We start from the raw sequence: 115,343 nt of genomic DNA on the forward strand, positions 1-115,343 counted from the left end.
TTCTCTGGACTTTACAAATAGAGTGGACATTCTATAAAGAGAATAGTCATTCTAAACATATCAGCGATTGAATATTTATTAATAATAACAACTTAATAATAATTTTAGAAAGAAAGGTGATGGAGATGGAACAAAAAGTATTATCGATGTCCCAACAACTGTTGATAGGGGAAGCGCTTAAATATGCTGCACATAATGTTCCTGAAAGGGATGCGTTTATTTATGGAGATCGTCGTATAACCTATCGGGAACTTTTGACGCGTTCGATTCATTTAGCGGGATGGCTTCAAGCGCAAGGGATTGGTGTAAATGATAAAGTTGGATGTTTGCTGAAAAATGGACTGCCCTTTGTCGAGCTATATTTTGGTGTCTCTTTATGTGGTGGCGTTTTTGTCCCGATCAATTTCCGTTTAGTTTCTAAGGAGATTGAATATATCGTTAACCAATCCGATGTAACTATCTTATTTATTGAAGAAGAATTTATCGAAAGCATTCGCTCGATTAACTTGCCTCAAGTTAAACTCATTGTCCCAATTAAATGCGGGGATTCCGAACTTCAAACAAATATGATTTCATGTGAGGCAATATATAGTACACCTGCTGACTACGAGGAAGTAAAATTCACTGACGAACATGCACATGCAATTATTTATACATCAGGAACAACAGGTAAACCAAAGGGCGCAGTGTTAACCCATAAAAATTATTATATGAATGCGATGAATAAACTCTATCATTCTCCACCTAGAAAGGGAGCAAAGCAACTGATTATTCCTCCTCTTTTCCATGTTGCAGCTCTATCCTCTCTTCTGCAAAATTGTCTAATAGAAGGCACAATTATTTTGCATCGTGAGTTCCAGCCGGATATTGTTCTAAAAACGATTCAGGATGAAAAAATTGAAACAATGTTTATGGTTCCTGCGATGTGGAATTTTCTGTTTCAAGTGCCAAACTTATTAGAATATGATTTAAGTTCGATGACAAACTGCGCTTTAGGAGGAGCAATCTGTCCAATTGAAATAAAGAAGAAGATTTTGCAAGTATTTAAAAATGCAAGTATTTTAGAAGCATTTGGGCAGACAGAAATGAGTCCCTCCACAACATATTTAGCGGGTGAAGATGCACTAAGGAAGACTGAATCAGTTGGAAAACCTTCTATAAATGTAAGAGTAAGAATCGTGGATGAAGAAATGAATGATGTGCCTATTGGAGAAGTGGGAGAAATTGTGTACCAGGGACCCACTACAATGAAGGAATATTATAAAAATAAGGAGGCCACAAAAGAAGCATTTAAAGGGGGATGGTTTCATAGCGGCGATTTAGTTCGAATGGATGAAGAAGGATTCATTTATGTAGTAGACCGGAAAAAGGATATGATTATTAGTGGTGGTGAAAACATTTATCCGAAAGAATTGGAAGATGTTTTATATGCTCATCCGGATATTTTGGAAGCTGCCGTAGTGGGTATTCCCGATCCTCAATGGGGTGAGGCTGTCAAAGCATTTATTGTCTTAAAGCCTGGTAAACAGATGACTGAGGAACAGGTAATTCAATATTGTCAAAATAGCATTGCCTCGTATAAAAAACCCCGGGCAATTGAATTTATGGAATCTTTGCCTAGAAATGCAACAGGAAAGGTACTTAAAACGGTTTTACGTAAGGGAGCGTACCAATTATAACTACAAGAATGTACAGAATCCAGGTTTTAATTTTCGGAATAGTCATAATTTTCCGGGAAATAATGAAGGAGGCAGAAGCGGCTTGCTTAACAAAAGGATACAAGTGACAACTGCAGAAAATGGTGTTTGTACCGTTAAATTAAATCGCCCTCAAGTGAGAAATGCGCTAGACCTTCCAATGCGGGAAGAATTAAGAGATTTCTTTACTGAAGTTAAAAACAATGATGATGTGAAAGTAATTGTTTTAACAGGTGAAGGAAATACGTTTTCTGCGGGCGGGGATTTAAGTGCGTCAAAAGCGGTTGATGGGGCAACCGGACGGAAGAGACTGCAATCGGGACATGAGATGATTTCTTCCATTGTAAATCTTGAGAAACCTGTTATCGCTGCAGTAAACGGAGCGGCAGCTGGAGCAGGGGTAAGTCTGGCATTAGCTTGCGATATGATCATTGCAAATCAATCTGCTGTATTCATTCAAAGCTTTTCAAAAGTTGGGTTAATTCCTGATTTAGGTGCAATCTACTTTTTACCTAGACTCATTGGAAGACATCGGGCACTTGAAATGATGTTTTTGGGAGACAAAGTATCAAGCGAGCAGGCTTTAGATCTTGGGATTGTTAATCGAGTAGTTGGAGACGAGTCGTTGACAAATGAAGTTTACAAATTAGCGGAACAGCTTACAGAAGGTCCACAAATGGCTCTAGGATTAATGAAGAAATTAGTAAATAGAAGTGTTCTTGATGATCTGTCCCAATCTATGGAGCTAGAAGGATTTGCACAAGCAATGTGTTTTGAGTCGGCAAATTTTAAAGAGGGTGTCGAAGCCTTCTTTGAAAAACGAAAACCTGTTTTTAATAAATCATAGATCGAAAAAATTGATTTCATGAAGAATGTACCGGGTGCATTGACAATCCTAATTTTTTTCTGCACCAGGTACATAATGAAATAGAATAATTATGAAAGCTTGAAACGCAAGTGCAAATGCAAAAGGATTAATTAATAATAGAGCTCCCAGCAAAGAATGAGTACGACGAGTAATAGTGCTGACATATATGAACATACATAGCGAATTTTTATCCCACCTGCAGGCTTTATTTTTCTCCAGTTTAAAAATAGCGTTACTAGACAAATGGCTACGAAGGCGATATATGCGAAATTCAGCCAAAAATGAATTTTTAAGGCTGAGTAAGAAACATAATTCAAAGTTCTATATGCTAAAATTATGATATTTATAAAAGGTATAATATTCGTGGAAAGTAAAAGCAATTCCCATTTATCTATAACTGTCCCTCTGACTGCTTTTTTTCGATTGATGATTTTTTTGATAAACAAAATCACTAAAACTATGAGCGTATACAAACCACTAAAAGCTGCCGCTATGATACTAAAAATATTAATGATTTTCATATTTTGAGAGACAGGCAAAAAATCACTTGTCGGCATTGAAATCTTTTCCACGCTACCACCATTCAGCGTAACATGAAAATATATACGGTAATCATCTAAAGATCTATAAAGATAAGGCGCGATTTGTTCAATCTCCATCCCAAAAGCATTCACTCTGTTTGTTTCTGTCGCTTCAAAATGACCAATACTAAGGGCGCTGTACAGTTTAGTGAAACCTTTATAAGGTTGCCTTGCCATAAAGTAACTTCCATCAAGCTCATGCGCATTTGGCATTGTTTGCTTGCCAACATCAGCAGAATACTCCCCGTACACAAGGGTTGGCAAACCGTAACTCAGTCCTGCTTCACCCGCCTGATTAGTAAAAACAATTACGCCCAAATTTTTATCTTTTGAAAAGGTAAAATTGCTCGAAAAACTATCTGTATTTCCCGCATGTTCAAACACTTCAACTGTATATAGCCCTTTCCAAAAACCATGTGCATTACGTGGTACGCCATCGTCATAAACATCACTTGTCGTCAGCATTTCATCTAATGTACGATTATTGTGAAACAACGGGCTGTTCTCGCCGTCTACCGGCATAAGAGCCAACATGAATTTAGCTGCATCCTCGATTGTACCGATTGCACTTCCGGCGGGATATAAACCGATAAAGATTCGTTCATTTTTAGAAATAGTAAATTCACCGTCGCTGCTCACAATATATCCATAAATGTCATCTCTTTTTATTTTTACATTGTCGTTATCTTCCTGTGTCGGATGAATCGTTGTGTCCTTCATACCTAAAACAGAAAATATATGCTCGTTCACATAATCATAAAAGGGCTGTTCTGTAAGCTGCTCCACAATAAAGCCTGCAAGTGCTACACCATAGTTTGAATAAGCGACTACACTTCCTGGTTCGTGCACTTGATAAGGCTCAGTAATATGAAGCATTTCTTCCAAAGGCTTTATTTCGTTTGCTGACATATAGAAAAGATCTGTAAATTTTTCTTCCCAGCCAGCATTATGGTGCATAAGGTTCAACATTGTAATCGGAGCATCATGCCGTATTTTTGTCAAAAATCCTTCCGGTAAATACGTACGAATATCTCCATCTAATTTCAATTTCCCTTGCTCTACAAGCTGCATCACACTGGTCCACACAAGAAGCTTCGTAACGGAGCCCCATTCAAATACAGTATCAGTTGTGACTTTTACCTGATTTTCAACATCAGCAAAGCCATACGACGTATTCAAGAAAATTTCTCCGTCCTTTATAATCAGTACATTGGCTCCAGCTGTAGAAGTCCCGATGTATTTCGAAGCATATTCATTCACACGGTCCTTTAGATCGGTATAAGCAATCCCTGAAGGTGTAGACATAAGTTCTTTTGCAGAAACAACTGGTACAAAACTTAGCACCAGTACAACTACCAATAAAATTATTTTTCTTATTATTTCTCTCCTCCTCTTATATCAATACATACTAAATAATTGAAATATTACAATTTTAAATAATTTACATATGTTTTTAAGCGAAGCTATCTGTATACAAATGATAATTTTTCTAATATTCTTAATACAAAATAGATAATGGGGTGAAGTTAGTGAAAACGATACGAATCAATCAATTTGGTACTTCAGAAAATTTAGTAGTAGAGCAGGCAGAATTGCATACGCCAGCTGAAAATGAAGTACTGATAAACCTTTATGCAGCAGGCGTGAATCCAAGTGATGTTTATACTTCTACAGGTACATATGCGATAAAACCGAATCTTCCGTATACGCCAGGCCTAGACGGTGCTGGAATTGTGGAAAAGATCGGCGAGCAAGTGACAAACGTAAAAGTAGGGGACCGAGTATTTATCGCGAGCTTGCCGAATGGTAAGGCGACCGGTACATTCGCACAACAGATTGTTTGTGAATGCCGCTTTGTTCATCCGATTCCTCAGCATATTTCGTTTGAACAAGGAGCAGCATTAGGAGTTCCGGCATTGACTGCATACAGAGCAGTAGTTGGAAGAGCAAACGTGCAGTCAGGGCAAACGGTTTTCATTCACGGAGCTAGTGGCGCTGTAGGTTTGCAGGCTGTTCAAATCGCAAAAGCTTTAGGTGCAAAAGTGATTGGAACAGCAAGCCGTGATTCCGGGAAACAGCTTGTAAAAGAAGCCGGCGCGGATGTCGTGCTGGATCATATTAAAGAAGAAACAATGAATGCAGTTTTGGAAGCCAATGACGGCAAAGGCCCAGATGTTATTATTGAATTTCTGGCTAACGAAAATCTGCAGACCGATTTGCAGATGATTGCTAAGCACGGCGTAATCGTTATTGTCGGAAACCGTGGAGAAATCGAGATTAATCCTCGTCTAATTATGCAAAAAGATTGTGATGTACGGGGCATGGTGCTGTTTAATGTGTCTGCAGAAGAACATCAGGAACTGATTCATGGTGTGGCAAAGCTTCTTGAATCAGAACAGCTCAAACCTGTTGTTGGTTACAGTTATCCGTTAGAACAGGCTGGCAAGGCATTTGATGCCGTAATCAAGGGTGAACATAACGGGAAAGTAGTTGTAATAACTCAATAATAGATTTTTGGACTAGTAAATATACTAGTCCTTTTTTTATCTAACAATACTCATAAATAATTTGAATACTTATGTTACTATTTTGTTAGTTTACAACTATTTAACAAAAAGTTATCAAAGATTGTTATGATAGTTGTATAGAACGAGAGGAAAAGGTAGCAAACAAATGGGATTTAAAGAAGAATTTAAACGGGAAATGCGCAATGTCAAAAGCGATGTTGCGAAAGAAGTGGAAAAGCATTGGGTCCTCGATTTTGAAGGTCATCAAATAGAAGTAATGAATGGCATGATGGAAGAAATATTAAAAGTAGATGGACAAATTATTGCAAAGAATGTACGGAAATCAATCTGGTCGCATATTGTACCATTTTCAACGCTGAAAGGAACATTCCAATCAAACAGCGGTAAAACACATAAAGTATATGTGAAAATAGGCGGTTTTGTTAAATTGAATGTAACAGTAAAAGTGGATGGAAAACAGCTGATGCATGAGGCTTTGAAACTTCATTTTTTACCTTGGACAAATAAGGAGTACATTGTTCCTTTTTTAGAAGAACAATTTCAACAGAACCAGCAGCTTATAACAAAAGATTTGCCGGATGACGAGTTTTTATATGATGAACATCATCCGAAATTTGCACCGGGGTTTGCAGACCAGCTTCATCAGGAAGCCGTAACGCCATTTTATACTAAAAAGCTGATAAAGTTATTTTTGGAACAGGTCGTGAATCCGAACGATCAGACACGGAAAGCAACTTACGAAAAAATTAAAGATGAAAAGGTTATCAGCTACTTCCATGAATTTCTGGAACTGTTTTATGAAGCGGAAAAGGATGAAAATCGTGTGAAAGAAGAGGCAATTTGGCTTCTGGAACATGCGGCACATCGTGAAGTCGTTAAATTTGCACTGCTTGTTCTGGGTACTGTGAAATGTGAAGAGTATAAGCAACGCTTGAAAGTGATTGCATTGCATGAAGAATTCACCGGCGTTGCGTTATATGCATTGACTAATGGTACAACAAACAGTAATGAGACGGTGTGGTATATTGCGAAAAATGTTTCGGACTGGGGTAAACTCGAAGCATTGAATTTCCTGGATGCTTCAAATGAAGAAATTCGCCAGTGGATATTACTGGAAGGTCTAAAAAATACCGTACCGGGAAATGCCTCAGCATTAATGTGTGCTGAAAAAGGTAAACTTGATATTGAACTGCATGAAAAAATTATTTCCGGGAAAATATTTGACGGTGCTGGGGCGATAATATTAGCTCTTCTATATGAAGGGGCGTACCAAAGATTGGACGAGTATGAATACGCGGGTCAAGTTCTGATGCGCTATACGCACCATGCGAAAACACATTGCCGTACCTTCAACCAGTTTTACATTTTGACACAAATTCATGAATACTTGCAATATGATGAGGAAACATGGGAAGACCGCTTTTCTTCTAACTGGAAACCGCATGAAAAGCGCGCGGTTGAAGAAAATATTGAAGAAATTTCCCGGAATCCTATATGGCTGCAGCAAGCGATGGAAATTCTGCAAAATGACCAAGACGATGAAGATGAGGCGTTAGCAGTAGCCCAATTTTATAAAGCGGATATTACTGACATCGTATTTCAGAAATTAAAGAATAATCCGGAAAACGTACAATATTATTATTCATTATTTGCTGTAAAAGATCCGAAAATTATCGAACGGCTAATAGGAATTACGGAGTCATTTGGAGATTTCAATGAACTGACGAACGATCAGAAAGTTGTTGTTTTATCTCTTATTGAAGAATTGGATCAGTATAATGGTGTTGGTCTGAATTTCATTGGGCAAGCGCTAAAAACTACTGACGACCATCTGCAGTACATGGCGATTCTGACATTGCACTCATTCGATCGTGCGTATTGGCGAGGTACGGAAATCGAACAGCTTGTTGGACGTTATGCAAAAGAATCCAAAGATGCGGATGTGAAAGAAATCGCTAAGCAATTGCTTTCAATAAATGAATAGATAACGCTTTTTAAAAATTCGAAGTGCTATTACAGGCTTCGAATTTTTTTGTGTTCTAAGGTGAATTTCAAATGTTTACAGACAAGCACAAAGGGAATATTTTTTATAAGTCGATTTATAAAGGAGTTTGATTATGCTAAATCATACAAAACAGTACATCAATGGGGAATGGGTTAATTCTACTGGAACAGATACTATTGAAGTTATTAATCCGGCGACAGAAGAAGTAGTTGGTAAGATTAGCAGCGGAACTGAAGAAGATGTGAATCGAGCGGTCCAGGCAGCAAAGGAGGCGTTCCCGGCATTTTCTAAAATGTCAGTGGACGACCGTATAAAGCTTTTAGAGGCAATTGCTGAGGAATATGAAAAACGTAAAGACGATTTAGTAAATATAATGACCGCTGAACTAGGTGCGCCTATTACAAAGTCGGAGGAAATCCACTATAAGATGGGGCTTTCACACTTTAAACAGGCGGCAGAACAGTTAAAAACCTTTAAGTTTACGGAAGAACGAGAGAAATCCTATATTCAAAAAGAACCGATTGGTGTAGCAGGTCTGATCACACCGTGGAATTTCCCTACAAATCAGATTTCCACTAAGCTTGCCAGTGCATTGGCAGCAGGTTGTACGATGGTTGTGAAACCTGCTTCCCAAACACCATTTGCAGCAGTAATTCTGGCGGAAATTTTGGATAAAGCCGGTGTTCCAAAAGGCGTATTTAATCTTGTCAATGGTTCGGGTTCAACAGTTGGTGAGGCAATCAGTTCTCATCCGGATGTCGATATTGTATCGTTTACAGGATCTGGAGAAGTAGGCAGCGGTTTAATGAAAAATGCTGCAGAAGGTATTAAAAATATCTCCTTGGAACTTGGAGGCAAATCGCCTTTCGTTATTTTAGAAGATGCGGATGTAAAAGAAGCAGCAAAAACGGCATTGGCTCAAATTGCTATGAATACTGGGCAAGTATGTTCTGCTGCTACACGCATGATTGTACCGGAAGAAATGCATGATAAGTTCATAGAGGCAATGAAAGAATTAGTAACAGAATTCCCAGTTGGCGATCCGCAGGACAAAAACACATTTATGGGTCCGCAAGTTTCAAAAGACCAATGGGAAACAGTTCAGTCCTATATTAAAAAAGGGGAAGAAGAAGGCGCAAAAATTGTAATCGGCGGCCCTGGCAGACCCGATGGAATTGATAAAGGATTCTTCTCCCAAATAACCGTTTTCACAAATGTGAAAAATGATATGACAATTGCACAAGAGGAAATTTTTGGTCCGGTTATGTCGGTTATCACTTATAAAGATTTAGACGAAGCAATTGATATTGCCAACGATACGATTTATGGTCTTGCCGGTTATGTATTCGGAAATGATAAAGAAGAACTGAAGAAGGTCGCTTTATCAATCCGAGCGGGACAAATCCGTATTAATAATAGTGAAACGGATCGATCGGCACCATTTGGCGGATTCAAACATTCTGGTATTGGCCGTGAATGGGGCGATTATGGAATCGAAGAATTTCTCGAGCCAAAAGCGATTATGGGAATGCCGTTATAATCGTGAAGCTGTCCAAGTATCAGTGACTTGGGCAGCTTTTTTTGTGCTTTGGAGAAACGTTAGGATTTTATTAGAAAAGTTGGAGAGTTTATTAGAAGAAGTGTATTGGTTATTTGAAAATCTAAGTGGGATATTTGAAAAGTTGCCCCTCCTATTAGAAGAAACATGAAATATATTAGAACTTCGGGATTTTATTAGAACATATAAAAATATATTAGAAGATTTAAGAGTTTATTAGAAAAGCGGTACCTGATACCCCCGAAAAGAATCAACTAATATTCAAGTTATCCACAAGTAACTGAAAATTTAGAAAATTATTGCGCGGGCAATATCTGCACGTTTCCATTGTCCCTACAATGATTGCCTCAATTTCCTTTGCTTAATTTCAAACGTAAAGTAGGTTTTTCCTGAAATATAAACTTAATGACTACGCCAATATTTATTCCCCTAAGATTCTGAGTTTAATAAAAATCCCCCGGAGAGAATGAACTCACAGGAGATTGCTGAGAAAATTTTTATAGAAATTAATCATGAGAATAGGGAGAGTTTTTTTGAAAATTTATAGCTATCATTAAATCTGTAAACTCACCTGTTCCTTATTCTTTTTAAAATGGTTTCTCTCCGGCCGGACCAAACCTAGATGCTCGCGCAGCGTATCACCTTCGTACTCTTTGCGGAAAAGACCGCGTTTTTGCAGCTCGGGAATTACTAAATCCACAAAAGTGGTTAAGTGATCCGGAAGAACAGGTGGCATAATATTAAACCCATCGCAAGCATATTCATTAAACCAAAGCTCCAGTAAATCTGCCAGCTGTGCAGGAGTGCCGACAAATTCCAGATGGCCCCGCGCTCCGTGCATCTTGCGGCCAAGTTGGGCAATGGAAAGATTCGCTTCACGTGCGGAGTCTATAAATAACTGGATGCGGCTCTTCATCGCATTTGATTGTGCAGCTAAGTCCGGCAGCTCAGGTAGGGGACCAGTTGCCGGATAGTCGGATAAATCAATACCTAAAAAAGCGGAAACGGTTTTCAAAGCTTCATCATCCGAAATTAATTGATTGAGCTCTTCATATTTTGCCCAAGCAGCTTCTTCTGTTTCGGCAATAATTGGTGAAATACCAGGCATAATCTTGATGCTGCGTGGATCACGGTTTTCTTCAGCCAATTTCGCCTGGAGCTTCTTATAAAATGCTTTTGAATTTTCCAGTGATTGACTTGCAGTAAAGACCACTTCACCGGTTTTTGCCGCGAAGGCAATACCGGCTTCCGAACCGCCTGCTACAACGAGTACCGGATAGCCTTGCGGTGGACGGGGTACATTTAAAGGACCACGCGATGCATACCATTCGCCTTTATAATTAATTTCCTTTACGGAACCTGGCTTTATAAATTTACGATTTTCCTTGTCATTAATGAGTGCATTGTCATCCCAGCTATCCCATAGATTACGTGCCAGATCTACATATTCTTCAGCCATCTTGTAGCGTAGCCCGTGCTCAGGATGCTTTTCTTTACCAAAATTCTGTGCTTCGGTGTCATGCTGTGATGTTACAATATTCCATGCAGCCCGCCCGTGACTAATATGGTCTAGTGTTGCAAAGCGTCTTGCTAAATGAAACGGTTCGTTGTATGTTGTAGAACTAGTTGCTGTTAGTCCTAATTTTTTTGTATGAACGGCTATTGCTGATAATAGGGTAACAGGATCAAGCATACCGGATGCCGTCTGCTCAGCACCTGAAACGTGTAGGTAATCCGCCAGAAACATCATATCGAATTTACCGCGTTCGGCAGTTTTTGCGACTTCTATGAAGTAATCGATATCAAAAGGGTTGTGGCCTGATCCGGATGGATGCCGCCAACTTTCACTATGATGACCACTGTAATAAATAAATGCACCTAAACTTAATTTTCCTTCTCTTTTACTCATATTAAAATTCCCCCTTAACCTTTGTATGTGTCACGCCATTTTAAGGCGCGTTTTTCAATTAAACCGACGAGCGAATCCGTGAATTTGCCAAGAATAATAAATAAAATGAGCCCGACAAACACAATATCTGTTTGCGAATAAGCACGGGCATCCTGAATCATATAGCCAATTCCAGCACTTGCGCCCATCATTTCGCTGACAACGAGCACAAGCCAAGACGTCCCCATTGCCAGACGAAGACCAAGTAAAAGGTTGGGCATTGCTGAAGGAAAAATAAGCTTTGTTAATTTTTCCTTAAAAGAATATTGTAAAATACCGGTCACTTCATAGAGTTTTTGGTCAACAAGACGAATGCCAAGAAAAATATTGACGTAAACCGGGAAAAATGCGCCAAGTGCGATCATCAGCACTTTGCCAAACTCACCAACACCAAACCATAGGATAAAAAGGGGTATGAGCGATAATAGCGGCACAGTCCGTAACATTTGAAGGGACGGGTCTATCAATTGCTGTGCAATTTTACTGAAGCCGGTCGCAATACCTAAAATGATCGCGGTAAGGGCACCTAACAGAAAGCCGAAAATTACACGCTGCCCACTAGCAAGAAAATGAACAGGCAATTCCCCATTGGCCAATAAAATCCAAAATGTCGATGCAATTTTAAGTGGTGTCGGTAAAATATGTTCTTCTACGAGACCAAATGTACCTGCCAATTGCCAAAGCACTAAGATTGAAACAGGAAAATAAAGCGGATAAATGATGTGCTGAACTTTCTGCAATGGCCATCTACGTTTTACTTCCAGCGTTTCCTTTGAAACTAGCGTCATTTATTTCCCTCCTTTAAAAGTGCTCTGCCAGTTTAATAATTTTTTCTCCACTGTGAGCACAAGAAAATCCGATAACTTTCCGAGTAATGCAAAGATGATAATTCCTACAAATACTGTCGTTATAATGGACATAGAACGCGCATCATTTATTAAGAATCCAATTCCCTCTGTTGAGCCCATCATTTCAGCGACTACCAACCCTAGCCATGAAACCCCAACAGACAGGCGTAGTCCTAGTAAAATATGGGGAAGCGCGGACGGGATAATTAGTTTTAAAACAAGCTGCATTTTATTAAACTGCAAAACTCGTGCTACTTCGAATAACTTACTGTCTGCTGAACGAATTCCTAAAAATGTATTAATATACAGAGGGAAAAAAGCGCCTTTTGCAATTAACAATAGTTTCGATGTTTCCCCAAACCCGAACCATAAGATGAATAGTGGGGCAATTGCTAGATGGGGAAGCATGCGAATCATTTGAATTGTTGGGTCAAATGCACGTTGGCTTTTATAGGAAAATCCAATAATCAGGCCCAGCACCAAACCAAGAGACCCGCCAATAGCCAGACCGGCCAGTGCACGTAAAACCGATACTTGCAAATGTCCGAGCAAATGCTGTTGCTGCAGTAAAAAAATGAATTCATTCCAAATAGCTGAAGGGGCAGGGAGTAGAAGCGGATTTAAATATCCACTTCGGCCAGCCCATTCCCAAAGAAACAGTAAACTTACAGGAAGGAGCGCACCCAGTAGTAGCTGCCTGCTCTTTGCTGAAAATGCGATCTTTTTCCTGTCTTTGGGTAGAGTTTTATTAAGTGTGACCATGATAACGCCTCCTCAAAAATTATTTAACGGCTTCCTTATAAAAGCGATTGTCGAATACTTCGGAAACATCGATTTTTTGACGAATTGTCCCCTGTTTATATTGAAAATCTGCCGTTTTTTGGTGTTCCTGAATAATTGCATCCTCTACTAAAATATTTATGCTTTTTGAGCGTTGTCTTGTTTGCTCCATTAACGCAACTGGTAGATTACGTTCTTTCGCATAACGCTCCACGGCTTCGGTTTCGTTTGCAGTTTCCCATGCCAAAAGCTCATTTAATGTTTTTAAATACGTTACAACAAGTTCGGGGTGTTCTTCAGTAAATTTTGACCGTGCAATCGTATATGAAGGGGAGAGAAGACCGACTGATTCTCCGTCTGCAATAATTGTTCCTTTTTCAGACAGCGTATTAATTGTTAAGTAAGGCTCCCAAATCGCCCAGGCATCGACACCCCCTGAATCGAAGGCAGCCTGTGCTTCATCGGGATTTAAGTTAATCAGTTCCACTTCATCTGGATTGATGTTTAATTTATCAAAGCTTCGCAAAATAAAATCATAGGCATTTGTTCCTTTACCGACAGCTATTTTTTTTCCTTTCAGCTCTTCCAAAGTAGTAATGCCGCTGGATGACTGGACAATAACACCTACGTTTTTCTTGCCTTCCAATGTTTGAGAAATAATCTTAAAAGGGATATTGGCAGCTTGTGCTGTAATAACAGGCATGTTGCCAAGTCCTGCAATATCCAATTTGTTCGAGGCAATTGCTTCAGTCATCGGAGGGCCGCTTTGGAATTCCACCCATTCCACCTTTGCCCCATGTGATTCAAAAGCCTCTTCAAATAATCGATCTTCCTTAGCTTTACCGAACAAGCCGCCACTCCCTTGGATCCCGATTCGAACGACTAGATCATTACTATTTGAGGATGCTTTGGAGGATTTTGTTTCTTCACTTGCACACGCTGCCAACAGGAAAGTTAAAGCTAATAATAAAAATGTGTATAACTGTTTTCTCATATAATTTCGCTCCTTTTATATACCTGCACCAACTGTGTAGGACTCATCTTCAACTCTTTCAAATTCATTCAGTACTTTGCGACGCATTTCCTGGAAAGACAGCGAAGACCGTTTTCTCGGGAATGTAAGTTCAATAGGCAACACCGCTTTAATATGTCCCGGTCGCGGATTCATAATGACAACCCGTTGTCCAAGGAAAACAGCTTCATCCAAATCATGTGTTACAAAAATCATCGTTGTTTTGTTTTTCGTCCAAATATCGAGCAATACTTCCTGCATATGCGAACGTGTGAAAGCATCAAGCGCACCAAACGGTTCATCCAACAGCAACACCTTTGGATTTCTTAACAGTGCACGTGCAATGGACACACGCTGTGCCATGCCGCCTGAAAGCTGTTTCGGATAGGCAGTTTCAAATCCTTCTAGTTTCACAAGCTGGATCAGTTCATCTACCTTTTTACGAACAGAAGGATTTTTAAGGGACTGATCACCGGCGATATTTTTCTCGACCGTTAGCCATGGAAATAGGCGCGGTTCCTGAAAAATAAATCCTTTCTCCAGACTGGGTCCTTTAATAGGCTGTCTGTCCAGTTCAACAATGCCTTCATAAGTCGTATCTAGACCTGCGATTATTTTAAGCAAGGTACTTTTGCCACATCCGCTTGGTCCAATAACTGTTATGAATTCACCTTGCTCAATTTGCAGATTCACATCTTTTAATGCAATTACTTCTTCGGTTTGCGTTGAGAAAATTTTGTTTAACGATTGAATAGTTAACGCATGTTCCATCAATATTTTCCTCCTTGTCAATAAAAAAGAGGCACATAATTGGCGTATAAATACCCCATTATGTGCCTCTAGTTATCTAGTCAGCTTCAATACCTAGTAAACTTATATACATAATAAATAATGTTAGCTTCATTGTCAAACAATTTCGAAAATAATTCTTTTACCCATTGGATAAAAGAATTTAAATACTTATTTTAAATGCAATTAATTTATATAATATCTGTTTTTTCATAATGCTTTTAATGTTTTCAAGCAAATTATTTTCAATTAATAAACAGTCCCATTATTACAATTAAATAAATAATAATGCAATATTGAAAAATTAATGTCATTCTTGTTACGTTTTTTGAAATAAAGGGTAAGGAATGGAAGTATTCCTCAAATAAACTGAGAAATACAACAATACATAAGAAGAAGGAATGAGCTGTATGTTACATATCGAAAACTTACGGAAGGTATACCGTGGCGGGAAAGTGGCCGTTGATAACTTAACACTTGATATTAAAAAAGGAGAGTTTATAGCATTTATTGGTACAAGCGGGAGTGGTAAAACGACAGCCCTTCGTATGCTTAATCGCATGGTAGAGCCTACAAGCGGAATGATTTCAATAAACGGAAAAGAAATCACGAAGCTGAATCCAGTCACTCTTAGGAGAAGTATCGGCTATGTCATTCAACAAATTGGTTTAATGCCGCATATGACAATCCGTGAAAATATTACGCTTGTCCCGCGGCTACTTCAATGGTCGAAAGAAAAACGCGATGAAACGGCCAAATACCTTTTATCGTTAGTCAATTTACCGGGAGCGTATTTAGACTATTATCCATCCCAGCTTTCGGGCGGGCAGCAGCAGCGTATCGGTGTAATTCGTGCTCTTGCAGCTGAGCAGGACATTATCCTAATGGACGAGCCGTTCGGTGCACTTGATCCGATTACCCGCGATACATTACAGGATTTAATTAAAGAGCTTCAAAAGACGCTTGATAAAACGATTATTTTTGTTACGCATGATATGGATGAGGCGATTAAGCTTGCTGATCGCATCGCTATCATGCATGAAGGGAAACTTGTGCAGTTTGATACCCCTGACAATATTTTAGCGAGTCCCGCAAATGACTTTGTAAAAGAATTCATCGGTTCCCATCGTTTAATCCAGCAAAGACCAAATATAAAAACGGTGGACGAAGTAATGATTAAACCAGTATCAATTACCGTTGAACGCAGCTTGGATGAGGCAATCCGCTTAATGGTTAAATCACGAGTGGATACGTTGTTTGTTACAGATGGACAAAATCGATTACTCGGTTTTTTAACAGTCGAAAGTTTAACAGGGAATGCGCGCACGAAAAAAAGTGTTTCAGAAGTTTATAATCAGGATGTCATTTTCATGAAGACGGGTTCCAAACTTCAGGATACGGTTCGTCGTATTTTAAATCTTAATTTGAACAATATTCCGGTTGTTGATGATCAGCAACATCTCATGGGCCTCATTACTCGAGCGAACATCGTAGATATTGTTTACGATACGATTTGGGGAGAAGAGGAACAGGAGCTGATGGATGTATGATGAGCTTTTTCACGGAAAATAGTGCCGATATTTTACTTAAAACATGGGAGCACTTCTACATATCTTTTAGCGCTCTATTATTAGGAGTGATCATTGCCGTTCCTTTAGGCATATTGTTGTCGAAAACGAAGACAGTCGCAAAAATCGTTCTTACAGTTACAAGTGTCCTGCAAACAGTACCGTCCCTTGCTCTGTTAGCGATTATGATTCCTTTTTTAGGTGTCGGCAAAGTACCGGCAATTTTTGCGTTATGCATCTATTCTTTACTGCCAATATTGAACAATACGTTTATTGGGATGCAATCTGTTAATCAAAATATTAAAGCGGCAGGTACAGCAATGGGCATGACCCCGTTGCAATCGATGCGAATGGTTGAATTACCGCTTGCCATGCCAATTATTATGTCGGGCATCCGATTATCTGCAGTATATGTTATTTCATGGGCAACATTGGCATCATATATTGGTGCTGGCGGATTAGGAGATTTTATTTTTAATGGACTAAATTTATATAAAACAGAGCTCATTGTAGGAGGGGCATTATTAGTAACTGCCTTAGCCCTGCTCGTGGACTTTCTGTTAAGCCGTTTTGAACGCTTCATGATTCCAAAAGGGCTTCGTATGCAAGGAGGTCGAACATCATGAAAAAATTGGTAGTAATTTTACTGGTCGCAACTTTATTAAGCGCTTGTGGCAATGAAGCGAATGATAAAATCCGTATTGGTTCAGCTGTAACAACCGAGAGTCAGATTATCGCTTATATTGTGAAAGGAATGCTTGAATATTACACCGATGAAGATGTGGAACTAATAAATAATTTAGGGTCATCCGTTGTACTTCATCAGGCGATGCTGAATGGCGATGTAAATCTTTCAGCTGTGCGCTATACCGGGACGGATTTAACAGGGACGCTAAACCAAGATCCGATAAGCGATCCGCAAAAAGCTTTGGCAGCGGTTCAACGATTATTTCAGGATGGGTTTCAAATGACGTTTTTCGATTCATACGGTTTTAATAATACGTATGCTTTTATGGTGACACAGGAAACAGCCAAAAAATATGGATTAGAGACGATCAGTGATTTGAAGGACATAGCTCCTGATTTACAAGTGGGTGTTGATACATCATGGATGAACCGTGAAGGTGATGGTTATGAAGGCTTCGTAGAAACTTACGGGTTTGATTTCGGCCGAGTTTTCCCGATGCAAATCGGACTTGTCTATAATGCTGTTTCACAAAACGAAGTAGATGTCGTGCTGGGCTATACAACCGATGGACGTATCGCTTCTTATGATTTAGTCGTTTTAGAAGATGATCTGCAATTTTTCCCACCGTATGATGCGTCCCCATTTGCAGACACGGAACTTCTGGAGAAAAAGCCGGAAGTGAAACAGGTACTTCAGCGACTGGTCGGAAAAATTTCTACAGAAGAAATGCAGCGCCTGAATTTCCTGGCTGACAATAACTTAATTGAACCGGCCGTTGTTGCTGAGGAATTTTTAAAGGAACACGATTATTTTTCAGGAGATGATACACCATGACAGATATGACACAGCTATCGGTAGTTGAACAATTTTTCTTTTATATGAGAGAAAATGGTTCTTATGTATTTTCACAATTTCTCGCACATTTTCAGTTGTCTGTGTATGGTGTATTGTTTGCATCTATAATAGGTATTCCAATAGGGATTTGGATTTCGAAATTTCCGAAGTTTTCAGGTCCTGTCATTACACTCGCCAATATTATTCAAACGATCCCAGCGCTCGCATTAATGGCAATGATTATGCTCGTTTTAGGTCTTGGAAAAACGACGGTTATTGTGACCGTATTCTTTTATTCTCTTTTGCCGATTGTTAAAAATACATTTGTCGGTATTCGGAATATTGATCGTAGCTTAACTGATGCAGGGCGCGGTATGGGAATGACCAAGCTACAAATTCTGTATATGGTGGAGCTGCCTTTAAGCCTCTCTGTTATTATAACTGGTATTCGCATTGCCCTTGTCGTGGCAATCGGTATTGTCGCTATTGGTGCGTTTATTGGAGCTGGCGGTCTTGGTGATATAATCATTCGCGGAACAAATGCTACGAGTGGTACTGCTATTATTTTAGCGGGAGCACTTCCAACCGCATTAATGGCAATTTTGGCAGATGTACTACTGTTATGGCTGGAGAAACGACTTGATCCAACAAAACGAAAAAAATTAAGAGTCGCAGCTTAGAATAATAAAAATTTTCAAAACCCCTATTTTCAAAATAGGGGTTTTTTATTCTTTTGGGAATATTTTGCGATAACTGTTATAACAACTGGTAATATTTTTAAAAAGAGGGAAGAGGGAGGGCTTGATTTTTTATGTTATTAATAAAACGGTTAGATATTTGGCTTATTGGCTTTAACGTCTTATAAATTTATGTAAAATTATAACAAATATGAAACTTTTTGTATGTTCATTTCGTATTATATAAGTGTAAACATATGTTTTACGAAAAAGAGATAGGGGGATGAAGAGTGGTAACATTTAAAAAGGCGGGTGCAATGTTAACCGCAACAGCGCTGTCTGTTGGTTTATTAGCACCAATTGCAAGTGCTTCAACAGTAGGGAATGATCGAATGGAGTCATTGCCGATTCAAGTGGCACAAACGAATACAACGGTAACAAAAGAGGATTTAATGAAGCGTTTCCGAGAATTATTTCCGAATGAGTTCAAAAATGTAACTGAAAAAGATTTCCAAACGGGTACGGGCTATTCACGTCCAACAGACACGACGGTAAGCTACGAACTTTATTTCTCTAAGCGAATTGATAACCAATATGTTCATGGAAGCTTTATTTTTGTTGGAGAAACGTTGGAGTTAGAACAATTCTATTATCAACCAGTAAACACAAAGGATATATTGTTCCCGGCAAAATATTCAAAAGAAGAAGCACAAAAAGTAGCGGATAAATTTATGGAAAGGTTCAATAAAGGCGAGGGGTATGAGCTTGTGCCAAACGCACACGATTTTTACTCACCTTCAATTTTAACACAGCCTGTTGAATACTCATTTATGTATGAAAAGAAAAATTCGGGTATTCCCATTTCAGATCAAACCATTAATATCCGTGTGTTAGGGGATGGCACAGTATCATCATTTTATAGAACAACACCTCCAAAAAATAATTTTACGTATGATGATCCATCAAAAAAACAAAATGAATCATCTATTGCCGACCGCTTGCAAGATGCTTTAAAAGCACAGTTGTCATATTCAATTGTTCCGGATTACACAACAGGGGATCATAAAGTAAAGCTTGTTTATGAACCGAATAGCCAAGTTATTTCAGGTGTCCATGCGCAAACAGGAGATTGGTTAACTATGGACGGGCTCTCTTCAACTTTATCAGCTAAATCACTTACACCAATTGTTTCGGCGCCATTAGCGGCAAAACAGCCGAACATGACAGCGGAGCAGGCGCGAGCAATGGCAGAAAAATTGCTGGCAACAGATATTAAAGGTGTTCAACTAGAAATTGGAGCAGTTGATGAAACAACAACAGAAACTGGTAAAGAAGTATTCAACATTCAATATATGTATAACTATCGTAATGGTGGAACAGGAACTGTACTAACAATTGATAAAGCAACAGGGGAATTTATTCATTATAGTGATATAAAAAGTAACCTCGAGGTAGAAGAGGATGAAAACGATACAGAAGTAAAATTATCGCAAAAACAGGCGTTGGATAAAGCGATTGCCCATATAAAAGATTGGGTACCTTCATCTGCTCATAAGTATGCAATACCGGTGAATGAGGGCTTCCATGAGAGTTATAATGACAGTTATTACTTTACGTTCCCGCGTATCGTGAACGGATTAACAGTAGCAGGAGACAATATCTCCGTAAATGTCGATGCTAAAACAGGTGATTTAGTAAGCTTGTATGTAAGCGATTATGGCGAATTGGAGTGGCCGGCAGCAACTGATATTATATCAGAACAGGAAGCAACAAAAATGTTGAAAGACGAGTTGAAACTGAAGCTGCAATATGTGAATCATCCAAAAGTGGGTAATGAACAGCATTATAGCTTAGCGTATCAACCAGTCTTCAAAGAAGGATCGTCTGCTGCCATTGATGCCAAAACAGGAGAATGGTTAGATGTTTATGGAATGGCCAGTTCGGACAAGCCTAAAATCGAGCATCCAAAAGCCGCTGAAGAATTAAATTATTTAATTCATGCAGGTATTTTGGAAGTAAATGACAAGTTTAACCCGGATGCTCCGATTACGAAAGAGGAAGCGTTAAAAGTTTTACTGAAATCAGTGACTTACATGTATTACAGCTCTAGATTCGATGAGTTTGAAATGGCGGATGAATCATTTACGGATATTACGCCAGATGATGCTATATATGCATTTGTCACACGTGCCTTAAAAATGGGGATGCTAGATGCATCTACTAAAACATTCAATCCTAAAACAGCCCTTACAAATCAAGAGCTGGCAAAATGGGTAATTGGTACACTGAAGTTAAACAAACCTGCACAACTTAGCGATATATATGAATTGAATTACAGTGATGCCGCACTAGTGGATAAGAAAGTACGTGGTCACGTGGCGTTAGCATATGCAATGGGATTACTTGAAGCCGAAAATAATCAGCTAAAACCAACTAGTGAAGTCACGTATGCACAATTAGCTCAAGTGACGATTCGTTTAGCTCATAAAATGAATGAATATCAGATTGAAAATTATTAATGGCAGGTTTTGTATTGAACACATTGATTAAATGAAATATCCCTTGCCATTTAAACGGCAAGGGTTTTCATATTTAAATATAGAGATCATTACTTAGGTAGAAGAAAAGAAGATACTTGAGACAGGTGTACGATACAACCTTTGCAAATATATATATACATAAAAGCACTCTATACAAATGAGGAAGTCAGAAAATACCTTGGTGGAACTGTCAATTCGAAAGTCAGATTAATGGGGCAATTCATGCAAACTGCTTAAAATTAAAGTGTTACGAAAGGAGCAGTACTATGTTTCCAAAATTAGAAACTAAACGACTAGTGTTAAGAGAAATTCTTCCTTCCGATGCGGAAGATATTTATTCAATTTTTTCAAACGAAGAGGTAACAAAATATTACGGATTGAACACATTTAAAAAAATAGAGCAGGCAGAGAAGTTAATCGAGGCATTTATTATTAATTTTCAATCTGAAAAAGGGATGCGCTGGGGAATTGAAAAGAAGGGCGTTCCGGGTTTAATCGGTACAATTGGCTTTAACTCATGGTCAAAAACGCATCGGCGTGCAGAAGTAGGGTATGAAATTTATCCAGACTTTTGGCGGAATGGTTATGCATCGGAAGCAGTAGCTAAAATCGTTGACCATGGATTCCAGGAGATGGAGTTAACACGAATCGGTGCCATCGTTTTTGTGGAAAATATAGGCTCCAGTCAATTATTGATGAAACAGGGTTTTGAAAAGGAAGAAATTTTAAGAAAGTATATGTATCAAAATAACGAGGCTTTCGATGTAATTATGCTATCGAAGTGTAATCGGCAAAATAATGGAGATGAATAATGGATATTAATCGAAATGAAATTTACTTTAGAAAGTTAAAATTAGAAGATTTTAATGCTGTCGTTGATTGGAGTAGGGATGATGGTTTTTGTGAAGCAAATGGATGGCAAAAAAATAGAGATCATCTGGAATTATTTAAATGGTGGGAACGTTGTGTAACTAATCAACAAAAAGATATGATCCGTCTTGGAATTGAATATAAAAATAGACTTATCGGTTATGCCGATTTAGCAGAATTTAAAAATAATAGTGCAGAAATAGGTATTGCTATTGGAGATAGTACTCTTTGGAATAATGGTATTGGTACTCATATGATTAAAAAATTGCTGAATTATGCGAATGAACAATTCGGAGTCACCACATTTTACGGAGAAACTAATGAAACAAATCATTGTTCCAGAAAAATGATGGAGAAGGTTGGATTTACTGAAGAAAGCCGTGAAGGAACTGAATTATATATAGGTAAAGAAGTTAAGTTAGTACAATATAAGTTAGAATTGAATGAATAAAGCTCTCTAATACATACATATATCGAAATAAAAAGTGGTACGAATCAACAACTTCGTACCACTTTTTGTGTAATATCTATTTGACCTTCTTATTCGCTCTTGAACCCCAATACGTAGCAAGAATCGGTCCGGAAATATTGTGCCAGAAACTGAAGATTGCACTCGGAACCGCTGATACGGGATCGAAGTGTGCCATAGCTAATTGGGCACCTAATCCCGAATTTTGCATCCCAACTTCAATCGAAATCGCTTTTTGATCATCGTATTGCAATTTGAATAATTTCGCTACTAAGAACCCTATTAAGTACCCTAACCCATTATGTAAAATTACAATGGCAAAAATGATTAATCCTGTTTCTAAAATTTTATCCCGGCTTCCGCTTACTACGGCTGCAACGATCATGACAATCGCAATAACGGATACAGTTGGAAGTATATCGATGCTTTTCTCCACAATTGGTCTAAATAAGAACTGAGCAACGATTCCTAAAACAATTGGAATTAATACAACTTTGATTACCGACATAAACATGGCCATAAATGAAACCGGTAACCATTCGCTTGCTAATAAATAAATTAGCGCAGGTGTCACAAACGGTGCCAATAATGTCGTACATGATGTAATCGTAACAGATAATGCTGTATTTCCTTTTGCCAGGAAAGTCATAACATTTGATGAAGTACCTCCTGGACAACAACCTACTAAAATAACACCAACTGCAATTTCAGGTGGTAAATTGAAAATTTTTGCTAACGCGAATGCCAATAGCGGCATAACCACAAACTGGGAAACAATCCCGATAATCACGCCTTTCGGATGTTGAAGAATCAATTTAAAATCATCTAGTTTCAATGTCATCCCCATACCAAACATGACAATCCCTAATAATATGGTGATGTAACTACCAATCCAAGTGAAATATTCAGGCAGCCAAATCGCTAAACCAGCTGCAACGAGTACCCAAATCGCAAATGTATTTCCTGCAAACTTACCTATCTTCTGTAAAACTCCCATGATGATGTAACCTCAGCTTTCTATTGAATTCATGTTATTTTAATATATTGTTTTTATAATTGCAATAATATTTTGAATATTACAAACATAAATCGGTAATTTCTTTTAAGATTATCCTGATAAATTTTGAATATCGTGAGTGTCGTGGCCGACATAAAAAAAGTCGGTTGAAATGGTGGAAGGGAGTTGGCTATGATTGAGTTAACTCGAGGATGAATTACTATAGTAATATTACAGTTTAATTATTTTAGGAGATGAAAATTATGAAAAAATATCTTATCACTGCTGCATTAACTTTAGGTCTTTTAGTAGTAGGAACAACAACAGCTCAAGTAAAAACACATTGGGGATTCTCTGAAACAGGTACAATTAATGTTACTGCAGAAGCTTGGTTTAACCCGAGTATTAAAGTTCCATCGGGTACTTCATTAGATGGATTAAAAGCTAATAGTTATGTAAAACAAGCTTGGGTACGTATCGTAGAAGGAAGTTATGATTCAGGCCGAGCATACACAGCTGTAGCGCCAGCTTCTAAACCAAACAAAGAATACAGTGTGAAAATTACAAGAGTTAATAATCCGTTCGCTGATTTAAAATCTTCTAATGGTTGGTTATATTATTAATTTTAATTAATTAGTATTTTTTACACACGCTCATTCCTCGAATAAAGGGATGAGCGTGTTTTGATTGGAGGGGTTAGATATTTTACTTAAAAAATCATTATATATCATTATTTATTATATAACGGTAGCAGTGTTTAGTTGTTTAGCTTTTTCGTCATTAGTAGTATCTTTTGAGAAAACAAATCAGCTTCAGGATGGTTTAGGAATAGAAAGTTTACAAGTAAATATTCAAGAACAAGAAATCGATGAAAGTTCAAATTCGAATTTCAAAACAGCGGATCTAATTGAATCATTGAAGGAGATTAGTATAAGTCCATTTATCATGTATAAGGATACAGGTACTCCTCATGGAAAAGAATTTTATGTCCATAACAGCAAATTACCATTAGTAAAAGAAAATGCGGAAAACATACCGAATACGGTTTACTTAGATAAATCTTTTGAAAAAAATAGTATAGAAAATAAAAATAACCATTACTTTATCTATAAAAGCATCCCATATAAAGTAGTGGGGATATACGAACAACAAAGAAAAAATATCAATCAAAACAGTGTGTTCCTAGCTGCCATGGATATTACTGCAAACGGCTTAGGTATGTATTATATCGATGGCATCCACCCATCTGATATGAATAAAGTAGTGGAGCACCTGGAAAATCGCGAAATTTTTGTAGATGCGACGATTATACCTATGAAAAAAACAATGAAAGAAAGAATCACCTTAGTTGCAAAGGATCAGGCGGTAGTATTAATACTGTTAATTGTAACCCTAATTTTAATAGGAATGAATACAATAGGCGTGACAATAAACTGGATTCTTTCTCGCAATGATGAAATATACGTAAGATACCTCGTGGGAGGAACTACAAGAAAAATTAATTGGTGGCTTTTAAAAGAGTATTGGTTAATTTTAATCTTTAGTTTTGTAATTGGGTTTATTTTAGCGATGATGCTATTAAAAATAGGCATTTTTAAGTATGTAGTGAGTGAAATCGATCGGTATGGAATTGGGTTAGCATTTGTATTTTGTTTAATTATAGGGACACTTACAAAAATCATCTCCTTATTGTTGGTTTACAGGGGTAAAAATAAGTTCAGGAAAGGATATTAATCGGATGAATCAATTTATTCTTGCTCTTTCGGATCTTTGGAGAAGAAAAATAAACTCAATATTTCTCTTTATTCAGGTAACATTATTTTTAATATTATTAAATTTTGCAATTATGGCATTACAGGATTTAGAAAACATGAAAGCTGAAGTAAACCGTTTAAATAAAGATGAGCAAATTTATTCTTTAATAGATGTAACCAATCAGGCACAAATTGATCAACTTCTAAGTGATGAGAGCAGAATAGAAGATCTTCAAAGCCTGTATACATATATGTTTAACAATACAGCAAACAATGCATTCACTTTATATTCTTCGTACCTTTCGTTTAATGATCACAACTTGCAACAAATTCCTACTTTAGCTCATCCGGATAGTAGGACATCGAATGTAAGATACCTTTATGTGAATGAATATTTTTTTAAATACTTTGATATGGATTTAGCAGAAGGGCACTACTTTAATCATGAAGATTACACAAGCAATAGTGAAATCATCCCGGTCATATTAGGGTATGATTATAAGGATATATTGAATATTAGTGACACTTTTGAAGATATATCAGGTACAACCTATAAAGTGGCGGGTTTTTTGAAGGAGAATATGAATTATATTGATATAATGGCAACTCGGGAATTTATAAACCTCAACAATATGATGCTGATTCCTTTAAATGAAAACAAACTGATTAGTAATACTGATTATGATGCGGTTATTAATCGAGCATATATTATTCCGGAAGCGGAGTCGGTACTAGCTGACATTGTGAATTATGCCGCTGATTTGAATACATATTCTTTTGCGTATAAAAGTATGAATGAGCAAATTGAATATGTCATTATGGACAAAGAAAAGTGGATTCAAACCCAATTGTTTTTGGCTGTCCTTGTGGCTTTATTTACGATTGTTAGCTTTATAGTGACATTTTTACAGTTTATTGAACAGAATATGTATGAGTTTGGTGTGCACTATCTGAATGGTGCGACCAACAAGGATATTATGATGAGAATTGTTTTTCAGGTAGTCCCTTTCATTGTAGTAGGGGATATCGTATCATTAACTTTCTCAGGTTTTGATCACTCTGGTTGGTTAACAATTCTAGCCAGCATTTTATTACTGATCATTGTTTGTATTATTCCGGTATTAAAAATATACCGTCTGGAAGTAACGTCAATATTAAGGTGGGGAGTACGATGACTTTAATCACATTAACCAATATAAAAAAAAATTTTGGGAAAAGCGAGTCGCTGACACATGCATTAAAGGATATAAACTTTAAAGTGAAGGAAGGGGAAATGATTGCGATAACTGGAACATCCGGATCAGGTAAAACGACATTGTTAAATATTATTGGGTGTTTGGACCAACCAACCCTGGGAGATTATCAGTTATTAGAACAACAAATAAGCCAAAAATCCGGAAAAGAGAGGGCTGTATTAAGAAATAAATTTTTCGGATTTGTCATGCAGGATTTTGCATTAGTTGATTACTATACAGTGTTACAAAATATTAAATTACCGTTATTGTATACTACGGATAAAAAAATAAAACAAACTCGCATCAATAGGATTTTGTCATTGCTAGAAAGTTTAGGAATCGAGGATAAGGCAAACGTTAAAGCAGGATTGCTCTCTGGAGGACAAAAACAGCGTGTAGCAATAGCGAGGGCATTAATTAACGATCCGAAAGTAATTTTAGCGGATGAACCAACAGGTGCTTTGGATCAGAAAACATCATTGGAAATTATACAATTATTAAAAGAGTTAAATCGAAAAGGGAAAACGATCATTATCATTACGCATGATCCTACCATAGCAGCACATTGCTCAAGGATTATAGAACTGCAAGATGGCATCATCACAAATGATATAATAAATACATAAAGGTAGATGTGAGAATTAAATGAAAAGGGGAATTTTTGTGAGTGGAAATATAGCGAAGTTAATGGATTGGATAAAACCTATTGTAATAGCCACTGTTTTAATTGTATTAGTGCGATCTTTTCTGGTGACTCCGATTGTGGTTGACGGTGCATCGATGAAACCTACATTAGAGAATGGTGATCGGTTAATTGTAAAAAAGATTGGTGATTTTGAAAGATTTGATATTGTGGTGTTTAATACTAGTATTGGAACCAAATATGTAAAGCGGATTATTGGTATGCCGGGTGATCATATTGCCTATAAAAACGATGAATTATTTATAAATGGAATCTTATTTGAAGAGCCATATTTAAATTCATCGAAATCACAATTAGAAGGCGCACTTCCATTTACATTGGATTTTTCGTTAGAGGAAACCTTAAATATCTCGAAAATTCCAGATGGCTTTTATTTTGTAATCGGTGATAACCGAAGAAACAGTAATGACAGTCGTAATGCTGAAATAGGCCTTGTTGCGGAAAAAGAGATCATAGGAACAACAGATGTAAGGTTTTATCCATTTAATGATATTGAATTACTGAAATGATGAAGACCAATCTTTATTTTAATTGAAGTAAATTGAATAAATAATGAAAAATACGTATGAGATGCTTCTTCGGAAGTTTCATACGTATTTTTTAAATATTCTTCAACTAAAATAACCTGCCAAATTTGGTTATGATGATAATGACGGGTTTAAAGTAACCCCTTTTCCTGAACTACTCTGATTGCTTCCTGTCTTGAAGATACATCAAGTATTATAAAGAGCTGAGTTAAATAACGCTCGGCAGTACGTTGAGTTACATTGAATTCTTCAGCAATCATTTTGTTCGTATAGTTTGCAAGAAGCAGAGTAACGAGTTGCTTTTCTTTAAAATTCAATTGGAGTTTACTGGACTTAATTTTTATTTTCTGATTTACGTACTCGATAAAGTCGGACGGTAATAGATATTCGTCTCGAATGACTGAACGTATCGTTTGAACAATTCTCTCATACGGTGCTGTTTTGGAAACAAGACCATCAATCTTTTTTTCTAAAATTAAGGGATAGTATGGATGAATATCTTCCCCGGTATATAGAATTACTTTTGAATTGGTTTGATACATTTTGATTTCGGAAGCTAATTGTAAGCCGTTTTTTTCCGTCATATTGATATCAATCACATATACATCGTATTGTTTGTTTACTATTGTAGAAAGTACATTTTTCGGATGATTTTCAATTTCTACATTCATGTTCGGGATGTCATCAAATAATGTTTTAGTACCTTTTAATACAATAGGATGATCATCTATTATTAAAATTGAAATCATTACTATTCTCGCTTTCCTTAATAAATAGTTTCATTGAAAAACCTTTATTTTTATTTGATTTAATTACCACTTCACCGTTTAAGGCATGAACTCGTTCCTTAATACCATATACTCCTAAAGTTTCGGACTGATCTAATATCGAAATGTCACAGCCGACACCGTTATCCTGATATATAATTTCTATCCCTTGGACTGATTCAAAAACTGAAATAGTTACTAGTGATGCTTCAGAATGTTTTATCGCATTATTTAATAGTTCCTGAATGATACGATAGATACTCAAAATAGTTTGATCATTTTCGAGATACATACGATCAATTGTTGTATCCAAAGTAAAGTGTGCCTGTGACTGAATTTTTTCAAAAAGTCTTTCCAGTGCGGTATTTAGTCCCATTTGAAATAGTAAGGGAGGCTTTAATGTTTCGCAGTATAATCGCAGCTGCTGTATAGAATGAAGCATTTGATAATGAATATCTGCTAATTGCTCAGATTTGGCATGCCGCTGTGTTGTATCATAAATTAACTTATCCAACTGCCGTGCAATGGATATATTTTCTTGTAAAATTGTATCATGCAAATCCTGTGCAAGAATAAATTTTTCATTTTCAATTTTAAACCAAAGTAGTTTTTTCATCCAAGATGGTTCAATAATATGTTCCTGCTTTAAAAGATTTAATTCTGCAATAAGTTCTTCGATAATTTTAGTATTTTCAATAAATATACTCGTATAAGCTAGGCTAAGTTCTATCCAAAGAAGTTCTTCGGGTTTTAACCGAATATTTTTATTATGATCGATAAATAGAAAACGTTTAAAATTACCATCTTCATGGATAGTTGCTAAGTAAAATTGCTTGTTTTTTACTATTGTACCAGTAGGCAATAATAATAAATTCCTATCATCTATTGAGTGTGCCAAATTGTCATTCTTACTAAACTCTTTATTTTTAAAATCATAGATCACTATGTAAATATTATTAATTTCTAAATGATTTGAAATTTCTTGTGAAAGAACCGTCAATAGTTCATTAATACTGTATACTGTTCCGAGTTTTTGAATTGTTTGGTACAGTTGGTGAATATAATTACCTTTTGAAGAGAACAGTATTTTTCTTCCATGAAAATCAAAATTTTCCTTAATATATAATAAAATAATTAATGAAAGAGTAATAAATAAAAAAGTTAAAATAACCTCGGTAATTTTCAAATCGATAAATAGATAAAGCCCTGAGGCAATCCATACACTAAAGATCATGGCTATAATTAAATAGTACCGTATTCTCGTAATGTGGTATTTAAAATCGTACAATCTCTCAGTTAAATGAAAGAATATTACGTTAAACGGTAGTAGCAGAAAAAACACCGTACAAATTTCAGCAGACAAGATATATTTCCCTAAAAGAATTTTAGGTAATAGAAACAATAATATAAAAGGGGTGAATGGAATAATTAACCCTATAAATAAACTTTTAAGTTGAAGCAAACGTGATTTTACATAAATTACTGCAAAAATAGAGAGCGTATATATTACCAGTACAGATAATAGAATTAATATAATGAACGAATCAGTGCCTGCGAATGGCGGATAAATGAATCGGCAACATCTTATAAAAATCGCTATAATAGGTAATATATAAAGATATTTTATATTTGATAATAATTTATTTGGTATATTCCAGAAGTGCAAATAATGTTTTATAAAATGTAACAGTAAGACCAGACTCAATAGCAGACAGCCACTATTTACAAACACACCTAACATATCCATACGTGCTGATGCACCACTACTTATATAAGCAAGTGAAACAGCGAGATTAAACCCAATTAATAAACTTATTGAAGGGATATTTTGCTTTTTTATGTACAAGTAGAGAACCGTAATGATTGATAGAATAAAATAAAGAGAAGGGATGACAACTTGCATAATCCATTGTTCAGGTAAGTCTTTATAATGAATAGGGACTTCGCGAATGTTCTCATCACCGGATTTTATTAGTATTGTTTCTGCTGCTCGAATATAAGGGTCATATTCAGTTTGAGTAAATTGATGAATGGGTATTCCATTTATTTGTAAAATAATATCCCCTTCATTTACATCATGCTTTTGAGCCCATTTCGAGTAAGTCATGTCTTGGATGACATAGTTTGAATTAACCTGATTTAAGGAAATGTCGATTAAAGGAGTATTCAGGACAATGGAAAAAACGTAGATTCCAGATAAAATATAGGTTAGTAAGAGTAGATAATACGCTTTCAATTTATCCCCAAAATGCACTTTCCTGCTTCACATCTTCTTCAAATGCTTCTAGAATAGAAACTTTCTCAACTTCGCTCACTCCGATTAGGGAAATTTTCTCTTCCTTTAATAATTGAAACATAGTTGGGTTTTCCTTAAAATATTGAATGATTTTTAACATAAATCATACCTCATTTCATTAAATTAATTAGAATTTTTTGCAATTCTTTACTCTTTACATTATTTTCGATTAGAATCAGCGTTTTGTGCTTATAAACATTTTTAATCGCAATTGTATATTGATAAGCTCCGCTAAATTGAATAAAATCTTTTAGTTCGGAAAGATTCAATTCAACATTATCACCCTGATAATACTGTTTCAAGTTGCATACCAGTTTGTGGTTGGTGTTCATCAGGTAAATTATAGGTAAAGAGTACTTCCTGTTTAGTAAATCATTTGAGTGATTCCAATTATTTAAGCTTTGAAGATCATTTTTAATTTGTTGAATAATACCGAGGTTTTTGGCGTACTGTAAAATTTCCTTAGAAACTTCCCCTGTTGCCAAAATAGATCCTACTGCACAACTCATCATACAGAGTGAAGCTGATTTTAATTCAATCATCTCCAAATACGAAGGTTGATCGCGGGCTTGATTTAATAAGTCCAAATGCTGGCCATTAATTGATGATAAAGAATAATAATCAATAGTACTCATGGCTGTATGTGTAAATTCCGAATCCAAACTGCGTAATGTTTTGTTTCCCAATGTTAGTATTGCAATAGCAGCATTTAAAGTTAATGCTGGATGATCTCCCCACCGATTGGGTTGATCTTGATCTTGTAAGTCATCTATTATATTAGAGGCAACAATGATTAATTCTATAGCAGCTGCAGCTTTTACTATAGTTTCACCAAATCTCCCGCCTTGATCTAAAAAATGTAATAGACAAAGTTCACCAAAATTGAAGCATTCTTGTTTAACAAAACTGATTATCAACTTTTTGAAATCTTGATCGATTAATAATTCTTTATCGATAATTTCATTCAAAGTACTTTGAATTTTTTCTGAATGATTATCCAACAAATTCACCTCATGAAACCTTTTCGAAAATAATACAAATTTCATAGTATCCCTTAATTTGTTATTTTACAATGATTTTGTCATGAGGTGTACCGTCTATTTTTATTCGGTACCGAAAAATAATTTGTCGGTGGCCCGAGTGTATTTTTCTAGGAATGACGCTGTTTGTTATTTTTTTATTCTAGAGTTAGAAGATTTTATAATAGTAATTATTTCTTTTCAAAAAGTTATAGTACTTTTTCTTGTATAATAAATGCTTTGAGAAATAGCTCATACCAACTAGAAAAAGCAATGGCAAATAGGGCAGGCAGCAAAGAAGCCGCACAGCCTACTCGTTAATCATTTTAAACGCTCTTTAATCGCGCAACTTCCTCACGTACGATTGGCGCAACTTTTGTGCCTAATAGTTCGATGGCATGCATTACTTGGTCATGCGGCATGGAACCGACTGGCATATGCAGGAAAAATCTTGAAATACCGACATGTTCGAAAAGATAGATGATTTTCTTTGCAACCGTATCAACATCTCCTACATAAAGAGCGCCTTCCGAGCTGCGGGCATCATCAAATGCTTCACGTGTATAAGGAGCCCATCCACGCTCACGGCCAAGTTTCGTCATCGCTGCTGCTGTGGACGGGAAAAACTGCTCAACAGCAAGTTCTGTTGTATCCGCAATAAAACCATGCGAATGGGAAGCGACCCGCAGCTTCGAAATGTCATGGCCTGCTTTTTTCGCCACATCATAATACAGTTGAACGATGCGCGCGAAATACAGGGGACTACCACCAATAATCGCCAATGTTAGCGGCAAGCCCAATGTAGCAGCTCGAATTGCAGATTGTGGTGTACCGCCGCTCGCTACCCAAATCGGCAATTTTTCCTGAACAGGGCGCGGGTAGATGCCACGATCTTGAATTGATGGACGGAAATGGCCAGATGATGTCACAATCTCATTTTCCTTAAGATTTAATAATAGATCGAGTTTTTCTTCAAAAAGCGCATCATAGTCGTTCAAGTTGTTTCCGAACAGCGGGAACGATTCAATAAATGAACCGCGGCCAGCCATAATTTCGGCGCGTCCGTTCGATAGTCCGTCAAGTGTTGCGAATTGCTGGAACACACGTACCGGATCATCCGACGAGAGTACCGTTACAGCGCTCGTCAGTCGAATTTGTTTTGTTTGCATTGCAGCTGCAGCGAGCACGACAGATGGAACTGATGCTGCATAATCTTCACGGTGATGTTCCCCGACACCATACACATCCAGTCCTACCGAATCCGCCAGCTTAATTTCTTCGACGATTTGGCGCAGTCGTTCGGCATGACTTACTGTTTTGCCAGTTAAAGCGTCCGGTGTTGTTTCTGCAAATGTTGAAATACCTATTTCCATGTGATGACCTCCAAATAATAAATAGCTCGTTACCTTTTCTTACTATGATTACCATATGAAATCATTTTAGTGCACATCGATTGGAAATGAAAGGATTGTTCAATTCGAAACATTACAAGTAAAGTCAGATTTCAATTAAGGCCCTATCTTTTATCTCTATAATTCTTGTAGTTACTTGTTTCACAAAGTAGTCATCATGGGAGACAAAAAGAATAGTGCCGTCATATGCCCGGATAAAGTTTACCAACGCCTCTTTTGTCGCCATATCAAGGAAGTTGGTCGGTTCATCGAGCAGGAGAATATTATATTGACCTAAAAACAGCTCACTTAAAAGTAAACGAATGCGTTCGCCTCCGCTTAAAACAGTAATTCGTTTTTGTAAATCACTCTGGTCAAACTGCATCTGATGTAAAACAGTACGAATAAATGCATCGCTATATTCGCTTCGTGTTTTTATAAAACTCCAAACCGTCTCATCCGGCAAGTTTTGATATGCAAGCTGAGAAAAATGGCCGATTTTGACTTTCGGTGAGAGATCCATATGGGGATGCTTTTCGACCATCGCCTGCAGCAACGTTGATTTCCCACTGCCGTTCGGACCGGTCAGAGCAATTTTATCCTGTAAACGAACTTGAAGCTGACATTGATCAATCAGTATTTTCTCACGGATCGACAAAGTGAAATCTTGCATCATGATCGGCACTTTATTATGAAGTTCCAATGCTTTCGATTGTTTGAAATGAAGTGGAACATCTTCTTTTACTTTCTCGACAAAAGGAAGCTGTTCGATTCGTTTTTCCATCGCCTTTGCCGAGCGATAAGCCGCTTTTTGGCTTGTTCCTTTGGATTTTGTTTCAAACATTCGATTCGCTTTAGCCTTCGTTTCTTTTTTTGAAAGCTTCTTTGCCTCGGTAATTTTTTCGGCCTTTTTCATTTTTTCGGCAACTGCCTTTTCCAAGTGGGCCTTTTCGCGAACGTATTTTTCATGGGCAGCAGCTTGCTCATGTTTTTCCCGTTCTTTTTGCGCGGAATAATCGGAATAATTTCCGCTATAAACCGAAACTTGGCCATCATTTACTTCCCAGATTGTCGTGACGACGCTATCCAGCAGGTTCCGATCATGGCTGACTAAGACGACAGCTCCGTAATAATCGCGTAGTTGATCTTGCAAAAATCGGATGCCTTCTTGATCTAAGTGCGTTGTCGGTTCATCGAAAATCAATGCCTCATAGTAATGACTGAATGCCTGTGATAACTTCAGCCTCGTCAGTTCACCACCGCTATGTGGATCGACTGCCTTTAATTTATGAAGAAGGGCGATGTCAATATTGTGTTGTGTGAAAGCAGGGGATGTTTGTTCAAAATAATAATAATCGACATGTGAACTTACATTTCCTTGCTGCGGCACGAGTTGACCCGTTAATATTTTTAATAAAGTACTTTTACCGGCGCCGTTTTTACCGACAATACCGATGCGGTCAAATTGATAAATAGCCAGCTGCGGGATTGCGAGTATATCCTTATCTAAAAATTGTACGTGTATATTTTTCAGTTCAAAGCTTAAGTTTTCCATTATTGCTACCTCCGAAATATAGAATTTCGTACCGATAGCTTATCGATACGAGCGGTTTGTGTAATCCGCCCGTATTAAAAGAATAGAAGCATCTGCATTGTTTTAGCCCTCCATTTTATACGTGAGTCTAAAACGCAATAAAAAAGCAGACATATGTATGCCTGCGCCGAAAAAATATAGAAGTCTCCCGTTTAAAGAGGAATCTCTATGGTTTCATCGTTTACAAGCATGACAAAAAAGCCCATCTCAAATGGGTTTGCTTTTTTATTGCCAGCTTAGCGTAAACGAAGTAAAAACATAGAAAAATCCCTCCTTCTCATAAATTAATGACATCATAATAGTTTTCCTGAAATAAGTCAATCCAGGAATTAATAATTAATTAGGGGAGTAATTGAAAATTTATAAATATTCAAATATAATTATATTTATAAAACGGACGTAAGAAGAAATCTTTTTTGGAAGATGTGGTCGAATGAGTTTATATTTTGCATATGTCATGATTGGCCTTGCGATTGCAATGCCGGTTGGTGCCATTACAGTTGAAATGACAAAACAGGGGTTAAAAAATGGATTTATGCATGGTTGGGCGGTAGGGCTTGGTGGTATGACAATTGATTTAGCTTTAATCATTGCCTTATATTTAGGGGTAGCTCAATTTTTATCGTTGTCTTATATTCAACTTCCGCTTTGGCTTATTGGAGCCGCGTTTTTATTTGTTTTGGCTTTTGATTCTATTAAAAACGCAGATAAAGATATTGCATTAGCTGGTGAGAAAGCCAATAAATCCTTTTTGTCAACTTACCGCAATGGTTTATTGGTTGCTGTTTCTCCAGGAAATCTTGTTTTCTGGATTTCTGTATTTGGAGCAGTTTTGGCCGACTCTTATTCAGGAAAAGGTACCCATCAATTTTTAATTGTTGCGCTTGGTATTTTATCGGGGATTTTACTGCATGATATTGGACTTTTAACAATTGTTTCACTTTCTAGAAAAGTTATGAATCGTACTATGATTAAATGGACTTCCATCATCGCGGGTATATTATTATTCGGATTTGGCTGTTACTTTATCTATGAGTTTATTCATGATTTAAAAGCATTAATTTAACTAAGAGACAGACGATTCCAAAGCATAACTGGTTTCGTCTGTTCGTTTTTTATATGTGGAGTTAGTTGGAGAGGGGAAGTCACAATTGTACTAACATATCGCTTTTTTCATAGACATACACTGCTATAATTAAAAGTTTTGCGGATGAGGCAACATTTGTGAGGAGAAGACGTTCTATTCTAAAGAAGAGCATACAGAATAACGGCATGTTTTCACAATTTCTATTGTGAATCGATTAAAGTTTTTGTATGCTAAGTGAATGTGGAAGTGGACTATGGAGTTAAAATCAGAAAATGATGATTTTAACTTTGGGATAATGCAAATGATTGGAGTTGTTTTTGTTGTTAGATACAATCATTCTATCAATGATTGAGTTTTTTAAAGGGTTTGGCTATTTTGGTGTACTGTTGGCGCTCTGCTTTGAGTTTATTCCAGCAGAAATTATATTACCGATGGCTGGCTTTTGGATTGCTCAAGGGGAATATAGCTATTGGTTAATGGTGCTTGCAGGAACGGTAGGCGGAACGATTGGTCCGTTGACTTTATATGCAGTCGGGCGTTATGGTGGTCGACCAATCGTTTTGAAATACGGGAAGTTCTTCTTGATCAATGAAAAGCAAGTGAATGCATCGGACAAGTTTTTCGCTAAATATGGCGCGGGTGTCGCATTTTTCGGACGCTTTATGCCAATCGTCCGTACGGCAATTTCGGTTCCATGCGGGATGACTAAAATGAATGTATGGAAGTTTACAATTTACACATTTTTAGCGATGTTCCCAATTACCGCGCTTTATGTTTATTTAGGCATTAAGCTAGGGGAGAACTGGGAACAGGCAGGAGATCTGTTTAAACAATACTTGCAGCCGTTTGTTATCATCATCATTGTTCTAGCAGTAATTTATGCGATTTACAAATACCGCATTAAATTATTAGAGCGTAAAATGAACTTACCTAAAAAAAAATAAACTAAAGGGCAGCCGACCTAACATTGGCTGCCCTTTTATAATTATCTTTACATTATTTAACGATTAAATTATTTTTAATTTCCTTCTCCAACATTTTTACTAGTTCTTCCTGTTCTAAATGTTGAAGTAATGTTAAGCCCTTATTGATAAAACCTTCATCCGCTCCGTTTAAATTATTGAGGCAGACGCCTTTTCTCACATAACAAATCGACAGGTTGATAAAAAGCTGCTCCGATTTACATGCACTGATTGCATCATTTAACAGATGAAGTGCGGTTTCATAGTCTTTTCCTTTAATATTAATAAGCGACAGATTGATCAGAAAATTAATTTTTAATTTATTTATATTTTGAAAGCCATTGTACTTGTCGATATGACGAAAAGCAAATTCTTTTATTTCGGTTGCAGTAGGAATCGGAAACACAAATAAAATAGCATTCAGCAAATAAATATCAGCTAAGTACAATGTATTTCGTTGAGAAAGATCTTTCCAAATGGGAGATAAAGTTTTAGAAGCCATTACAAAATCGCTGGATCTGGCCAAAATGAGCATCCCCTCCATTACGGTTTGAATATTGATAATTAAATTGTCGTTCGGATTTTGCCGTAAATAAGCAGCACATTCTTCAATCATTTGAAGCAGTGCATTTTCGGAATTGTACGTTTGATTGTAAAACCTCTTCATAATTCTTTGGCGCTCATGCATTTCGTAGTTATTGCTTATGTATTCAAACTCTTCGTAAGACATTTCGAGCCGACCCAAAAATTCCTTTAAAATAGAATATTTAATTTCTCTGTTTTCCCCTTTTTCAAATTTTGAATAGTTGCCCTGTGAGCATATTTTCTCGCTGACATATTGTTGTGAATAGCCTTTACCAACCCGTATGTCTTTTACAACTTGCCCGTAATTATTCATTTCATCACCTAATTATTCTTTTAGGCATATTATACACTTTTTGTCTGATAATTTGTAAAATTAATACAAAGGAGGGGACGAAATGGTAGATTTATTAATCACTACTTTAGAACTGTGGATTATTGGAACTGGTGGAGGATAAGTAAGGATTTAAAGGATCATATATTAATTAGTTTTGGAATAAAAAGGAGTTAAGGGTAAATCTGAATTTATATTATTTTCATATCCCGGGCTGAGTCATTCGATTTATTGTCCAGAGTTGCTTAAAATAGAAACAAGCCGTTGTCAAAAAATGTGACAACGGCTTGTTTTAAATTGAGATCATTAAATTAAACAGTAAGCGAACCTCGAAATCCTCGAGCACCATAGTAAGAGTCTGCACCATTATGATACATGAAAACCGTCTCATATCGACGGTCACAGAAAATTGCACCGCCAAGTTTGCGGATATCGGGTGGTGTTAAAACCCAGCTGGACGTTTTTAAATCAAATTTCCCAAGTTGCTGCAACGAGCGGTATTCAACTTCTGTTAAAAGTTCAATTCCCATAGAAGCCGCCATATTCATCGCACTGTCTTCAGGTTTGTTTTTCTTTCGCGCATCCAGTGCTTCCTGGTCATAACAAATACTTCTGCGTCCTTTAGGGCTTTCAGGTGAACAGTCCATAAATGTGTATGTGTCCATTTCATGATTATATGCAACGACATCAGGTTCTCCTTCAGTACGTTCCATTTCATGAAGCGACCACAGTTTTACAGGATTTGCTTCGAGCTTTGTCTGCACATTTTCCCAATCGATATTCGGATGACGTTCCATATGCTGTAAAAAGCGTGCTTTCAATGTTGTAAGAAGTTGTTCTTGTTGTTCGTTTGTTAATACTTTTTTAGCTGTCATAATAGAGAACACCTCGATAAGTAGTTGATGCCATTAATGATACTGTAAGCTAGAGAATAAAGTCTAGTAATGATTAACTTTCGAAATAAGATAAATCTATTCAAAACTTAGTTTGCATCATGATTATACTTGCACTCGAATGAAATAAAATAATAAGAATAGACAAATGGTTTTGTTTGTTATATACTATGGTTAATAAGAAATGTTACAAGACAACAATAAATTCACCTATTACAAAATGTATTCGTGTTTTATTTAGTACTTTTTGTAATATGTGAATTTTTTCTTTATGAGAATTGTGATCTTATTAAATTTAATTAAATGGAGGTCATTTAAATGACACAAGGTACAGTAAAATGGTTTAACGCAGAAAAAGGTTTTGGTTTCATCGAAGTTGAAGGCGGAAACGACGTATTCGCTCACTTCTCAGCAATCCAAGGCGAAGGTTTCAAATCTTTAGACGAAGGTCAAAAAGTTGAATTTGAAATCGAAGACGGTCAACGTGGCCCACAAGCTACAAACATCGTAAAACTTTAATTTTAATGATGTAACGATAAACTGCATCCCAAATATGGGGTGCAGTTTTTTTGTGTCTAAAATTAAAAAGCTGCTGGAGGAGAAAGAAATATAGTTTACAGGTGAGCGGGACCATTTTGTTAGGAAGGTTATACTAAAAGAGGATTTAATGGTAAAATTTATGGGAAGGGGGTATTCATTTGTTTAATGAATTGAACGCTGTTATTGATCAATTAGAAGGCAAAGAACGGAAAGCCTTATTAATGCAAATCTTTTTACGGATGCAAGTAGTCGAAGAAAGAAATGGTTATTCAGAGGAGCAATTTTTTTTAGATATTAAAAATACATATAACAACCTGTTGGAGTACAAAAAGAATCAAGCAAACGTTGAGCCTGTACAATATCAAGCAACACATATTGTCTTTGGAGATTCGCCATCAGGCAGCCTGAAATTTGCTTTAAAAAAGTTAGGGCTAAGTCATCAGGAAAGGATTATTACGTTTTCCGATGTGTTTTCTATTGGTCCCATTTGGAACTTACATAACTTACAAGGTATTTCGAATCGATCTAAATGGTTTAGAAATCATATCATTATTGATGATGAGGACCTCTATCATCACGAAGAACATTTTAAACAAACGATTGTAGATCTTCAACAAACGCCAAATGATCACCCAATTATTATTTGGGCGGGGGATAATGCACATGAACAAACGGGTTTACGGTTTGTACTTTATTTATTAAAAGAGAAGGCAAACGATATCCATATCATTCATACTAATGGAGCATATAAAACTTATTTTGATCGACCCGATATCGATTTTAAGCCGTTAAATATGGGGGAACTGTCATCAGATCAATTAATGGAAATTTACGAAAACGAGAAAAAGGGTCAACTATTGACGCTAGCGGAACATAAAACATTAGAAGATGAATGGAAGCAGCTTTGTCAAACTAATGATGTTTTACGAATCTGGGAAAATCAAAAGATAAAAAGTGTTCCTGAAAATTTTTATGATGCTTACATTATCAATACAGTGAAGAAACTTCATCAAAATAAACAGAATAAGGACTTTATAAAATCAGCCAGAATTATCGGAGAAGTAATGGGTCATTTAGATCAATATATTGGTGACCATTTTTTAGAATATCGTGTCAGACGTTTAATTGTCGATGGTGTATTTGACTTGGAAGGTGTACCAAAGGCAATGCGTTACTATAGCATAAAAATTCGGTGAAGGTACTATATGTAAATTTAGCAACACTTCAAAACATCCAGTATAAGAGCAGGGGAGTATATGAAAAAAATTAATATACCGATTATTTTGAATGTAGCCGCACTTATCTTTATAATGGCGACCTTTTATTGGGGATTTGAACAATTATTTATGACGAGACTGGTGTTAATTTTCTTTGCACTTGTCTGCTTATTATTTGAAATAAAAAAGGATAACATTTCGAGAAATAAGATGTTATTTATCATTTTTAGTGTCGTTAGTCTAATCGCAATAGTGATAAGTATTCTTGCAAATAATAGCTCATTAAATCACGCAATCAATAATACGGATTATCTTATTCCATTGTTTATGTATGTCCTGATAGTCATTATGTATAAAGAGCTGTATACGGAAAGTGGATAAAGAATCAGAGGATTAATCGATTGAAAAAGATGCTTAGCCAAATCAGGCAAAGCATCTTTATAGATTGTTGCGGTATTTATAAAATCAAACCAAACTTAGTTTAAAAGCGCCTCACGTACCTCATCGCGAAAACCTGCATCGTTCAAAAGCTTTCTTTCAAATGAATTTCGATTGTTTCTCAACAGGAAATGCTCATGAAATTTCAGGTTATTAAGTAAAATAACAAATTCGTACTGATCACCCTTAAGGTTTTCAACATACATCGCGTTGTTTAAGACGAACAGTGTAGAGCCGCCCTTTGAGCCAATATGTGTATATTTCCTATAATTTTCTTCATTTAATTGCATCGGCCATTCCAGTAGATCCCGGATTGTTTCAGCTGCATTTGATGGCAGCTCGTCATTGGAAATAAGGGCGAGCAGTTTCCCGTAATCATTTGCAGAAGCGCCAATTAACCGATCTGACCAAACTCTTTGTACGGCAGGGGATGAGTCAAATGTAGTCTCACTTGCATTAATTTCTCCTGTTTTCATTTGCAGGCTTATCGATTGAGCTAACTTACGATAGTCGTCCATTGATAACTTTTGGAGCGCCTTGATTAATTCTTTTTCGGACATCCCATCTTTTTGGATAGAATCAGGAATGAGGAGCGCACTGCCAATTGGATAAATGTCTTCATGCTGTGTTAAGCCTAACGCTGTTTTACGCTGATTTATCGCATCAATACCGAGCAAATTAATTAAATAGTCTGTATTGGCATTTGAGCTATATGTAATCATTCCTTTTGCAACATCATGCAAAGTGACTTCATTATTTTGGATGCCTCGATCTTGTTTCACAGCTTCTAACCATGCTTCATGACCGCCCCCATCAGTATTTTTCCAATAAAAACGGTTCAAATCGCCCAAAGGTATTGACTGGTCTTTTTGAATTTTATTTTCTTCGACCTGCATGGCATATTCAACTGCAATAAGGATTTTTACTGTACTTGCTAATGGCCGTCTAACAGTTGACTGGTAAGTAATTACAGGTTTGCCGTTTTCAGCAAAATAAAAGGAGCTGGATTCCGGATTTTCCTTTAAATGTTGAATAACATAATTGGGATTGTCCCGAAGTAGAGCATATGCTGCAATTCCTGCAATTAAAGTAGTGACCCCATAAATCGTTAACCTCTTTTTTGTATAGGTTTTAGAATCAAACAAAATCATAGCCAGAACACCAAATAGGAAAGCAATGAGGAAATTTATATTGAAAACTAAAACGGCAATAATAATTCCGGATATAATTCCAATCGTTACAATGGCTTTCTGAACTTCTTCACGAGTTCTTTGCGCCTTATTCAAAAAGGGAATTAAAGTAAAGAAAATAATACCGAGCAAACCAATCCAACCATAAATATTCATATATGCCCTTTCCTCCTTCTTATCCAATCCCTAAAGCAAAGTGGGTAATTCCATAAATTGTTATTACTGTTATTTACGGAGGGAAGCAGTAAAAGTTTCATTTCTTTTTGGTTTGTCTATGTATGTAATCTCCTTGAAAAGCCAAAATGAAAAGAAAACGCTACATAGTATGCAGCGCTTCCTTTTCGTTAATTATTGTTGATTGTTTGAGTTTCCGCGTAATTGTTGCTCTGCCATTTGTACTAGGCGTTTCGTAATTTCGCCACCTACAGAGCCGTTAGCACGTGCTGATGCGTCTGGTCCTAATTGAACACCAAACTCTTGTGCAATTTCGTACTTCATTTGGTCAACTGCTTGTTGTGCACCAGGTACACGTAATTTGTTTGAGCTGTTGTTGTTTGCCATCTGTTATCGCCTCCTTATGACATTAGAATGCACAGGGAAGAAAGTTTCATACCACATCAGAAATAGGTAATTTACAGTTCAATTGGTAACGTTTTTATAATATGGTGTTTTTATAATAACAGATAAACACTAAATCACACAGGATAGCTCGCACCGCAACTAAAACAAATTAGAAAAATTGTCGGATTGTAACATGTGGAATAAAGTGGTTTAATTGGGACATACAGTATAGATCCGTCATCGTTACAGAAAGGAATGACTTTTTTGAATACAATTATCGAAAACAATAAAAAAAGCTGGGATATAGTAGCAAAGCATTTTGCTGGAGGAGATGCGTTGCCAAGCTATGGACCATTAGCACAAACCGAAGAGGAACTGAATTTAATCGGAAGTGTTGCCGGCAAAACAGTGCTGGAAGTTGGATTTGGGAGCGGTCATTCTCTTTTATATATGAATAACAATGGTGCAAAGGAGCTTTGGGGTGTTGATTTTTCGAGTGCCCAAATGGACCTGGCACAGAAAACGTTATACGGCATTGAGGCAAGCTTATTTACGGCTCCAATGGAAGAAGAAATCGGTCTGCCGAAAAATTATTTTGATTTAGTGTATTCCATTTATGCGATTGGCTGGTCAAGTGATCTTCCGGCAACGTTTAAGTTAGTTTACAGCTACTTAAAAGAAGGAGGCGAATTTATTTTCAGCTGGGAACACCCTTTCTATAATCAAATCAAATGCCGTGATCATCAGTTTAGTTTAACGGATTCCTACCAGCGTGAAGGATATATCGAAACAACGACATTTAAAGGGGAAGATGCGCCAATGCAAATACCGAAATATAAAATGGCGACATTTATAAATGCACTTTTAAAAGCAGGCTTTGAACTTGTAGAAATTATTGAAAGTGATATTCCGGTACATGCAAAAGGTGAAGAAATTCCGTATTCCGAAAAATATTATTCTCTACATAAAGCAAGCAACTTTCCAACAACCTTTATCGTAAAAGCTCGTAAACGTACTATATAGGAGGCAAATATAATGATTCGAAAGTTAACAAACGAAGACCTTGAAACTACATTGGCACTTGTACATAAAAAGCCGGCAGAAAATTTATTTATCATCGGTGATATTGAAGCGTATGGGATGGAATCGGATATCCAGGATTTATGGGGGCAATTTGAAGGTGATCAGCTAAAAGCGATTTTACTGCGCTATGATCAAAACTATATCCCGTACAGTGAAGGAAACTATGATACCGAGGGATTTGCCAAAATAATTAACGGAAATCAAGGACAGATAGAAATTTCGGGACTCCAACATTTAGTCGCTCCATTAAAGAAATGGATTGACCGCGGTATTCGTCGGGACAGCGAAACGTATTATGCAAAATGTACAGAATTGACCGTTCTCACATCTGATTTGGATTTTTCAAATGTGACGTATTTACAGCCAATTGAATACGAAGAAAATATTGAAATGCTCAAATCGATTCCGGAATTTTCAACGGGTACCTTTAGTATTGAAGGAAGAGAACGCGCGGAAAAATTTAAAACGGGGCGTACTTATATTATTCGTGACGAACAGGGTGTGATGGTCTCTTCAGCATCTACCACTGCAGAAAATTCCCAGTCTGCAATGATTGTAGGCGTCGGAACGAGACCAGGTTACGGAAAAAAAGGGTATGCCACGCACTGTATGTTAAAGCTTTGTCGTGACCTGCTCGCTGAAGGAAAATCAATCTGTCTGTTTTATGATAATCCGGCTGCCGGACGCATTTATAAGCGGATTGGATTTGAGGATATCGGTTTTTGGTCTATGGTTCGTTATGAAGAGAGAAATTAAGGGGGACAAATATTGTGAAAACATTATTAGCAGAACAACCGATTCAAATAAACGCCTATGATATCGATGCAATGGGCATTGTAAGTAATATTGTATATGTAAGATGGTTTGAGGATTTACGGATGGCTTTTTTAAATGAGCATTACTCATTGGCGGAAATGATGGCAGTGCAAATCTCCCCGATTTTGATGAAAACAGAGATTGAATACAAAGCCCCTTTAACAATTTTCGATAAACCGGTCGGACGTTGCTGGATGGTAAAAATCGGGCAATCAAGTTGGGAAATGGAGCTGGAAATTACAACGGAAAAGCATATCCATTGCATCGGAAAACAATCAGGATGCTTTTTCAATTTAGAAAAGAAAAGAGTTGCGAAAATTCCTGATCCATTAAAGAAGCTTTTTGAAATGGAGCAATAAAATATGATGAAAGAACAATTAGAAGGAATTGTAAAAAAGTCGATTAATCTGGATTTAATTGATTTTAACGAATTAATCCAGTTCATGCTAAAAAATATTGGAAATCCGGATGGCTATTTACGTGACAACTTAATTTATCGGGGATTTTGCGAATTAATTCTGAATGAGCAATTTACTGAAGAACAATTAGTTTTAATATTAAAAACATGTTCGGATGATGAGCACCTTTATTTAAATATTACACAGAGCAATCCTTCTGATGATGTATTTACGAGATCTTTTTCAGCACTTGTTATTACCCTTATTTTAGGGATAGATCGTGAAAAAAGAAGTTTGCCTGAAGAACTTGTTGTTGAGGCTATTCACCGAAGTATTCATTATTTATTTCTTGAGAAGGATTACCGAGGATTCGACAATACGAAGGGCTGGGCACATGCGGTTGCACATGGAAGTGATTTATTAACAGAAGCAATTAGACATCCGTTGATGAAGGATTCCAAATTATTATGTAGTGCATTACAAAGTTTAAAAAGCTGTCTTCATACTGAATATGCTTTAATCGATGAGGAAGAAGAACGCATGTTACCGGTCATTGATGCATTACTGGATAAGGGACTGACGGATGAGCAATTGGTAACGTGGTTAAAAGAACTTCATTCCATGCAAATAGAGGATTGGCATAAAAAATACCGGTATGAATGGAACGTAAAGAAATTTGAGGCAACATTATTAAAACATTTATTAAAATCAACCAAATGTACAAAAACAGCCGATTGGATTATTTTTGGAAATCCAACTTTTGTTTAGTAAGGAGTTGAAAAATTGAGACGTATTTTTTTAATGATACTGCCATTCATCTTATACATAACAGGCTTACTCGCATATTATTTTGATAAGATTAACGGTTATCAATTTATTGTTTTTATTATAGTGGGCCTGGGTATTTCAATTTTCGGATTCTTTGTTTACCGGAACCAGAAGAAGTTGAAAGCAGCTTTTTTAGGGATTTTTTATATACTAGCCCTATTAGCTGTCTTTGAAAGCCGACTGATTGATTATGAAAAATATACTTATTTTCTTATGTCATATAACGAGCCTTTTGAAATAGTGAAAGACTCAGGAATCAATGTATTGGCAGTGGAAATGATTGAGATTCCATATATAACGGACTTGAACTACTTAATTCATACTATGGAATTTTCAACTAATAAAGAAGTTTTGGATGCGGAAGTTGTTACGAATAAAATCCGGTATCGTTCGAAAAATGAAGAATTACTTAGTTATGTACGTCCTACGGAGAAACATTTTGAGACGATGAAGGAAAATGTCATTGCTTATTTACCAGAAAACGCTTTTGCTATTAATCAATTTTTAGAAAGAGAAGATATAGAAGGTGATAGTGCAGGACTTGCCACTGTATTAAGCGCTCTTATCGAAAATGGTGACGTTAACAATAATATTCCGATTGCCGTAACAGGAGCGATTGATAGCAAAGGAAATGTGAAGGAGATCGGTTCAATAAAAGCGAAAACTTTGATTGCCGAACAAAGCGGTTTTTCTCATATAATTCTACCTGTAGAAAATGAAGAAGAGGCGAAGAGAGTAAAAAAAGATGAGCAGCTTAATATAGAAATTATCGCTGTGGCATCTATAGAAAATGCTGTAACTGATATAAAAAAACTAGATGAAACAGGGTCATTAAATAAATAAAATGAAAAACAGAAAATAAACAACCTTTGTTAATTAGGATAGGGAATTAATGTGCAAAGGACAAAAATAATGAAGGAACAATGCTTTATCTTCACTGAAAAAAACAGATATCATAATAATTGTTCTATCATTTTTTAATAGACTATGTTATTTTTATAATAATTTAATAATTTGCAATTTAAATAAGTGCTTACAGAATTTTGTAAGGTAAAAGGGAAATTAGTGAAAGACTAATGCAGCCCCCGCTACTGTAATAGCTGATGAAATCACAATGAATCACTGTCGTAAAGATGGGAAGATGTGAAAGTAAAAGGAAGCTTAAGCCAGGAAACCTGCTTATTTAAACGATACTTACTTTTCGGAGGGAGAAGTATAGGCGAAACAAGTAATTGTTTTTGTGTTTTTCTATACTTTTTTAGTATTAATTTCACATGCCCGTACCTCTTTCTAACGAGAGGTGCGGGCTTTTTTATTTCTTAGTGGATAAGCAATACTAGTTTTTAATGAAATCCACATAAGAAAAATTATCATCACGTCCTATTTGGTGCGAGATGTATTTTTCTACTAGGGAGGGTGTTTACATGCAAAAAGGAAAGATCTTTGTTGTAGGGTTCGGACCTGGAGATCGGGAACATATAACAAAACGTGCAGTCGATGCACTACAGCAAAGTGATCACATTATGGGCTACAAAACGTATGTTGAACTGATTGAGCACTTAGTAACGGCGAAAACCATTGTCAGTACGGGAATGACTGAAGAAGTTTCACGTGCGCAAGAAGCTGTAAAACAGGCTGAAGCCGGCCATATAGTTGCTGTTATTTCCAGTGGTGATGCAGGTGTTTACGGAATGGCGGGCCTCGTATATGAAGTATTAATTGAAAAGGGATGGACTGCAAAAGAAGGGATTGAAGTAGAAGTCGTTCCGGGTATATCAGCGATTAACTCCTGTGCAAGTTTACTTGGCGCTCCTGTTATGCATGATTCCTGCACAATTAGTTTAAGTGACCATTTAACACCATGGACGGTCATCGAAAAACGGATTGAGGCAGCGGCAATGGCAGACTTTGTCGTTGCGTTTTACAATCCTAAATCCGGCAGACGGACAAGGCAAATTGTGGAAGCGCAACGAATACTGCTTAAGTATCGTTCACCTGATACACCTGTCGGATTAGTAAAAGCTGCCTATCGGGATACGCAGGACATTGTGTTAACAACACTAGAAGAAATGCTCGAACATGATATCGGAATGCTGACAACGGTCGTCGTGGGGAATTCCTCAACATTTTACTACGATAATAAAATCATTACACCGCGTGGTTATCAGCGTAAATATACGTTAGGAGAAGAAAAGCAACTATTAAAACCGCACCAACGTTTGAAAAAAGAAGCGGAACCTTGGGCGTTGGATCAGGAAACGGGTGAAGCAAAGACCGGGTATGAAAAAATTGAAGCTATAGAGAAAAAAATAGTTGAACCAGCAGCAATTAAAACAACCGCATTACAGCTTGCAAATGAAGCATTAGCGCTCGTACATAAAGAAACGTCAGCAGTAAAAGTTGAAGAAAATCCTTTTTTAGTGCAGCAAGAAGTGGAATCCATATTTGAGTTTGCTGTATCACCAGGTGTTGCCAATAAAATGATTACACCTGCACAAATGATTACAATGGCAGAGGTTGTAGGAGAACGGGGTACGATGGAGTATACGCCTGATCACCGTCTCTTATTGAAGGTACCAACTGATTCACCTCAAAGAATCGTAGAAACGGTAGAAAAAACGGGTTTACTTGTTCAACCTGTCGGCGACGTAGTAATCGTCAAGGCGTGTGATTTCTGTTACGGCGAAAAAGCCGAATCCATTCCATATGCTGAAGAGATTATGGAAACACTTGGTGGCATTAAAATGCCGAAAGAACTACATGTCGGTTTTAACGGTTGCGGAATGGCATGTTATCGCGCGGTTTTTGATGATATCGGCATTGTTTACCGCAAGAAAAAGTTTGATTTGTTTATCGGTTCCAAACCAGTTGGACGAACAGCACATGCAGCACAACCTGTCCTTGAAGGGATCGATCCCGAAAAATTGATTCCTTTACTAACAGAAATCGTTGCGGACTATAAAGAAAATGGACATCCGAATGAACGTTTTTTCAAATATTTTAAACGTGTAAAAAAAATCCTGAATTTCAATTATGTTGATATGTCATGCAAAATTAAAGTGGAAGAGGCCCCTTGTGGAGATTAGGTGAAATGATGATTTTATTTTTAGCTGGAACAAGTGATGCAAGAGAGCTGGCGGTTCAATTAATGCAAGCGGGACAAGAATTGGTGGCGACTGTCGTGACGGAATCTGCTGCAGCGAGTCTACAGGAAGCGAATGTTCCGTACCATGTCGGTCGTTTAAGAGAACAGCAAATGAAGGAACTAATTGAAGAACGGCGGGTAACAACGGTTATCGATGCCAGTCATCCATATGCGGAAGAGGCTTCCAAAACAGCGATGGCCGCTGCAAATTTAACGGGTATTCCCTATATTCGATATGAACGTCCGCAGCAAAGTTATGTACATCCGCTTGTTACGGAAGTGGAAACGTATACAGAAGCGGCAATTGCTGCATCCGCACATTCAGGAACAATTATGCTGACGACAGGCAGTAAAACGCTTGCCGTTTTTACGGAACAATTATTACATAACGAAAATATTCGTCTTGTCTGCCGGATGCTGCCAAATAAAGAGAATATGGAGAAATGCGATGACCTTGGGGTGAAGCAGCGTGATATTATCGCAATCCAAGGCCCGTTTTCAAAAGAACTGAATAAAGCGCTTTACGAACAATTCAGCACAACACTTATTATTACAAAGGAAAGCGGGAAAGTCGGTTCAGTAGACGAAAAGATGGATGCGGCTCTTGAAATTGGTATTCCAGTCATCTTAATTAAAAGACCAAAAATACAATATGAAAACTTATGCACTTCATTCGAGAAAGTGTTTGAAAAATTAGGAGGCAAATAATAATGGCAAATATGAATTTTAATACAGACTTCGTACCACTAACAGTAGACCCGGACAAAATTTATGATTACAGTTTTGCGATCATTAAAGAAGAAATGGGCGAACATTCTTTTACAGACGAACAATGGCTTGTCGTTCGCCGCGTTATCCATGCTTCTGCAGACTTCGAATTGGGACGCAGCATGATTTTTACGGATGATGCGATTGAAGCGGGCATTCAGTCCATCTTAGCAGGACGTCATGTTGTAGCTGATGTTCAGATGATTGAAAGTGGTTCAGGGCGCAAACGATTCCAAAAACATGGCGGGGATTTACATTGTTATATCGCAGATGAAGATGTATCGATCGAAGCAAAAAAACTTGGAACAACTCGTGCGATTATTTCGATGCAAAAGGCGACTCAACTACAAGAAGGCGGGATTTATGCAATTGGGAATGCCCCGACAGCTTTACTTGAATTAATTCGCCTGATTAAAGAAGGTCTTGCAAAGCCGGATTTAATTATCGGGATGCCTGTTGGGTTCGTTTCGGCAGCAGAATCGAAAGCGGAATTAGCGATTTTAGAAGGAATTCCGTTTATTACGAATGTAGGAAGAAAAGGTGGCAGTACTGTAACCGTCGCAGCATTAAATGCCATCTCAATCATGGCAGATGAACGAGCAAAAGAAACGAAATAAAAAAGATCCGTCGGAAATGCGTCACGGCTATACAACGGGAGCTTGTGCAACTGCGATGACAAAGGCTGCCTTGTACGCACTTGTGACCGGAGAAGTTCCTGAACATGTAACAATTCATTTACCTGTAGGAAAAGATGCAACATTTACGGTGGCATCTTTTGCAGTAAAGGACAATGAAGTGATGTGTGAAACGATTAAGGATGCCGGTGATGATCCGGATGCGACACATAAAGCACGCATTCAAAGTACGGTTCGTTTTATAGAGAAAAGCGGTGTTCACTTAGATGGAGGAATCGGTGTTGGTCGTGTAACAAAAGCAGGACTGCCCGTCCCTGTTGGAGAAGCGGCAATTAACCCTGTTCCGAGAAAAATGCTTCATGGTGTCGTCGAAGAAGCGATTCAACTTTTCCAGATTGACAAAGGAATCGAAGTGATTATTTCTGTTCCGGACGGTGAGGAAATTGCGAAAAAGACGTTAAATGCAAGGCTTGGTATACTGGGCGGAATTTCTATATTAGGTACGCGCGGAACAGTCGTGCCCTTTTCAAGTTCAGCATATATGGCAAGTATCGTGCAGGCAATCAGTGTTGCAAAAGAAGCAGGCTGTGATCATCTTGTCATTACAACCGGCGGACGCAGTGAAAAATATGCAATGAAGCAATATCCGCATTTACCGGAAGAAGCATTTATAGAGATGGGGGATTTCGTCGGTTTTACGTTAAAGCATATCGCCCGTAAAGAGATTCCCCAAGTATCGCTTGTCGGAATGATGGGGAAGTTTTCGAAAGTGGCACAGGGTGTCATGATGGTGCATTCCAAGAGTGCGCCAATCAGTTTCCCGTTTTTGGCTGAAATCGCGAAAAAAGCCGGAGCTGATCCAGAAATAATCGAGCAAATTCTGCATGCGAATACGGCATCGCAAGTAGGGGAAATCATGCAGGGGAATGACCAATTTTTTAAAGCGCTTTGTAAAAACTGCTGTTACTATGCACTGGATCATACGAAAGCGAAATTACGTGTCTCCACAACTTTGTATGCAATGAACGGTGACATGCTAGGAAAGGCTGAGAATATTGAACAATTGGATGAGAATGATTGGTATCGGGGATAACGGACCAGCAAGTTTACTTCCTCAATATATCGCTTGGATTGAATCAAGTGAAGTACTAGTTGGTGGTGAACGTCATCTTGACTTTTTTCCGGACTACACTGGCGAAAAGATCATTATAAAAGGTGGACTCTCACGACTAGTGGAAAAGCTGCAAGAAGAAAAAAGAAACGTCGTCATTATAGTATCGGGTGACCCATTGTTTTACGGTTTAGGAGGAGTTTTGGCAAAAAAGCTCCCATTAGAAATTTACCCATATGCTAGCTCTGTTCAATTAGCATTTACAAGAATGCAGGAAAGCTGGCAGGATGCCTATTTAACGAGTGTTCATGGCCGGTCGATGAAAGGGCTTGCCCAAAAAATCGATGGTCGAAAAAAAGTAGCCATTTTGACAGATGAAGTCAATTCACCAAATGCACTGGCCCGCTATTTAAAAGCATTCGGTATGACAGAATATGATGCGTTTGTTGCAGAAAACTTGGAAGGTAAGGCAGAACGATGTCGCCATCTTTCTTTAGATGAAATGGAAAACGCTGAATTTTCACCACTAAATGTTGTCATTTTAAAACAGCGTGAAGTGGTCGAGCGTGCGTCAATCGGTATTGATGATGACAAGTTTATTCAGCGAAAACCGGATAAAGGGCTCATCACAAAAAAGGAGATCCGTGTACTTTGTCTGCAAGCACTGCAATTAAGAGAAACAAGTATCGCATGGGACATTGGGACATGCACGGGGTCAGTTGCTATAGAAATGTCGAAAATAGCCCGGGAAGGTCAAGTATTTGCGATTGAAAAAAATGAAACAGATTTGGAAAACTGTCTTCAAAATCAGCATATTCATCGTACAGATTTTACAGCTGTTTTAGGAAAAGCTCCAGAAAGGTTAGAAGAATTTCCTGATCCGGACGCCATTTTCATCGGTGGCAACGGCGGTAATATGGAGCAGTTGCTGCAACTATGTGTGAATCGATTAAAGCCAAATGGCCACATTGTTATGAACATCGCAACAATTGAGAACTTAGCAGAAGCTATGGGGCATTTTAAAAAGTTCAATTGTGATGTTTCTGTACTGCAGGCACAAATCTCAAAAAGTAAGCCAATTTTAAATTTAACGCGTTTTGAACCGTTAAATCCAATTTTTATCGTAACAGCACAGAAAGGGTTGGAATTATGACAATCGGTACATTAATCGGATTAGGTGTTGGACCAGGTGATCCGGAACTTATTACAGTAAAAGCGTTTAGAATGTTAAAAGAATGCCCGGTCATTGCATATCCTCAAAAATTGCGCGGCAGTAAATCGTATGCGCAACGAATAATCGATGTGTACGTTAATCCGGCGGAAAAAGAAATGCTGGGGCTTGTATTTCCGATGACGAAGGACGAGGAGACATTGCAGGAAGCATGGTCAAAATCCGCAGAGAAAATCTATGCACATTTGAAAGAAGGCCGAGATGTCGCATTTGTAACGGAAGGCGACCCGATGCTTTTTAGTACATATATACACTTGATGAAATTAATGAAGGAAATGCATCCCGACGTTCCAATGAAATCGATTGCAGGGATATCTTCATTTAATGGAACTGCCAATCGTTTAGGAATCCCATTGGCAGACGGCGATGATCATGTAGCAATGATTCCGGCAACTTCGGATATGGCAGAGATGCGTCGTGTTATTGAGAACCATGACGGGATAGTGTTCATTAAAGTAGCGAAAGTATTAGATGACATGCTGGATTTGCTTGAGGAAATGAACTTACTAGAAAAAACGTTTGTTGTGACAAAAGTAACTTCAGATGAAGAAATTATTTGGAAAACGAATGAATTGCGTGGAGCTGAGCTCAATTATTTATCATGTATGGTGGTGCGAAAATAATGAAGAAAATTTGGATTATAGGTGCTGGCCCCGGCGACCCGGATTTAATTACCGTAAAAGGCCTTAAACTTCTTCAACAGGCGGATGTTGTCATGTATACAGATTCGTTAGTTAGTGAAACTCTAGTTGCCGAAGCCCGTGCGGATGCAGAAGTAATCCGTACAGCAGGCATGCATTTACAAGAGATGGTTGATTGCATCGTTGAACGTGTCAATGCAGGGAAAATGGTTGTGCGTTTACATACGGGTGACCCGGCCATGTACGGGGCCACAATGGAACAAGTGGCATTGTTGAAAAAACATAATATTGGCTATGACGTTGTTCCAGGTGTGAGTTCCGTATTTGCTGCCGCTGCAGCAGTAGGGGCCGAATTAACGGTTCCTGACTTGACGCAAACGTTAATCTTAACAAGAGCAGAAGGACGTACACCGGTACCTGAGCGTGAAAAACTGCAAGCATTGGCAAGCCATCATTGCACAATTGCAATGTTTTTAAGTGCCACATTAACGAAAAAAATTACAAAAGAACTACAGGCTGCGGGCTGGTCGGACGATACACCGGTTGCCGTTATTCAGCGGGCTTCATGGCCAGATCAAAAAATCGTTCGCACGACAATTGCTGAACTGGATGAAGCGATGCGGAAAAATGGCATTCGCAAACATGCGATGATTTTAGCCGGCTGGGCACTTGATCCGAACATTCATGAAAAAGATTACCGTTCAAAATTGTATGATGCTACATTTACACATGGTTTTCGAAAAGGTGTGAAAGTCGATGATTAATTTACGTGAAGGGGAAATTCCGGAAGTTCGTGTGACAAAACATTATGCACTTGTAGCCATTACAAAGCACGGTGTGACGAATGCGCGAAAGTATGCGGAGAAGTTTCCTTATGTCGATGTATATTATATGAAGAAATTTGAGCAGGGCGATGAGGCTGAAAAAAATATTCAATTATTTGACGGGACGGTGCGCCTGTTACTGCCTGCATTATTTAAAGCATATAAGTCGATGATATTGATTATTTCCCTTGGTGCAGTCGTTCGGATGATTGCCCCCATTTTAGTAGATAAAAAGAAAGATCCGGGTGTTCTTGTTGTTGATGATAAAGGACAATATGTCGTAAGTGTTTTATCCGGACATATCGGTGGTGCGAATGCCCTGACAAATGAGTTTGCACAAGCAATCGATGCGACTCCGATTGTAACTACAGCATCCGATGTTCAAAAAACAATCGCGGTTGATTTATTTGGTGCACGGTACGGATGGGTTTGGGACAGTGAAGAGAAATTAACGCCTGTCAGTGCTTCAGTAGTGAATGAGGAACAGGTTGCGATTGTTCAGGAAACCGGTGAAAAAAAATGGTGGCTGCATGAAACACCGATGCCTGATACTTTGAAAATTTACCGGACAACAGGGGAAGCAATCGCTGCAAAACCACATGCCACATTGCTCATTACTGATCGTATTATCGAAAAAGAGGAAGAAATATTACTTGAAAACGGTGTAATTTACCGACCGAAATCAATTGTTTTAGGAATGGGCTGTAATCGCGGAACATCTGCTGAAGAAATTGAACTACTAATTGATGAAACGCTTGCAGAACTAAAGCTGAGCAAAAAAAGCGTTAAAGCAATCGCCACAATCGATTTGAAAAAAGATGAACAAGGTTTCCTGCAAGTAACGGCTAGAAACAACTGGCAGTTTATAACGTATACACCGGCACAGTTAAATGAAATGCCGCTGCAAAATCCATCGGAAACTGTTTTTAAATTTACAGGGGCATACGGTGTTAGTGAACCTGCTGCATTACGGTGTGCCAATGCGACAGACTGGCTGTTGGAAAAAAAGAAAAGCGGCAATGCAACCATTTCCATTGCCCGGATTACATTTGATGAGGAGGAAATCGAATGAATCGTTTCGTATTAGCCGGAACAGGCAGTGGCGTAGGAAAAACAACATTTACAATTGGCATTATGCGTGCACTGATGAAGCGCGGCTTAACTGTTCAAGGATTTAAATGCGGTCCGGATTATATCGATCCGACGTATCATACAGCGGTAACAAGAAGGTCTTCACGCAATATTGACAGTTTCATGATGACGGAAGATGTCGTACGCACAATTGTTGCGAGAAACAGCATTGATTCAGATGTGTCTATTATTGAAGGTGTCATGGGATTTTATGACGGGAAGTCACCATTATCGAATGAAGGATCGGCTGCACATATTAGTGAAATTACAGACAGTCCGGTAATTTTAATTGTTAACGCAGCAAGTATGGCCCGAAGCGTCGCTGCTATAGTAAAAGGATTCCAGCAGTTGGACAAGAACGCCAATATTGTGGGGGTTATTGCCAATCAGCTTGGGAGTAAAGGTCACTTTGAAATTATTAAAACAGCGATCGAACATGAATGTAGCATCCCCGTTCTCGGCTACCTACAAAAAGGTGCGGTACCAGCGTTGCCGAGCCGTCATTTAGGTTTAGTACCGGCTATTGAACGAGGAGAGCTCGATCCGTATTTCGATGAGCTTGCAGCTGCTATTGAAGCAACTGTTGATCTGGATTTATTGTTACAAGTCACAAAAGCGACCGAATTGGAGCAAACTTCAAAGATTTTCGAAATACAAGAAAATACGCAAGAAATTCATTTGGCTGTAGCAAAAGATGCAGCATTTAACTTTTATTATGAAGAAAATTTTGAATTACTGAAAGCAAACGGTGCAAAACTCCATTTCTTCTCGCCTCTTGAAAATGAACCGGTTCCTGAACAGGCACAAGGTTTGTATATTGGAGGAGGGTTCCCTGAAGAATTTGCTGAGAAGCTTGCACAAAATGAACAGGCAAAAAATTCGATAAAACAAGCGATTGAAAAGGGAATCCCGACACTTGCGGAATGTGGCGGCTTCATGTATTTAACAGAAGAAATTTTCAACCGTGAAGGAAATGGCTACAAAATGCTTGGTGTCATTCCGGGAAGCGTTCGGATGCAAGAAAAACTGGCCGCATTAGGCTACAGAGAAATTACCGGTGTGGAGGGCAACTTTTTAATCGGTGAACAGGAGCTTGCTAAAGGTCACGAGTTCCATTATTCAGTTTACGAAGGAAATCACGAAACACCTGCTTATTTTACAAGAGGGCGCTTTGGAGCGAAAAAGGAAGGGTACTCACATGGAAATCTAGTTGCTGGATATACACATTTTCATTTCGCATCCAATCCACAACTCGTGAAAAAATGGCTTGCAGCTTGTTTGGAGGTAAGAATATGAATTATTTTCAGTTAATGGTCAATATTGAGTTTAAAAAAGTGGTGATCGTCGGTGGAGGCCATGTAGCCCGTCAAAAAGTGGAAGCATTATTACCTACGAATGCCAAAATTACCGTTGTAAGTCCAACCGTAACGGATAAGTTAAAAACATATTTAGATGAAGGAAAAGCAGTCTGGAAACAAAAACTTTTTGAACCGGCTGATTTAGACGGTGCAGCCCTTATTTTTGCGGCAACGAATGATGAAGCGGTAAATGATGCTGTGGAAGAAGCAACACAGCATTGGCAATTATTAAATCGTGCAGATGCTTTAGGTCGTATGGATTTTATGAATCCTGCGGTTGTCCGTCGTGGAGATTTTGTTGTAACGGTGTCGACAACTGGCGCAAGTCCGGCGCTTACTAGAAAAGTAAAAGCGGACTTAGAGGAACAATACGATGAAAGTTATGCAGAATATGTTGCATTTTTAAAGGAAGCCCGTCTGCTTATTTTGAAAAACTATGAAGGCGATGCAAAAAAAGCAGCGCTGGCTCAATTGCTTGAACCTGAAATACTCGATTGGATTCAGCAAAAGAATAAGGAAAAATGTGCACAGTTTTTACGTCAGATTGAAGCGGGAGAAGTCAATTGAGTGGATTTGTTTATATAGTTGGTGCTGGACCGGGTGACCCGAAATTACTGACAATACGTGCATTAGAGTGCATTCAGATAGCTGAAGTCATTTTATATGACAGATTAGTAAACCCCCAAATTTTAAAACACGCACCAGCCCATTGCGAATTAATTTATTGTGGCAAAGAACCGGGGAAGCATGGCCTCATACAAGACGAAATTCATCGTGTGCTCGTTGAAAAAGCACAGCAGAACAAGCAGGTTGTCCGTCTAAAAGGTGGCGACCCATTTGTCTTTGGACGAGGCGCAGAAGAAGCAGTTGTTCTTCGCAATGAAAATATTGAATTTGAAATTGTCCCAGGGATCACAGCAGGAATAGCGGCACCGGCATATGCAGGCATACCCGTTACACATCGTGATTATGCAACAAGCTTTGCTATTGTTACCGGGCATGGCCGTGAAGAAAAGGGACAGGATTTTTTAAGCTGGGCAAGTCTCGCACAAATCGATACGATTGCGTTTTATATGAGTATCGGCAATATCGATCATATTACGAAAAGTCTAATCAGACACGGAAAGAAACCGACAACCCCGGTTGCAGTAATTGAATGGGGAACAACAAGCAATCAGCGTACGATTACTGGTCAATTAGAGACGATTTGTGAACAAATTCAGCAGCAGAAAATGGTCAACCCATCGATGATTCTAGTAGGGGATGTTGTAGGAATTCGTGAAGAAATTGCCTGGTTCAATGAAAGGATTGAGACAACATGTTAGAAGCATTAAAAAAACGACGGGCGGTTCGTCAATTTTTAGCAAAGGAAGTAGAACAGGAAAAGATTGAACAATTATTGGAAGCAGCAACTTATGCACCGAATGACCGGATGCGCGAGCCTTGGCAATTTTATGTGCTGCAAGGAGATAGTTTAAAACGTTTTGAACAAGTAGCATTCAATTATTTACAGCAGCGCTTCCCGACAAAACCAAACTTAGTGGAAAGCTCAATGCAGGCCGTTACAAAAACACCGCTCATCATTGTCGTTACTTCTGCTGTAGTCGAAGGTGATGAAGGGGCGACGCTGGACAATAAATTTGCTGTCAGCAGTGCAATCATGTCGATGTGGCTGATGGCTGAAGCGCTTGGTTTAGGCATGGTGTGGCGGACACGCGGAGTCGGTCTTGTACATGAAACAGCTTTGCATGAATTTATCGGGGCGACGGATTCTGAACACCTCGTAGGTACGTTATGTATTGGCTATCCGGAGGAACCAGTTACAACGGAGAAAAAACGTACACCATTTTCAGAAAAAACTACTTGGGTATAGGGAGGTACTAACATGGCGAGAAAAGGAATGCTGCTCGTATATACGGGTGAAGGAAAAGGCAAAACAACCGCTTCATTAGGTGTAACCTTACGTGCAATTGGCCGTGGGATGACGGTGAAGTATTTTCAGTTTATTAAATCACCGGAACGTACATATGGAGAACAAATTGCACTTCGGAAATTAGGTGTTGAAACCGTTCAGCTTGGCATTGGTTTTACGTGGACAAAAACACCGGAAGAACATAGAGAAGCGTTAAAAAAGGCTTGGCAAATTGTAAAAAAGGAATTGCAGGATGAAACGACGGACTTACTTGTTTTGGATGAATTAAATAATGCATTGGCAATTTCAAAATTCCCAATCGATGATGTTTTGCCTTTAGAGGAAGTACTTGAAGCAATTCGGAGTCGACCTGCCACAATGCATTTAGTCGTTACAGGACGTTCGGCACATCCGGATCTTATTGCGATGGCTGATCTGGTTTCAACTGTTGATGCAACGAAACATTATTACAGCGAGCAGGATGTCACAGCTATGAAGGGGCTGGAGTTTTAGTGCAGGCAATCATGATTCAGGGCACAGCATCCGATGTGGGAAAAAGTGTACTATGTACAGCATTATGTCGCATCTTAGTTAATGACGGTTACCGGGTTGCTCCGTTTAAATCACAAAATATGGCGCTGAATTCGTATATTACAAAAGATGGCGGAGAAATTGGGCGTGCTCAAGGGGTCCAGGCAGAAGCGGCAAAAATTGATGCAACGACAGATATGAACCCGATTTTACTGAAGCCAAAAGGGGATATGGTGTCGGAAGTGATTCTGCACGGTAAACATTTTGCCAATATGGACGCGGTCAGTTATCGTGAACAATTTGTAGAGGCGGTCATGCCTGAAGTTCGTACATCACTTGACCGTTTATCGGAGAACTATGATGTTCTTGTTTTGGAAGGTGCGGGAAGTCCTGCGGAAATTAACTTGAAAAGCCGTGATATTGCCAATATGCGAATGGCACATGAGACCGACGCGACAGTGATTTTAGTGGCGGATATTGAACGCGGTGGTGTTTTTGCTTCACTCGTCGGAACATTGATGTTATTGGATGATGCGGAAAAAGCACGAGTTAAAGGAATCATTATCAATAAGTTTCGTGGCATGAAAGAACTGCTGACAAGTGGAATCGATTGGCTGGAGGAGTATACAGGTATTCCTGTACTGGGCGTTATTCCGTATTTCGATGTTCAAATTGAGGCAGAAGATTCGATGGCCCTATCCAGCTTGCGCTTGAAAAAGCCACAGCAGCACGAATTTGCCATTGATGTCGCCATCATCCGTTTACCGCGTATATCTAATTTTACTGATTTGGATCCGTTGTTTGAAGAACCTGGTGTAGGCGTGCGCTTTGTCTCAACGCTTAGTGATTTAAAAAATCCGGATGTCGTAATTTTACCAGGGACTAAAAACACGGTGGAAGATTTTTTATGGCTTCAGCAAACCGGGTTGATGCAAGGTATTTTACAGTTAGCGAATCAAAATGTCCGCATTATCGGTATTTGTGGAGGTTATCAGATGCTAGGTGAGATTATCCGTGACGAAAAGGCGGTTGAAAGCACTGGCGGAACGTATTTGACATTAGGTCTGCTGCCGATCGAAACAACATTTATCAATAGTAAGCAAACGGTTCAAGTTTCGGGAAGAAGCTGCACAGGTCATGAGATTGCAGGCTATGAAATTCATTTAGGTCGCAGTGTTGCGACTAAACCGTTGAAGCCGTTCATCCAATTTTATGACGGCCGGACAGATGGTGTCTATACGGAACAAGTATTTGGTACATACGTTCACGGGATTTTCCAAAATCGCCTATTTACACGCGATTATTTTAATACAATCCGTGTGCAAAAAGGAATGGAGCCAATTACAGGAGAAGTGTTATCCGATTTTGAACGTCGCGAACAAGCCTATGAATTGTTGGACCGCCATGTACGGGGGCATTTGGATATGGAGAAGATTTATTCGTTTATTTCGGAAGCCAAGTTTGAAAAGAGGTGAAGTTGATGGCTGTTTTACATGGGCCACTTGCAATTGATTTTGAGCAGCTCTGGAAGGAAGGGATGCTGGACTGGCATGGAAATATGCCGGAACGGATGAAAAATGATGCATTGGAGGAAGCATTTTGGGCCCAATCGATGCAAAAAAAATCCTATAAACAAACGGATGCACATGCCATTCCGATTTATGAAAAAATTCGTCAATACATACCACAGGGTGCAAGCTGTCTGGAAATGGGACCAGGTTGGGGGAATTATACATTTCCCTTAAGAGAAGATGTCGGAAAACTGACATTGGTTGATGGCTCAAAAAGTGTTTTAAACTACCTGCAGCAGTATTTCATGGAAGACGATGCGGTAAATTTTGTCCATGCGAAGTGGGAAGAAGCAGATGTTGAACAGCATGATATAGTAATCGGGGTCAATTGCTATTACCGAATATATGAGATGAATGATGCACTGCTGAAAATGAATAATTGCGCAAAGAAAAGAGCAATCATCGGTTTAACAACAGGTCCAATTCAACCACATTATGATGTTTTAGCGAAAGAATATCACTATCAGATTAAATATCCCAGAAGAGACTATATTGAAATTTTAAATATGCTGTACCAATTAGGAATTTATGCAGATTGCGAAATGCTGCCATTGGAACGTGTTTATTACTATGACAGTTATGAAGCGCTTTATGAAGCACAAAGTAAAAAAGTATTATCAAATCCGTTTGATTTAGAGCATGTTAAAGAGGCACTTGCCCGATTCGTTAAAGTGGAGGAAGGCAAGATTGTTTACCGTCATAAATTTTATGCAGCGATCATTAGTTGGGAGCCGGTAAACTTTTATGAATAAAAAAAAACTTTGGCTATGGATGCCTATTTTAATCATTGTGCTCGTCATATCGATTATTGGTGCAATCATGGTAGGTTCTGTAGGGATCACACCCCAGTTAATTATTGAGGTTTTACTTTTTAAAACAGGAATTTTAAGTGAAACAAACGCTTCTAAGGCGCAGCAAATAATTATTTGGGAAATCCGGGTGCCACGTGTACTATTGGCACTTCTAGTCGGAGCATCATTGGCAATATCGGGTGCCGCAATACAGGCTCTAGTAAAGAATTCTATTGCAGATCCTTACATACTCGGTGTTTCGTCGGGAGCATCTGTCGGGGCAACTTCAGTAATTTTATTCGGTACATTTAGCTTTTTCGGAGTGTTTGCTTTATCGCTTGCCGCTTTTTTTGGTGCAATATTTGCCGTAATGATTGTATTTATGCTTGCCCGTGTGAACGGGAAAACTTCGATGATTCGATTATTGCTGTCGGGGATTGCGGTTTCCATGGTGTTAGGTGCGATGACCAACTTTATGTTGATGATTTCGAAAGAACAGGGCGGTGTTCAGGCAGTCATGTTTTGGATGCTTGGCAGTTTAGGCGGGGCAAAGTGGTCAAATCTCGGAATACCTTTAGTTACTTTTTGTATCGTATTTCCATTATTACTACTAAGCTATCGTCAACTGAACGCACTGTTACTAGGTGAAGAAACAGCATCGACTTTAGGGATTCATATTGAACGATTCAGGCTGTTCATTATTATCATTGTATCTTTACTAACCGGCGTCGTAGTTGCTGTAAGCGGGAGTATCGGATTTGTCGGTCTCATTGTCCCACATATTGTACGGATGATTGTCGGGTCCAATAATAAAGTAGTTTTACCGCTAAGTGCGCTGCTTGGAGCCATTATTATTATTTGGGCTGATATGGGTGCACGTATTGCAATTGCACCAGAAGAGATGCCAATCGGAATTATTACCGCATTATTTGGCAGTCCGTTCTTTATTTGGATGCTTCGTCGGGAGCGCTATGCATTTGGGGAAGGAGAATGAGATGATCCAGCTACAACAAGTTGAATATTCGGTGGATGATAAGGAGATTTTGAAAAGCATTTCTTTGGAAATCATCGAAGGAAAATTTATAGGGATTATTGGTCCAAACGGCAGTGGTAAATCAACAATGCTTAAGATTTTGTACCGTCACCTGAAACAATCATCGGGAAAAGTAACTTTGCATGAACAGGAAGTCTGGGATATTTCCCCGAAAAAACTGGCAAGACAAATGGCGGTCGTTAGTCAAGAGTCCGCTATATTATTTGATTTTACAGTAAAAGATTTGGTAATGATGGGACGCACCCCTTATAAAGGCTGGCTCAGTTCTGATAACGCAGAAGATATGTCAATCGTGGACAGAAGCATGAAATTAGCAAATATTGCTCATTTAGCCAATCGAACATTAAGTAATTTATCAGGTGGCGAAAAAAAACGAGTAATGCTCGCACGTGCATTGGCACAGCAAGCAAGTATTCTCATATTGGATGAACCGACAAATCATTTGGATATTGAACACCAGCTCCATTTAATGGATTTAGTCAAAGATTTACCGATTACGATCATTGCGGCGTTACATGATTTAAATTTAGCTGCAGCTTATTGTGATGAGTTAATTGTTATGAACAATGGAACATTACATATTCATGGTTCACCGGAAAATGTATTGACGACCCCGATGTTAAAAGAAGTATTTCATATAGATGCAGGGATTTCTAAAAATCCGTTCACAGGGAAAATGCATTTATTTTTTTATACGAATACACGAATAGATACTATAGGAGATTAACAATGAAGATTCGTAAAAATCTATGGGCTCCGTTTGCCCTAGCATCAGCATTAATTTTAGGGGCATGTTCGGATGAGGAACAAAGTATAAAACAGGCGACAGCAGATTCGGATGAAACAGTTCAGGCAGTAACAATTGAAAATGAAGGCATGTCCATTACATATGAAGAAGCTCCCAAAAAAGCGATTTCCATAAATCAGCATGTAACAGAAGTAATGCTAGCACTCGGCTTGGAAGATTCGATGGTAGGTACAGCTTACTTGGACGACCAGATTTATCCTCCGTTACAAGAAGCGTATGACCAGGTTCCGGTACTGGCTGAACAATATCCTTCGAAAGAACAGGTTATTTCAACAGAAGCCGATTTCATTTACGGTGGCTGGGCAAGTGCCTTTAATGAGAAAAACTTAATGTCACGCGAAGAAATGGAACAATTGGGAATCGGCAGTTACCTGCAGTCTTCCTCAGTAAAAGTGGCTCCGGAGTTAGAGGATATTTACACGGATATCCGTAATATCGCAAAAATCTTTCGTGTTGAAGAGCGCGGAGAAACATTAATAGAAGAAATGAACGCTAATATTGAAAAAATTAAAGAAAAAGTTCCTACTGTGGACAAACCAATTGATGTTCTAGTATTTGATAGTGGTGATAAAGATGTATTTACAGCCACTCAAAACTTTATGAACACTCTCGTGAAAATGGCGGGAGCAAATAATATTTTTGGTGATATCGAGAAAAACTGGGCTACAGTTTCAAAAGAAGATGCTGTAGAACGTAATCCGGAAGCTATTATTGTAATTGATTACGGTTCTACTACAGCAGAAGAGAAAATTAATTTCCTGAAAAATGATCCGGCACTGAGCCAAACACTGGCAGTACAAAATGAGCGTTTTGTTGTTTTACCATTATCGGCTGCATCAGAAGGTGTTCGTGTGGCAGAAGCGCTTGAAATTATTGTAAAAGGTCTTTACCCTGATTCATTCTAATCTTTCAAAATCAAAGGGATTCCACCAGTCGACACAAGTGCGTAATTGATGAATGGGAGCGGTGTATACATGCAAGAATATGCTAAGAAAAATTTTGAAAAGGCGTTGCAGCTGCCGATGCCGAACAAGACGTTTGCAAAATTAAAAGCAACGGATGACTATGTAGCATTAATTGTACGACCAGGGTTAATAAACAAACATTTGACAAGTGATCAGCTGATTGTGTTAGCGAATCTTGAAAAATCTGGCGCTGTAAAATATTCTGCCGGCCATAGTTTTATTGTTACTGTCCATCGTTCACATATTGAGCAGGCAATGAAAAAATTAACGGAAGTGAATTTGTATGTGGCATCCCAAACACCAAGTGCTTTATTTAAATGTTGCGACTTTTGTGATGGGGATTTGTTAGACGGTTTACCATTTGCAAAGGACTTACTAGAACAGGTTGAACAAATGCCATTAAAAAATAGGGTACGCATCGGCTTTAATGCATGCACCCAAGCATGCTATAACGCGGTTCAGGATGACTTGGCACTCATTTTTCATAATGGCAAAGTTGATATTTACGGAGGCGCGATTCCAATGGGGAGACGTGCCAGTTCCGGGCATCTATTATTAAAAAAAGTACCGGAAAATCAAGTGATCAATCTTGTGAAAAATATATTAGAAAAGTACGATGCATCATCAATCGATAAGTTTTCGACGTTCGTGCACAAAAATAAAACTTACTTTGATCAACTACAAGAAGGAGGACTCTATGACAACTTGGAATTTAAACCAAATGCAGCGTCATCTGTTAATTTGTAACGGGGCTACCTGTATGGGTGCAGGTGCCGAAGAAGTAACAAAGCAAATCCGGGATGAAATTCGTAAAAATCGTTTAGATGAAATGATTCATACATCACGTACCCGTTGTAATGGTCGATGTAAAGATAAATGTGTTGTCATCGATTATCCAAAAGGGACATGGTATTCCGTTCAAGACGAGGAAACATCTCGTGCAATAGTTCAGGATACTGCTGAAGAATCATCCATTATTTATTCGGTGGAACATGGGGAAAGAATCCGACGTGAAAATCGAATTAAAGGGATCGATAAATATAAAAAAGGAAGAGGACCATTGAAAAAAGCAGTATTATTTGTTGGGCATGGTAGTAGATTAGAGGCTGGAAATGAGGAGGTACGTCAGTTTGTCGAGCAGACGAAAACGTATATTGATCCAGCACTACTAGTTGAAACTTGTTTTCTGGAATTTGCTTCGCCGAATATAGAAGATGGGATTCAGCTATGTGTTGAAAGAGGCGCGGATGAAGTCCATGTAATTCCCATCATCTTATTACACGCAGGACACTCAAAAATGCACATCCCGGCCGAAATCGAACATGCAAGAGAGCATTTTCCGGATGTTCGCTTTACATATGGTCAAACAATTGGGATTCATGAAGAAATTTTCGAAATTCTTAAGTCGCGATTAACAGAAGTAGGCTTCAATCCTGATGAAAAACATGACGACACAGCTATTTTACTTATTGCTCGCGGCGGCAGTGATCCATATGCAAATGGCGATTTCTATAAAATTACCCGTTTATTATGGGAAAAACTAGACGTTCCTATAGTAGAAAGTGCATTTATGGGCGTAACGACTCCATCAGTAGAACAAGGGGTTGAACGCTGTATAAGACTTGGAGCAAAAAAAATTGTGATGCTTCCATACTTCTTGTTTACAGGGGTGTTGATGGAACGAATGGCTAAAATGGTCCAGCAGTTTACAGAGCAATATGAAGATGTAGATTTTTTACTTGCAAATTATTTCGGCTACCATCCGAATTTAAAGAAAGTATTGCTCGAGCGCATGGACCAGGCTTTAGACGGTACATCAACAGGGATGATCGATTTAGAGAATTTCCGAAAATATGCAGAAGAACATGGATATGAACATCACCACCATCATTAATGTTAAAGTTTATCCAGAGCATCGAATATGCTCTGGAATTTTCATTTCATATCAAACGAAAATAAAGGAGCGAGGGGCACGATGTATTTTATTATTTGTGTAATCGCAGTGCTCATCGATTGTATTGTTGGGGATCCGAAAAAATGGACACATCCTGTTATATATATCGGAAACATGATTTCTTTTTTCGAAAAGAAATGGAATCATGGCAGTGGCAGTAGAAGACGGATCAATGGATTACTAACAGTTTTTCTCACGATAAGTATCACAACGGGCTCGGTTTTCTTTATTGTCTTTCTTGCAATAAAAATACATCTTCTTCTTTGGCTTGTAGTCGAAATCTTTTTGATTAGTTTAGCTCTTGCCCAGAAATCATTAAAAGAAGCGGCGATGCTCGTTTACGATTCCTTGAAAGCGAATGATTTACCCGAAGCAAGAAAATATTTAAGCTGGATTGTAGGCCGTGAAACGAATCATCTGGATGAACCTGAAATAGTACGGGGTGTCGTTGAAACGGTTTCAGAAAATACGAGTGACGGTGTGACGGCTCCGCTTATGTATGCGTTATGTTTTGGTGCAACCGGTGCATGGTGCTATAAAGCGATTAATACGCTGGATTCGATGATCGGGTATAAAAATGAACGGTATGCTGATTTTGGGTTTGCTGCAGCTAAATTGGATGATGTTGCGAACTATCTGCCCAGCAGAATTTCCGGGTGGTTCCTTATTATATTTACAAAATGTGAGACGGCAAAACCTTTCAAACACCGCTATAAAAACTGGCTAAAGGATGCTAAAAAACATCCAAGCCCGAATAGTGGCTATTTGGAGGCCGCTACTGCTGTTCAGTTAGGAATTCGTTTAGGCGGGTTTAATCGTTATGGCGGGGTGGAATCCTTCCGTGCTTATATGGGTGAACCGTACGAAACGATGCAAAGAATACATATTAAAAAAGCGATCCGGCACATGTATGTTTGTACATGGTGTGTAGTGATAACAGGGGGAGTATTGTATGCAATTGCCTGCACATGGGGCTAATGCGGCAGCATTATATAAAGCGATGAATTTAAAAATGCCGGATCAAGTAATAGATGTGAGCGAAAATGTCAATCATCTGGGGGTACCGAAGCAAGTAAAGCAACAGTGGCCAAACCTGTTAGAAAAAATTACTGGCTACCCGGATGAACAAGCAGAACCATTTCGTTCGCAAGTGGCAGCTGTTCACCAAGTAGCAGCCGATCAAGTTGTCGTCACAAACGGTGCGGCAGAGGGCTTAATGGCTTTGGCACAGCTTTTCAATGGACAGGAGATTGCTTTGTTACAGCCAACATTTTCGGAGTATGCGAGAACACTAAAACAGCAGAATTGTGTCATTCATTCTATTTTAGCTGACGATATTGAAACATATCGATTTAATGAGGAAATATTGGAGAAACAGCTGAAAGATGTCCATGCCTGCTATATTTGCAATCCGAATAATCCTACAGGCGTATTATTGAAAAAATATTGGATTGAACAGTTGATTAAAAAGTATCCCCACTGCAATTTTGTAGTCGATGAAGCGTTTATGGACTGGACCGATGAATCGGAGAGCATTGTTTCATTGGTAAACAGCTATTCCAATTTATTTGTCGTACGATCCATGACAAAAATGTATGCACTGGCAGGGGTTCGTCTCGGTTATGTCATCGGTCAACAGGCAGGAAAACTCCGTCATTACTTGCCGCATTGGAATGTGAGCGCGATTGCAAATGAAATCGGCTGTCTCTGTTTACATGACAAGGATTTTGTGAAGGAATCTCGTGAAAAGAGCAGTAAATTACGAAGTCAGATGGTGAAGGACTTAAAATTAATTGGTTGTAAAGTATCTAACAGTGCAGCGAATTTCTTATTGTTTCAATTACCGGAACAGTATAATTCGGATAAATTTTTTGAGTATTTATTAAAACGAGGAATCGTATTGCGCCATACAAAAAACTATGTCGGCTTGGACGGCGTATGGTTTCGAATCGCTGTCAAAAGTGAAGAAATCTGGATTAAATGCAAGGATGAGATAACGAATTATGTCAAAAATCATTAACTACTACCGTCATGGTGAAACAGTCTGGAATAGAGAAGGGCGGCTGCAAGGATGGCTTAATTCGGATCTGACGACAGAAGGAATAGAGCAGGCAATGTCCGTGAAATGGAACCCGCAGATCGTATTTTCCAGTGACTTGAATCGGGCGGTGCAAACAGCACACCTCATGTTTCCAAACCGCACTGTTCATAAGAGCAAAAATTTGCGTGAAATACACTTAGGGCATTGGCAAGGCAGCTACATAAAGGACCTTCAACAGGATGCTCAGTATCTTTGCTATTTGAATACCCCAGATTTATTTGTGAATACGACTCAGGAATCCTTTAAAGATGTAACAAAACGGATGCTCGGATTTCATGAATATTTGTTGCAGTTACCGTATGAGAGAATCGCTGTCGTATCTCATGGTGTTGCCATAGCCTGTTTGATGTCCACGCTTCATAAACAGCCATACAACCAGCTATGGGGTTATATGTTGAATGGTGCTGCTTGTTTTTCGATAGAAGGGAATAGCGAACAATTACATAAAGATATTTTTGTACAGTAATAATGGGGGAGAGCAATGATTTACGATGTTTGTGTAATCGGTGGTGGTCCTGCCGGGATATTCAGTGCATTTTATAGTGCATCTAGAAAGATGAACACTGTATTAATTGAAGGTAATCATGAACTAGGTGGGCGACTTAATCTATTTTTAAACTATGAAATATACGATATTCCTGGTCAATTCGGTGTTTTAGCGCGTGATTATAAACAAGCGCTGATCGAACAGTTAAAAGTAAGTAAAGCTAATATGTTACTTGGAGAAATTGTTGAGGAAATTGAAAATATTGACGAGTTGTTTTATGTAACGACAACAAAGCAAACCATACTAGCTAAAACTATCATAGCGGCAACTGGCAATGGATTTAATGAGGTAAAAAGGATCGAACATGCGCACATTTCGGGAAAAATACAGTATGACCCGCCAGCTTTCCAACAATATGACGGTCCAATTGCAGTGATCGGTCATACACCGATGGCAGCAGATTGGGCAATTCAGTTAATGGGGTATGGAAATGCGGTTACATTATATACCGACAAAGAGCTGAATTTACAGCCTATTTTAATGGACGGGCTTGCCAATAATAACATTCCAATTTATAAATTCTCGGATTTTAATGATCGGGCATATGAGGCTGTCTTTTGCCATATTGGTTCAAAAAAACGTACCATTGAATTCAACGGACGCATAGCGCAAAGAGATAATGGTTTAACGAATTGTCGCGGGTATTTTGTAGCAGGGGATGCCCGCTATGAGCAAGGTAAACTGAAACTCATCCACGGGGCAACACATGACGCAATGCAAGCAGTAAATGCGGCCTTTCAATATTTACACGAAGGGGCGAATTACCAGCCGATAGTTTCAACACATGACCCGATATTTAAAGAATGGCTAAAATGAACATATTAAATAGTAAGAAACGCTATACCAGAATTTGGTATAGCGTTTCTTTTAGAATTTAAACGTATCATCAGTAATAGGGGCCAGCATATTAATTAATAGAATTTTCAATCATATTAATTTACAATTTAGGTGAGAATCTCTTGATATAAAAACATGAATAAAGGTTGGTGAATGATTTTTGAGAACAGTTACTGAGGAGAAATCTATTGCTAAGTTATTTCCAGAACTTCTTGTTGAATGGGATTTTTCTAAAAATACAACAATTATCTCTCCAACTGAAGTTTCTAAAGGCAGTAATTTAAAGGTATGGTGGATTTGTCCAAAAAATCATACTTACGAAAAAACAATTAAAAATAAAAAGGTATCTAAGGGATGCCCATATTGCGCTGGTAAAAAAGCAAATAGAGAAAATTGTTTACAAACTCTTTATCCTAATATAGCAAAAGAGTGGAATTATAAAAAAAATTTAATAACACCATTAGATATAACACCGGGAAGTTCCAAAAAAGTATGGTGGATTTGTAATAAAGGGCATGAATACGAATGTGCTATAAATGGGAGAAAAAGAGGTAATGGATGCCCGTATTGTGCAAACAAAAAAGTTAATTTGGAAAATTGCTTGAAAACAAAATACCCAAATATTGCTCTCGAATGGGATTATAATAAAAATAATTTAACTCCTTTAGAAGTATTACCAGGTAGTACCAAAAAAGTATATTGGATTTGTAGCAAAAATCATTCCTATGAAATGTCTATTTATAGCCGAATAAAAGCGAAAAACTGTCCAATTTGTTCAAATAAATTTGTTCACGAAAATTACAATTTAAAAGTATTAAATCCGAACTTAGTAAAAGAATGGCATCCTTTTAAAAATAAAGGCTTAAAACCAGAAGATGTATCACCCAATTCAAATCAAAAAGTATGGTGGATTTGTTCGAATAATAATAAACATGAATGGGAGGCATATATAGCTAATAGACATGGAAAGAATTCCGGATGTCCTTATTGTTCAAATTTACTAGCATCTGAAGAAACATGTTTGGCAACTGTTAGGCCAGATTTAGCATTAGATTGGGATATTGATAAAAATAAAGGGATTACACCTAAAGAAATATTACCTTTTTCAAATAAATCATTTTGGTGGACTTGCCCTGAAGGACATAGTTATAAAAAGGTAGTTGCAGATCGTTCATCAAAAGGTTCAGGGTGTTCTATATGCTTTAAATCATCAGGGAGTTCTTTCCCTGAATTTTCCTTATATTTTTATTTAAAAAAGCTTATTAAAAATGTCCAACATCGAAAAGTGATATCAGTAAAAGATACTATGTTGGAAGCTGATTTATATTTACCTGATTTATCGACAGTTATTGAATATGACGGAAAGAAATGGCATATGGGAAATGAAGACGCTGATAAATTGAAGGACCAAATCTTTAATGAGATTGGCTATAAAGTGATCCGTATTCGTGAAGCGCCACTTGAAAAATTAAATACTGCTATTAATTATCTCTATGAACCATCAAATCTTCAGAGTTATGCTACTATGATTCAAGATGTATTAAAATTATTAAATCTTTCAATTGATAATAATGAGATATATACAACATCAGATTTAATTGAAATCAGAAGAAATTTTTACCATGTTAAAAGAGCAAACTCAATTGCAAGTATTGCACCATATCTAATGGATGAATGGAACCATAGTCTTAATATAGGGTTAAATCCGTCTTTTATTTCATATGGATCAAATGTTGATATATGGTGGAAGTGCAGCAAGGGGCATGATTATAAAATGAATGTAAAATCTCGTATGAGAGGTAGAAATTGCCCATATTGTAGTGGAAAACGTGTAAATGAAACAAATTCTTTTGCAGTGATTCGTTCAGAATTACTATTCCAATGGGATAGTGGTAATGGCGTATCACCATATGAGGTGACAGCTGGCTCAAAAAAGATTGTAAAATGGCGCTGTCGAGTTGGGCCAGACCATGTTTGGGAAGCTCCAATTTATTCTAAAGTTAACGATAATTGCCCTTATTGCCTTGGTAGGAGAGTAATTGTGACAAATAATTTAAATACAGTTTTACCTGAGCTTAGCAGAGAGTGGCATTCTACTAAAAATGGTGAATTAACTCCAAGTGATGTTACGAAAGGCATGAGTAAGATTGTTTGGTGGCAATGTGATAACGGTCATGAATGGCAGGAATCTATAAATCAACGATCAAGCAAAAAAACTAAGTGTAGAATTTGTAAAAAGTTAAACACTTAAAACTAAAGGGATGTCCAATAATTCTTGAATTATTGGACATCTTTTTTAAGACTAAAATTTAAACGTATCATCAGTAATAGGGGCCACTTTAGCAACCGCATAAGTCGCTCCTTTTTGACTGAAGAAATCATAGGTTGACCCAGTATTGGAGATCCCGTTCATCACAATAGGGTTCACTTCCTCGTCAGGGAACATCGTATCGAGCCCCAAGTTCATAAGCGCTTTATTCGCATTGTAGCGCACGTATTTTTTCACTTCCGGGGAAAGGCCCGTTTCTGCATATAAATCATCCGTATACTTCATTTCATTTTGATACAAATCAAGTAAATATTCATAGCCCCACAAAGTAAGCTCCTGCTGTTTTTCCGCTGTGAACGTTTTAAAAATATTCTGGGCGAAAAAGCCGACTGCTACTCCGTGGATTGATTCGTCACGCAAGATTAAACTAATCACTTCCGCACTGTTTCGCAGTACGCCCTGTCCTCCTAAATAAAGAGGGTAGAAGAAGCCGGAATAAAATAAGAAGCTTTCCAGCATTACTGAAGCGAACATTGCTTTCCATAAGCTTTCCGAGTCGTCTTCTTTTATAGCAGTGTATACTTCGCCAATGCGGTTAGCCTTATATTGAAGAAACTCATTTTTTTGCACCCATTCGAAAACTTCTTCGATTTCAGTGTTTGTACACAGTGTTGTAAAAATATATGAATAAGACTTTGCATGGATTGCTTCAAAAGATCCGAATACGGTTAACACCGCTTTCTCTTGGAAATCAGGTGTGTACTTGGCAATTTCATTCATGCCGATGTTCGTTTGTACCGTATCAAGCAAAGTCAGGCCGCCGAACACTTTTTTGTATGTATCCTGGTGCTCGAATTCCTTCCATTGTTTGACGTCTTTACTGACTGCAATTTCTTCGGGGAACCATATTTGTTTCCATTGCTGGTCCCAAAAAATACGAGCGAGTTCACTCGTCGGGGTATTCCAGTTGACCGCTTTATACGTTAAATTTGACATGCGACACACTCCTCAATTGTAAGTAAACGCTGGCGTACGTAATAAACGGTTTTAATGCCTTTCGTCCACGCATAAATATAAGCTTTTGCCAATTGTTCTGTGTTCCACTGGTCCGTCACGTATAGTGTCATGGAAATCCCCTGGTCGACATGCTTTTGCGCGGCTGCATAAAGGTCGATCAGTTCATACGGGTTTACTTCATAGGCTTCGGTATAAAGTTCTTGGTTATCATTCGTTAAAAATGGCATCGGATAAATTGTTCGACTGTCCGCATAATCACGAACTTCCACGCGTTCTGTAACAGGGGAGATGGAAGCCGTACAGCTGCGGATGTAGGAAATACTGCCTGTCCTTAATACCCTCAGTTTCCTGATATTTAAAAGGGAGTAGACTATACAATATAGGCTTTTGCCTACCAAGTATTATAGTCGTTGAACCTTCACCTCATAGAAAGATGCTTGGCTGCTGATTACCGATTGTATTGGCACTTAGGACATAATTAGCGAGAATTAACCTCACAAAATATGCTTTTTTTCACCTTATGCTATCCAAAAATTTTTTTCTGCTTTCGCAACGTTCACGTTTATCGTTTCCAATTACGTTGTCGTATTTTTGGCTTTACGGCTTTCCAGCAATTTCACTTGTTTTGACACTGTTTTACAACAATGAAAGCCCTAGTCAGTTAAGGCGCGATTGCCAGTCGATAGCTATGGAATAATCCATATTTCTGAACTTGTTTTTTTAATTTATCCCACATATTTTGATTAATAATCGGTGTACCCCCAAGTGCTTTAATCACTTCTGGTGCAAGTTCTTTATCTTCTTTGTTTATATAGGTTTCAAAATAAACCCCGCTCGCATAATCACTTTCCTCAAATCGATAAAACGTTTTGTTCTTTTGCTTCGCGATTTCCATTGATGCTTTTAACGAGTAATAGTTCAGTGATTCCATAAACGCATCGATAAATTCGATCGACTCTTTGGAACCATAACGGATTCCGCTTTGTACAAGGTGTCCATGCAAGTTCATAACACCCAATCCGACAGAGTGCATCACTTTGTTGGCTTTGGATACAGAAGGGACGTTGACGATATCGGTCATCGTAGAAACATTCGTTAAAAGACGCATTGCCGTATCGACAAGCTGTCCGAAGTCCTGAACTTTCGTTGCTTCGTGAATGTCGATTGAACCTAAGTTACAAGAAACATCGAGGCCGTATTCATTCGGCTCGTTTTGATCGGTAACAACGCTTGTTTGTTGATACTGAAGAATTTCGGTGCATAGATTCGACATCTTCACACGCCCGATTTCCTTTAATGGGTGGATGTTATTGACATTATCATCGAATATTTCGAACGGGTAACCCGATTCAAATTGCGCCTTTTTAATTTCCGTATACAATTTACGGGCGTTTAAACGTTTCAGTTTACGGATGTTTGGATTATCCAAAAATTCGTAGTACATTTCCGTAATCGAAATTTCCGACATGCGTTTGCCGTATTCTTTGAAAATATCATAAGAACTAAACAATACGATATCTTTATCGCGGCGCATTAATTCAAAGAAAATATCGGGAAGAATAATCCCTGTAGATAATGTAGCTAATCGGATTTTATCGTCGGCATTTGGTTTCTTGGAAGAGATGAACGCTTCAATATCACCGTGGAAAACATTTAGATAGACGACTCCGGAACCATTTCTTTGGCCAAGCTGATTCGAATACGAGAACGAATTTTCCAGCAGTTTTGCAACAGGCATAACCCCGCTCGCACGGTTTAAAATCCCTTTAATCGGATCACCTAATGGACGCAGATCGGTCAAGTTTACCCCGACACCGCCGCCTAAGCGGGAAAGCTCAAGACAATAGCCGATATTCTCTGCGATTGAATTCATCGTGTCATCCATCGTTAGTTTAAAACATGAGACTAGCTCACCGCGCGCTTTTTTCCCGCTGTTTAGGGCAGTTGGGGTTGCCGGCTGGTAGGCAGTCATGACCGCTTCGATGGCCTTTTCAGCCAATGCTTCATCGCCTTGTGCTAAATACAGGGCGATAATGACGATTCGGTCTTCATACTTTTCCAAAATTTCTTTTCCGTCCCGGCTTTTCATCGCATAGCTTTCGTAGAACTTCGAAGCACTCATGAATGAAGGAAACCGGAACTTGTAGGAATAGGCTTTTTTGTACATTTGTTTAATAAAGTCCATCGAGTACAATTCCAAAAATTCTTTTTCGTAATAGCCTTCATCGACTAAATAACGCACTTTTTCCTCGATATCGATAAAGTAGCGTAAACGGACATTCACGTCTTCCAGGAAATAGCGGCGTGTTGCTTCTTTGTCTTTCGCCAGATCCAATTCACCGGTAGCACGGTAACGGTTTAGAATATCGTTATTTAATTTTAAATATTGTTTCATATCGATGCCTCTTTCCAAATGGAGTAGTAGTAATCTGTAATCGCTTCATAATTCGCCGGAGTTCCTCGCATTTCCACTTTTTCGATTAACGGAATTCCGTATTGTGCAGCTAAAAGGTCACCTGCACGGCCGAAAAAAGCATGACCGAAATTACGGTTTCCGCTTACGATAATTCCTTTGCATAGATCAAAGTTCGCAGTCATGAACTGGTCGACGATAGGGGGAACAGAGCCTAATCCATCCGTATACGTAAATAGTAGATACGGTTCATCCATTTTCTCTACTTCCGCCAAATCCTTTGCGGGCAAGCCGAGTTTTTGCACAATGGATCGTACATTACCAGTTCGTGAAGCAAATATGATCATGCGGTCATTTCAGAAATGCGATCGATAATTGACGTCGGCTCTGCGATAAATTCACCGTTGATTTCAAATAACGGCACAGACAAAAAACCTGCATCGAGTACTATTTGTTTTGCGCTCTCATCATGATCAATATTAATAATCTCGACCTCCAAGTTGGCAGCATCGAGCTCCGATTTTACCCATAGGCATTTTGGACAAATTGTTTTCGTATAAAGTTTCATAATAGAACCCCTCGCTATTTAAATATTACTAGTAATTGTGATGCACATGTCATGGGGGAACATGCAGACAAAACAAAAAAAGCTATCCCGGAAAACAGGATAGCTTGAAATGGAAACGAGTAAAAGAGCGCCTCCATTTCCTATTCCCCGAAGAAATGTACGTAGTTTTAACGCGGCAGGTCTCCTGGCTTTGCTTCATCCGTCAGACATACCTTCCCATGCATTGCACAGTGGTCTATTCGTCTTCAGTCAGCATTTACAGTTGCGGGGACAGCGTTGGATTCACACCAAACTTCCCTTTTAAACTACATTTAGTAGTACCGTGATAAAAAAACACAATATATAGTTGAATTGAGTATAAGCTTTAACAACATAAAAGTAAAGAGCCTAAAGAAAGATAACATAAATCCATTAAGAATTCTAGAAAACTCCCTATTGAAAATAAAGAAAAAATATGGTTTTGTTATAACTGTATGTAAATAGATTTTATAAATGAGAAAGTTGGTTGAATATGTCGATTCAATTAAAAATTAAGAAAACCCACCCGAATGCTGTATTACCGAAACAGGCACGGGAAGGGGATGCAGGGATGGATTTAAGTGCGGTTGAAGAAAAAGTTTTATTGCCTGGTGAATACGCATTAATTAAAACCGGTCTTCAAATCGAACTGCCGGAGGGAACAGAAGCGCAAGTACGCCCTCGTAGCGGATTAGCACTCAAACATGGGATTACGGTGTTAAATAGTCCAGGTACCATCGATGCAGGCTATCGCGGTGAAATCGGCGTGATTTTAATCAATCACGGGAAAGAACCTTTTACGATTGAGAAAGGAATGCGAATCGCCCAGCTAGTCATTCAATATGTTCCGCAAGTTTTCATTGAAGAAACAGACGAGCTGTCGGTTACGGAGCGCGGTGATAAGGGCTTTGGTTCGAGTGGAGTGAAATAATGAAAAAAGCCTGCTGTCGGATGAACACAGGCTTTTAATCTTCTTTTTTCCACTTTATGTAATTGTATGACGTTTGAAAAACAAATACGATCACGAGCAACAGCGTAACAAATATAAAGTTAGCGGAAAACCTTTCAAAATAATAAATGATCGCTAACGGAAAAATACAAAACGGGATTGAATAAATCGTGCGTAAAAATTTACGGCGATATGATAGGCCATGATAGGCAAACCTAAATCCTTTATCCACTTTCGGCTTTTTCCGGAAATACATAGACAAGACAAGTGTCGTAATTGAAATCACTAATAATATGAATCCGTACTGAATTAAAAAATCTAAATCAACCATATTAGTTTCCTTCCTCTCCTTTTGACTGAATATCGATCTGTGTCACAATTTTTGAAATTGGTAAATACGAAAGTTCACAATTATAACGCCCATCAGGTAGATCTTTGTAAGTACCGGACTTTATGTTATAAAGATTATCTTCAATCTTTACTTCAGTCGTATCAATACTTCTCCCATGACCGTTTACAAAGTTGATTTCACAAATCCCCTCCGCAAATTTCTGATTGCCCGCTTGTAGATGATAAAAATCATATCCATAAATACCCGTTACAATCAGCATGAACAGCGTTAGCACACCAAGCATAAACGTATTCATGTTATAGGGGGAGGATTTCTTATTTACGAACTGCCGTATAAAAAAGAAAGCTGCAATGATGAATAATAAAGTGAAAATTATTAGAGCACTGTAAAATCCAATGAGCACCATCATTCCCTCCTTTAGAATTTATTACCTAATTTACGGATAAGTCGGGAAAAAGTTTCAGAATTATATCGCGATTTGTTTTATTGAGATAATAATGTGCTTAAAACAATCGACACTTTTTTCTAATAGGTACTAAGTATGCATAAGGATAAATAGAAACGTTTATCCGTTTAGAAGGTGATCAATCAATTTTAGTCGAATGGATAAGAATCATAGTAGAAAAAATAGGATGGAGGCATTGTATGCGAAGCGTGCAAAGTGTGTTGTTTGAGAAGTTTTTAATACTGCGCGGAACAAAGAAAAAGTTTATGGATTTGCGTCTGCTCGATGATTTTATTGCAATGAAGCATAACGAGAAATCGTATGAACTCGATGCTAAATTCAGAGATCAGCATCAAATAAAGAAAGACGAATTGAATGGCATTCACTATTACACAATTAATGAACAGCAAACACCGGAAAAGGTCATCTACTATTTCCACGGCGGAGCGTATATTAATGATCCACTTATTTTCCATTGGCGTTATTTAGTAAAGCTTGCACAGGAGACAAATTTCACGATTGTTGTGCCAATTTATCCGAAGCTACCTAAACATACACATAGAGAGTGTTTTGTTGCCATCCATGACTTATATGATCATCTCGGTTTAAAATACGATGCACCGTTTATTTTTATGGGGGATTCTGCTGGAGGCGGGTTGGCAATGGCGTTGGCTCAGGATGTAAAGCGATGTTCGAAAAAGCAGCCGCAGCATATTGTTCTACACTCTGCTTGGCTAGATGTACGAGGGGAAGACCCGCGCTATAAAGAACTTGAAAAACTCGATCCGATGCTTGGAGTGATAGGCGCACAGGAGCTTGGCAGGTTATGGGCGGATGGCTTGGAGTTAACCGACTACAAAATAAGTCCTGTACATGGAGAACTGATAGACATTGGACAAATTACCGCTTTTGTGGGGACGGGTGAACTACTTCTAGTCGATGTAAATATGCTTCTCGATAAAGCAAAAGAACAGGGAGTAGCAATTCAATACTACGAATACCCAAAAATGAACCATGTTTTTCCGGTATTTCCGATTCCGGAAGCAAAAAAAGCAATGAATCAACTGCTTAAAATTATAAAAAATTAGTACGAATTAATAAGGGAGCTTTAACAGTACGGAAACGTATATTATCCGACACATCAAAACAGAGGACAAAATTAGGAGGCCAAGTTAACAATAGCTGATAAGGTAGGAAGTAAGCAGCTACACAGGTAATTTCAAATATCCCTCCAGCATTTTTTTGATCGCCTATTTACAGATGACAAACAGGAAACAGGTGTGTTGAAAGGTAAAAAAATTTCTACACACCTGCATTGCTTAATAAATTTGGCATCCATTTATTAATAAAGGTCCCTACGTGAGACTTAAGGACCCCAACAAAGCGAAGATAGCTTGGATTTCGAGGCACAAGCCATGCTAAAGAATACGGCCTCTGGGAACAGAGATGAACATCCTTGAATTAATTATTGCACTGTGTACCCGCCATCTAAAACGATAGCCTGGCCAGTCATTCCTTTTGCTCCCTCGCTTGAGATAAATAGAGTCAAATCAGAGATTTCTTTTACATCAAGTAATCTTTTTTGAGGAACGAGTGGGTAAATCACTTCTTCCAATACGTTTTCGAGAGGTATATTGCGTGTTGCTGCTAAGTCTTGCAATTGATTTCGAACAAGTGGTGTATCTACATAGCCTGGACAAATAGCGTTAACCGTTATGCCTTCTGATGCAGTTTCAAGTGCCGCAACTTTTGTAAGACCAATAACACCATGTTTGGCAGAATTATATGCTGCTTTTCCTGCAAATCCAACAAGTCCGTTAATGGAAGCCATATTAATAATACGGCCAAATTTATGTTTTCTCATATGCGGTAACACATGCTTAGTTAATACAAATGGAGCAGTTAACATTATTTTTATTAACAGTTCGAAACGCTCTGTCGGAAAATCTTCAATCATTGCAACATGTTGCATACCAGCATTGTTTATAAGTATATCGATTCGACCAAATTTCTGAACTGTTTCATCAATTGCTGCTATAATTTCTTCTTCATTTGTTACATCACATTTAAGTCCAATTGCTCGTTCTCCAAGGCTGCTTGCTGCCTCTTTCACTTTTACTTCATTTATATCTGTTAGCACGACAGTAGCACCTTTTGTATAAAACTCTTTCGCAATCTCAAATCCTATACCTTGTGCTGCACCAGTAATGAATACCACCTTATTTTGTACCACAAAAAAACGCCTCCTAGATGAGGAGCCAAAAGAGCTGGCTCCTTTAAATTTAATTTCCGAAACACGACTTAAAACTCTCGGTATATTAAACAGCCATTTAATAACTACCGTTCTATTATACTAATCCAAAGAATGTATAAAGTGCGATGATTACGAATACGGCTAACGTTTTAATAATCGTAATCGCAAAAATATCCCGATATGACTGTTTATGTGTGAGTCCCGTTACTGCCAGCAGGGTAATAACCGCTCCGTTATGCGGAAGGGTATCCATGCCCCCTGAAGCCATTGCCACTACGCGGTGCATTACTTCTGGTGGAATATTAGCCGCAATAATCGCCTGATTATACTTATCAGCCATTGCTCCCAAGGCAATTCCCATACCACCTGATGCGGATCCCGTCATACCGGCAAGAGTAGTGGTCGTAACTGCACCATTGACAAGTGGATTTGTAAATGTTGTCGATATCCCGTCGCTGATTTTCGCAAATCCTGGAAGAGCTGCAATGACCCCGCCAAATCCATATTCAGCGCCGGTATTCATAGTCGCCAGCAGCGACCCTCCAATCGCTGTATTAACGCCATCTTTAAAACCACTAAATACCCGTTTAAAATCATAGGCGATAGATGATATAATTCCCACAATCAATGCCATAATAATCGCCCAAATAGGAGCAGATGTTGCTACATCCACTTTATAGGCACTCAAGCCAAGTGCTTCAAAATCAAAGCCATTCGGATACCATTTAGGTATACTTGTAACAAATATTTTATTGGTAACCCCAACCAAAATAAGCGGAACAAAAGCCAGTATTTGTCTAGACAGCGATTGTTTGGCTGTTAAATCGGGAAGAGCAGGCTCATCCTTTACTTCTGCACTTTGAATCGTAACGGCCGTTTCCGAATCAAACCCGTAATAACCTTCTCCAGCTAATTCGGCTTTTTTTCTTCTAGCCTCCAAGTATAGTAATCCAGCTGTTAAAACGACAATTGCCCCTATGATTCCTAGAACCGGTGCTGCATAAATATCTGTTTTAAAGAAGGCGATTGGAATAACGTTTTGTATTTGTGGTGTCCCAGGCAGTGCATCCATTGTAAAGGTAAATGCACCAAGAGCAATCGTACCTGGAATTAAACGTTTAGGAATATTTGCCTGTCTAAACATTTGTGCAGCAAATGGATAAATCGCAAATACCGCTACAAATAAACTCACTCCACTGTATGTTAAGATGGCGCCAAGCAATACGATCGTGAGCATTGCTCGTTTCGCACCAAGCCAGCTGACAATTGTTTTGGCAATTGACTCAGCAATTCCTGACATTTCTACAACTTTTCCGAAAATAGCTCCCAAAAGGAAAACAGCAAAATATGATTTAATAAATCCGACCATCTTTTCCATGAATATACCTGAGAAAAATGGTAAAACATTGCTTGGTGCAATTAATACGACCGCTAAAAGCGCACAAATTGGTGCAAATAATATGACGGAATAACCGCGGTAGGCAGCAAACATTAATAGTCCAAGCGCCAATAGAATAACCAACAAATCCATATAAATCCCCCTCGTACAATAGTAGTAAGAGTTCTATTCTTTGGACAATTGCCATATGAAAAAAACTCTTATTTATGGTGTATTACATCGTTTATCTGGCAGGAAAACAGTTAAATAGAAACGCTCTCTTTTACATTCTCAACAATTAAATTTGCTTCCGTTGATTGAATTACATCCTCAAGTGAATATCCTTCAAATACTTCTTTCAGTTCTAAACCACGTGATGTTACTTCAATCAGGGCTCTTTCCGTAATAATTTTATTGACTACGCCTTTGCCTGTTAAAGGTAAAGAACATTCTTTTTTTATTTTTGGTGAACCGTCTTTCGAGACATGATCCATTATGACAATAATTTTTTTTGCACCATGTACTAAATCCATCGCACCACCCATACCTTTAATCATTTTTCCCGGAATCATCCAGTTGGCTAAATCGCCTTTTTCGGAGACTTCCATTCCACCCAAAATGGCAACATCAATATGTCCGCCGCGGATCATTGCAAATGATTCTGCACTTGTGAAAAAAGAGGAGCCAGGTATTGTTGTGATTGTCTCTTTTCCGGCATTGATTAAATCTGGATCAACTTCTTCTTTTGTCGGATACGGTCCGATTCCAAGCAAACCATTTTCGGATTGCAAGATGACGGTTTTTTCTGGAGATATATAATTTGCGACTAATGTAGGCATCCCGATTCCTAAATTGACATAGTTACCGTGTTCAATTTCTTTTTCAGCCCGAATGGCAATTCGTTCCCTATTAGATAAAGTCATTTAGAATACTCCTTTCTTATTAACGTACTGTTAATCTTTCTATTTTCTTTTCTTGTTTTGCCTGAAGGATACCTTGGACATAGATACTCGGCGTTTGAATCATATTTGGATCTAATACACCTGTTTCCACAATTTCCTCAACTTCTGCAATCGTAACTTTTCCAGCTGCAGCCATGATAGGATTGAAATTTTGAGCGGTTTTGTTATAAATCAGATTGCCTAAATGGTCAGCTTGAGCAGCGCGAATTATAGAAAAATCAGCATTTAATGCTGTCTCTAAAACATACTCCTTTCCATTGAAATTTCGAATTTCTTTTCCTTCTGAAGTGATTGTCCCTACTCCAGCTGGTGTATAGAAGGCTGGAATACCAGCACCTCCTGCACGGATTCGTTCAGCAAGTGTACCTTGGGGAGTCAGCTCCACTTCGATTTCACCGGAAAGTACTTGGCGTTCAAACTCTTTATTTTCACCTACATAAGATGCAATGATCTTTTTGATTTGCTTCTTCCGCAATAAAAGTCCTAATCCCCAATCGTCTATACCGCAATTATTCGAAATTACCGTTAAATCTTTTACTCCTTTTTCTTCAAGTGCAAGGATAAGCTGTTCAGGAATACCAACCAATCCGAAACCACCAACCATGAGAGTTGTGCCATCTTGAATTTGACTGACTGCCTCTTCTGCAGAAGAGAAAATGCGTTTCATGTTTTTACCTCCAATAGAAAAATAGTTTTCGTTAAAATATTGCTTTAAAAGCATATTTAATTGTATTAAAGCAGAATATTTCGGCGTGTACAATATCGTGTGACAGAACTGTGACAGAATTTAAGGTGGTTGTATTCCGGAAAATCGGACTCAATTATTATAGGGAATTTTAAAAAGTGGATTAATGTGAAATTAAAAAATCCGATATTTCGGAATTTAATCCAAAATCTCGGAATTTAGGTCATAAGTTGTGTTTTTTTATTTTTTCATAAAGTGTTGAACGGCTAATGCCCAACTTCTCGGCAATCCGCATTTTGTCCTTCTCATTTTCTAGATATTCTTGTAAAATCTGCTCTTCTACTTGAAAAAGGATTTCTTCCAAAGTTCCATTAATTCGAGTATAATCCGGTTTTTGTCGTCGAATATAGATTGGTAATGCATCTTCAGTAATTTGCTCACCATTTGATAACTGAATAATTGCTTTTAACACATTTTTGAGTTCTCGAACATTTCCCGGCCAGTTATATTGTTGAAGCAACAACCAAGCTTTTCGACTAAGCTTAAAATCTTGGCGACTCACTTCGGAACTGAATTTGTGCATAAAAGTTTGTATTAATTCAGGAAGATCCTCAATCCGATCGCGAAGAGGGGGAATTTGCAATGTAATCGCCTGAATAAGATAAAATAAATCTTCACGAAATTGCTTTTCTTTTACTAGCCCAGCAAGTGATAAATTTGAACCTACGATTATGCGAACATCAACTGGAATTACTTCATCAGTGCCGGCTGGTTGAACTTTTTCATCCTGCATGACCTTTAACAGCTTTGCCTGTAAGGTTGTTGGGAGTTCACTAATCTCTTCAATAAAAAGAGTTCCGCCTTGTGCTCTCTGAATTCCTCCTGATTTAATTCGCTGTTCAGCCGAATCCCATTTTCCAAACAATTCTCCTTCCAGCAACTCTTTTGGTATAGTGGAACAATTAATCTTTACGAAAGGATGATCCACCTGATCGGATAATCTATGAATACTCTGGGCAAACATTTCTTTTCCTGTACCTGTTTCACCCTCGATTAAAACAGGCAGTTTTGTCGGAGCAATCATGGTGATCGTTTCTTTTATTTTTCGCATAGAGTTGGAGGTTCCTTTAATATCTGACAAGCTATAAAATGATTCGCGGTATTGTTTCATATTTGTTTCAATTTGGTCTAAAGTCTTTCGAACATGAGAACTTAGTTTTTTCCAGTCATTTAAATCCCGGAAGGTTACACTTCCGAAAGCGCCAATAATTTCCCCATCAATCACAATTGGGACACGATTGGCAAGCATATAGGTACCTTTAATATATTGAGGGGCTGCAATATCAGGTGTCCCTTTTTCTATGACGAGGTGCATCTCACTATTTTCAATGACATCTGCTACATGCTTACCGATCGCATCTTCACGTTTTACTTCGAGAAAATTACAATAACCTTCGTTAAGGTAAATAATTTTTGCATTTCTGTCTACGACTACAAACCAGGGAAAGGCAGTCTCCAAAATTTGCTTTATTGCAGGACCTGGTAAATTTTTTATCCAATCTTCCATTTTCCTGCCTCCATTCTTCTAATATTTTACATACTAGTTTATACTGTAAAAGAGTCAGAGGCTATAGATAGAGTAGTGGTTAAGAAGAAACTTATATACTTAAGCTTAATAATTATCTGATATTTTATGAAATATTGTTTTGGATTTTGGCAACTGGCTTACTAATAGCGAAGCTTTCGTGTTAGAAATTGACTAAATTGTCATGAGGAATGACTAAAAGTAATGTTGAATGAATAAATAATCTGGAAACATGTTTTAAAAAAGAGTCGATTCAATTCGAGACAGGCATCAAATCGCTATAAATTTTATTTTAAGGAGATTTAAGTTGTGAAATTATATATAATTCGCCATTGTGAAGCCAATGGGCAAGCACCAAATGCATGCTTAACGTTGGCTGGGAGTGAAGTAAGCGGGCGTTTAGCAAAGTTTTTATCTGGCTTAAATATAGAGCTAGTCATTTCAAGTCCATTTACGAGGGCAGTTCATACAATACAACCTTTCATTCTACAAAACAACATTCCACTTAAATTAGATGACCGTCTAAAGGAAAGGGTTTTAAGCAGTGAAGATCTTCCCGATTGGTATGAAAAGTTACAGCAAACCTATATTGATAAGAAGTTAAATTTTACTGGCGGGGAATCAAGTAATGAAGCGACAAAACGTATTAATGAATTGGTGGAAGAATTAAAACAAAGAAATTACAAGTCAGTGGCAATCGTTACACATGGCAATATCATGTCATTACTACTCAATTATTATCAACCGCATTTTGGATTCGAGGAATGGAAGCAACTGTCGAATCCGGATGTCTTTGAAATGGATTTTAGCAAAGAACATCCAGTTGGAAATCGTATATGGCGGTAAGTTGTGTAAAATAGGTTGTAGAAAAGCAGGTGCAAGATGAAAAATTATTTTATTATTAGTGATATCCATGGTCAGTATAAAGCATTTGAACAAATATTAACGTTTTGGGATCAAAAGGATGTCCTTGTTCTGCTTGGGGATTTGATCGACCGGGGTCCTCAGTCTTATGAGGTTGTACAAAAGGTAATGGATCTGAAGCGGCAATACGGGGAACAGGTTGTTTTCTGTAAAGGGAATCATGAAGAAATGCTATTGGATTTTATCGAAAACCCCGGGCAAAAACACGCTTTTTATTATAAATACGGCGGTCGGGAAACAATGGCTTCATTTTTAAGGTACTTACCGGTAGAAGTAAGCGAACTTGACCCGATTGACCAAGTACAGATCGTGAAAGAGAAGTTTGCGGAGGAATTGGATTTTCTAAATCGTGGCAAATTATATGAAATTGCAGGGAACCTTTTGTTGACGCATGCAGGATTTGATTCGAGTTGTGCGGCAGTTGATGAAACGCCGGAAGAAAATTTCCTGTGGATTCGCCAGCATTATAAAAATGAGAATAAAACGCCATTTATCAATGTTTTTGGACATACGCCAGTACAACATATTCATGATTCCAATGATGTTTGGATTAGTGAAGACCAAAAATTTATTGGAATAGACGGAGGGTGTTATTTTACAGGACAATTGAATGGCATCGTTCTGTCGGAAGTTGGGAAAATTGTTCGCATATATACCGTTACTTCTGAAAAAGCCGAAAACTTCAATGATTGACAAGTGTCGTTATGATTGGGTAAAAAGTTATATTTAAATAATATTATTTCTTGGATGTATGTTTTACCCTGATTTTTTGGTATACTATTATTAACAATATAAAAGAGGTTATCCCGTTCGATTTTGTGCGGGGTAGCCTCTTTCGTGTTTAAAGAAGTTTTTCAGGGAGGAAACATTTTGGAGCAATATACAAATTTACGAGCGGGCGAAAAAGGTGCCTATTTATCAATTATTGCCTACATATTTTTAAGTGCGCTTAAGTTAGCAGCAGGCTATTTAGGGGATTCAGAAGCATTAAAGGCAGATGGATTAAACAATACAACGGATATTATTGCTTCGGTAGCCGTTTTAATCGGGCTGCGAATTTCCCAGCGCCCGCCGGATGATGACCATCGATACGGACATTTTCGTGCAGAAACGATCGCATCACTTGTCGCATCATTTATTATGATTTATGTCGGGATCGAAGTCCTTATATCAGCAGGTGAAAAAATTGCCAATCCGATCGATCAGAATCCTTCCTATTTAACAATTATTGTTGCCGTATTTAGTGCGGCCGTCATGTTTGCGGTATATAAATATAATTTAAACCTATCTAAAAGAATTAACAGTTCTGCAGTTAAAGCAGCAGCTTATGACAATCGCTCTGATGCCTTTGTTAGTATCGGAACAGCTATCGGGATTAGTGCTGCGCTTCTAGGCTTTCCAATTGTCGATACGATAACCGCCTTTATCATCGGTTTAATTATTATTAAAACAGCGATTGAAATTTTTAAAGAAGCAGTGTTCTCGTTAACAGACGGTTTTGATACGGAATTAATCAGTTCGATTGAAGAGCGCGTTTCGAAAATTCCGCGTGTCCGTGACGTTACCGATGTGCGCGGCAGACAGCACGGAAACTTAATTCTTGTCGATATTACGGTAAGTGTTAATCCTAATTTAAATGTACGTGATTCACATGCCATTACGGAGCAGATTGAAAATGAAGTGAAGCAGTTGAACCCTTATGCAACAACACTTGTCCATATCGAACCGTACGACCCGAAAGAGCTGATTATATGTGAAGATGATTTCCATTTCTAATGGATAAGTCCTATAAAAGCTTTACTCAGTATACTTCAGGAAATTGACAGGTAGTTATAGAGCTGAACTCAATTTGCAATTAACGTTTCAATTTAGTCACACTCATTACGAGTTGTGGCTTTTTCTTATGCAATATTTTTCGTTAGTTGAGGCATGATATGAAGAACAAATATTATCTACTAGGAGGAAAATAGTTGGACGTTTTATTAGGTCAAATTCGTGAAGGTCTGGATTATCTGACTATACAAGGTAAGAAGGTAAATAAAATTAAAATGAATCCAAATATCTTCGAAAAAATGACGAACAAACTTATGGACGTTGAGGTAAGTGATGGTGCAATTACTGTATTCGGAATTACGATAGAGGCTGATAAAAACATAGAAGTGTATGCTTTTGTAATGGATGAAGTCACTTAATTTCAAGTGGCTTTTTATTATACCCTCATTAACGGTGAATAGATGCACCTCTCAAAATGAGAATGGCTATTTCTGTGAATGAATCAAAATACTCCATCTTCTGTTAAAATGTAAGTACTTACGGGCAATTATTTCATTGGAGGTTATTATATGAAAAAAGTATTTTCAATCATTGCAGTAGTATTCATTGTCTCAATTCCGATGATCGAGTGGCTGCTGACTAATCCCTCCAATTCATTGGAGCTCATGCAAACATTAAGAAATGCAGAAAATCCGGAATCGCTTTTTATGGATGAAAATAATTTCGATGCCGATAGTGTTGAGTACATACAAGATGAATTTAGCCCAAATATGGTAAAGCAGTTTACAATACTGGAGTTTGATGAGAAGAGTTTTTTAATTCAGTCTACTCCCGGTACAACAAAATGGGAAATTATTAATATTGAAGAACTGCCGAAGGAAATTAAAGAATATTTTCTTTCACAGAAATAACCGTACATAGGTTCATAAATCCATAAAAAAAGAAAGAGGAATACTATTGCATACTACAATCGGAGTTGTCGCTCATGTCGATTCTGGTAAAACGACATTTTGCGAACAATTGCTATATCATACAAATTCGATCAAGAAGCGCGGGCGGGTGGATCACCAAGATGCTTTTTTAGATAATCATGCCATTGAACGGCAGCGCGGGATTACGATTTTTGCAGAGCAGGGGCGTATTGACTATAACGGTCAAGCGTATACGCTGATCGATACACCAGGGCATATCGATTTCGCACCGGAAATGGAACGTGCGATCCATGTAATGGATGCGGCCATTGTCATTATCAGTGCGGTCGACGGAATCGAGGGACATACAGAAACGGTTTGGCATTTGCTGCGGGAGCATCATGTTCCGACTTTTATCTTCATTAATAAAGTAGACCGGGAAGGAGCAGATGTTGCATCGGTCATGTCTGCGATAAAAAAAGACTTATCCCCAAATGCATTATTGTTCAATGATGGGTTCAACACAACCGTAAAAGAGTGGCTTGCGGAACGTGACGAACAGCTGATGGAAAAATATTTTGCCGATAATCTAGAGGAGAATGACTGTTTAGAGAGCCTGAAACAAGCAATCAACCATGAACAAGCATTTGTTTGTATGTCAGGCTCAGCTTTAAAAGATGAAGGGGTACTGGCCTTTTTTGAAACGATTGCACAACTGATGGAAACAAAGATTGACGTGAATGGCCCATTTGAAGGAAAGGTATATAAAATTCGCCATGATTATCAGCAACGTCTGACATTTATGAAAGCTTTATCGGGTGTTCTCAAGGTACGTGATGAATTTACTTTTGGTGAAACAACTGAAAAAGTTACGGAAATTCGTCTATACAATGGCAACGGTTTTACGACTGTTCCACAAGTGCAGGCTGGCGATATTTTTGCGGTGAAGGGACTGGCAACGCCGCTTATCGGTGATGTGATTGGGGCAACGGAAACTAATCCTGCACAATTTGATATGATTCCGACATTGCAGGCGAAAGTGATATATGAAGGTGCGTTACATATTAAAGAACTTCATCGTGTTTTCCGTGAAATCGAAGCAGAGGAACCGAGCTTACGTGTCGTGTGGAACGAGAAATTCCAGGAAATCTCCGTTCATGTCATGGGAACAATCCAGCTTGAGGTATTAACGGAATTGGTAAAAGAGCGCTTTGGAATCGAGGTCCAATTTGGCAAACCGCAAATTCTTTATAAAGAAACAATTGCAGCACCTGCTATCGGCTATGGCCATTTTGAACCGTTAAAGCATTATGCGGAAGTGCATCTGAAAATGGAACCGAACAATCGTGGTGCCGGCATCACATTCTCGAACCGTTGTCATGCCGACGACTTATCTGTCGGGCATCAGCGGTTAATAGAAAAGCATCTATTTGAACGCGATCATCATGGGTTACTAACAGGATTTCCGGTAACCGATATTCATTTGACGTTGCTGACAGGGCGTGCACACAATAAGCATACAGATGGCGGCGATTTCCGGGAAGCTTCGTTTAGAGCATTGCGACAAGGGCTGGAACAAGTTGAAAATGTACTATTGGAGCCGTATTACCGTTTTAAAATGAAAGCGTCAAGTGATCATATTGGCCGGATGATGTCGGATATCCAGCAGGCAAGTGGATCATTCGAAGCACCGAATTTAACAGAAGACACTGTTACACTTTACGGACGGGCACCTGTAGCAACTTTTATGGATTATTCCACTCAATTTGCAGCCTATACAAATGGAAAAGGTGCGTTAACGCTGCAATTTGACGGCTATGATGTATGCCATAACAGTGATGAGATTATAGAACAAATTGGCTACAATAAAAATGCTGACCCTGAATATACATCATCTAGCATTTTTTGTGCAAAGGGTAAGGGTTACAGTGTGCCATGGGGTGAGGCAAAAGCAGCGATGCATTGTGAAGTGCACGAAATTGATTGACGCATGAAAGAAGGACTTTGCAGAACAATAAAAGAAGTAAGCAGTAAGGAACTTAAAAAGGAGGCACTTATAATGACATATATTTTACAAGTAGATTTCAAAATGGATGGCCCTTTCGGTGATGAAATGGCAGTTGGTTTTAAAGAATTAGCGGAGAGCATAAATGAGGAAAAAGGCATGCTTTGGAAAATTTGGACAGAGGATGCGGAAGCAGGTGAAGCTGGTGGTATTTATTTATTTGAAACAAAAGAAACAGCTGATGCTTATTTGGAAATGCATTCAAAACGACTAAATGGCTTTGGTATTAGAGCGATCAACAGTAAAATTTTCTCGGTGAACGAGTCGCTAACTAAGATTAACAATGGTCCGGTATATGCATAATTAGGTGATCTAAATTACCGACAGATAACGGGTTTAATATTGTGGAGAAAACAGTAAGTAACAGTACAGTACAGGAAGAGACGCATTTCGTAAATGAATTGTGCCTCTCTTTTTTGGTATATCAACAATTTAATATTAAATTTAAAAAACGAGGTTAGGGACTTTTGTAAAACTAATGGGGAGGCATATCGATGAAGCATACTACAATTTTATTTATTTCAATTTGTTTAATGCAATTTTGTATATTAACAAATATAACTTTGTTAAATGGTGAATGGAATGGAATCACGATGTGGGTGTGTACAGGCATTTTTATTTTTTCTTGCGCTGTTTTCGGTTCTAGCCGAATAGATGCATCTAAAAATACTTAACTTTATATAAGATAGTTCTTAGACGAGGGTTTGGGAGCGTTCTTAAAGTAATCCAAATTATAAAAAAAGGGAAAATTAAATTGTTATAGAATTAGAGAAGATTACAGAAAAAGGAGCAGCATATATGAAAATCGTACAATTAACACCTCAATTGTTATTGGAAAATCAGCACCATGCTGATATGTATTTAAATAATATAATTCACCCAAACCTTACGTCAAATAGCTGGATGAACAATTGGCGAGATGTTGCATCACGTTTTCAACTTTTTAAATTCTTAGACCTGTCAGCTGAAGAGATGCTTTCGTATAGTTGGAATGAAAAAATAATTGCACAAGTTATAAATGAAACCTTAATGATTGTAGAAAAACATATTGAATTAGATAAGGATTTACAAATTACAATTGTGCCTGCCCTTCCTTTTCCTTGGTTTTCGAATTTAGAACGATCTTTTTGGACAAATGGATTTACAAATAGTAGTCAAAGTATATGGATGGCTATTCCGCCCAATCCAGACAGATCGTTTTTATGCTATTTACTTGCACACGAACTGCATCATTCAGCACCCAAAAATCCAATTTATGACTTAACAATCGACAATTTCCCATTAAAAGAATGGTATAAAATGGAGGGGACAGCTGAATATTTCAGCTTACAATTTTTCGAAGATAAACGTTGGTGGAAAGAAAGCTTTTCACTGGACATTGAGGAACGCTATATTGCGGAAGCAAAAAGATTTTTAAATACAAATGATGATGCTGTGAAAGGACCTCTATGTTTCGGTAGCGTGAAACAACAAATCCCTTACATGGCGGGATATGCTTTTGCCTACAATGCGGTAAAAGATTATGCAAAACGTTATCCTATTGATCAATTAGAGCAACTGTTTGAAATCGATTCGGAAGCACTTATTCTAACTTATAACCTACATATCATTAAATAATATGTTAGAACATAATTCCAATTAAATTTTTAGGAGACTTCTATGGACAATTCATTTTCTATATTTTTGGACACTTATTTAGATGCTTGGAGAAATTCATCTTTAGTGGACTTGAAAGAATTAATTTCACAATCTTATGAAGCCAGAGAAATTACAGGCGGAGATATAGTTGACTTTGGTTATGTAGAATCCTTAAATGGATGGGAACAGGGTTTTAATTTCGCTAAAGAGAATAATGCTCAATGGAATATAAGAGTAGTTTCAATTCTTCCTTTAAGAAAGGATGAAACGATGGCTATTTTATCCGCTACTATGGTTATTCAAGGAGAGAGTTTAAAAACAGCAAATTTATTCTTTCAAACGTTTAAAAAATATAACCAAGGTGATTGGAAATTAGTAAGAAGTTATATTGAAGCAGGGATAAGTTTAAACGATGTGTTTTTCAACAACCAGGTACTTTAGTCTTAAAGAATTAATACAGTATACAAAATCACATTCAAAAATGTTTGAATACACAAAAAAAGCAGGAACTTTGATTAATCAACGTTTCTGCTTTTAATATAGGTACATTGTAAATCAATACGGACAACGGTTTGAACGTACATTGGGGACACTGTGTCATGGATTTTTTGCATGAAATCTTGTATAAACTGATCGTTGATAATCCATTTTGTGTTCTTTTTTATGAAAATGGACTATTAGGTACTGAAGTCAGCTTTTATTTTACAAAAATATGTGCATCGCAATAACAAAGTCCTTTGCAGCTTGGGCAATCGACGTTATAGGGCTCGAAATAGCGTGGCATATAAACGAATGGTTCGAATCCCTGCGTCGTAAACTGTCGCTCAGCTGCCCAACGATTTGTATCAGATTGTACCCAGCCAACCGTTACAATTGTTTTTGCAATCGGCTGTGCTGCTTCAAGATAAGTACGCACAAGATTAGTTCCAATCCCTTTTTTTCGTTCGTTCGGATGGACGACAAAATGACTTGTATAATAACTGATGCCTGTTGTGACCTGTTCCTTTAACAATTGCAGCTCTTCATGGAAATAAGGGAATTCCTTGTTGAAATCCTGTATTTCATAACCCGCAATATATCCGACAACTTCATTATGCTCATTAATGGATACATAACGAATGCCGCCAGCCTGATCGACGGTATTGGCCGTTTCCGGTTCAAATGGTAAAAAATCATTGAGCAGTGCAGCGATTTGCACAGCATATTTTTTTTCATAGGGATAAATATTCATCGGTGGACCTCTGCTTTCTTATGTTCCAATTTTACTATTTTAACATAATGGAGAACGCTTTGTTATAACAATGAATGTTTCGACATGCTTGATTAATTTAGAGCAAAAAAAATCACTTAAAGTAAGCTGTTTTTATTTATTTTGTTAATGGCATCGAGTTCGCTCTTAATGGGTAATTTTAATAATTGTTAAAAGGGAACATTTGTTCTATAATGTAGTTATGAGTGAGGTGCGATTAATGAAAGATCAATTAACAAAAGCAATGCGGCAACATCAGATTTTGGATATTATGTACTTGGCCAAAGACCGGAAAATAACGAAACGGCGAATTAAATTAATAAAAATCTCTGGTGACTATGCGCTAGCCTATTGTTTTACACGACATGCAAAACGAAATTTTATTATAGATAATATTTTAGCGGTACATCCGGTAAATAAAAAAATACGAGGGTTAGAGGCTTAATATCTAGGAGGTATTTTATCGAAAAAGGGAAAATCTTATCTTTTAAGTGATGATTGTGTGTAATATTCTGACTATTTATGGTAGAATAAAGATAGGGAGGTGGTTAAAATTGATGCAGAAAGTTTCTAATAGAATGGAGGCAGAAAAAATCTTTGACACCAATGTGAAAAATAGACCACGATTGGGCAAATTAAAGAGCATGTACCTTATCAGAAAGGAAACCTTAAATAATGAAAAGTCAAAATGAATAAAACCCTCCACTGAATTGGTGGAGGGTTATTTTTTATTAGTGATCGGCTTAAGCAATGGGACCACTTATTTTCAGTTAAAATTATTCTATTGAGATTTTTGTTGTTTTGCGATTGGATAAAAACCATCCAGCTAGTGCAATAGCGATTAACACTCCATAAAATATCAGTTTCCACTCGAGGGAGTGGGCAAACTCATAAGAAATGACACCAACATCAGGATGACTTAAAGTTAATACTGCAAGCTTGACACCTACCCATCCCACTATTACAAATGCCGCAATTTCGAGTCCTGGTTTGGATTCAAGAAGTTTCACGAAAAAGTTTGCAGCAAACCTCATGATGATTAACCCGATTAATCCGCCTGCAAATATAACGAGGAATTTTCCGCCATCTAAGCCACCAATCTGCGGTAAATTTGTATTTGGAAGTGTCATTGCAAGAGCTACTGCTGCTAATATCGAATCAACCGCAAATGCAATATCTGCCAACTCGACTTTTATAACCGTACCCCAAAATCCAGATTTTTTCTGTTCTTTTTCCTTTTTTGGTCCTTTATTTTTAAAATAGAGTTTCCTGACAATGTGATTTATTGCTATAAATAATAGGTATAGGGCACCAATAGCCTGAACCTGCCATACATCTACTAGAAACGTTATAATAAATAAAGAAGCGAACCGGAAAATGAAAGCACCTGCAAGACCAAAAAATAGTGCCTTTCGTCTTTCTTTTTCAGGTAAATGTTTAACCATAATTGCTAAGACTAGGGCATTGTCTGCTGCAAGCAAACCTTCTAAGCCAATTAACAATAATAATACCCAACCATACTCTAGTAATAAAGAGATATCCAATTACATTCCCCCTAACTTCACTAAATTAATGCTAACAAAAATTATATTCCCATTTACGTAGAGTATAACCTCTTTAAAATTAAATATGTCTCTATCAAACCTAGTAAATGTCCATTTTATGAATGCTGGAAATATGTTAGTTCACTATAAGGATTTTTAGGGAAAGGAATTTTCATATTTTAAAGGGGGAATAAAAAGGGTTATTATGAATAAAAACGTGGATCATATAATACACACAGGCACATAGCCCATTGGCAGTCAATGAGCTATGTCCAGTTAATAATTCGAAGTGAAGCATTATGTAATCCTTCTTTTATAAGGTGGCAATATCCGAATACTTATTAAGCAATTCATCCAATTCCTGACTACAATTGACGACTTCCGGGTGAGTGAAACCTAAATCCCTTGCTTTTTTGTACATAATTTTTCTTTTTGTCTCAATTCTTAATTTTAGTACCTTTTTTAATAGTAAAAATTTCATCGATAAATTTCCTTTCAATAATAGTTGGTAGTTTTTAAACTTTTGTTAATATAAAATGACAACTGTTTAATCCTATCTTATTTTAAACAAGATAAATGTCGAAACATGCTAAAAATGGAGAATTCAATAATTTGTAAAAAACAAAAAATTAATGTTTAAATAGAAAGCTATATATTTGACTAAACTTAAAATGTATGAATTTTAAAGAGAGACATCGGGAAGGATAAAATTCGCAAATCCCAGAAATCCAATTTTTGTACAACTGCTAATAACCTTGATATAATGAGCGTTGTGAATACATATAAACAGAAAGAGGTTATGAAAAATGACAAATGCTTATGATGAATACATGCGTCAGGTAACACAGCCAATGCGTACGGAACTTGAAAGCGCAGGCTTTACACAACTAACAACGGCAGATAGCGTCCATGAATTTATGGCTGAAACTAAAGGAACAGCTTTAGTTGTAATCAATTCTGTTTGCGGTTGTGCTGCAGGTTTGGCACGTCCGGCTGCCCGTGAAGCAGTTGCAGATGTGAAACCAGATCAGCTAGTAACCGTATTTGCCGGTCAAGATCCTGAAGCGACTGCAGCAATGCGCGGATACTTTGATGAAGTTCCGCCAAGCTCACCATCAATGGCAGTTTTAAAAGATGGTCAATTAGCTTATTTCATTCCACGTGATCAAATCGAAGGTCACCCAATGGAACAAATTCGTGATCATTTATCAGATGTGTTAAAACAAGTATGTGCCGAGTAACAATTGTCACTACTGCAGGTAGACCGGACGAGCAATCACTTCAATTAGCTGAATTCGCAAGTCAGGTGCTGCAGGCAAAAATTATTCCGCGCCAAAAACGTTCGGTTCGTAAGCTTTCCGAAGTGTACGATGCTAATGTCGTTGTTGCGGGAAAAAACCGTTTCGAATACTATGCGAAAGGTGCTGAGGCGCCTTTCTTTTTTCATCCAAACTCTGCCGCTTTTCGTTTGAAGCGTGTGGCTCGCGGTGAAGATGATCCATTGCTTACTGCTTGTGCACTTCGAAAAGGGGATACGTTTTTGGATTGCACTCTTGGCATCGGGGCCGATAGTTTATTGGCGACCTTTGCAGTTGGCGAGAAAGGGAAAGTAACTGGTTTGGAAGCGGACCAAAATGTCGCATTTATTGTGAAAACTGGGATGCAAAATTATGACACGACAGAACTTCCGTTAACTGCATGCATGCGAAATATCCAAGTTGTTCATACTACTGCTCTAGACTATTTAAAGAAGCAAGAAGATGACAGCTTTGATGTTGTCTACATGGACCCGATGTTCGAGGAAATCATTGAAGAATCGACAAATTTTGAAGCGTTGCGTTATGCCGGAAAGCACTTAACGTTAACTGATGAATGGGTGGCTGAAGCAAAGCGTGTTGCGAAAAGCCGGGTGGTGTTAAAGGCCCATTATAAATCGGACTGGTTTGAAAAGTACCAGTTTCAGCGTGATGTGCGGTTAACAGCCAAGTTTCATTATGGTGTGTACGAAATAAAATAGCGTTGAAGTTCTTTTTACAAGGACTTCAGCGTTTTTCTTAACGCTTTACATACCCCTTATAGGTATGGTAATGTAAAATTAAGTAAGGGGGATTGATTGAATGATTCATGAAAATGATGGATTATTGGAAACTCATGAAGTGAGCTGTCGTAAAAGTCATCATCCTGAACCGATAAAAAAAGATTTAACGACAAGATTAAATCGAATCGAGGGGCAAATTCGCGGAATCAAAGGCATGATTGATAAAGATGTGTATTGTGATGATGTGATTACACAATTATCCGCAACGCAATCGGCATTAAATAGTGTCGCGAAGATCTTGCTGGAAGGTCATTTAAAAGGCTGTGTCGTGGATCGTCTAAATGAAGGCGATACTGAAGTATTGGACGAGCTTGTCGTAACTATTCAAAAAATGATGAAAAAATAAGGAGTGTTCGAGTATGGTAAATGTAATGTTAAATGTGAATGGTATGTCTTGCGGTCATTGTGTGAAATCTGTAGAAACTAGTGTTGGCGCTTTAGCTGGTGTGCAGGAAGTAAAAGTGGATCTTGCTGAGAAAAAAGTATCGGTTGCATATAACGCAGATGCCGTTACTGTTGAGCAGATCAAAGAAACAATTGATGAACAAGGTTATGACGTTGTTGAATGATTGAGGTTTACAAATGATTTAGGTTCTCTAATTTAGAGAACCTCTCTTTTTACAAAATTCCATACCCCCTTGAGGTATAAAGAGGTGAGAACATGACTAAAGAACTGACATTGCAAGTAACAGGTATGACGTGTGCGGCATGTTCGGCAAGAATTGAAAAAGGCCTGAACAAGATGGAAGGGGTCGAATCGGCGAATGTCAATTTAGCGGTTGAAAAAGCAGCGATTCAATATGATGAAACGGTCATCAAAGCACAGGATATTGAGCAAAAGATCCAAGCGCTCGGTTATGATGTCGTAAAAGAGAAAGTCGACTTTACAATCGATGGAATGACGTGTGCGGCGTGTTCGGCAAGAATCGAAAAGGTACTCGGGAAAATGGACGGGATTGCTTCGGCGAATGTGAACTTGGCATTGGAAAAAGCGACGATAGAATTTAATCCTTCTCAAGTATCGATGTCCGATATTATTGCACGGATTGAAAAGATCGGTTATGGTGCACAGCCAGTCGTTGAGGGCGATCCGGTTGATCATAGAGAAAAGGCGATCCACCGGCAAACAATTAAATTTACCGCGGCGGCCATTTTATCATTGCCTTTGTTATGGACGATGGTTGCACATTTTTCGTTTACGAGTTTTTTATACATGCCTGATATACTCATGAATCCTTGGGTACAGCTCGCATTAGCAACACCCGTTCAATTTATTATTGGGTGGCAGTTTTACGTAGGTGCATACAAATCATTACGCAGCGGTGCGGCAAACATGGATGTGCTCGTTGTGATGGGAACGAGTGCGGCCTATTTTTACAGTATTTATCAAATGCTCGCTCATCCGAGCGGTCATATGCCACACTTGTATTTTGAAACGAGCGCGGTGCTGATTACGTTGATTTTATTAGGGAAACTGTTTGAAGCACGTGCAAAAGGCAAGTCTTCGCAGGCGATCAAACAATTGATGGGCATGCAGGCGAAATCAGCGCTTGTGATCCGTGATGGCGTTGAACAGGCGGTACCACTTGAAGAAGTGCGCATCAATGATATTGTCCGCGTCAAGCCGGGTGAAAAGATTCCAGTCGATGGGGAAGTCGTTTCCGGAACTTCTGCGGTGGATGAATCGATGCTGACAGGCGAAAGTCTGCCGGTAGAAAAAAATATAGGCGATTTCGTTTATGGTGCAACACTGAATAAAAATGGTGCACTGGAAATGAAGGCATTAAAGGTTGGCAGTGAAACAGCATTGTCGCAAATCATTAAAATCGTCGAGTCGGCACAAGGTTCCAAAGCACCGATTCAGCGTCTTGCCGATAAGATTTCTAATATATTTGTACCGATAGTAGTAGGAATTGCCGTTGTGACGTTCATGTTGTGGTGGCTGATCGGAGGAGAATTCATTCAGGCATTTGAGGCGACAATTGCAGTACTTGTCATCGCATGCCCATGTGCGCTTGGCTTGGCGACACCAACGTCGATTATGGCGGGTTCAGGACGTGCGGCACAGTTTGGTATTTTATTTAAAGGCGGGGAACATCTTGAACAGACTGGTTTTGTCGATACTGTCGTTGTCGATAAAACAGGAACGGTTACAAACGGGAAACCGGTTTTGACAGATGTTGTATTGTTCAGTGATTTAGAAGAAAATAATGTCCTGCGCATTGTTGCTTCTGCAGAAAAACAGTCTGAGCATCCATTGGCAGAAGCAATTGTTGAAGGTGTATTAGAGCGCGGGATTAAGCTATCGGCTGTTTCAAGCTTCCAGGCACTACCAGGGCTTGGTATTGAAGCACAAGTGGATAATGTAGAAGTAGCTGTAGGTACGAGAAAACTGATGCGGGATCGACAAATTAGTATTGAAGAACCGATCGAACAGCAATTGATTTCATTGGAACAGCAAGGGAAAACGGCGATGCTAGTAGCAATTAACAACCAATTCGCTGCAATTATTGCCGTTGCAGATACGGTAAAAGAAACATCTGCTGAAGCGGTAAGACGTCTGCATGCACTTGGTCTGAAAGTGATTATGCTTACAGGTGATAATGAACGAACGGCAAAAGCGATTGCAGCAGAAGTGGGTATTGATGAAGTCATTGCTGAAGTGCTGCCGGAACAAAAGGCACAGCAAATTGAAAACTTGAAACAACAGGGACGAAATGTTGCGATGGTTGGTGACGGGATCAATGACGCACCGGCCCTTGCGGTAGCTGATATTGGGATGGCAATCGGCACTGGAACGGATGTTGCGATGGAGGCGGCTGATATTACATTGATTCGCGGAGATTTGAACAGTATTGCCGATGCGATTTTAATGAGCCGTAAAACGATGACGAATATTAAACAAAACCTGTTTTGGGCGTTTGCCTACAATGTCATCGGTATTCCGATCGCTGCACTCGGTTTCCTCGCACCTTGGGTAGCAGGCGCAGCAATGGCATTCAGTTCCGTTTCGGTTGTGTTGAATGCATTGAGACTGCAGCGTGTAAAATTGTAAAAATACCGACTTTCTGAATAAAGAAGGCTAGTCATTCATAAAAGGACTAAGAAGATTTACAGGATAATTGAGGGAATGACGATCCATTTTGAAGTTTAAATTTAATAAGAATATACCAACATAAATACACAGTATAGGTTTTGAAAATAATTATAGTGGAAACTTACAATCGAAGTGTAAAATGGAGTTGAAAATAATTGACTTTAATCAATCCATCTTTATTAGAAATAAACCAATAATGATAGGAGCCATCAATATGAAGGAAGATTCAAAGGTATATGATGTCACGATTATCGGTGGAGGTCCGGCGGGGATGTTTACGGCATTCTACGGCGGCATGCGCCAGCTTGAAGTTAAACTGATTGAAAGTCTTCCACAATTAGGTGGGCAGCTTGCTGCACTTTATCCTGATAAATATATTTATGATATCGCAGGATTTCCGAAGGTGCGGGCGCAGGAACTTGTCAATAATCTGAAAGAACAAATGTCAGCGTTTGACCAAACAGTAGTAACTGGTCAAAGTGTTGAAACGATTAAAAAGTTGGATGACGGAACATTTAAGCTGACAACGAAAGAAGAAATCCATTATTCAAAAACAATCATTATTACAGCAGGTCTTGGCGCATTCCAGCCAAGACAGTTGGAAGTTGAAGGAGCAGAATACTTTGAGGGCAAAAATCTTCATTATTTCATCAGCGATATAAATGATTTTAAGGGAAAGAATGTAGTTATTTTCGGCGGAGGAGACTCAGCTATTGACTGGTCGCTTATGCTTGAACCTATTGCTGACAAAGTTACAATTGTTCATAGACGAGATCAATTCCGAGCACATGAGTACAGTGTTGAAAATCTGTTCAAATCAAATGTGGCGATCAAAACACCTTATATGCCGGATGAGTTGTTTGGCGATGAAAACGGCATTAAACAAATTATCATCCGGAATGCAGAAGGGGATAAAGAAACACTTGAGGTTGATGACATAATTGTGAACTATGGATTTAAATCGTCATTAGGTCCAATCAAGGAGTGGGGATTAGAAATCGAGAAAAATTCCATTATTGTAAACTCTAAAATGGAAACAAATATCAAGGGAATCTATGCTGTTGGTGATGTATCAACTTACGATGGAAAAGTGAAGTTGATTGCAACTGGTTTCGGTGAAGCGCCGGTTGCCATTAGTGCGGCACGGTTGTTTATTGATCCGTCAGCAAAAAAGCATGTACCGCACAGCACCGACCTTTTCAATAAATAATATTCATTAATCCGGTATGATTGGAATGTATATCAGGGAAGCGGGCTCACTATCAAATTCGCATATGAATTGATAGTGAGCCCTTTAATTTTGAGTTTTGATTAGACAGTTAATCGGTTGGATTGAAAGTGGTATTTCGCCGGGCTCAAGCCAGCCGTTTTTTTTCTGCCACTTGGCAATTGTAGTTGTCTGATACAATCTATTTTTACTGTTACTACCTGACAGGCAATTCTACGACAAAGCTCGTTCCTTGGTTTTCAATACTATTCACATGAATGATTCCACCATGTAATGTAACGATAGCAGCAACTATTGAAAGTCCCAGTCCTGTTCCATCTACTGAACGCGACCGTGCAGTATCTACTCGATAAAAGCGGTCAAAAATTCTTTCTTTCTCTTTATCATTCAAACCTATACCCGAATCTTCAAAGAATACCAACACCGATTTTCCTTGTTCTTTAATGGATATTTCAATAATGCCATTCGGTTTATTATATTTGATGGCATTGGTTAACAGATTGTCCCAGACCGCATTAAGTAAGGACGGATCCCCAGTAATTTCTACATCCGGTAATGTGAATCCGAGCGTAATACCTTTTTCTCCAATTTGCCACTGATTGCTCCGTATAAGTTCCTTAATTTGTTTTCCGATATTAACTGACTTTCTTTTCATAATATCCTCATCTCGGTCTAACGAAGCAAGAAGTAATAACTGTCTTGTTAATGTAGACAGTCTTTTAATCTCTCCGTTGATGATCGAAATATAATTGCTTTTATCTTCCGGACTCATGGATTCGCTTTTCAAAAGGTTTGCATATCCTTTTATATTAGATAAAGGTGACTGGATATCATGAGAGATATTCGAAATAAACTCTTTCCTCATTTCATCCATCTGCTCCAGTTTACTGGCCATCCGTAAAAAACTAAGTGAAAGTTCACCTAATTCATCATGACGGGTAGTATCAAGATCGACATTGTAATTTCCGTTTGAGAGTGATTTTGTTGCAGATGTAAGTTTTGAGATTGGATGAACTAAATATTTAGTTATAAAAATGACCATTATGATACTCAGCATAATCGCCAAAGCCAGCAGCCATCCGAATAAAATATGCATTTCGTTAAACAGTAGCTTAATATCCGGTCTAATGAAAAGCGCATACTTTTTCCCGTTATGTGTCAATGGAACACCAATCGTATTTTTCAATTCGTTTGCAAAAAATCCTGTGACAAATGTCTCCTGTGGAAAATTTAGAATCCCATGAAAAATATCACCGTTTATTACTTGTTCTTTGGTGGAATGAGACAATGTCTTTTCCCTAAAGGGTGCACCAAAATAAAATTCATTACCGGAATTGTCAACGAGGAAAATTTGATAACCAATTGACGAAATGTTTTCAAAATAATCTTTTAGATCTAAATCAGGTTGGTTCCCGGTAAATTCAGCAATGTTTAATGCAATTGTTGTGTTTTTCTGGTCATTAAATGGTTTTAATTTTTGCTGATAATACATATTCGAGATTAAAAAAGCTAATATTCCACTAAAAATCATAATTCCAATCGTGAACACAACAAACTTCACATAAAGAGATCTCATCTTCTGATTGCCTCCAATGAATAGCCAACCCCACGCACTGTCTTAATATGAAAATCGTCTGTCAAATTAGAAAAACGTTCTCTTAATCGTTTGACATGAACATCTACTGTCCGTTCATCTCCTTCGTAATCCACACCCCATATATGTTCGATTAGGTGATCACGAGAAAATACTTGCATAGGGTTTAAAGCAAGGAAATACAGGAGTTCGAATTCCTTTAAGGGTAAGAGAATCGTCCGGTCACCAAGCTGAACCTCATAGCTTTTTTTATTAATAGTTGTACTTCCTAAACGAATAATCGATTCATCGGATTGCTTATCGTATCGACGCAGTAAGGCTTCAATTCTAAAATTTAATTCTTTTGGTTCAAACGGCTTGACTAGATAATCATCCGTACCAGATTTATATCCTATTTCTTTATCTTCAATTTGATTTTTGGCAGTTAAAAGGATAACGGGAATATCGTATTTTTTTCGAATCACCCTTGTTAGGGCATAACCATCCATAAAAGGCATCATTACATCCACTACTGCTAAATCACATACTTCTCGATTAAGAATCCCTAATGCTTCAGTCCCGTCTTTTGCTTGGAAAACTTTGAAACCTGCTTCGGACAAGTGGATGTTTACAAGCTGTAATATATTGATATCGTCATCTACAATTAAAATTGTTGTCATTCTATTTTCTCCTGTTTTATAGAAATTTCGTCTATTTAATGAACTAACAAATGAACAGCCATATACGTCCAGGCTGTTCATTTATGTTCTGTCACATAATTCATCTATTAGAATCTACTTTTCACTTTGCAAAACCATTCCATCACTCATTTTAATCACATGGTCTACATATAAAAGCAATTCCTCATCATGGGTAACCATTAATGTAGCGATATTCAACGTTTTAGTTAAATCTTGAATTAACAGCATAACATCTCTGGACTTCCTTGAATCAAGACTGGCAGTTGGTTCATCTGCAAAGAGAACTTTCGGTTTATGGATGATTGCTCGGGCAATGGCGATCCGTTGTTTTTCTCCCCCCGATAAGGAAGAGGGGTAAGCATGCTTCCTATGATTCATTTCAACTAGTTGTAGAATGTTATTAACTTCTGCCTGTTTTTCCTGTTTGCTTAAGTTTGATTCAGAAACATCCAGCATTAACATTAACTGCTCTTCAACTGTGAGAAAAGGAACAAGATGAGCAAATTGAAAGACAAAGCCAAATTTGCTAGCCCGAATTTTTCGAACTTGTTCAGAACTCATGGCAGTCATATTATTTCCGTCGAATATAACTTGCCCATCAGATACAGGTTGTAATCCTGCAGCTATAGTAAGGAGCGTACTTTTACCAGAACCTGATGCACCTACTAATGCAGTTACCTCTCCTTCTTTAAACGTAAGATTGATTCCTTTTAGTATTTCTTCCTCTACTTCACCAGTAACAAATGTTTTCCTAACATCTTCTAGTGTGAATATTGTCATATTAAGCCTCTCCTTGTTGTATCGCATGTAATGGTTCGATTTTTTTGATTTGTATTCCAGAGAGTGTAGCTCCGATAAAACCGATTAGCAGGAAAACTATAGATAATTGGGCGGTTTTTTCAAATGTTAAATGAAAAGGCATTCCCTCAGGTGCAATCATATTAAATACTTGGCTGAAAGAAATGGACAATATAAGCGAAACGACCGTTATAAAGAGCATTTGTGACCACATGATTTTGAACAGCTTGCTTGTTTTCATACCGATTGCCTTTAAAATCCCATATAAACCGACTTTTTGAATATTCATCATGTAAAAAAAGATGGCAAATAACATTCCGCTAATTACAACTAAAAACCAAACAATCATATTTAATGACATCTGTTCTGCATTATAGCTTGGAATGGTATTGAGAAAATCCTTGTTCGTAAAGGATTGCAAGCCTGCGAATTGTTGTGAAGAATCTCCTCCCGGTATAAATATCAGTTGCATTTCCATAACCCGATACATTTCCTGGAAATTCTTAGTGTTTATAAATGCAACCGGGGCATGACTGAATTTCTTTTGGTCGACAAAACCCTTTACTTTAAATTCGCCACTGAATTGATTATTCGTTAACGTATCTCCAACCTTTATCCCTTTGTCCTCCATTGAGCGATCTAAAATAATCTCCCCATCTTCCACCTTCTCAAATAGTTCTGAATCAGTGGATGTAACAAAGGCTACACTCTGTTGTTTGTCAGTTTTGTTCGTTAAGAAACCCATTTGAATTGAAAATGCCACAGCATCTTTTTCGTTGTTTATTATTTTATCCTGTATACTACTATCTATTTTTGACAGATTATAAGTTTCGTCTCCATCTTTATTCATATAAAATTGACCATCTGGTAGATCTTGAATTAAAGAAGCATTGTCTTGTGATAATCCATTTGCTAAACCAGATATTATAAATGTTAATAAACTAACGAGAAAAATAATGGAACCTAAAATTAAAAATCTCACTTTATTTTTCTTGATTTCTTTCCACGCAATATTCATTTTTACTTTCCTCCGATCTGTTCTTTACATCCATAGTTTATAAATTGAATATGAACGGGGGATGAACAGTAAATTACATTTCGGGTTCATTTAAACTGTTTTTAAATGGAAGGTCAGCAGTTATTAGGCTCGAGATGTTTAAATTTGCAGAAATAACTTCCTTTGGCTTCGTTTTATAAGCCCCTTGCCGGTTGTATTATTCGTATAAAAATTAACCAAATCGTTCATACTCTAACATAGACTTAAATTATTTATATACCATAAATTACTAATAAATAATATAAATGGTTGAATGAAGAAGAGGAGAGGGATACGATGTGGTTTAAGAAAAAGGAAAAATTTCGTGAAGTTAGTTCCTCTCCCGCTACTCAGATTCAGGAAGTGGTTGACATTGAAAATAATCTGATAAAAACAAATCTTCAACAAAACTTACAATTTATAAAAGATGCTCTTGGAACCAGTTCGGATATTGTCATCCGTGAAATTCTACTTGGTAAAGAAGAAACGATAAAAGCAGGTATTATATATACGGACGGATTAACCGATACAACTTCTTTACAAAACTTTATACTTGAAACGCTGATGCTGGATATAAAGGAGATTGAATTACTGGGAAAGACTCTCCCTCAGAAAAATCTTATCAGCGTATTAAAAGATGTCGCCATGACAGTAGGAGATATTAAAGAAATAGGAGACTTTGATGTTCTGTTTACGAATCTATTGTCAGGGGATACGATTATTTTAATCGATGGCTATGATCAAGGCTTAACTATTTCCAACAGGCAATGGGTCGAGCGTGGGGTAACGGAACCAGTGGCCCAGACAGTAGTTAGGGGTCCGCGTGAAGGTTTTACCGAAAATTTACGTGTCAATACTGCGCTGATCCGCAGGAAAATAAAAGATCCGAACTTTTGATTGAGTCAAAAAAGATTGGTACACGAACGAAAACAAATGTTGCTATAGCCTATATCAACGGTATTGCAAATGACGAAATAGTAAAAGAAGTTAATTTACGTTTGGATCGAATAATAATTGATGGAATTCTGGAAAGCGGAAATATCGAGGAATTAATTCAGGATACGCCATATACACCTTTTCCTACTGTCTTTAATACAGAAAGACCGGATGTAGTAGCCGCAGCACTACTCGAGGGGCGCATAGCGATCATTGTAGATGGAACACCCTTTGTGCTGATTGTTCCAGCATTATTCATACAGTTTTTTCAATCTCCGGAAGACTACTATGTTCGGACGCTTATAGGGAGTCTTGTTCGGCTCCTGCGTTTTTTATCATTTACAATTACATTGCTGGCACCTGCATTATTTATTGCAATCACGACGTTTCATCAAACGATGCTACCACCTGCACTCCTTATCAGTCTTGCAGCTCAGCGAGAAGGTGTTCCGTTTCCGGCATTTGTTGAGGCACTAATAATGGAAATAACGTTTGAAATATTACGCGAAGCTGGTGTTAGGATGCCTCGTGCGATTGGTTCCGCAATGTCCATTGTTGGGGCATTTGTTATAGGTACAGCGGCTGTGGAAGCAGGAATAATTTCAGCCATGATGGTAATCATCGTTTCAATTACGGCTATATCCAGTTTTGTTTCACCTTCTTACGATATGGCGATTGCTACAAGGATACTCCGCTTTGCATTTATGGCTTTAGCAGCATCATTTGGTCTCTATGGAATTACTATTGGATTAATCGCTCTAATTTTACATTTATGCAGTTTACGCTCGTTTGGGATACCTTATATGTCACCGGTTGCACCATTTAATGTTTCCGATCAAAAGGATACGTTTATTGTATTTCCGCTCTGGAGCTTGTTGACTCGACCCCATCTAATCAGTCAAAAAAATAGAGTTAGGCAACAAAATCCATCCTCTGCAAAGCCAGCACCTCCAAAAAATAAGGAATGAGAGGGATTTAAACGATGAAAAAGTACATGTTTATTCTCATAATCCTTAATTTCATTCTTACGGGATGCTGGGATAAGAGGGAGTTAAACGAGCTCGCAATTACGCTGGCATTGGGTATTGATAAAGTGGAGGGTGAGGATGAATACGAGGTAACCGCACAAGTAGTAGTACCTTCTGCCGTTTCCATGAAAGACGGGACAGGGGGCACAGCAGTTACACTTTTTACAGAGAATGGTGAAACAGTTTATGAAGCACTCCGTAGAATGACAAAAGTCTCGCCAAGGAAAATATATCCCGGACACCTTCAAATGTTGATTGTTGGTGAAGAATTGGCTAAGGAAGGAATAGGTGAATCTTTGGATTTACTCGCTAGGGATTGGGAACTTCGACCAGACTTCTATGTTGTTGTTGCTAAGGATGTAACCGCCAGAGAAATTCTGAATGTCACAACAGATTTGGAAAGCATACCTGCCAGTAAAATGTTTGCAGGTCTAAAAGTATCGGAAAAGGCGTGGGCAGGTACGTATGGTGTTACTTTAGATGAATTGATAGTGGATCTTATAAGTGAAGGTAAAGAAGCCGTACTAACAGGGATTCAGTTGGCAGGAAACAAACAAATAGGATCCACTCAACAGAATATAGAATCCATTTCTAAGCCTGCTCAAATCAAATATGATAATTTAGCCATATTTAAAGAAGATAGGCTGATGGGCTGGTTAACTGAACAAGATAGTAGAGGATATAGTGGTATTACCAATTCAGTTAAATCAACCGTAACATCAATATCTTGTCCTAATGAAGGGAAATCTACCATTGAAGTGACTAACTTCCATTCTAAAATTGAGGGAAATATAGTCCATGGAAAACCAGAAGTAAATATCCATACGAAAGCCGAGGGCAATGTAGGCGAAGTTAGATGTAAAATTGATTTAAAGAATCCGGAATCAATACAGGAGCTTGAAAAAATTTATGAAAAAGAAGCGACAAGAATAATAAATGAGACAATCGATGTGCTACAAGAAGAATATCAATCAGACATATTTGGATTCGGTGAAGCTATTCATCGCTCCAATCCGGAAGAGTGGAATAAGATTAAAGAAAATTGGGACGAGGAATTTTCTGACTTAACAGTGAACGTTAAAGTAGATATGAAAATTCGCCTTACAGGGACGGTAAATAGTTCATTTTTAGAAAAGATTAAGAATTAATCGCTATGTGAAAACAATGGGAGCGCTTGAAGAAGTATTGCTAAAGAGTTGTTTGTTTAAAAGATCCCTCAGTGGAAGGCGGGTAACGCATGATGCAAAATATTAAAATAAATCCATACCAATTTATGGTTTTAGTTGTGTTGTTTTCAGTTGGTACAAGTATCTTAATTGTTCCGTCATTTTTAGCTTCCGAAACAAAACAAGATGCTTGGATTGTTGCAATACTCGGCACAGCAATTGGATTAATGGTAATATGGTTATTTTGCTTAATCGCACAATGGTTTCCGGACCTTACTTTTGTTCAAATGATGGAAAAGGTTCTGGGGCGCTGGCTAGGGAAAGCTGCATCTCTTTTATTTGTATTCATGTCTTTTGTCTATACCGCAATCCTACTATATTATTCAGGGACCTTTTTGAACACTCATTTAATGCCAAATACGCCAATGGTCGCTTTAAATATCCTTTTGGCTATTATTATTGTGATGGGTGTCCGTTTAGGATTAGAAACAATTGCACGTTCTGCTGAAGTATTAATTCTTATTTGCTTGATATTTTTTCTTTTTTTAGTATTTTTCATTTCTCCCCAAGTCAATTTTGATAACTTGCAACCCGTATTTGAAGCCGAACCTAAAAAAATTGTTCAAACATCCTTATCTTTTATAGAAGTAACTTCGGTCAATGCCATTGTGTTATTAATGATTTTTCCTGCCTTTATTAACACAGGCATTAAAGCTAAAAAGTTCTTTTTGATTGGGAACTTATTAGGTGGAATTGTCATTATTATTTTTACGTTTTTATGTGTAGCAGTATTAGGGGCTTATAATACTGGAATAGAGCTATATCCGGGCTATGCATTAGCTAAAAGGATTAACGTCGGTGAATTTATACAACGGATTGAGGCATTAATGGGCACACTTTGGATTATCGCACTTTATTATAAGGCAACCATTTATTTTTATGTTACTGTTTTAGGTTTCGCGCAAATATTCAATTTAAAGGATTATCGCCCGTTAACGATACCTTTTGGAATCATTGCGGTAGTCATTTCGATTGTAATTTTCCCGGATGTTATTTACCAGCAGCGTTGGAATACTACAATAGGTTTAATATTCTCCTATACAATTGGTATATTCTTACCTCTTTTACTGATAGTAGTGTATGCCATCCGAAGAAAACAATTAAGAAAAGTACCTGAAGAACCTTAAGTAGGAGAATTGATGCAGGCACATCACCAACAATTGAGCGCGCTTCCGACAGGGAACAGTGCTCCTTTTTATTTGAGTACGATTTAGGTCTACCGGATTGATTTCTGAAGATTCTATATTTTGTTATGATATACTTAATCAGTAAAATAATTTAAGAATAAAAGGGGAGTACCAAAAATATGGAATACATCACACTTAATAATGGAATAAAAATGCCGATTGTTGGTACAGGTACAAATACGTATGGTAAAGAAAATAAGGACTATAACGGAGCATTAACAGATGAAATTCCTGAGCTCGTAACAGCACTTGAGTTAGGATATCGATCAATAGATGCTGCGATTAGTTATAGAAACGAAGAGCTTGTAGGGGGAATATTAGCAGAAAGTTCAGTACCGAGAGAAGAGTTGTTCATTACAACGAAAATTCCGGCGAGAGAAGAATATGTTTCTTCAAAGGAGTCGACTCGAGCAGCAATCGATAACAGTCTAAAAAATTTCCAAACAGACTATTTGGACCTGCTTTTGATTCATGCACCAATCGAGGACAAGGAACAGCTTAAAAACACTTGGAAAGTTTTTGAAGAATATTACGAAGCAGGAAAACTGAAAGCAATTGGCGTTTCAAACTTTAGAAAAAATCATCTGGATGAATTGAATGAATTCGCGAAAGTGAAGCCAGCCGTTAATCAAATACAAATCAACTTAAAAGAAAAGAACGAAGACCTTCTTGCTTTATTACAAGACGAGGGCATTACACCTGTTGCATGGGGACCGATGAAAACTGAAGCGCATCAACAAGAATTGTTGGATGAAATCGGTAAAGCCTATGATAAATCGGGTGCACAAGTTTTATTGAAATACCAAATCCAGCGCGGTGTTGTCGTTATTCCGAAATCACACAACCGTGTGAATCAGGCAGCAAATCTGGATCTATTTGATTTCGAATTAACTGCAGCAGATGTCGAAAAAATTGAAAACCTTTAGTTAGTCACTATGACTTTGGACCATTTGAATAAGCGTCTCCTATTTTGGAGACGCTTATTCAATTTCTACCTTTGTTAACAGGCCACTTATCAAAAAACAAGCACCTATGAAAAACATGGCAATAAATAGTATGACCATCACCTACATTACATATCAGATAAAATTTAAAAGATCGGACGTGATGAATGGTTTACATTCTTATTAAACAGCCTTAAATTGATTGAAATGGAGGCTGTTTAAATAAAAATAATAGGAGTGAAGATGAAAGTGGAGTATTTTATAGGTATTGTCCCACCAGAAGAATATTTAGAAAGAATTGTCCATTTTCAAAGTAATTGGATTAAACATTCAAATGTAGAACCACACATAACTTTGAAAGCTCAAGGAGGACTAACTCCAGATAAGAAATGGATAGGAAAAGTACAAAAAGTGTGTAATACTTTCAAACCTTTTCAAGTGTCATTAGATCAACCAAATTTTTTTGGAGATAACATTTTATATTTGAGCGTTAATTCAAGTCATTTGCATAAATTGCATCAAGAAATAGTGCATGAGATTTCACCGTCAGAAGACCTAATAAAACAGTATTTTGAACTTGATGCGTTTGTACCTCACATAACATTGGGGAAAGAACAGTACGGTGATTACATTTCTGCTGGACTCTCTAAAAAAGCACTAATGGAAATGGAGAAATTAGCAGTTAAAGAATTGACACCATATCCCGATTTTGAAGTGAATTTTATTAGAGTTTATGAACTAAACATTGAAAAGCAAAGATATGAAAAATATTTAGATATTTCTTTAAGCAAATGATTTCGATAAAATGAGGTCATTTTTATGCCTTCTAAGCACTTCAACATACGTTAAAGGCAATATGGGGAGAGAAAAAGATTATTGAATACCTTTACTCGAACTATATTATTGATTAGATTTCTATAATTAGAGAGTCACTTTTTCCAATTCTATATAATAATCCGGTAAATCCGACTCTTTTATTTTATGCCATATACCGACAGGAGGGTCTAAGCTTTCAATGTGTAAATAATAATTGCCCCACCTAGTTTTATGTATGCTAAAGTCAAATGGGATGCCATTTCCTGCAACTGCTGTCTGTGTAACTATTTTTTTAGCATTTTCAGGTTCTGGTACTTCAAAAGCGGATACTGTTGTATTGTTTATTAATTCGGTTATTTTGTCTCGGTCTTCATTTTTTAATATAATTTCCACCTTATCCTTGTCAGATTCTGAGTAAATAGATAATGTTCGGATTCCATACCATCTATAATCTGGTTCAATGTACATTGCTTCAGGCATAACTTTAGTTTGCATGTTTATGTATATAGAAATTCCTATTATGATTAATGCAATAAATGAAAGTAAGCGCCAATTGTTTTTAAAAGTTTCATTTAAAACCTCCACACTGAATTGATTATATTAATTGAAGATTTACCAAATATAGGTGTTCATATAGCTATAGTAAACGAATTTTAAAGTTTTTTATAGTATACATTGAGTCACATACAAAAACGTATCTAATCTAAAATATCGATTAGGATTATTTGGTAGATAGAAAGGAAGGCATCCATTGTCAAAAGGGCTTATTCATCATATCGAATTATATGTTTCAGATTTAAAAACTTCCATTAACTTTTGGGGATGGTTGTTAGAAGAAATGGGATATGAATCTTATCAATCGTGGGAAAGTGGACAGAGTTGGAAAATCGGAGAGACCTATATCGTTTTCGTGCAAGCAGAAGAACGGTTTATGGATATTCCTTATCATAGATGCCGGGTAGGTCTAAATCATTTGGCTTTCCATGCAAGTTCGCGTCAACAAGTAGATGAGATGACAAGAAAGTTAGCAAGTAAAGGTGTTAATATCCTTTATACTGATAAACATCCCTATGCAGGAGGGGAAAATTATTACGCTGTTTTTTTTGAAGATCCGGATAGAATCAAGGTTGAACTTGTAGCACCATGATTATGCCGCCGGTTTTAGACTCATGAAAAAAGGAATACCTACTGAATGTTAGGTATTCCTTTTCTCACACTTATTAACGAAATCTATTCTTTTCGCATAATAAAGCTCAAGTGCCTGCCGGTTGAGCGGTCTTGGCGATGGGAGAATCCGTCCTCATTCAAAAATGTGCACATTCGGTCAATAGAAATGTTTTCTTCAGGCACACCTGCAAGCATGCACTGTGTTTTCACGGTCAACTGGTTGTCGATATGGAATTTGCTCGTTTCTTCATTCCAGTACATAAATTCGTCCGCATAGCCGAGTGCTTTGAATTTTTCCTGAACATCGGCATCCACTTCAAATTTCTCTTGGCTGATTGCTGGCCCGATCATTACTTTCAAATCACGTAAATCGCAATTTTCCTCTTGTTGTAAATGTTGAAGCAACTTTAATGTAATTTCTTTAATCGTCCCTTGCCATCCAGAGTGCACAGCCCCGATGACATTTGTTTTTTCATTATAAAATAAGACCGGTACACAATCTGCGGTAAAGCTTGAGATCACAACGTTCGGTTCGTAAGTATACAATGCGTCGGTATCATGAACAGCAGTTGTATTGTCGGTTGCTCCTTTGCCGATTTCCGATTTTTCCACACGGAAGAAGTTGGCACTATGTGTTTGATTGGCGCATACAAACTCTGATAATTCGGTTTGCAGCAGTGAGGCAAGCTGTTGGCGGTTTTCGATAATATCAGCTTCGTTTTTGCAAACATGGAGTGCCATATTGTTGTCCTCGGCTAATGCTGGATCTTTTAATGTAATGCCTAGTACGCGTTTTTCATTATTTTCATAAAATTTTACCTTCATTTTATCACCCCCTGTACTATACCCGTAAATGCAAATTTTGTATAGGCAAATAGTGTTTGGTATAATGATTGGAAATAGGGGGAATGTGATGAAGAGTTGGCAAATCATTTTAACCGGTTTTTTACCTTATGTCATGGCGGTCATGGTTTTTATTGCATTTTCATTGCCTTATATAAATGAATCGATCACATTCGGTACGGCCATGTCCATAATTATTTATGTTTTGCCGATTTATTTTTTTGTCGTGATTCCCTGGTATTATGTGCTGTACTTCATGCGTAAAAATTACAGCAAACGGGCACTTTACTTAACAAGCTTTATTTTTAGTATTCTGCAGCCAATCGTATTCGGATACTTTATGAAAGCACCGGTCGGCAGCGCGTATTTTTTATTTTTTGTATCACCACCGTTTATAGTTGGCATAATGGTTAGTACATTGTGTATTAACTGGTTTTATAAAGAAGATTTGAAGCAGACGACAAATGGAAGGGGAGAGCCGATTGGAATTGACGATTGAATGGCAATATATCACAAAGGCTAAGCAGGAAATTACATGGCGAAGTGAGGCAATTCCTGCAGCGCATGCCTATACGCTCGTACTGGATATGGAAAACACGGGCCGTACAAAAAATATTGTGATGACAGATGAACATGACAGTACATGGACTTTAAAAGAGCTAAAAAAATATTTGAAATCTCTCGAAACAGAACCTACCGAAGTGGAAGTCTATTTTGATGGCGGTTTTAATAGAGAAGAAAAGCTGGCCGGTTTAGGGATAGTCGTCTATTATAAACAGAACGGAAAAAACTATCGCTTGCGGACGAATCAGCTGGCGGAGTATTTAACATCAAACAATGAAGCGGAATATGCGGCACTGAATCTTGCTGTAGAGCAGCTTGAGGAGATGGGCGTGCATCACCAAAAAATAAAGATTTACGGTGATTCGCAAGTCGTCATTAATGAAATGAACGGCGAATGGGGCGTAACGGATAGTGTTCTGTCAACGTGGGCAGATAAAATCGATGCGAAGCTTCAGAAGCTTGGCATTCGTCCGGTATATCAACATATTGACCGCAAACTAAACAGTGAAGCAGATCAGCTCGCGAATCAGGCACTACTGGAAGTTGAAATCTACGCGGATATTGATATACGAAAGAGTAAGAAAAGATAATTGAAGGGGGATCATTCATGATACGTTCTGTTGGCACAGGGAGTTCAAGTTTAAATAACCAGACACGTCCCCGAAATTTACAGCAACAAACAACAGCTTTCCCGAAAATCGGGGAAGAACAAGGTGTCACACGAGAGCAGGAAAAACTGCGTACAGGTGAGCCCGAAAAAGGGCCGATGATGGTCGGTGTCAAACCGAAAGCACAGCTGAAATCCATTTTTGATGAGCCAAATGGAGTCGTGAAGCTAAATGCGGACGGCGATAAATTGGAAGTTAGCAAGCGTGCGATTTCACTCGCAAAAGAAGTGCTCTATATTTAATGAAAAAGCTCCGCAGGGAAAATATCCCGGCGGAGCTTTCGTTTTAGCTATTATTATTGTTTTTCAAATGCACGTTCACCAGCAATACCGGGTTGCGTTAATTCGAATGGATTTAAGATAATATCAAGCTGCTCAAGTGTGAAATAATTGTACATTAAGCAAAGTTCGCGTACAGATTTGCCGCTATGCAGTGCTTCACGCGCAATTTGACTTGAACGCTCATACCCTAAATGTGGAGCCAGTGCAGTAATAACACCGATTGAACGCTCAACAAAATCATGCAGACGCGCTTCATTCGCTTCGATATGGTCCAGGCAGTATTTTGTAAATACTGTGAAACCGTTCGTCATAATTTCAATCGACTGAAGCAGATTAAATACTAGAACCGGTTCCATTACGTTAAGCTCAAATTGACCTGCTTCTGATGCAAGTGAGATTGTTACGTCGTTACCGATCACTTGGAAAGCAATTTGGTTAATTACTTCCGGCATAACCGGGTTTACTTTACCTGGCATAATAGAAGAACCTGGCTGGCGTTCCGGTAAGCGAATTTCTGCAAATCCGGCTTTTGGACCTGATGCCATTAAGCGTAAGTCATTACAGATTTTCGACATATTCATCATAGCGATTTTTAGCATTGATGATACTTCTGCATACGTATCGGTATTTTGTGTACCGTCGATTAAATTGTCTACTTTAATGAACGGGAAGCCACTGTAAACCGCAATGTTTTCCACAGCTAATTTCATATATTCTGGATCTGCATTTAAGCCTGTACCGATTGCAGTTGCGCCAATATTGATTT

117 protein-coding genes, 1 pseudogene and 2 riboswitches (1 of these 120 running past the window's edge) are annotated in these 115,343 nt (G+C 38.0%); of the genes and pseudogenes, 79 read left to right on the plus strand and 39 right to left on the minus strand.

Going from position 1 to position 115,343, the window contains the following annotated elements:
- Positions 1-125: 125 nt before the first annotated feature.
- Together MKY07_RS07480 and MKY07_RS07485 are read left to right on the plus strand one after the other, a co-directional pair.
- Positions 126-1,679, plus strand: a complete 1,554-nt coding sequence (locus MKY07_RS07480; RefSeq protein ID WP_339264267.1) for a long-chain fatty acid--CoA ligase — start codon at positions 126-128, stop codon at positions 1,677-1,679.
- A gap of 82 nt (positions 1,680-1,761) precedes the next feature.
- Entirely contained in the window at positions 1,762-2,544 is a 783-nt protein-coding gene (locus tag MKY07_RS07485) for an enoyl-CoA hydratase-related protein (protein ID WP_065217119.1), read from the plus strand.
- A 131-nt stretch (positions 2,545-2,675) separates the two neighbouring features.
- On the opposite strand, the gene MKY07_RS07490 is transcribed toward MKY07_RS07485, so the two are convergent.
- Entirely contained in the window at positions 2,676-4,490 is a 1,815-nt protein-coding gene (locus MKY07_RS07490; protein WP_339264268.1) for a serine hydrolase domain-containing protein, read from the minus strand.
- A 185-nt stretch (positions 4,491-4,675) separates the two neighbouring features.
- Here MKY07_RS07490 and MKY07_RS07495 point away from each other — a divergent pair, with 185 nt between their 5' ends.
- From MKY07_RS07495 to MKY07_RS07505, 3 genes are all read left to right on the plus strand, one after another.
- Complete coding sequence (locus MKY07_RS07495) at positions 4,676-5,653, plus strand: NADPH:quinone reductase (RefSeq protein ID WP_339264269.1); 978 nt, start codon at positions 4,676-4,678, stop codon at positions 5,651-5,653.
- Between the two features lie 166 nt (positions 5,654-5,819).
- Entirely contained in the window at positions 5,820-7,658 is a 1,839-nt protein-coding gene (locus MKY07_RS07500) for a hypothetical protein (protein ID WP_339264270.1), read from the plus strand.
- A gap of 133 nt (positions 7,659-7,791) precedes the next feature.
- The gene (locus tag MKY07_RS07505) at positions 7,792-9,219 is read left to right on the plus strand and encodes an aldehyde dehydrogenase family protein (protein ID WP_339264271.1); all 1,428 of its coding nucleotides are present in this window, start codon (positions 7,792-7,794) and stop codon (positions 9,217-9,219) included.
- Positions 9,220-9,790: 571 nt separating this feature from the next.
- On the opposite strand, the gene MKY07_RS07510 is transcribed toward MKY07_RS07505, so the two are convergent.
- The 5 genes from MKY07_RS07510 to MKY07_RS07530 are packed head-to-tail and all read right to left on the minus strand — an operon-like array spanning position 9,791 to position 14,596.
- Positions 9,791-11,146 carry an LLM class flavin-dependent oxidoreductase gene (locus MKY07_RS07510; protein ID WP_065217115.1) on the minus strand — a complete coding sequence of 452 codons (1,356 nt, stop codon included), beginning with the start codon at positions 11,144-11,146 and terminating at the stop codon, positions 9,791-9,793.
- Positions 11,147-11,160: 14 nt separating this feature from the next.
- Positions 11,161-11,973 carry an ABC transporter permease gene (locus MKY07_RS07515; RefSeq protein ID WP_339264272.1) on the minus strand — a complete coding sequence of 271 codons (813 nt, stop codon included), beginning with the start codon at positions 11,971-11,973 and terminating at the stop codon, positions 11,161-11,163.
- Positions 11,974-12,795, minus strand: a complete 822-nt coding sequence (locus MKY07_RS07520) for an ABC transporter permease (RefSeq protein WP_008406522.1) — start codon at positions 12,793-12,795, stop codon at positions 11,974-11,976.
- 19 nt (positions 12,796-12,814) lie between these two features.
- Positions 12,815-13,807 carry an aliphatic sulfonate ABC transporter substrate-binding protein gene (locus MKY07_RS07525; protein WP_065217114.1) on the minus strand — a complete coding sequence of 331 codons (993 nt, stop codon included), beginning with the start codon at positions 13,805-13,807 and terminating at the stop codon, positions 12,815-12,817.
- 15 nt (positions 13,808-13,822) lie between these two features.
- Positions 13,823-14,596 carry an ABC transporter ATP-binding protein gene (locus tag MKY07_RS07530; protein WP_087617680.1) on the minus strand — a complete coding sequence of 258 codons (774 nt, stop codon included), beginning with the start codon at positions 14,594-14,596 and terminating at the stop codon, positions 13,823-13,825.
- 428 nt (positions 14,597-15,024) lie between these two features.
- On the opposite strand from MKY07_RS07530, the gene MKY07_RS07535 reads away from it, so the two are divergent.
- From MKY07_RS07535 to MKY07_RS07565, 7 genes are all read left to right on the plus strand, one after another.
- On the plus strand, positions 15,025-16,164 hold the full coding sequence (locus MKY07_RS07535; RefSeq protein WP_339264274.1) for a betaine/proline/choline family ABC transporter ATP-binding protein: 1,140 nt from the start codon (positions 15,025-15,027) through the stop codon (positions 16,162-16,164).
- Positions 16,161-16,808, plus strand: coding sequence for an ABC transporter permease (locus MKY07_RS07540; RefSeq protein WP_065217112.1), 648 nt, complete (start codon positions 16,161-16,163; stop codon positions 16,806-16,808). Before MKY07_RS07535 ends, MKY07_RS07540 begins: the two co-directional genes overlap by 4 nt.
- A complete protein-coding gene (locus MKY07_RS07545) occupies positions 16,805-17,704 on the plus strand; it encodes an osmoprotectant ABC transporter substrate-binding protein (RefSeq protein ID WP_339264275.1) in 900 nt (299 codons plus the stop codon). Before MKY07_RS07540 ends, MKY07_RS07545 begins: the two co-directional genes overlap by 4 nt.
- Positions 17,701-18,384, plus strand: a complete 684-nt coding sequence (locus MKY07_RS07550; protein WP_065217110.1) for an ABC transporter permease — start codon at positions 17,701-17,703, stop codon at positions 18,382-18,384. The genes MKY07_RS07545 and MKY07_RS07550 overlap by 4 nt, the downstream gene beginning before the upstream one ends.
- Before the next feature lie 287 nt (positions 18,385-18,671).
- On the plus strand, positions 18,672-20,900 hold the full coding sequence (locus tag MKY07_RS07555; protein WP_065217109.1) for an S-layer homology domain-containing protein: 2,229 nt from the start codon (positions 18,672-18,674) through the stop codon (positions 20,898-20,900).
- Between the two features lie 287 nt (positions 20,901-21,187).
- Entirely contained in the window at positions 21,188-21,733 is a 546-nt protein-coding gene (locus MKY07_RS07560; RefSeq protein ID WP_339264276.1) for a GNAT family N-acetyltransferase, read from the plus strand.
- On the plus strand, positions 21,733-22,242 hold the full coding sequence (locus MKY07_RS07565) for a GNAT family N-acetyltransferase (protein ID WP_065217107.1): 510 nt from the start codon (positions 21,733-21,735) through the stop codon (positions 22,240-22,242). Before MKY07_RS07560 ends, MKY07_RS07565 begins: the two co-directional genes overlap by 1 nt.
- 76 nt (positions 22,243-22,318) lie before the next feature.
- Here the strand turns inward: MKY07_RS07565 and MKY07_RS07570 are convergent, their stop codons facing one another.
- Positions 22,319-23,257 (minus strand): bile acid:sodium symporter family protein, encoded by a 939-nt coding sequence (locus MKY07_RS07570; protein ID WP_008406533.1) that lies wholly within the window; start codon positions 23,255-23,257, stop codon positions 22,319-22,321.
- 263 nt (positions 23,258-23,520) lie between these two features.
- Here MKY07_RS07570 and MKY07_RS07575 point away from each other — a divergent pair, with 263 nt between their 5' ends.
- The 5 genes from MKY07_RS07575 to lepB all read left to right on the plus strand — a co-directional run bounded on the left by MKY07_RS07575 (position 23,521) and on the right by lepB (position 27,458).
- Positions 23,521-23,880: a hypothetical protein gene (locus MKY07_RS07575; protein ID WP_065217106.1), complete on the plus strand. Its 360-nt coding sequence runs from the start codon at positions 23,521-23,523 to the stop codon at positions 23,878-23,880.
- A 64-nt stretch (positions 23,881-23,944) separates the two neighbouring features.
- Positions 23,945-24,991, plus strand: coding sequence for an FtsX-like permease family protein (locus MKY07_RS07580; RefSeq protein WP_339264277.1), 1,047 nt, complete (start codon positions 23,945-23,947; stop codon positions 24,989-24,991).
- Between the two features lie 4 nt (positions 24,992-24,995).
- Entirely contained in the window at positions 24,996-26,186 is a 1,191-nt protein-coding gene (locus MKY07_RS07585; protein WP_339264278.1) for an FtsX-like permease family protein, read from the plus strand.
- Complete coding sequence (locus MKY07_RS07590) at positions 26,183-26,872, plus strand: ABC transporter ATP-binding protein (protein ID WP_339264279.1); 690 nt, start codon at positions 26,183-26,185, stop codon at positions 26,870-26,872. The genes MKY07_RS07585 and MKY07_RS07590 overlap by 4 nt, the downstream gene beginning before the upstream one ends.
- A gap of 19 nt (positions 26,873-26,891) precedes the next feature.
- Entirely contained in the window at positions 26,892-27,458 is a 567-nt protein-coding gene (gene lepB, locus MKY07_RS07595; RefSeq protein ID WP_339264280.1) for a signal peptidase I, read from the plus strand.
- A gap of 149 nt (positions 27,459-27,607) precedes the next feature.
- On the opposite strand, the gene MKY07_RS07600 is transcribed toward lepB, so the two are convergent.
- From MKY07_RS07600 to abc-f, 6 genes are all read right to left on the minus strand, one after another.
- Positions 27,608-28,225 (minus strand): response regulator transcription factor, encoded by a 618-nt coding sequence (locus MKY07_RS07600; RefSeq protein WP_339264281.1) that lies wholly within the window; start codon positions 28,223-28,225, stop codon positions 27,608-27,610.
- The gene (locus MKY07_RS07605; protein WP_339264283.1) at positions 28,200-30,479 is read right to left on the minus strand and encodes an ATP-binding protein; all 2,280 of its coding nucleotides are present in this window, start codon (positions 30,477-30,479) and stop codon (positions 28,200-28,202) included. The genes MKY07_RS07600 and MKY07_RS07605 overlap by 26 nt, the downstream gene beginning before the upstream one ends.
- A gap of 1 nt (position 30,480) precedes the next feature.
- Entirely contained in the window at positions 30,481-30,639 is a 159-nt protein-coding gene (gene comX, locus MKY07_RS07610) for a competence pheromone ComX (RefSeq protein ID WP_008406546.1), read from the minus strand.
- A gap of 10 nt (positions 30,640-30,649) precedes the next feature.
- Positions 30,650-31,540: a polyprenyl synthetase family protein gene (locus MKY07_RS07615; RefSeq protein WP_039967073.1), complete on the minus strand. Its 891-nt coding sequence runs from the start codon at positions 31,538-31,540 to the stop codon at positions 30,650-30,652.
- A 344-nt stretch (positions 31,541-31,884) separates the two neighbouring features.
- Positions 31,885-32,931, minus strand: coding sequence for an LLM class flavin-dependent oxidoreductase (locus MKY07_RS07620; RefSeq protein WP_339264285.1), 1,047 nt, complete (start codon positions 32,929-32,931; stop codon positions 31,885-31,887).
- Positions 32,932-33,055: 124 nt separating this feature from the next.
- Positions 33,056-34,504, minus strand: coding sequence for an ABC-F type ribosomal protection protein (abc-f, locus tag MKY07_RS07625; protein WP_339264286.1), 1,449 nt, complete (start codon positions 34,502-34,504; stop codon positions 33,056-33,058).
- A gap of 472 nt (positions 34,505-34,976) precedes the next feature.
- Here abc-f and MKY07_RS07630 point away from each other — a divergent pair, with 472 nt between their 5' ends.
- Complete coding sequence (locus MKY07_RS07630; protein ID WP_339264287.1) at positions 34,977-35,609, plus strand: LysE family transporter; 633 nt, start codon at positions 34,977-34,979, stop codon at positions 35,607-35,609.
- Positions 35,610-35,974: 365 nt separating this feature from the next.
- Positions 35,975-36,574 carry a DedA family protein gene (locus MKY07_RS07635; RefSeq protein ID WP_041865894.1) on the plus strand — a complete coding sequence of 200 codons (600 nt, stop codon included), beginning with the start codon at positions 35,975-35,977 and terminating at the stop codon, positions 36,572-36,574.
- A gap of 52 nt (positions 36,575-36,626) precedes the next feature.
- On the opposite strand, the gene MKY07_RS07640 is transcribed toward MKY07_RS07635, so the two are convergent.
- Complete coding sequence (locus MKY07_RS07640; RefSeq protein ID WP_339264288.1) at positions 36,627-37,490, minus strand: helix-turn-helix transcriptional regulator; 864 nt, start codon at positions 37,488-37,490, stop codon at positions 36,627-36,629.
- Between the two features lie 329 nt (positions 37,491-37,819).
- Positions 37,820-38,383, minus strand: coding sequence for a DUF4256 domain-containing protein (locus MKY07_RS07645; RefSeq protein ID WP_339264289.1), 564 nt, complete (start codon positions 38,381-38,383; stop codon positions 37,820-37,822).
- A 336-nt stretch (positions 38,384-38,719) separates the two neighbouring features.
- Here MKY07_RS07645 and MKY07_RS07650 point away from each other — a divergent pair, with 336 nt between their 5' ends.
- Positions 38,720-38,920 carry a cold-shock protein gene (locus tag MKY07_RS07650; protein ID WP_008406560.1) on the plus strand — a complete coding sequence of 67 codons (201 nt, stop codon included), beginning with the start codon at positions 38,720-38,722 and terminating at the stop codon, positions 38,918-38,920.
- Between the two features lie 179 nt (positions 38,921-39,099).
- Positions 39,100-40,137, plus strand: coding sequence for a DUF1835 domain-containing protein (locus MKY07_RS07655; RefSeq protein ID WP_339264290.1), 1,038 nt, complete (start codon positions 39,100-39,102; stop codon positions 40,135-40,137).
- 497 nt (positions 40,138-40,634) lie between these two features.
- Here MKY07_RS07655 and MKY07_RS07660 read toward each other — a convergent pair whose 3' ends face one another.
- Positions 40,635-41,942, minus strand: coding sequence for a serine hydrolase (locus tag MKY07_RS07660; RefSeq protein ID WP_339264291.1), 1,308 nt, complete (start codon positions 41,940-41,942; stop codon positions 40,635-40,637).
- A gap of 192 nt (positions 41,943-42,134) precedes the next feature.
- Positions 42,135-42,347 (minus strand): alpha/beta-type small acid-soluble spore protein, encoded by a 213-nt coding sequence (locus MKY07_RS07665; RefSeq protein ID WP_008406565.1) that lies wholly within the window; start codon positions 42,345-42,347, stop codon positions 42,135-42,137.
- Between the two features lie 255 nt (positions 42,348-42,602).
- On the opposite strand from MKY07_RS07665, the gene MKY07_RS07670 reads away from it, so the two are divergent.
- From MKY07_RS07670 to MKY07_RS07815, 30 genes are all read left to right on the plus strand, one after another.
- Positions 42,603-43,370 carry a class I SAM-dependent methyltransferase gene (locus MKY07_RS07670; RefSeq protein WP_339264292.1) on the plus strand — a complete coding sequence of 256 codons (768 nt, stop codon included), beginning with the start codon at positions 42,603-42,605 and terminating at the stop codon, positions 43,368-43,370.
- Between the two features lie 12 nt (positions 43,371-43,382).
- Positions 43,383-44,186, plus strand: coding sequence for a GNAT family N-acetyltransferase (locus MKY07_RS07675; RefSeq protein ID WP_339264293.1), 804 nt, complete (start codon positions 43,383-43,385; stop codon positions 44,184-44,186).
- Positions 44,187-44,200: 14 nt separating this feature from the next.
- Positions 44,201-44,605 (plus strand): thioesterase family protein, encoded by a 405-nt coding sequence (locus MKY07_RS07680; protein ID WP_339264294.1) that lies wholly within the window; start codon positions 44,201-44,203, stop codon positions 44,603-44,605.
- 3 nt (positions 44,606-44,608) lie between these two features.
- Entirely contained in the window at positions 44,609-45,412 is an 804-nt protein-coding gene (locus MKY07_RS07685) for a DUF2785 domain-containing protein (RefSeq protein WP_339264295.1), read from the plus strand.
- Positions 45,413-45,427: 15 nt separating this feature from the next.
- Positions 45,428-46,315, plus strand: coding sequence for a S16 family serine protease (locus MKY07_RS07690; RefSeq protein ID WP_339264296.1), 888 nt, complete (start codon positions 45,428-45,430; stop codon positions 46,313-46,315).
- A 167-nt stretch (positions 46,316-46,482) separates the two neighbouring features.
- Positions 46,483-46,670, plus strand: a riboswitch (cobalamin riboswitch).
- 226 nt (positions 46,671-46,896) lie between these two features.
- The gene (gene cobJ, locus MKY07_RS07695; RefSeq protein WP_339264297.1) at positions 46,897-48,558 is read left to right on the plus strand and encodes a precorrin-3B C(17)-methyltransferase; all 1,662 of its coding nucleotides are present in this window, start codon (positions 46,897-46,899) and stop codon (positions 48,556-48,558) included.
- Positions 48,559-48,566: 8 nt separating this feature from the next.
- Positions 48,567-49,325, plus strand: a complete 759-nt coding sequence (gene cobK, locus MKY07_RS07700; protein ID WP_339264628.1) for a precorrin-6A reductase — start codon at positions 48,567-48,569, stop codon at positions 49,323-49,325.
- A 2-nt stretch (positions 49,326-49,327) separates the two neighbouring features.
- Positions 49,328-50,002 carry a precorrin-8X methylmutase gene (locus MKY07_RS07705; RefSeq protein WP_339264298.1) on the plus strand — a complete coding sequence of 225 codons (675 nt, stop codon included), beginning with the start codon at positions 49,328-49,330 and terminating at the stop codon, positions 50,000-50,002.
- Positions 49,977-51,113 (plus strand): cobalt-precorrin-5B (C(1))-methyltransferase, encoded by a 1,137-nt coding sequence (locus MKY07_RS07710; protein WP_339264629.1) that lies wholly within the window; start codon positions 49,977-49,979, stop codon positions 51,111-51,113. The genes MKY07_RS07705 and MKY07_RS07710 overlap by 26 nt, the downstream gene beginning before the upstream one ends.
- The gene (gene cbiE, locus MKY07_RS07715; protein WP_339264630.1) at positions 51,088-52,284 is read left to right on the plus strand and encodes a precorrin-6y C5,15-methyltransferase (decarboxylating) subunit CbiE; all 1,197 of its coding nucleotides are present in this window, start codon (positions 51,088-51,090) and stop codon (positions 52,282-52,284) included. Before MKY07_RS07710 ends, cbiE begins: the two co-directional genes overlap by 26 nt.
- Positions 52,281-52,985: a precorrin-2 C(20)-methyltransferase gene (cobI, locus tag MKY07_RS07720; protein WP_339264299.1), complete on the plus strand. Its 705-nt coding sequence runs from the start codon at positions 52,281-52,283 to the stop codon at positions 52,983-52,985. Before cbiE ends, cobI begins: the two co-directional genes overlap by 4 nt.
- Positions 52,985-53,767, plus strand: a complete 783-nt coding sequence (cobM, locus tag MKY07_RS07725) for a precorrin-4 C(11)-methyltransferase (protein WP_339264300.1) — start codon at positions 52,985-52,987, stop codon at positions 53,765-53,767. Before cobI ends, cobM begins: the two co-directional genes overlap by 1 nt.
- Positions 53,760-54,899 carry a cobalamin biosynthesis protein gene (locus MKY07_RS07730; RefSeq protein WP_339264301.1) on the plus strand — a complete coding sequence of 380 codons (1,140 nt, stop codon included), beginning with the start codon at positions 53,760-53,762 and terminating at the stop codon, positions 54,897-54,899. Before cobM ends, MKY07_RS07730 begins: the two co-directional genes overlap by 8 nt.
- A complete protein-coding gene (locus MKY07_RS07735) occupies positions 54,896-56,254 on the plus strand; it encodes a cobyrinate a,c-diamide synthase (protein ID WP_339264302.1) in 1,359 nt (452 codons plus the stop codon). The genes MKY07_RS07730 and MKY07_RS07735 overlap by 4 nt, the downstream gene beginning before the upstream one ends.
- Entirely contained in the window at positions 56,251-56,883 is a 633-nt protein-coding gene (locus tag MKY07_RS07740; protein WP_339264303.1) for an NAD(P)-dependent oxidoreductase, read from the plus strand. Before MKY07_RS07735 ends, MKY07_RS07740 begins: the two co-directional genes overlap by 4 nt.
- Entirely contained in the window at positions 56,880-57,641 is a 762-nt protein-coding gene (gene cobA, locus MKY07_RS07745) for a uroporphyrinogen-III C-methyltransferase (RefSeq protein WP_339264304.1), read from the plus strand. Before MKY07_RS07740 ends, cobA begins: the two co-directional genes overlap by 4 nt.
- A complete protein-coding gene (locus MKY07_RS07750; protein WP_339264305.1) occupies positions 57,635-58,189 on the plus strand; it encodes a nitroreductase in 555 nt (184 codons plus the stop codon). Before cobA ends, MKY07_RS07750 begins: the two co-directional genes overlap by 7 nt.
- Before the next feature lie 12 nt (positions 58,190-58,201).
- Positions 58,202-58,741: a cob(I)yrinic acid a,c-diamide adenosyltransferase gene (locus MKY07_RS07755; protein ID WP_339264306.1), complete on the plus strand. Its 540-nt coding sequence runs from the start codon at positions 58,202-58,204 to the stop codon at positions 58,739-58,741.
- On the plus strand, positions 58,741-60,234 hold the full coding sequence (locus MKY07_RS07760) for a cobyric acid synthase (protein ID WP_339264308.1): 1,494 nt from the start codon (positions 58,741-58,743) through the stop codon (positions 60,232-60,234). Before MKY07_RS07755 ends, MKY07_RS07760 begins: the two co-directional genes overlap by 1 nt.
- Before the next feature lie 5 nt (positions 60,235-60,239).
- The gene (locus MKY07_RS07765; protein ID WP_339264309.1) at positions 60,240-61,082 is read left to right on the plus strand and encodes a class I SAM-dependent methyltransferase; all 843 of its coding nucleotides are present in this window, start codon (positions 60,240-60,242) and stop codon (positions 61,080-61,082) included.
- Positions 61,075-62,115 (plus strand): iron ABC transporter permease, encoded by a 1,041-nt coding sequence (locus tag MKY07_RS07770; RefSeq protein ID WP_339264310.1) that lies wholly within the window; start codon positions 61,075-61,077, stop codon positions 62,113-62,115. Before MKY07_RS07765 ends, MKY07_RS07770 begins: the two co-directional genes overlap by 8 nt.
- 1 nt (position 62,116) lies before the next feature.
- On the plus strand, positions 62,117-62,902 hold the full coding sequence (locus MKY07_RS07775; protein ID WP_339264311.1) for an ABC transporter ATP-binding protein: 786 nt from the start codon (positions 62,117-62,119) through the stop codon (positions 62,900-62,902).
- 2 nt (positions 62,903-62,904) lie between these two features.
- Entirely contained in the window at positions 62,905-63,888 is a 984-nt protein-coding gene (locus MKY07_RS07780; protein WP_339264312.1) for an ABC transporter substrate-binding protein, read from the plus strand.
- A 69-nt stretch (positions 63,889-63,957) separates the two neighbouring features.
- Positions 63,958-64,695: a sulfite reductase gene (locus tag MKY07_RS07785; RefSeq protein WP_339264313.1), complete on the plus strand. Its 738-nt coding sequence runs from the start codon at positions 63,958-63,960 to the stop codon at positions 64,693-64,695.
- Complete coding sequence (locus MKY07_RS07790; protein ID WP_339264314.1) at positions 64,646-65,842, plus strand: CbiX/SirB N-terminal domain-containing protein; 1,197 nt, start codon at positions 64,646-64,648, stop codon at positions 65,840-65,842. The genes MKY07_RS07785 and MKY07_RS07790 overlap by 50 nt, the downstream gene beginning before the upstream one ends.
- 81 nt (positions 65,843-65,923) lie before the next feature.
- Positions 65,924-66,880, plus strand: a complete 957-nt coding sequence (cbiB, locus tag MKY07_RS07795) for an adenosylcobinamide-phosphate synthase CbiB (protein WP_339264315.1) — start codon at positions 65,924-65,926, stop codon at positions 66,878-66,880.
- Positions 66,855-67,922, plus strand: coding sequence for an aminotransferase class I/II-fold pyridoxal phosphate-dependent enzyme (locus tag MKY07_RS07800; protein ID WP_339264317.1), 1,068 nt, complete (start codon positions 66,855-66,857; stop codon positions 67,920-67,922). Before cbiB ends, MKY07_RS07800 begins: the two co-directional genes overlap by 26 nt.
- Positions 67,906-68,469, plus strand: coding sequence for a histidine phosphatase family protein (locus tag MKY07_RS07805; RefSeq protein ID WP_339264318.1), 564 nt, complete (start codon positions 67,906-67,908; stop codon positions 68,467-68,469). The genes MKY07_RS07800 and MKY07_RS07805 overlap by 17 nt, the downstream gene beginning before the upstream one ends.
- Positions 68,470-68,484: 15 nt before the next feature.
- A complete protein-coding gene (locus MKY07_RS07810) occupies positions 68,485-69,366 on the plus strand; it encodes an NAD(P)/FAD-dependent oxidoreductase (RefSeq protein ID WP_339264319.1) in 882 nt (293 codons plus the stop codon).
- A gap of 181 nt (positions 69,367-69,547) precedes the next feature.
- A complete protein-coding gene (locus MKY07_RS07815; RefSeq protein ID WP_339264321.1) occupies positions 69,548-71,638 on the plus strand; it encodes a zinc-ribbon domain-containing protein in 2,091 nt (696 codons plus the stop codon).
- 51 nt (positions 71,639-71,689) lie between these two features.
- Here the strand turns inward: MKY07_RS07815 and nrdF are convergent, their stop codons facing one another.
- The 5 genes from nrdF to MKY07_RS07840 all read right to left on the minus strand — a co-directional run bounded on the left by nrdF (position 71,690) and on the right by MKY07_RS07840 (position 75,654).
- Positions 71,690-72,652 carry a class 1b ribonucleoside-diphosphate reductase subunit beta gene (nrdF, locus tag MKY07_RS07820; protein WP_339264322.1) on the minus strand — a complete coding sequence of 321 codons (963 nt, stop codon included), beginning with the start codon at positions 72,650-72,652 and terminating at the stop codon, positions 71,690-71,692.
- Entirely contained in the window at positions 72,640-73,071 is a 432-nt protein-coding gene (locus tag MKY07_RS07825) for a hypothetical protein (protein ID WP_274517638.1), read from the minus strand. The genes nrdF and MKY07_RS07825 overlap by 13 nt, the downstream gene beginning before the upstream one ends.
- A 263-nt stretch (positions 73,072-73,334) precedes the next feature.
- Positions 73,335-75,068: a ribonucleoside-diphosphate reductase subunit alpha gene (locus MKY07_RS07830; RefSeq protein WP_339264324.1), complete on the minus strand. Its 1,734-nt coding sequence runs from the start codon at positions 75,066-75,068 to the stop codon at positions 73,335-73,337.
- Entirely contained in the window at positions 75,065-75,391 is a 327-nt protein-coding gene (locus MKY07_RS07835; RefSeq protein ID WP_231918721.1) for a class Ib ribonucleoside-diphosphate reductase assembly flavoprotein NrdI, read from the minus strand. The genes MKY07_RS07830 and MKY07_RS07835 overlap by 4 nt, the downstream gene beginning before the upstream one ends.
- 38 nt (positions 75,392-75,429) lie before the next feature.
- Positions 75,430-75,654, minus strand: coding sequence for a glutaredoxin (locus tag MKY07_RS07840; protein WP_339264325.1), 225 nt, complete (start codon positions 75,652-75,654; stop codon positions 75,430-75,432).
- A 156-nt stretch (positions 75,655-75,810) separates the two neighbouring features.
- A riboswitch (cobalamin riboswitch) is annotated at positions 75,811-75,994 on the minus strand.
- Positions 75,995-76,165: 171 nt separating this feature from the next.
- On the opposite strand from MKY07_RS07840, the gene dut reads away from it, so the two are divergent.
- On the plus strand, positions 76,166-76,603 hold the full coding sequence (gene dut, locus MKY07_RS07845; protein ID WP_339264326.1) for a dUTP diphosphatase: 438 nt from the start codon (positions 76,166-76,168) through the stop codon (positions 76,601-76,603).
- Between the two features lie 34 nt (positions 76,604-76,637).
- Here the strand turns inward: dut and MKY07_RS07850 are convergent, their stop codons facing one another.
- Both MKY07_RS07850 and MKY07_RS07855 read right to left on the minus strand, forming a co-directional pair.
- Positions 76,638-76,952, minus strand: coding sequence for an ATPase (locus tag MKY07_RS07850; protein ID WP_339264327.1), 315 nt, complete (start codon positions 76,950-76,952; stop codon positions 76,638-76,640).
- A 1-nt stretch (position 76,953) separates the two neighbouring features.
- Positions 76,954-77,376, minus strand: a complete 423-nt coding sequence (locus MKY07_RS07855) for a hypothetical protein (protein WP_014824124.1) — start codon at positions 77,374-77,376, stop codon at positions 76,954-76,956.
- 242 nt (positions 77,377-77,618) lie between these two features.
- Here MKY07_RS07855 and MKY07_RS07860 point away from each other — a divergent pair, with 242 nt between their 5' ends.
- A complete protein-coding gene (locus MKY07_RS07860) occupies positions 77,619-78,506 on the plus strand; it encodes an alpha/beta hydrolase (protein WP_339264328.1) in 888 nt (295 codons plus the stop codon).
- 377 nt (positions 78,507-78,883) lie between these two features.
- On the opposite strand, the gene MKY07_RS07865 is transcribed toward MKY07_RS07860, so the two are convergent.
- The 5 genes from MKY07_RS07865 to MKY07_RS07885 form a co-directional block, all read right to left on the minus strand.
- A complete protein-coding gene (locus tag MKY07_RS07865) occupies positions 78,884-79,651 on the minus strand; it encodes a 3-hydroxybutyrate dehydrogenase (protein ID WP_339264330.1) in 768 nt (255 codons plus the stop codon).
- A gap of 115 nt (positions 79,652-79,766) precedes the next feature.
- Entirely contained in the window at positions 79,767-81,203 is a 1,437-nt protein-coding gene (locus MKY07_RS07870; RefSeq protein ID WP_014824121.1) for a GntP family permease, read from the minus strand.
- A gap of 110 nt (positions 81,204-81,313) precedes the next feature.
- A complete protein-coding gene (locus MKY07_RS07875; protein WP_339264331.1) occupies positions 81,314-81,973 on the minus strand; it encodes a 3-oxoacid CoA-transferase subunit B in 660 nt (219 codons plus the stop codon).
- Between the two features lie 19 nt (positions 81,974-81,992).
- The gene (locus tag MKY07_RS07880) at positions 81,993-82,679 is read right to left on the minus strand and encodes a CoA transferase subunit A (RefSeq protein WP_339264332.1); all 687 of its coding nucleotides are present in this window, start codon (positions 82,677-82,679) and stop codon (positions 81,993-81,995) included.
- A 241-nt stretch (positions 82,680-82,920) separates the two neighbouring features.
- Complete coding sequence (locus MKY07_RS07885) at positions 82,921-84,264, minus strand: sigma-54-dependent Fis family transcriptional regulator (RefSeq protein WP_008406624.1); 1,344 nt, start codon at positions 84,262-84,264, stop codon at positions 82,921-82,923.
- A 327-nt stretch (positions 84,265-84,591) separates the two neighbouring features.
- Here MKY07_RS07885 and MKY07_RS07890 point away from each other — a divergent pair, with 327 nt between their 5' ends.
- The 10 genes from MKY07_RS07890 (at position 84,592) to MKY07_RS07935 (ending at position 92,034) form a co-directional block, all read left to right on the plus strand.
- Positions 84,592-85,128: a histidine phosphatase family protein gene (locus MKY07_RS07890; RefSeq protein WP_014824117.1), complete on the plus strand. Its 537-nt coding sequence runs from the start codon at positions 84,592-84,594 to the stop codon at positions 85,126-85,128.
- Between the two features lie 36 nt (positions 85,129-85,164).
- Entirely contained in the window at positions 85,165-85,899 is a 735-nt protein-coding gene (locus MKY07_RS07895; RefSeq protein ID WP_014824116.1) for a metallophosphoesterase family protein, read from the plus strand.
- Between the two features lie 177 nt (positions 85,900-86,076).
- Positions 86,077-86,982, plus strand: coding sequence for a cation diffusion facilitator family transporter (locus MKY07_RS07900; protein ID WP_014824115.1), 906 nt, complete (start codon positions 86,077-86,079; stop codon positions 86,980-86,982).
- 194 nt (positions 86,983-87,176) lie between these two features.
- Positions 87,177-87,398, plus strand: a complete 222-nt coding sequence (locus tag MKY07_RS07905) for a hypothetical protein (RefSeq protein ID WP_008406630.1) — start codon at positions 87,177-87,179, stop codon at positions 87,396-87,398.
- A 150-nt stretch (positions 87,399-87,548) separates the two neighbouring features.
- Complete coding sequence (locus tag MKY07_RS07910; RefSeq protein WP_339264333.1) at positions 87,549-87,890, plus strand: hypothetical protein; 342 nt, start codon at positions 87,549-87,551, stop codon at positions 87,888-87,890.
- 46 nt (positions 87,891-87,936) lie between these two features.
- A complete protein-coding gene (locus MKY07_RS07915) occupies positions 87,937-89,877 on the plus strand; it encodes a translation factor GTPase family protein (protein WP_339264334.1) in 1,941 nt (646 codons plus the stop codon).
- A gap of 72 nt (positions 89,878-89,949) precedes the next feature.
- Positions 89,950-90,258: a monooxygenase gene (locus MKY07_RS07920; RefSeq protein WP_065217060.1), complete on the plus strand. Its 309-nt coding sequence runs from the start codon at positions 89,950-89,952 to the stop codon at positions 90,256-90,258.
- 191 nt (positions 90,259-90,449) lie between these two features.
- A complete protein-coding gene (locus MKY07_RS07925) occupies positions 90,450-90,629 on the plus strand; it encodes a hypothetical protein (protein WP_008406635.1) in 180 nt (59 codons plus the stop codon).
- 124 nt (positions 90,630-90,753) lie between these two features.
- Positions 90,754-91,572, plus strand: a complete 819-nt coding sequence (locus tag MKY07_RS07930; protein WP_339264336.1) for a DUF2268 domain-containing putative Zn-dependent protease — start codon at positions 90,754-90,756, stop codon at positions 91,570-91,572.
- A gap of 42 nt (positions 91,573-91,614) precedes the next feature.
- Positions 91,615-92,034 (plus strand): flavoprotein, encoded by a 420-nt coding sequence (locus MKY07_RS07935; protein WP_339264337.1) that lies wholly within the window; start codon positions 91,615-91,617, stop codon positions 92,032-92,034.
- A 256-nt stretch (positions 92,035-92,290) separates the two neighbouring features.
- On the opposite strand, the gene MKY07_RS07940 is transcribed toward MKY07_RS07935, so the two are convergent.
- Positions 92,291-92,824 carry a GNAT family N-acetyltransferase gene (locus MKY07_RS07940; protein WP_339264338.1) on the minus strand — a complete coding sequence of 178 codons (534 nt, stop codon included), beginning with the start codon at positions 92,822-92,824 and terminating at the stop codon, positions 92,291-92,293.
- 238 nt (positions 92,825-93,062) lie between these two features.
- Here MKY07_RS07940 and MKY07_RS07945 point away from each other — a divergent pair, with 238 nt between their 5' ends.
- Positions 93,063-93,287 (plus strand): transcriptional regulator, encoded by a 225-nt coding sequence (locus MKY07_RS07945; protein ID WP_339264339.1) that lies wholly within the window; start codon positions 93,063-93,065, stop codon positions 93,285-93,287.
- 331 nt (positions 93,288-93,618) lie between these two features.
- Here MKY07_RS07945 and MKY07_RS07950 read toward each other — a convergent pair whose 3' ends face one another.
- Both MKY07_RS07950 and MKY07_RS07955 read right to left on the minus strand, forming a co-directional pair.
- On the minus strand, positions 93,619-94,386 hold the full coding sequence (locus MKY07_RS07950) for a TerC family protein (protein ID WP_339264341.1): 768 nt from the start codon (positions 94,384-94,386) through the stop codon (positions 93,619-93,621).
- Between the two features lie 313 nt (positions 94,387-94,699).
- On the minus strand, positions 94,700-94,867 hold the full coding sequence (locus MKY07_RS07955; protein WP_008406644.1) for an aspartyl-phosphate phosphatase Spo0E family protein: 168 nt from the start codon (positions 94,865-94,867) through the stop codon (positions 94,700-94,702).
- Between the two features lie 325 nt (positions 94,868-95,192).
- Here MKY07_RS07955 and MKY07_RS07960 point away from each other — a divergent pair, with 325 nt between their 5' ends.
- The 6 genes from MKY07_RS07960 to MKY07_RS07985 all read left to right on the plus strand — a co-directional run bounded on the left by MKY07_RS07960 (position 95,193) and on the right by MKY07_RS07985 (position 100,791).
- Positions 95,193-95,627, plus strand: coding sequence for a BrxA/BrxB family bacilliredoxin (locus MKY07_RS07960; RefSeq protein ID WP_008406646.1), 435 nt, complete (start codon positions 95,193-95,195; stop codon positions 95,625-95,627).
- Positions 95,615-96,403, plus strand: a complete 789-nt coding sequence (locus tag MKY07_RS07965) for a class I SAM-dependent methyltransferase (RefSeq protein WP_339264343.1) — start codon at positions 95,615-95,617, stop codon at positions 96,401-96,403. The genes MKY07_RS07960 and MKY07_RS07965 overlap by 13 nt, the downstream gene beginning before the upstream one ends.
- 100 nt (positions 96,404-96,503) lie before the next feature.
- A complete protein-coding gene (locus MKY07_RS07970) occupies positions 96,504-96,830 on the plus strand; it encodes a metal-sensitive transcriptional regulator (protein ID WP_008406650.1) in 327 nt (108 codons plus the stop codon).
- A 13-nt stretch (positions 96,831-96,843) separates the two neighbouring features.
- Positions 96,844-97,053, plus strand: a complete 210-nt coding sequence (gene copZ / locus MKY07_RS07975) for a copper chaperone CopZ (protein ID WP_339264344.1) — start codon at positions 96,844-96,846, stop codon at positions 97,051-97,053.
- 92 nt (positions 97,054-97,145) lie between these two features.
- Positions 97,146-99,539, plus strand: coding sequence for a heavy metal translocating P-type ATPase (locus MKY07_RS07980; RefSeq protein ID WP_339264345.1), 2,394 nt, complete (start codon positions 97,146-97,148; stop codon positions 99,537-99,539).
- Between the two features lie 256 nt (positions 99,540-99,795).
- On the plus strand, positions 99,796-100,791 hold the full coding sequence (locus MKY07_RS07985) for an NAD(P)/FAD-dependent oxidoreductase (protein WP_339264346.1): 996 nt from the start codon (positions 99,796-99,798) through the stop codon (positions 100,789-100,791).
- Positions 100,792-101,005: 214 nt separating this feature from the next.
- Here MKY07_RS07985 and MKY07_RS07990 read toward each other — a convergent pair whose 3' ends face one another.
- The 4 genes from MKY07_RS07990 to MKY07_RS08005 form a co-directional block, all read right to left on the minus strand.
- Positions 101,006-102,385, minus strand: coding sequence for a HAMP domain-containing sensor histidine kinase (locus MKY07_RS07990; protein WP_008406658.1), 1,380 nt, complete (start codon positions 102,383-102,385; stop codon positions 101,006-101,008).
- The gene (locus MKY07_RS07995) at positions 102,382-103,062 is read right to left on the minus strand and encodes a response regulator transcription factor (protein ID WP_339264347.1); all 681 of its coding nucleotides are present in this window, start codon (positions 103,060-103,062) and stop codon (positions 102,382-102,384) included. The genes MKY07_RS07990 and MKY07_RS07995 overlap by 4 nt, the downstream gene beginning before the upstream one ends.
- A gap of 114 nt (positions 103,063-103,176) precedes the next feature.
- Complete coding sequence (locus MKY07_RS08000; protein ID WP_339264348.1) at positions 103,177-103,863, minus strand: ABC transporter ATP-binding protein; 687 nt, start codon at positions 103,861-103,863, stop codon at positions 103,177-103,179.
- Between the two features lies 1 nt (position 103,864).
- Entirely contained in the window at positions 103,865-104,899 is a 1,035-nt protein-coding gene (locus MKY07_RS08005; protein WP_008406664.1) for an ABC transporter permease, read from the minus strand.
- A gap of 315 nt (positions 104,900-105,214) precedes the next feature.
- Here MKY07_RS08005 and MKY07_RS08010 point away from each other — a divergent pair.
- From MKY07_RS08010 to MKY07_RS08030, 5 genes and pseudogenes are all read left to right on the plus strand, one after another.
- A pseudogene (locus MKY07_RS08010) lies at positions 105,215-106,821 on the plus strand (spore germination protein).
- Between the two features lie 14 nt (positions 106,822-106,835).
- Positions 106,836-108,029, plus strand: coding sequence for a Ger(x)C family spore germination protein (locus tag MKY07_RS08015; protein WP_339264350.1), 1,194 nt, complete (start codon positions 106,836-106,838; stop codon positions 108,027-108,029).
- A gap of 92 nt (positions 108,030-108,121) precedes the next feature.
- Positions 108,122-109,234 (plus strand): endospore germination permease, encoded by a 1,113-nt coding sequence (locus MKY07_RS08020; RefSeq protein ID WP_339264351.1) that lies wholly within the window; start codon positions 108,122-108,124, stop codon positions 109,232-109,234.
- Positions 109,235-109,413: 179 nt separating this feature from the next.
- Complete coding sequence (locus tag MKY07_RS08025) at positions 109,414-110,220, plus strand: aldo/keto reductase (protein ID WP_339264352.1); 807 nt, start codon at positions 109,414-109,416, stop codon at positions 110,218-110,220.
- A 261-nt stretch (positions 110,221-110,481) separates the two neighbouring features.
- On the plus strand, positions 110,482-111,033 hold the full coding sequence (locus tag MKY07_RS08030; RefSeq protein WP_008406672.1) for a 2'-5' RNA ligase family protein: 552 nt from the start codon (positions 110,482-110,484) through the stop codon (positions 111,031-111,033).
- A gap of 126 nt (positions 111,034-111,159) precedes the next feature.
- Here MKY07_RS08030 and MKY07_RS08035 read toward each other — a convergent pair whose 3' ends face one another.
- Positions 111,160-111,639: a biotin carboxylase gene (locus MKY07_RS08035; protein WP_339264353.1), complete on the minus strand. Its 480-nt coding sequence runs from the start codon at positions 111,637-111,639 to the stop codon at positions 111,160-111,162.
- Between the two features lie 166 nt (positions 111,640-111,805).
- Between MKY07_RS08035 and MKY07_RS08040 the strand changes: the two genes are divergently transcribed.
- On the plus strand, positions 111,806-112,201 hold the full coding sequence (locus MKY07_RS08040; protein ID WP_339264355.1) for a VOC family protein: 396 nt from the start codon (positions 111,806-111,808) through the stop codon (positions 112,199-112,201).
- Positions 112,202-112,284: 83 nt separating this feature from the next.
- Here the strand turns inward: MKY07_RS08040 and pgeF are convergent, their stop codons facing one another.
- Positions 112,285-113,046, minus strand: coding sequence for a peptidoglycan editing factor PgeF (gene pgeF / locus MKY07_RS08045; RefSeq protein ID WP_339264357.1), 762 nt, complete (start codon positions 113,044-113,046; stop codon positions 112,285-112,287).
- An 88-nt stretch (positions 113,047-113,134) separates the two neighbouring features.
- Between pgeF and MKY07_RS08050 the strand changes: the two genes are divergently transcribed.
- The 3 genes from MKY07_RS08050 to MKY07_RS08060 are packed head-to-tail and all read left to right on the plus strand — an operon-like array spanning position 113,135 to position 114,538.
- Positions 113,135-113,563 carry an ATPase gene (locus tag MKY07_RS08050; RefSeq protein ID WP_339264359.1) on the plus strand — a complete coding sequence of 143 codons (429 nt, stop codon included), beginning with the start codon at positions 113,135-113,137 and terminating at the stop codon, positions 113,561-113,563.
- On the plus strand, positions 113,547-114,218 hold the full coding sequence (locus MKY07_RS08055; protein ID WP_339264360.1) for a reverse transcriptase-like protein: 672 nt from the start codon (positions 113,547-113,549) through the stop codon (positions 114,216-114,218). Before MKY07_RS08050 ends, MKY07_RS08055 begins: the two co-directional genes overlap by 17 nt.
- A gap of 17 nt (positions 114,219-114,235) precedes the next feature.
- Entirely contained in the window at positions 114,236-114,538 is a 303-nt protein-coding gene (locus tag MKY07_RS08060) for a hypothetical protein (RefSeq protein WP_008406683.1), read from the plus strand.
- 53 nt (positions 114,539-114,591) lie between these two features.
- Here MKY07_RS08060 and aspA read toward each other — a convergent pair whose 3' ends face one another.
- On the minus strand, positions 114,592-115,343 hold the 3' portion of the coding sequence (gene aspA, locus MKY07_RS08065) for an aspartate ammonia-lyase (protein ID WP_008406686.1). It continues 664 nt past the right edge of the window; 752 of the gene's 1,416 nt are visible here — the last part of the coding sequence; the start codon falls outside the window, past its right edge; it ends in the stop codon at positions 114,592-114,594.

Origin of the sequence: Solibacillus sp. FSL W7-1472, assembly GCF_037969775.1 — a bacterium.
GTDB classification, from domain to species: domain Bacteria; phylum Bacillota; class Bacilli; order Bacillales_A; family Planococcaceae; genus Solibacillus; species Solibacillus silvestris.

Bases quoted from the DNA above. Each gene is read 5' to 3' on its own strand.
- MKY07_RS07480 (WP_339264267.1), top strand. From the start codon at position 126: ATGGAACAAAAAGTATTATCGATGTCCCAACAACTGTTGATAGGGGAA.
- MKY07_RS07500 (WP_339264270.1), top strand. From the start codon at position 5,820: ATGGGATTTAAAGAAGAATTTAAACGGGAAATGCGCAATGTCAAAAGC.
- MKY07_RS07505 (WP_339264271.1), top strand. From the start codon at position 7,792: ATGCTAAATCATACAAAACAGTACATCAATGGGGAATGGGTTAATTCT.
- MKY07_RS07510 (WP_065217115.1), bottom strand. From the start codon at position 11,146: ATGAGTAAAAGAGAAGGAAAATTAAGTTTAGGTGCATTTATTTATTAC.
- MKY07_RS07515 (WP_339264272.1), bottom strand. From the start codon at position 11,973: ATGACGCTAGTTTCAAAGGAAACGCTGGAAGTAAAACGTAGATGGCCA.
- MKY07_RS07520 (WP_008406522.1), bottom strand. From the start codon at position 12,795: ATGGTCACACTTAATAAAACTCTACCCAAAGACAGGAAAAAGATCGCA.
- MKY07_RS07525 (WP_065217114.1), bottom strand. From the start codon at position 13,807: ATGAGAAAACAGTTATACACATTTTTATTATTAGCTTTAACTTTCCTG.
- MKY07_RS07530 (WP_087617680.1), bottom strand. From the start codon at position 14,596: ATGGAACATGCGTTAACTATTCAATCGTTAAACAAAATTTTCTCAACG.
- MKY07_RS07535 (WP_339264274.1), top strand. From the start codon at position 15,025: ATGTTACATATCGAAAACTTACGGAAGGTATACCGTGGCGGGAAAGTG.
- MKY07_RS07540 (WP_065217112.1), top strand. From the start codon at position 16,161: ATGATGAGCTTTTTCACGGAAAATAGTGCCGATATTTTACTTAAAACA.
- MKY07_RS07545 (WP_339264275.1), top strand. From the start codon at position 16,805: ATGAAAAAATTGGTAGTAATTTTACTGGTCGCAACTTTATTAAGCGCT.
- MKY07_RS07550 (WP_065217110.1), top strand. From the start codon at position 17,701: ATGACAGATATGACACAGCTATCGGTAGTTGAACAATTTTTCTTTTAT.
- MKY07_RS07560 (WP_339264276.1), top strand. From the start codon at position 21,188: ATGTTTCCAAAATTAGAAACTAAACGACTAGTGTTAAGAGAAATTCTT.
- MKY07_RS07565 (WP_065217107.1), top strand. From the start codon at position 21,733: ATGGATATTAATCGAAATGAAATTTACTTTAGAAAGTTAAAATTAGAA.
- MKY07_RS07570 (WP_008406533.1), bottom strand. From the start codon at position 23,257: ATGGGAGTTTTACAGAAGATAGGTAAGTTTGCAGGAAATACATTTGCG.
- MKY07_RS07575 (WP_065217106.1), top strand. From the start codon at position 23,521: ATGAAAAAATATCTTATCACTGCTGCATTAACTTTAGGTCTTTTAGTA.
- MKY07_RS07585 (WP_339264278.1), top strand. From the start codon at position 24,996: ATGAATCAATTTATTCTTGCTCTTTCGGATCTTTGGAGAAGAAAAATA.
- MKY07_RS07590 (WP_339264279.1), top strand. From the start codon at position 26,183: ATGACTTTAATCACATTAACCAATATAAAAAAAAATTTTGGGAAAAGC.
- lepB (WP_339264280.1), top strand. From the start codon at position 26,892: ATGAAAAGGGGAATTTTTGTGAGTGGAAATATAGCGAAGTTAATGGAT.
- MKY07_RS07600 (WP_339264281.1), bottom strand. From the start codon at position 28,225: ATGATTTCAATTTTAATAATAGATGATCATCCTATTGTATTAAAAGGT.
- comX (WP_008406546.1), bottom strand. From the start codon at position 30,639: ATGTTAAAAATCATTCAATATTTTAAGGAAAACCCAACTATGTTTCAA.
- MKY07_RS07620 (WP_339264285.1), bottom strand. From the start codon at position 32,931: ATGGAAATAGGTATTTCAACATTTGCAGAAACAACACCGGACGCTTTA.
- abc-f (WP_339264286.1), bottom strand. From the start codon at position 34,504: ATGGAAAACTTAAGCTTTGAACTGAAAAATATACACGTACAATTTTTA.
- MKY07_RS07630 (WP_339264287.1), top strand. From the start codon at position 34,977: ATGAGTTTATATTTTGCATATGTCATGATTGGCCTTGCGATTGCAATG.
- MKY07_RS07635 (WP_041865894.1), top strand. From the start codon at position 35,975: ATGATTGAGTTTTTTAAAGGGTTTGGCTATTTTGGTGTACTGTTGGCG.
- MKY07_RS07640 (WP_339264288.1), bottom strand. From the start codon at position 37,490: ATGAATAATTACGGGCAAGTTGTAAAAGACATACGGGTTGGTAAAGGC.
- MKY07_RS07645 (WP_339264289.1), bottom strand. From the start codon at position 38,383: ATGACAGCTAAAAAAGTATTAACAAACGAACAACAAGAACAACTTCTT.
- MKY07_RS07650 (WP_008406560.1), top strand. From the start codon at position 38,720: ATGACACAAGGTACAGTAAAATGGTTTAACGCAGAAAAAGGTTTTGGT.
- MKY07_RS07660 (WP_339264291.1), bottom strand. From the start codon at position 41,942: ATGAATATTTATGGTTGGATTGGTTTGCTCGGTATTATTTTCTTTACT.
- MKY07_RS07665 (WP_008406565.1), bottom strand. From the start codon at position 42,347: ATGGCAAACAACAACAGCTCAAACAAATTACGTGTACCTGGTGCACAA.
- MKY07_RS07670 (WP_339264292.1), top strand. From the start codon at position 42,603: ATGACTTTTTTGAATACAATTATCGAAAACAATAAAAAAAGCTGGGAT.
- MKY07_RS07675 (WP_339264293.1), top strand. From the start codon at position 43,383: ATGATTCGAAAGTTAACAAACGAAGACCTTGAAACTACATTGGCACTT.
- MKY07_RS07685 (WP_339264295.1), top strand. From the start codon at position 44,609: ATGATGAAAGAACAATTAGAAGGAATTGTAAAAAAGTCGATTAATCTG.
- cobJ (WP_339264297.1), top strand. From the start codon at position 46,897: ATGCAAAAAGGAAAGATCTTTGTTGTAGGGTTCGGACCTGGAGATCGG.
- cobK (WP_339264628.1), top strand. From the start codon at position 48,567: ATGATTTTATTTTTAGCTGGAACAAGTGATGCAAGAGAGCTGGCGGTT.
- MKY07_RS07705 (WP_339264298.1), top strand. From the start codon at position 49,328: ATGGCAAATATGAATTTTAATACAGACTTCGTACCACTAACAGTAGAC.
- MKY07_RS07710 (WP_339264629.1), top strand. From the start codon at position 49,977: ATGAACGAGCAAAAGAAACGAAATAAAAAAGATCCGTCGGAAATGCGT.
- cbiE (WP_339264630.1), top strand. From the start codon at position 51,088: ATGAGAATGATTGGTATCGGGGATAACGGACCAGCAAGTTTACTTCCT.
- cobI (WP_339264299.1), top strand. From the start codon at position 52,281: ATGACAATCGGTACATTAATCGGATTAGGTGTTGGACCAGGTGATCCG.
- cobM (WP_339264300.1), top strand. From the start codon at position 52,985: ATGAAGAAAATTTGGATTATAGGTGCTGGCCCCGGCGACCCGGATTTA.
- MKY07_RS07730 (WP_339264301.1), top strand. From the start codon at position 53,760: ATGATTAATTTACGTGAAGGGGAAATTCCGGAAGTTCGTGTGACAAAA.
- MKY07_RS07735 (WP_339264302.1), top strand. From the start codon at position 54,896: ATGAATCGTTTCGTATTAGCCGGAACAGGCAGTGGCGTAGGAAAAACA.
- MKY07_RS07740 (WP_339264303.1), top strand. From the start codon at position 56,251: ATGAATTATTTTCAGTTAATGGTCAATATTGAGTTTAAAAAAGTGGTG.
- MKY07_RS07750 (WP_339264305.1), top strand. From the start codon at position 57,635: ATGTTAGAAGCATTAAAAAAACGACGGGCGGTTCGTCAATTTTTAGCA.
- MKY07_RS07755 (WP_339264306.1), top strand. From the start codon at position 58,202: ATGGCGAGAAAAGGAATGCTGCTCGTATATACGGGTGAAGGAAAAGGC.
- MKY07_RS07765 (WP_339264309.1), top strand. From the start codon at position 60,240: ATGGCTGTTTTACATGGGCCACTTGCAATTGATTTTGAGCAGCTCTGG.
- MKY07_RS07770 (WP_339264310.1), top strand. From the start codon at position 61,075: ATGAATAAAAAAAAACTTTGGCTATGGATGCCTATTTTAATCATTGTG.
- MKY07_RS07775 (WP_339264311.1), top strand. From the start codon at position 62,117: ATGATCCAGCTACAACAAGTTGAATATTCGGTGGATGATAAGGAGATT.
- MKY07_RS07780 (WP_339264312.1), top strand. From the start codon at position 62,905: ATGAAGATTCGTAAAAATCTATGGGCTCCGTTTGCCCTAGCATCAGCA.
- MKY07_RS07785 (WP_339264313.1), top strand. From the start codon at position 63,958: ATGCAAGAATATGCTAAGAAAAATTTTGAAAAGGCGTTGCAGCTGCCG.
- MKY07_RS07790 (WP_339264314.1), top strand. From the start codon at position 64,646: ATGACAACTTGGAATTTAAACCAAATGCAGCGTCATCTGTTAATTTGT.
- cbiB (WP_339264315.1), top strand. From the start codon at position 65,924: ATGTATTTTATTATTTGTGTAATCGCAGTGCTCATCGATTGTATTGTT.
- MKY07_RS07800 (WP_339264317.1), top strand. From the start codon at position 66,855: ATGCAATTGCCTGCACATGGGGCTAATGCGGCAGCATTATATAAAGCG.
- MKY07_RS07805 (WP_339264318.1), top strand. From the start codon at position 67,906: ATGTCAAAAATCATTAACTACTACCGTCATGGTGAAACAGTCTGGAAT.
- MKY07_RS07810 (WP_339264319.1), top strand. From the start codon at position 68,485: ATGATTTACGATGTTTGTGTAATCGGTGGTGGTCCTGCCGGGATATTC.
- nrdF (WP_339264322.1), bottom strand. From the start codon at position 72,652: ATGTCAAATTTAACGTATAAAGCGGTCAACTGGAATACCCCGACGAGT.
- MKY07_RS07830 (WP_339264324.1), bottom strand. From the start codon at position 75,068: ATGAAACAATATTTAAAATTAAATAACGATATTCTAAACCGTTACCGT.
- MKY07_RS07840 (WP_339264325.1), bottom strand. From the start codon at position 75,654: ATGAAACTTTATACGAAAACAATTTGTCCAAAATGCCTATGGGTAAAA.
- dut (WP_339264326.1), top strand. From the start codon at position 76,166: ATGTCGATTCAATTAAAAATTAAGAAAACCCACCCGAATGCTGTATTA.
- MKY07_RS07850 (WP_339264327.1), bottom strand. From the start codon at position 76,952: ATGGTTGATTTAGATTTTTTAATTCAGTACGGATTCATATTATTAGTG.
- MKY07_RS07860 (WP_339264328.1), top strand. From the start codon at position 77,619: ATGCGAAGCGTGCAAAGTGTGTTGTTTGAGAAGTTTTTAATACTGCGC.
- MKY07_RS07870 (WP_014824121.1), bottom strand. From the start codon at position 81,203: ATGGATTTGTTGGTTATTCTATTGGCGCTTGGACTATTAATGTTTGCT.
- MKY07_RS07875 (WP_339264331.1), bottom strand. From the start codon at position 81,973: ATGACTTTATCTAATAGGGAACGAATTGCCATTCGGGCTGAAAAAGAA.
- MKY07_RS07880 (WP_339264332.1), bottom strand. From the start codon at position 82,679: ATGAAACGCATTTTCTCTTCTGCAGAAGAGGCAGTCAGTCAAATTCAA.
- MKY07_RS07885 (WP_008406624.1), bottom strand. From the start codon at position 84,264: ATGGAAGATTGGATAAAAAATTTACCAGGTCCTGCAATAAAGCAAATT.
- MKY07_RS07895 (WP_014824116.1), top strand. From the start codon at position 85,165: ATGAAAAATTATTTTATTATTAGTGATATCCATGGTCAGTATAAAGCA.
- MKY07_RS07910 (WP_339264333.1), top strand. From the start codon at position 87,549: ATGAAAAAAGTATTTTCAATCATTGCAGTAGTATTCATTGTCTCAATT.
- MKY07_RS07920 (WP_065217060.1), top strand. From the start codon at position 89,950: ATGACATATATTTTACAAGTAGATTTCAAAATGGATGGCCCTTTCGGT.
- MKY07_RS07925 (WP_008406635.1), top strand. From the start codon at position 90,450: ATGAAGCATACTACAATTTTATTTATTTCAATTTGTTTAATGCAATTT.
- MKY07_RS07930 (WP_339264336.1), top strand. From the start codon at position 90,754: ATGAAAATCGTACAATTAACACCTCAATTGTTATTGGAAAATCAGCAC.
- MKY07_RS07935 (WP_339264337.1), top strand. From the start codon at position 91,615: ATGGACAATTCATTTTCTATATTTTTGGACACTTATTTAGATGCTTGG.
- MKY07_RS07940 (WP_339264338.1), bottom strand. From the start codon at position 92,824: ATGAATATTTATCCCTATGAAAAAAAATATGCTGTGCAAATCGCTGCA.
- MKY07_RS07945 (WP_339264339.1), top strand. From the start codon at position 93,063: ATGAAAGATCAATTAACAAAAGCAATGCGGCAACATCAGATTTTGGAT.
- MKY07_RS07955 (WP_008406644.1), bottom strand. From the start codon at position 94,867: ATGAAATTTTTACTATTAAAAAAGGTACTAAAATTAAGAATTGAGACA.
- MKY07_RS07960 (WP_008406646.1), top strand. From the start codon at position 95,193: ATGACAAATGCTTATGATGAATACATGCGTCAGGTAACACAGCCAATG.
- MKY07_RS07965 (WP_339264343.1), top strand. From the start codon at position 95,615: ATGTGCCGAGTAACAATTGTCACTACTGCAGGTAGACCGGACGAGCAA.
- MKY07_RS07970 (WP_008406650.1), top strand. From the start codon at position 96,504: ATGATTCATGAAAATGATGGATTATTGGAAACTCATGAAGTGAGCTGT.
- copZ (WP_339264344.1), top strand. From the start codon at position 96,844: ATGGTAAATGTAATGTTAAATGTGAATGGTATGTCTTGCGGTCATTGT.
- MKY07_RS07980 (WP_339264345.1), top strand. From the start codon at position 97,146: ATGACTAAAGAACTGACATTGCAAGTAACAGGTATGACGTGTGCGGCA.
- MKY07_RS07985 (WP_339264346.1), top strand. From the start codon at position 99,796: ATGAAGGAAGATTCAAAGGTATATGATGTCACGATTATCGGTGGAGGT.
- MKY07_RS07990 (WP_008406658.1), bottom strand. From the start codon at position 102,385: ATGAGATCTCTTTATGTGAAGTTTGTTGTGTTCACGATTGGAATTATG.
- MKY07_RS07995 (WP_339264347.1), bottom strand. From the start codon at position 103,062: ATGACAACAATTTTAATTGTAGATGACGATATCAATATATTACAGCTT.
- MKY07_RS08000 (WP_339264348.1), bottom strand. From the start codon at position 103,863: ATGACAATATTCACACTAGAAGATGTTAGGAAAACATTTGTTACTGGT.
- MKY07_RS08005 (WP_008406664.1), bottom strand. From the start codon at position 104,899: ATGAATATTGCGTGGAAAGAAATCAAGAAAAATAAAGTGAGATTTTTA.
- MKY07_RS08015 (WP_339264350.1), top strand. From the start codon at position 106,836: ATGAAAAAGTACATGTTTATTCTCATAATCCTTAATTTCATTCTTACG.
- MKY07_RS08020 (WP_339264351.1), top strand. From the start codon at position 108,122: ATGCAAAATATTAAAATAAATCCATACCAATTTATGGTTTTAGTTGTG.
- MKY07_RS08025 (WP_339264352.1), top strand. From the start codon at position 109,414: ATGGAATACATCACACTTAATAATGGAATAAAAATGCCGATTGTTGGT.
- MKY07_RS08030 (WP_008406672.1), top strand. From the start codon at position 110,482: ATGAAAGTGGAGTATTTTATAGGTATTGTCCCACCAGAAGAATATTTA.
- pgeF (WP_339264357.1), bottom strand. From the start codon at position 113,046: ATGAAGGTAAAATTTTATGAAAATAATGAAAAACGCGTACTAGGCATT.
- MKY07_RS08050 (WP_339264359.1), top strand. From the start codon at position 113,135: ATGAAGAGTTGGCAAATCATTTTAACCGGTTTTTTACCTTATGTCATG.
- MKY07_RS08060 (WP_008406683.1), top strand. From the start codon at position 114,236: ATGATACGTTCTGTTGGCACAGGGAGTTCAAGTTTAAATAACCAGACA.